Origin of the sequence: Rhizorhabdus antheiae (assembly GCF_049889055.1) — a bacterium.
In the GTDB taxonomy this organism is placed as follows: domain Bacteria; phylum Pseudomonadota; class Alphaproteobacteria; order Sphingomonadales; family Sphingomonadaceae; genus Rhizorhabdus.
In genome coordinates, this window is record NZ_JBLTWO010000001.1 from 505,891 (window position 1) to 618,174 (window position 112,284).

Consider the following 112,284-nt stretch of genomic DNA (forward strand, 5'->3'; position numbering starts at 1 on the left):
GCGAAGAGGTTTTCGGTGATGAAATGCGCGATGCGCCAGGCACCGTCCTCCACCGTACAGTGAATGGTCAACGCCGCCGATCGGAGATCGGATCGACCATCGCGATAGGTCGACGTCTGCAGCATCGACCATTGTCCGACGGCAGCATCCGGACCTTCGACGACGATCGTCTCGCTCGACAGGAAATGAGCGTTCATCGCGAAATGAGCGACCGGCGCGGCGTAACTGCCGAGCATCGCTACGATCGCGCCACGGCCTTCATGGCGGCCGAACGCCTGTTCGTAGCGACCCCGACCTTCCCACAGCGCGTTGCGTGTGAAGCACAGGCCGAGCGCCTCGAGCGACGTATCGGGGCCAAGCGTGTCGCATAGACGAAAATAGCGCATCACCACGGCCCGCACGTCGTGTTCGGCACGGAGCCGCGCGAGCTCGGATCGCAGGGCGGCGATTTCGTCCTTGTCGGTCATGCCGCATCCACCGTGACGCGATGCGCGACGGCGCACAAAGCTTCGTCGCCGAGCATTGCGCCGACAAGCTGGATCGACGCGGGTTTGCCGCCGGGACCGTCGATCGGAATGCTCAGAGCCGGATGTCCGGTGACGTTGAACGGCCGGATCAGCGAGGTCAGCCGCAGCATTCGCGCGGCATCCCCAAGATCGTCTAGCGCCGGCGGTATGGCCGGCAATGTCGGCAGAACGAGCGCATCGACGTCCGCCAGCACGGCATCGACCTTCGCCCGGAAACTCTCGCGCACCGTCTCGGCGGCCGCCACCTGATCCGGCGTCACGCTCGCGGCCGCCCGGATGCGGGCCTGCACATCGGCGCCCATGCGCGGGTCCTCCGCCAGCGGGCCGAACAACGCCCACATCTCCGCTGCCATGATCGCAATGCCGGCCTGAAAAGCCTCCTGCAGGCCATCGAGATCGACATCTATCAGCGTGACGCCGGGCCGCTGGAGCGCTCCGCGGACAGCCTCCACGATCTCGGGATCGGCATCGGTTTCGACCCAGCCGAGCCGCACCGCCGAGGGGACTGCCTCGGCCTCGAACCCCGGGTCGATCAGCGCCATACCAGCTTCCAACCCGGCGACATCGCGGGCGAAGGGACCCACGCAATCGAGGCTCGACGAGACCGGCGTGCATCCGCGCCGGCTGACCCGGCCAAAGCTGGGCTTCAGGCCAAACACCCCACAGCAGGCGGCCGGCATCCGGATCGAACCACCGGTGTCGGTGCCGATCGCGATATCGGCGAGCCCTGCGGCGACCGCAGCGGCCGAGCCGCTCGACGACCCGCCGGGAATGAGGTCGGGGTAGCGGCTGTTGAGCGGCGTGCCGAGCCAGCGATTCACGCCGGTCACGCCATAGGCCAGTTCGTGCATGTTGGTCTTGCCGACGATCTGCCCACCCCGCGCGAGAATCGTTTCGACCACATCGGCATGGCGCGTCGCGGGGGCAATGTCGGCCAGCGCCTCGCTGCCGGCGCGGGTGGGCCAGCCGGCGATGTCGATGCAGTCCTTGACGGCGACGGTGGGCCCATCGCTTCCCAGGCGGAATTGCTCGACGAAGATCGCGTCCTTTGCCATTGCCCTCTGCCCAGAATGAATAGTCACGCTGGATAGCATGTTAGGTTGAATATTCAACTCAATTTTGATGATGCGTCCGGAAAGGCAGGAACGGAAATGAGCGGATCGGCGGAACGCAACCTCAGCTATCGCAGCTGGCCCTTCTACTGGCTCGCCCGCGCCAGCGGCCGCTATCGCGCGCGCATGGAGGACATGCTGCGCCCGACCGGCCTGGACATGCCGCGCTGGCGCGTACTGATGACGCTGCACCAGGACCGCGTGGCCAGCGTCAGCGAGATTGCATCCCATGCGATTGAGAAGCTGCCGACCATGACCAAGATCATCCAGCGCATGGAAGCCGACGACCTCGTTCGCCGCCAGCCGCGTCCTGGCAAGGAACGCGTGATGGAAGTGGTGCTGACCGAGCAGGGCGAAGTTGCAGGCGACATCGCTTGGCGGTCAGCAACCGCCCTCTACGATCAGGCTTTCGCCGGAATGAGTGCGGAAGAAATCGACCAGCTGACGGCGCTGCTCGAACGGGTCGCGGAAAATCTCAAGACGACGGCGTCGGCCGAGCCGTCCTGATCATCGCGACCGATACGAAGCTGATCAGGCACAGGCCCGCCAGATAGAGCGCAATCGGCACCGGAGAGCCGTAGCGCGCGAACAAGGCTGCCGAGACGAGCGGAACCATCCCCACCACCACTGCCGCGACCTCGTGAACGAAGGCGAGTCCGGAATAGCGCACCTCGCCCTCGAACATCTCGCTGTAGAGCGCGGGCTGCACGCCGATCATCGCGGCGTGACACAAGCCATTACCGACGACGAAGGCGGCGAGGATCAGCGGCGGCGATCCCGATCCCAGCATCAGCAGAAAGGGATAGGCAAAGGCGGCCATTGCAGCGAGCCCCGCCATATAGACAGGACGTCGGCCCACGCGATCGGACAATAGTCCGAACAGCGGCATCATCGCACTGTTCGATACCATGCCGATCATGACGCCGATCAGGAGCAGGTCGGTCGAAGCGCCGACCGACGCTCCATAGACCAGCGAGAAGGTGATCAGCAGCTGCGATCCGCCATTTTCCCCAAGCCGCGCACCGATCCCCAGCAACAGCGCGCGCGGATAGCGCCGCAGCAAGGTGACGAGCGGCATCGCTCGATGGGCGGCGTCCGGCGACTGCGGCGCCGTTTCCGCCACCCGCTTTCGGATGAAGATACCCGCTGCGAGGATCGCGATGCTGCCGACGAAGGGCAGACGCCAGCCCCAGCTGTAGAAATCCCCCTCGGGCAGTTGGCGCACCAGATAGAAAGCCAGCGACGAAATGACGAAGCCCAGTCCGACCCCCGCCTGGCTCCAGGCACCGAAGAAGCCGCGCCGATGGGACGGCGCGTTCTCCGTGATCATCAGCACGCCTCCGCCCCATTCGCCCCCTGCTGCCACGCCCTGAGCCAGCCGCAGAAGGACCAGCAGCGCGGGCGCCCACCAGCCGATCCGGTCATAGGTCGGGAGCAGGCCCATGGCGAAGGTGGCGACGCCCATGATCGACAACGTCCAGATCAGCGCCGCCTTGCGGCCGTAGCGATCCCCGACATGGCCGAAGATCAGCCCGCCGACGGGCCTGCCGATGAAGCCCACAGCATAGACCGAGAGCGCGGCCAGAGAGGCCGCTGTCTTGTCCGCGGTCGGAAAGAATAGCCTGTTGAATACCAGCGCCGCAGCGGCGCTGAACAGGAAGAAGTCATACCATTCGAGCGCGTTGCCGGCGAGCGAACCGATCACCGCGCGGCGGGTGCGGCTGCGGTCCACGACCTGGATCGCACCTTCCACCGTCAGGCGGCTTCGACATGGCCACAGAAGGCGAGCACCGCCTGGGCGAAAGCCTCCGGCTGCTCGACGTTCGACAGGTGGGCGGCGGCGAGCACGCACAGTTCGGCACCCGCTATGCCACCGGCCAGAAGCTGCGAATGCTCGATCGGGGTAGCCGGATCGGCATCTCCCGCTATCACCAGCGTGGGCACGCGGATCAGCGACAGCAATGGGCGCTGATCCATGTCGCGGATCGCGGCACAGCAACCGGCATAGCCCTGCGCCTCGGTGTTCTGCAGCAGGCGGCGGACCGCATCGAGTTCGGCGCCCGACTCCGCGCGGAAGCCGGCCGTGAACCAGCGCTCGAGCACAGGCTCCACCATTGCCCCCATGCCGGAGGCATGGACGGCGCGGATCCGGTCGTCCCATCCCGAAGGCGGGCCCATATAGGCAGAGGTGTTGGCAAGGATCAGTCGTTCGAGCCGCTCGGGCGCCCGCCAGCCGAGCCACTGCCCGACCATACCGCCCTTGGAGAGACCGCAGAAGCTGAACCTGTCGATGTGGAGCGCGTCGGCAAGTTCGATCACATCCCGGCCTAGCCGATCCATCGAATAGCTGCCTTCCGGCGCATCGGAACGGCCATGGCCCCGGCTGTCATAGCGCACGACACGGAAATGCCTCGCGAAACGGTCCATCTGCGCATCCCACATCGCCATGGCGGTACCCAGCGAGTTGGACAGGATGAGGACCGGCGCGTCTGCCGGCCCATCGATGCGATAGGCGATCCCACAGCCATCGCCCACGACGATGCGTCTTTCGGTCATAGTCTCTCCACTGCGAGCGACAGCCCCTGTCCGACCCCGACGCACAGCGTCGCAAGGCCAATACGGCCGTTTCCGCGCTCGAGCCGATGAACGAGCGCCTGAACGATCCGCGCGCCCGACATGCCGAGCGGATGGCCGAGAGCGATCGCGCCGCCATGTCCGTTCACGCGTTCATCGGCGTCTTCGACATGCAGGCCGCGCAGCACCGCGAGGCCCTGGCTCGCAAAAGCCTCGTTGAGCTCGATGGTATCGATGTCGCCGATTTTCAGACCGAGCCGGGACATCAGCCGCTCGGTCGCAGGCACCGGGCCTATACCCATGACGCGCGGCGCGACGCCAGCGCTCGCCATGCCGAGGATCCTTGCCCGTGGCGTGAGGCCGTGACACTTCACAACCGTCTCGCTTGCGATGATCAGAGCGGCAGCGCCGTCGTTCACGCCCGAGGCATTGCCTGCCGTGACCGTGCCGTCGGGCCTGACGATCGGCTTGAGTTTGGCCAACCCCTCGGCACTCGCGTCGACGCGCGGATGCTCGTCGCGATCCACGACAATGTCACCCTTGCGGCCTGTCACGCGGACGGGAACGATCTCCGCAGCCAGCACGCCCTCGGCCTGCGCCTTGGCGGTTCTTTGCTGGCTGCGCAGCGCGAACGCGTCCTGGTCCTCGCGTGAGATGCCATAGTCCTGCGCGACATTCTCACCGGTCTCGGGCATGGAGTCGACGCCATATTGGCGCTTCATGGCCGGATTGACGAAGCGCCAGCCGATGGTCGTGTCGTACACGGCATTGTCGCGCGAGAAGGCGCTCATGGCCTTCGGCATGACGAACGGCGCGCGGCTCATACTCTCCACGCCGCCGGCGATGATCAGATCGGCGTCTCCCGCACGGATCGCCCGCGCTGCGGAGCCGACCGCGTCGAGGCCGGAGGCGCAAAGGCGGTTCACCGTCGATCCGCCGACGCTGTCAGGCAGGCCGGCGAGCAGCGCCGCCATCCGCGCGACGTTGCGATTATCCTCGCCCGCCTGGTTGGCGCAGCCGAGGATGACGTCGTCGATCGCGGCCGGGTCAAGCGAGGCGTTACGCTCGATCAGCGCACGCAGCGGGATCGCTGCGAGATCGTCGGCGCGGATGCCGGACAGGCTGCCGCCATAGCGCCCGATCGGCGTCCGTATCGCATCGCATATGAACGCCTCGGTCATGCTGCCAAGGCCCCTTCGACCGTCGCAGCGGTCTTCTCGCGCAGTTCGGCCTCGCTTACGCCTGGAGCCAGTTCGACCAGCCTGAACGCACCGGCACCCTTGTCGACCTCCAGAACCGCAAGGTCGGTGATGACGAGATCGACCACTCCGGCACCGGTCAGCGGCAGGGTGCAGCGGTCGAGCAGTTTGGGCGATCCGTCCTTGGCAACATGGTCCATGACGACAACCACGCGCTTCACGCCGGCGACGAGGTCCATCGCGCCACCCATGCCCTTCATCATCTTGCCTGGGATCGTCCAGTTGGCGAGGTCGCCATTGGCCGCGACTTCCATTGCCCCGAGCACCGTCAGGTCGATATGGCCCCCACGGATCATCGCGAAGCTGTCGGCGGAGGAGAAGAAGCTCGACGTCGGCAGCGCGGTGATCGTCTGCTTACCGGCATTGATCAGGTCCGGGTCGGCCTCGCCCTCGAAGGGAAAGGGTCCCATGCCCAGCATACCATTTTCCGACTGCAGCGTGACGTGCATGCCTTCAGGAATGAAATTCGCCACCAGCGTCGGTATGCCGATGCCCAGATTGACGTAGAAGCCTTCGCGCAGTTCCTTCGCCGCGCGCGCGGCCATCTGATCGCGGGTCCAGCTCATTGCGCGCCCTCCTTCGGCCGGGTGGTGAGCTTCTCGATCCGCTTCTCGTTGATCGTGCTCAGGACGATGCGGTCGACATAGATTCCCGGCGTGTGGACATGATCGGGATCGAAGCTGCCGTCTTCGACGATCTCCTCGACCTCGGCGACGGTCACGCGGCCCGCTGTCGCCATGTTCGGGTTGAAGTTGCGCGCGGTCTTACGGAACATCAGGTTCCCCGCGCTGTCCGCGCGCCACGCCTTCACGATCGCGAGATCGGCGCGCAGCCAGGTTTCGCGGACATACTCCTCGCCCTCGAACGTCTCGACCGGCTTGCCCTCGGCGACGATCGTGCCGACACCGGTCTTGGTATAGAAGGCCGGAATACCCGCGCCGCCCGCACGAATCCGCTCGGCGAGCGTCCCCTGGGGGGTGAGTTCGAGCTCCAGTTCGCCAGACAGATAGAGCTGCTCGAACAGCTTGTTCTCACCGACATAGGACGAGACCATCTTCCGGATCTGCCGGCTTTCCAGGAGCATCCACAAGCCGAAGCCATCGGCACCGCAATTGTTGGACACCACCGTCAGCCCTTTCACCCCGGATCGGCGGATCTCGGGGATCAGGCTTTCGGGATTGCCCGACAGGCCGAAGCCCCCGGACATGATCGTCATGCCGTCGAACAGCAGCCCGTCGAGCGCAGCGGCGGGATCGGAATAGATCTTGTTCATCCAGCCGTCCGATCCTCAAGCACTGGCACGGACGCGCGAGGAGAAGGCCTCGTCGTCTGCGGCGACAGCGCGCTGCAGAGTGAAGTCGAACGCGATATGCGCGGTGTCTCCCTGACGGTTCGGGACGGGCAGCAGGCCTTCACGGGTACCGAAGGCGAAGTCGTCGGCAGCAAAGGGATCGTCGCCGAAATTGATCTGCGTGGTCAGCGTCCGATAGCCGGGCGCTTCGACGAAGAAATGGACGTGCGCAGGGCGGTTGCCGTGACGGCCCAGGGCCTGCATCAGTTGGTCGGTGGCCCCCTGCGGCGGCACGCTGTAGCCGTTCGGCATCTTGGAATGGAAGGCATAGCGGCCGTCCGCGCCGAGCTTGATGCGGCGGCGGTTGTTGAACGGGGTCTGCTCGCCGGTCGGATCGAAATGCGAATAGAAGCCCTTCGAATTGGCATGCCAAACATGAAGAATGGCGTTGGGAACGGCTTCCCCGTCCGGCCCCTGGATGCGGCCCGACATGTAAAGCGTGCCGGTGTCGTCGGCGTCGCTGGTCAGATTGGCGTCATTCTCCACCAGCGGCGCGTTCTCGACATAAAGCGGGCCTTCGATCGTGCGCGGCGTACCGCCGTCACGTCCGGCTTCCTTGTCCTTCGCGTCCATGTAGAGGTCCAGGAAATGCTCGATGCCGACGCCGGGCACGATCAGGCCGAATTCGCCCGCCCCCTTCTGGAGGAAAGCGATCGCCTGCCAGAACTCGCTCTCGCTGATGTCGTGCTTGACGATCAGTTCCATGGTCGACTGGAGCCAGTCGCGCATGATCGCCTTCAGCCGCGCATTGCCACCTGCGACCGAGGTGCCGCTTGCACGATCGAGCAGGTCCTGCACGGCCGGGGTCTTAACGAAGTCCACGTTCATCATCCGTCTCCTGTGATTCGGTTCTGGGGGGATCAGCGGTCGTCGTCGTGAAGCGACGAGGGATGGCGGCACAAGGCGGTCACCCGCATATCCATGAAGGGATAGAGAGGCAGGCTCGTCAGGATGTCGTGCAGCGCCGCATTGCTCTCGACATCGAAGATGCTGACATTGCTGTAATGGCCGACAACACGCCAGATATGGCGCCACGTGCCCGCGCGCTGCAGTTCCTGGAATCGCTCCTTCTCGGCCAGCTTAAGCTGGGCGAAGCGCTCGGCGTCGTAGTCGAGCGGGACATTCACGTCCATTTCCACCATGAAGAGCATAGGGTTCAGCCTTTCTGAGACGATGCGATACTGATCGTCGGACGGGGCTCCGCGTCGCGGCGGAGAAAGGAAATGCGATCCTCGTCGAGGGCAATGCCCAGGCCGGGACCGGAGGGCACCGCCAGCGCGAAGTCGCCATAAGCGAGCGGGGTTTCGAGGATCTCTTCGGTCAACAGCAGCGGCCCGAACAGTTCAGTGCCGAACGCAAGCGTGTCGAAGGTCGCGAAGACATGCGCGGAGGCGATGGTGCCGACACCCGCCTCGAGCATCGTTCCACCGTAGAGCGCGACGCCCGCGGCATCGGCAATCGCCTGAACGGCCTTGGCCGCGACGAGGCCGCCGGACTGTTCGATCTTCACCGCGAAGACATCGGCCGCACCCCGCACCGCATGGTCATAGGCATCGACCGGACCGCGCAGCCCTTCGTCGGCCATGATCGGGATGACGCCCGCAGCGCGGAGCCGCTCCATGCCCGCACGATTGTTGCGCGAGATCGGTTGCTCGACCAGGTCGCAGCCGACGTCCGCCAGCATCTTCATGCCCTTCAGTGCCGTCGTTTCGTCCCATGCCATGTTGACGTCGACCCGGATCGAGGCCCTGCCCCCCAGCGCCTTCTTGATCGCCCCGACGTGAGCAACGTCTTCGACGACCGGCCGCTTGCCGATTTTGAGCTTGAAGGCATTGTGCCGACGGCCGTCGATCATAGCCTCGGCTTCGGCGATGTCCTTGGCGGTGTCGCCGCTTGCCAGCGTCCACAGCACCGGAAGGCTATCCCGTCGGCGTCCGCCGAGAAGTTCGCTCACTGGCAGGCCGGTGCGCTTGCCCTGCGCATCCAGCAACGCCGTCTCGATTGCTGATTTCGCGAAATGGTTGCCGACGATCGACTTGGCGAGCGCCGCCATGATCGAAGCCGGTCGGGCCGCATCCCCGGCGAGCAGGATCGGCGTGAAATAGGTATCGATCGCCAGTTTGATGCCTTCGGGGCTTTCGTCCCCATAGGCCAGACCGCCGATCGTGGTCGCCTCGCCGATACCTGTCACACCGTCGGCGCAATGCAGCCGCACGAGGCAAAGCGTCTGGCGGTACATGGTGGTCATTGCGAGAACGTGCGGACGAATTGTCGGCACATCGACGATCAGGGTTTCCACCCGTTCGACGGCAATCATGCGTGCTCCCCTACCCAAGATACCTGGGTGGTATCGGTGCTGCCCGAATGTTACAAAGACTTGATAAGTCTTTTTCGATACCCCAGAGATATTCTCATGGAGCTAAGGCATTTGCGCTACTTTCTGGCGGTCGCCAAGGAACGCAATTTTACGCGCGCGTCCGAAGCGCTCGGCATCGCCCAGCCCCCGCTCAGCCGGCAAATCCGGGAATTGGAGGAAGATCTCGGGCAAACCCTGTTCGACCGCGAGAGCCGGCCCGTCGCGCTGACCGACGCCGGCCGTCTTCTGCTCGACCATGCGGAACGGGTGATGAACAGCGTAGGTCAGTTGCGAACCGCGATGAAACTGCATGCCGAGGGCAGTCGCCGCCGTTTCATCATCGGCTTCGTCGGATCGACGATCTACGGTCCGGTCCCCGACCTGATCCGCCATTTCCGCGAGGCCGCCCCAGAGGTCGAGGTCGATCTGATCGAGATGAACACGGTGTCCCAGATTGCCGCGCTCAAGGATGGCCGGATCGATGCGGGGTTCGGCCGGCTGCCGATCGAAGATGGCGCGATCCGCCGCCATCTGATCACACGCGAGCGCCTGCTGATGGCCTTTCCGGCAGGCCATCCGCTGGCGCTGCGCAACGGGCAACCGATCAGCCTGACCAACATCGAAGGAGAGGCCCTCATCCTCTATCCCAGCGAGCCGCGTCCAAGCTATGCGGATCAGCTGCTCGGCATACTGAAGGACCATGACATTCGCCCTGGCCCAACCCGGGAGGTGCGCGAATTGCAGACCGCGCTAGGTCTTGTCGCAGCTGGCGCGGGAATCGCCATCGTGCCAGCCACCGTTCAGCGCCTGCGCCGCGACGACATCATCTATCGACCGATCGTGGAGCGCGAAGCGGTTTCTCCGATCATCGTCAGCTGGCGGATCGGTGACCTGTCGGAACCAATCCGATTGTTCGAACGACTCTGCCGCGAAATTGCTCAGGGCATGGATGCAGCCCCGGCGATGGGGTCGATGGCGATTAGTTGAAATTTCTAGTGACACCTCGATCCGATCGCGATATCTCGATCGAAATTACTTGAAAAGGAAAGCGATTGAGTCGACTTTCCGAAACCGACGATGAGGGTGCTGTCGGAATGGGCCGCGTGCGAACACTCCATTTTCTGTCGATCTTGCTGGGGGCAAGCTCTGCCGCGCCAGTTCTCGCGCAGGACGCGTCTGCGGGCGCCACCATCTTCAAACGGTGCGCGATCTGCCATTCGGTCGATCCCGCCAAGGGCCCGAAGATTGGACCGGCTCTGAACGGCGTCGTCGGTCGCAAGGCCGGCACCGCAGCTGGGTTTGCCTATTCGCCGGCCATGGCAAAGAGCGACATCGTCTGGACGGCAGCCAAGCTCGATGCCTTCATCACGCGGCCTTCGGGGCTGGTACCCGGTAACCGCATGGCTTTTGGCGGCATTCCCGACGCTCAGCAGCGCGCGGACCTGATCGCCTATCTCAAGACTTTGGCCAAGTGATGGGCGAGTATATGCCCAGAGGGAGTCGTGGAATGAAATTCTGGCGCACCGCCCTTCTTGCAACCCTGATCGCGACGCCGGCGATGGCCGAGTTGCAGCCCGAAACCCTTAATGTCGTCGATCTCGAAGCGCGGATGAAGCCGCATTGGGTGTGGGTGAACGATGTTTCGTTCACCCGTCCGCTCGATGGCCGCGCCTATCTGGTCGACGCGGACAGCGGTACGTTCCTCGGCATGGTAAGCGGCGGCTATGTGCAGGGTCCGCTGCAGATCGCGCCCGACGGCAAGCAATTCTCGATGGTATCGACCTATTACTCCCGGGGCACGACCGGTGAGCGAACCGATGTCGTAACTTTCTATGACATCAAGACGCTTGGCCAGACCGGCGAAGTCGTGATCCCGCCCAAGCAGATGAAGGTCCTGCCCCTTCTCGCCCATTCGACGCGGACCGACGACGATCGCTTCCAGCTCGTTACCAATTTCACCCCCGAACAGTCGATTACCGTTGTCGACGTTCAGGCGCGCAAACTGATCGGCGAAACCGAAACGCCTGGATGCACCCTCATCTATCCGGTCAGCGCCCGGCGCTTCATGATGCTGTGCGGCGATGGCTCGATGCAGACTGCGACGCTGTCAGAAACGGGCGCATTGACGCTCGGCAAGGCATCCAAGCCTTTCTTCTCCGAAAAAGACCCGGCGCACGAAAAGCCGGTTCGCCTGTCCCCCACCGAATGGCTGTTCCAGACCTTCGACACCGAAGCGGTGATCGTCGACGGTGCCGGTCCGGTTCCCGTCGTCAAGAAGCGGTGGAGCATGATCGACAAGGACGTCGCGGGCTGGCGCACCGGTGGCGTTCAGCCAATCGCCTATCATGCGCGGAGCAACCGCCTTTACACGCTGATGCATGAGGGCGGGCAGTCTACCCGCCAGGATCCGGGCGTCGAGATCTGGGTGTTCGACGCGACATCGGGCAAAAGGCTGCAGCGCATTCCGATGGATGGCCCGGCGACCGCGATCGCGGTCAGCGAGGACGACCAGCCGCTTCTGTACACGGCGATGTTCACCGTCCCCAAGCTGGTCGTCTATGACGCGGCGACCGGCAGGAAACTCCGCGAGATCGGGGAAATGGGCAACGCGATAACCGTGTTGCAGCCGGCGCCTGCGGCGAAGTGATGATCGATCCGTTCATCGCCTTTTCCGTGCGGGGTGCGCTCGCAGCGCTGATGCTGGCGGCGTGCGTACATAAGCTGCGCGACCTCACCGGCTTCCGCCAGGCGCTGGATGATTATCGGCTGCTCCCGGCGTTCGGTCTGCCTGCCATCGCGCTGCTCCTTCCCCTGATCGAAGGCGCTTCGGCGGTGGCCACGTTGCTCGGGAGCGTTGCCGGTCCGATCGCCATCGCCAGTCTGCTTCTGCTCTACGCGGGCGCGATCGCGATCAACCTCCGCCGCGGACGGCGGACCATCGATTGCGGATGCCTGGCCTTTGGCAAGACCGGCCAGCCGATCCGCGCCGCGATGGTCCTGCGGAATCTGGCGCTAGCTGTCCTGGCGATCCTCGTCGCAACCGCGCCCAGCGGGGGTCGCCCCCTGATCTGGATCGACTGGATCGGGCTCACCTGTACTGTCGCCACCGCCGCGCTTCTCTACGCCATCATGGAGGCCGCCATGCAGACGGCTCGGGAGATCAAACCATGATCATCGCCCTCTCGGTCGCCATCATTGTCCAATGGATACTGATCCTCGCCTTGTGCACAGCGGTGCTGCTGCTCTTTCGCCAGGTCGGGATGCTGCATGAGCGACTCGGTCCCGTTGGGGCGCTGACGCTGCCCGGTGGCGTCGCGGTCGGCGATCATGCGCCGCGCTTCGATCTCGAGGCGCTGGACGGCCGAGCGGTCGCGCTGGGCGGCCAGGATCGAGACGGACGCGACACGCTCCTCTTCTTCCTGTCGCCGCGCTGTTCGATGTGCAAATCGCTGATCCCGATCGTGAAGTCGATCGCGCGTGAGGAGACCGCCTCCTTGCGCGTCGTACTTGCAAGCGATGGCGATGAGCCGCTGCAGCGCGCGATGATCGCGGACGAGAGCCTGGAAGCCTTCCCGCTCGTTCTCTCGACCGATCTGGGCATGGCCTATGCCGTATCGAAGCTTCCCTATGCCGTACTGATCAAGGCCGACGGCCATGTCGCGGCCAAGGGGCTCGTCAACAATCGCGAGCATCTCGAAAGCCTGTTCGAAGCGCGCCGGCGCGGCGTGGCCTCGCTGCAGGAGTTTCTCGAAAAGGGACGCAAGCTCCCGAAGCAGGTTCAGCAGAGGACTGTTGCATGAACAGAATGGACCGAGTGGCCGAATATCTGGCGCGCAGTGCGGCACGACGTCTGTCACGGCGTAGCTTCATCGGCCGTCTGGGCGCGGCGATCACCATCGGCGCGACCCCCTTGCTGCCTATCGCGCGGAGCATCGCCGCGACCACCCCGACACCGCCCCAGCCGGGCGAGTCCGGCGATCCGTCCAGTTGCGACTATTGGCGCTACTGTGCGATCGACGGCTTTCTGTGCAGTTGCTGCGGCGGATCGGCATCGAGTTGCCCACCGGGCACAGAGCCCTCGCCGATCACCTGGATCGGGACCTGCCGCAATCCCGTCGACAACAAGGACTATGTGATCTCGTACAACGACTGCTGCGGCAAGAGCGCGTGCGGGCGGTGCGAATGCACGCGCAACGAGCGCGACATGCCCGTATACCAGCCGTCGGCAGCAAACGATCTCGACTGGTGTCTCGGCACGCAGAACGGTGTCGTCTATAACTGCTCGACGGCCGTCGTGCTGGGACCGGCGGGCTGACAGGATGCGCGCGCTGGTGGCATCGCTGGCGTTCGGCGCGACCGCGCTGACCTGGCTCACTGCGGCCAACGCCCCCGATCCCGAGACGCTGTCACCCCGGATCAACTATATGCTGCACTGTCAGGGCTGCCATCTTCCCGATGGCAGCGGCAAGCCCGGCAAAGTGCCCGACATGCGCGGCATATTGGGACGGTTCGCGCTGCTGCCCGAGGGGCGCGACTATATCGGCCGCGTCCCTGGTGCCGCCAATGCCCATCTGACCGACGCCCAACTGGCGCGGGTCCTGAACTGGCTGATCCCGGAGATGAGCCCCGAGGTAGCAGCGGATTTCACGCCCTATTCGGCCGAGGAAGTCGGGAGGTTGCGGCGCAACCGCCTGCAGGAAGTGCGCGGCGCGCGCGATCGCCTGTTGGCGCAAAGCGCCACGCGCTGACGATCAGAGCTTTTCTACGCTCAACAGTTGGCCTTTCGCGCCGCGTGATAGCGCGCGTCTGCGGTCGCTCGGCCGCCGGTTCCACCGACGGTCCCCTGCAGGTTCAGAATTTGACGGACGCCGAAAGGCCGTAGGATATCGGCTCGCCATAGATTTCGAGCCGGAAGAAGCTGACATTGTTGATGTAGGCCCGATAATCCTTGTTCCAGATATTCCTGCCCCGGGCGGCGATTTCCCAGCCGCCCTCCTTGCTGGCAAGCGTCAGTCGGGCATTCTGGACCCAGTAGGACGGCGCGCGGTCGAAGATCTGGCCGGTCGCCTCAAGGAAACGGTCGCCGACATACTTCAACGACAGCAGCCATTTTGCGCGCCTGTTCAAGCGCCGCTTCGGGACCCCGCCTGCCAGCCTGCGCGCGAGGAACTGAGCCTTCCGGCAGGGCGTCGCCAGCAGCCCGCCTCGCTAAGCGCGCCGCGGAAGATGTCGCGGAAGATAAAGCGCGAGATAGGCGCAGCTCATGCGCTTCGCTTCCTCGACCATCTCGCGCAGCAGCGCGCCGCTTTCGAACAGCGACAGGCCGAACATCAGGTCCGCCGCCTCGACCGCATGAAAGAAGATGCGGCTGCGATCCGGGATGTCAGGAAGGATGAACTGCGCCTCGATCAGGTCTTCGATCAGGCGGCTCGTGTCCATGTCGGCCCGACGGCTGAAGCGCTTTATCAAGGGCGGCGTCTGAGACGACAGCATCAATTGCTGGGCGGCGGGATTGTCCTCGAAGAAGGAGGCGGCGCGATCGATGATCACGCCCATCGCCTCTTCCCAGTCACGAACGCGCGGCAGCGGCTGCTCGATCAACTGCTGCAGTTCACCGTCGAGGATCGCGACCAGCTCGACATAAAGGCCGAGCGCATCCGTGTAGAAATGATAGGCCGAGCTCTTCGGCACATCGGCGTGCGCGGCGATGTCGGCCAGGGTGATCTGACTGCTGTCGCGCTCGCCCAGCAGGATTCGAGCGGAAGCAAGCAGCGTCTCCCGCCGCTTGCGTCCCCGCGCCTGCGTGGCCGGCACGCGGCCGGACTCTTCCGTCACCATCGACCTGTCGTCATGCCGCCCGGCTACCATGGGCGTGCCGGTCAAGATAGCGTCCGGCGACGGTACAGGCACGCTCGACCAGGAAAGGCCCGAGGTCCCTGGCGGTCTGCGTCTCCGGCCGCGTCTGCACCCAGCCGAGATAGGTCGTGCTGCGCAGGAAGAGGAAGAGCGGCAGGCGGCTCTCATGATCGTCGGGAAGCGCCCGAACCGATCGATAGCCGCTGAACAGGGCGCGCTCCATGTTGCCATAGGACGGATGATTGAGGTTGAAATAGAGCGCTGTCGCCAGATCGAACATATGCCAGCCGAAACCGCCATCATCGAAGTCGATCAGCTTCAGTTGCCCGTCCTCGACCAGCAGGTTTTCCGGCACGAAATCGGCATGGATCAGGCCGTAATTGTGCGCGCCCTTGCCGAACTCGGAAAGATCGATCGCCGCTCGGGCACTGGCTTCGGCAAGCAATTCTCTTTGCTCGACCGACAGCATGTCCAGTTCCAGATAGCGGCCCCACAAGGGATCCGACCCGATCAACCCCGCCTCATCCCATGCATGGCGTTCGAAATCGTGCGGCAGCATCATCGCCGCCGCGCGATCGTGCATCGTTGCCGCCAGCGCGCCCGCCGCGAAGAAAAGTCGCTCCGCTTCCGCCGCGCCCAGGCCCAGCCCTTCCTCCGACGAGCCGGCGGGCGTCCCGGACAGCCAGCCCAGCACGTCCACCTGACGCGGCTCGGGAACCCCCGGCCCCGACACCGTCTCGAATATCTCACCCGCCCGGCTTGGCAGGATCGGCGGCACCGCGACCCCCTCATGTCCGAGTGCCTGCATCCAAAGCAGTTCGGACCGGAGCGCGGCATCGCTGTGATAGGCGTGGCGATGAACGCGCACGGCAACGCGCGCGCCATCGTCGCGACGAGCGGAGAAAACGGCGTTCTCGCGATATTTGATCAGATGGATATCGTGGAAGCTGCCCGGCCAGCGGTCCAGCGCGACGCGGGCGAGGTCGGCGAGGCGCTTGGCCTGCACTTCATCGCTGAGCTTATAGAAATCGGTCATCAAGAGTCCCTCGATCACAATGCGCCAAGCGCATCGTCGAGCACCCTCAGCAGCAGGTCGGCATGCTCCTGGGCGAACACCATCGGCGGGCGCATCTTGAGAATATTGTCGTGGCGCCCGATCCGACTGATCAGCACGCCATTGTCGCGCATGATGTTCATCACGCGCTTCGTCTCCGCCGTCGCAGGCGAGCGATCGGCATCGCCATGGACGAGTTCCAGCCCAAAGAAGAGCCCGCGTCCGCGCACATTGCCGACGATCGCATGTTTGTCGGCAAGCCTGTTGAGACCTTGCTGCACATAGGCCCCGACGGTCCGCGCATTGTCCAGGAGCTTCTCCTGTTCGAGGACATCGAGCACCGCCATGCCGGCGGCGGCGGAGACAGGATTGCCACCGAAGGTATTGAAATAGGTCGCCGCCAGCCCGAAGCTGTCGACGAGATCCGTGGGCGCGACCAGACCTGCGATCGGATGGCCATTGCCCATCGGCTTGCCCATGGTGACGATGTCGGGGGTGACGCCGGTCAGCTGGTGACCCCACATCGTGCCGGTACGGCCGAAGCCCGCCTGGACCTCGTCGCAGATGAACAGACCGCCCGCCGCGCGGACGATCTCGACTGCCTTGGCGACATAGCCGGGCAGCGGCCCCGGAAGGCCTTCGTTCGCGAACAGCGTGTCGATCAGGAAGGCGGCAACCTGGATGCCGTCCGCCTGCAGCGACTTGACCGCAGCGTCGACCTGCGCCGCGAAATGATCGGCAAGCTCCTCGTCGCTCCGCCCCTCGCGGTCGCGCCAGGGATCGGGGATCGCCACCTTGCGCGCGAACTGTGGAAAGGGTTCGGGCACCGGAAAGCAGGTCGTTACCGCAGCCAGCGTTTCCGAATTGCCGTGATAGCTGAAGTCACTCACGATCACGCCGGTGCCGCCGCTGCGGTAGCGCGCCATCCGCAAAGCCAGCTCGTTCGCCTCGGTACCCGAACAGGTCAACACCGCGCTCGACAGTCTCGGAGCGAAGGTCGTCGTCAACCGCTCGGCATAGGCGACGACATTTTCATGAAGATAACGCGTGTGAATATTGAGCGTGGCCGCCTGCCGCGCGATCGCATCGACGACATGGGGGTGGCAATGGCCAACATGCGGGACGTTGTTGTAAACATCGAGATAGTCGCGACCGTCGATGTCGGTCAGCCAGACCCCGCGTCCCTTCACGAGGTGAACCGGCCGTTCGTAGAAAAGTGGGGCGTTGCGGCCCAAGACGCGATAGCGGCGCTCGAGCAGCGCTTGTTCAGACGACATCGACGGTCCTTTCGAAGGGTATGACCGCGCGATGGCGGCGCAGAAGATGCGTGCCGGCGGCACAGCCGATCAGCAGGCCCAGGCCGATCAGCACGCGCGGATCGGCGCGAAAACAGGCGAGGAACAGGGTGATGGCGAGCGCCAGACACAGGCCCGCCAATCCGACGCCGCCCCAGGCACGAAACGGGCGAGCGAGGTCGGGGCGTGTCCGGCGCAGCCGGACGAACGCTGCCAGCAGGACGATGTAGGAAGCGCTGAGCGACAGCACGACCGCGAGCAGAATGCGGTCGGGTGGCACCGCCGAGGCGGCGAGCCCGATCGAGCCGACCAGCAGCAACGCCAGGTGCGGCGACCCGAACCTGTTGGTGCGGGCAAGCGGTGCGATCATGAAGCCGTCTCGGGCCAGTGCGAACAGCTGGCGCGATGCGGCGTAGATCAGCGAGAACAGCGTCGCGATCAGGCCCAGTATCCCGCTCAGTCCGACGCCGACGATCACCCAGTGCGGTACTCCCGCCGGCACCCCCGCCAGCGCGGCATAAAGCGGGTCGGCTGCGGTCCCGATCCGCTCGATGCCACCAGCCCCGGCGCCAAGAACGAGCACGCCCAGCCCCGAGATCAGCAGGGTCGCGACTGCGGCGATGATGCCCCGGGGCATGTTGCGCGCGGGATCGTCGACGTCTTCGGACGCTGCAGCCGACTGCTCGACCGAGATGAACAGCCAGATCGCGTAGGGGATGCAGGCGAATATGCCCGCCGGATCGACGTGCAACCGCTCTCCCGCACGGACCAGATTGGCGGAGTCGAAGTGCGGCATCATCGCCACGTCGAACAGCAGGAGCCCCGCCACAGCGAGCGCGCCCGCCGCCATCATCATCCGCATCGCCTCTCCTGCGCCGCGCAGATGCAGGGTCAGGATTGCAGCGAAGAGCACAAGCTTCAGCGGCCAGCCGCCGAAGCCCAGGACATGGCTGGCATAGGCCGATACGAACTCGGCCGCTGCCCCCGTTCCAATCGACAGTGCCACGAAAACCGCGCAGCCGACGGCCGATCCGACCAGTGGCCCGAACGCATCCGCGCAATAGACATAGAGCCCGCCTGCATGCGGACGCGCGGCGGAGAGTTCGGCAAGGCACAGCCCGAGCCCGAAACAGAGCAGCGCCATCAGCAGCGTGGCCGCGACCATATTGCCCCAGCCCGAAGCGGCCAGCCCATAGTTCCAGCCCGAAAACTGGCCCGCAACGACCAGGGCCACGCCAAGGCCAGCGACATGGGACCAGCCGAGGCGCGCGCGGACGACCGTCATGGCCGCACCGCGCGCGCCGTGCGGTCGAGCCGCGTCAGAACGGGCAGCAGGATCAGTGCTGCGACGAGGTTGATCGCCAGGGCGGGCAGGGCCAGCCGGGGGAGGTTGCCGAGCGTGCCGAACAAGGCCGCTCCGAAGGCATAGGGAATCAGCGAGAAGCCCTGGAGGAAAGCCGCGACACGCCCGCCGGGATCGAGCATCGATGCGAGCCCGAAGAAATAGCTGTTCAGCGCCATCTGGATCAGGCCAAAAGCCAACATACCGATGACGAACATCCGCGCGCTGCCGCCGCCCAGGGCAAGCGCATAGGCGATCGACGCGATCGCCATCGTCACCATCGTCGGGATGGTCCGACCCGGCCGCGTTCCGATCCAGGCGACCAGGGAGGAGCCAATCACCGTCATGAGGGTGGTCGCGCCCAGCACCGCCCCGACCCCCGCCGGGGATAATCCGACCGCGACCGCGCGCCGCTCGCAAAAGGAGTAAACGCCGCCGTAGAGCGGGAAGGCGATCGCCATCGCCAGCATCACGATCGCGACCATCCCCCAGGGCGTCTTCGAACCGGCCGTCCCCGCTGCTTCATCGACGACATGGTCACCGACGAACAGCAGCGCCGGTGAGACGAGCAGCGCCATCATCGCGAGCGCCAGGAAGGCAGCGCCGATGCCATGTTCGCCACCGATGATCGGCACTGCGAACAACAGCATCGCGAAGGCGATCGTGGCTGCCGCATAGATGCTGCCATAGATCCGGTCGGGATCGGTCATGCCGGCAATCCGCATCGCCATGCCCGCGAGCAGTCCGCCCGATCCGATCCCGCTGACCAGCGCGAAGAGCGCAAAGGCGGAGAAATCCCCGGCAACGGCGAAACCTGCATAGCCCGCAACGAGCAGTGCCGCGAACAGACAGAGCGGCGCCCGTCCGCGAAAGCGGTGCAGCAGGCCGGGCAACAGCATCGACGCCGCAGCGACGGCGCCGACCGAGATCGTACCGATCCAGCCCGCTTGTTCGGAGGACAGTGCCGCACCGTCCATCGCACCCCCGATCAGGATCGGCGTGGTCATCATCGGGTACATGCCCAGAAAGGTGCCGCCCGTCAGCGGCGCAATATCTACCCAACGCATTTCCGCCCCTCACCCCATGAGTCGCGGATGACGATAAGGTAATTTGTACCAAGGTCCAATTAAAACTGGATTATTCAATGAATATTCGTCAGAATCGTTCAATCAGGCTATTTTAAGCCGACCATATTCTGTTTTGGAGAAAGGCATGGGAATCGAGTCGGACAAGCCGGTGGTTCTGGTGACGGGCGGCGGCAGTGGCATCGGCGCCGCGGCCGCCCGCCGGCTGGCCAAGGACTGGCAAGTGGTCATTTGCGGTCGGCGGCGTGAGCCACTGGAGGCGGTCGCCGTGGAAACGGGCGCGGCGGTCTTCACCGCCGACGTCGGTGATCCAACCGCCGCTGCGGGGATCATCGCGGATATCGTCGCACGCTTCGGACGCCTCGACGGCCTCGTGCTCAACGCCGGCATTCTGATCAATGCACCATATGGGGAAATGAGCCTGGACGCCTGGAACCAGCAGATCGCGATCAATCTGACGGGCCCCTTTGTGATGACGCAGGCCGCCCTTCCCCACCTGCTCGCCACCAAGGGTGCGGTCGTTTCGATCACCTCAGTCGGTGGACTGCAGACGGGGCCGGGCCTCGCCGCCTATTCGGCATCCAAGGCCGGACTCCAGTTGATGACCCAGGCCCTCGCTTATGAACATGCCCGCGACGGGCTGCGCGCCAATATCGTCGCTCCCGGCTGGATCCGCACCGAAATGGGCGATGAGGAGATGGAGACGATGCACATCGCCGACGATCTCGAGGGCGCCTATGCCAAGGTCAGCGAGCATGTTCCTGCTCGCCGCGCCGGCAGTTCGAACGAGGCCGCCGAGGCGATCGCCTGGCTGCTCTCGCCCGCAGCGTCCTTCGTCAACGGCGCGGTGCTCGCGGTCGACGGCGGGTCGCTGGTGGCGAATGTGGGCATGACCTTCTTCGACAAGCTGACGGAGCGGTCACAGCATTGACGAGGCGGGTCAGCGCGACCTGCGAGAAAGGGCGACCCGGGCGGGCCGCCCTTTTTCATGCCGGATGGATCAGATCAGATATGCCGCGTGACGCTCGCGCCGAACCAGCGCGGGCGGGCATAGGTCTGCTGGGTGAATCCAAACGGTCCCGACAGATCGAGATTGTAGAGCTTGTAGCGCTTATCCGTGAGGTTGGAGACGAAGGCTGCCAGGTCCCACCTCTTGTCATCGGACGCGTAGCTGATGCGCGCGTTGCCGACGATGCGTCCCGCCTGCCGGTCGACCGGCGCATTGAAGGTCGAAAAATATTGAGCGCTGTCATATTTCCAGTCGGTCTGGAAGGCGAGGGTCCAGTCCGCCAGCGGAATCTCATAGCGGACGAGGCCACCCACGCTGAGTTTCGGCGCCTGCGGCATGCGCGTATCGGCCACGCGGCCACCCGGGAGCTTCACGCCCTTAACCTTGCTGTCGAGATACGTTCCGAAGGCCGAGAGAAAGAGGCCGTCGACGGGGCGCGTGTTAAACTCGGCTTCAAGACCCTTGATGGTCGCATCCTTGTTGCGGACCGCGAGCGCGATGCCGACCAGCTCGAACGCCTGATAGTCCTGATAGTCATAATAGAAGGCGGAGAAATTGAGATGCGTGCCACGGCCGAGGGTGAGCTTCACGCCGCCTTCATAATCGGTCAGCACCTCCTCCTTGAACGGGATCGTGGACAGATCGCCGGGGTTGAATGCGGGGGTGCCAAAACCGCCACCCTTGATGCCGCGATTGACGTTGGCATAGATCAGCGTGTCGTCGTTGGGCTTGAAATTGATGCCGATCTTGCCCGAATAATCTTTGAAGACCTGGCGAGCGAGCTTGCCGACGCTGGCGCGGTTGAAGGTGAAATCGACCACGCCATTTTCCATATGGGTGAAATCGAGAGTCTTGCGGTCATAGGAATAGCGCGCACCGCCGATGAGACTGACCTTATCAGTCACCGCATATTCGAGCTGGCCGAAGGCTGCGAAGGACGTCGTCTTAAGACGACCGCCATAGACCTCGTCGAGCCCGATCGCGGAGAGATCGGTGTTATAGTCGTTGTCGCTGACGATCTTGATCGCATAGCCGCCGACGACCCAGTTCAGCCGACCGCTGTCGCCCGACAGGCGCAGCTCCTGAGAATATTGGTCGAGATTCTGCGCCGTGGAATATAGAAATATGGGCGCCGGCGACATGTCGCCATCCTCGCCGTAGCGCTTCTTCAGATATTGATAGTCGCTGATCGAGGTCAGCGTGGCTCCACCGAGGTCCTGCTCGTAGCGCAGCGTACCGCTCCAATAGGTGCGACTGAAATTGTTCGGACCACTGAATGCGACCTTGAAGGGGTTGGACCCGGGCTGGACATAGCCGAACAGGTCGCAACCGTTGCACGTCCCAAAGGGATTCTCGTTCGGGCCGACATATTCGCCGAGCCCGTCAGCATTGGCGACCGCCGTACGGTGGCTGTAGAGGCCGCCATTGCGCTCGTCGTCGTTGCGCATGCCCTGAATCTTCAGGTTGAAGGATCCGCTGTCGCCGACGTCGCCTGCAAGCTGGAAACGGCCCGCATAGAAGCGGGCATTGCCGATGTCCTTGCCGATCGCGTTCTTGATGTAACCGCCGCGATGCTCTGTTGTGAACGACAGGCGCGCACGTAACGTCTCGCTTAGCGGGCCGCTGACGGCACCTTCGGTTGCAATCTGTCCATAGCTCCCGCCCGTAACCGTCAGAAAGCCGGACAGGTCCCGCGTGGGCCTGGCGGAGACGATCTGAACGAGGCCGCCCGTCGCGTTACGCCCAAACAGCGTGCCCTGCGGTCCGCGCAGCATCTCGATGCGCTCGAGATCGAAGGTCTGGCCGGCGATTGCGCCCAGCGCGCTGACATAGACTTCGTCATTATAGAAGGCGATCGGCGCCTCCTGGGTGTCGGCGAAGTCGTTCTGCGACACGCCGCGAATGTTGAAGACGGTGGTCGTCGGGCTATAGGACAGGACCTGCAGGCTCGGAAGCTTTGCGGCGAGCGCGGAGACATCCTGGCGGCCGAGATCCGCCAGACCTTCGCGGCCCAGCGCACTGATCGCGACGCTGACCTTCTGGATGCTCTGCTCGCGTTTCTGCGCGGTGACGACGATATCGCCCATGCCGTCCTCGACCACTTCCGCAGGCGGCGGAGCCGCTTCCTGCGCCAGGGCGAGCGCGGGCAGACCCGCCAGCATCGTCGCTCCCGCCAGTAGGTGGCACACCCTTTTGTAGGACTGACCCATCGTAGTTCTCCCTCTTACTTTGTTCGCTCCTCCCAGGAGCTTTTGTCGTTATCGGTCTTTCCGGATGCTCAGCGCCCGTGGCGGCAGTGATCGACGGTGATGACAGCCACCGCGATCGAACCCGCCAAGCCCGTACACTGCGTGCGAAAACCAAGCCCTGTCCCGCTCCCGACGCGAGAATAGTTGAAAAACCAAGTAAATCGCCGATCCACGATCAAAGCAGCAAAGTCGTGACCGATTTGCTCTCGGTGTAGAGATCGGTCACCGCATGACCGAGTTCGCGGCCATAGCCCGACATGCGATAGCCACCGAAGGGCACCGCCGGATCGAGCAGATTGTGGCAGTTCACCCAGACATTGCCGGCTTTCAGTCGCCGTACGACCCGATTGGCGAGCGCCAGATTGTTGGTCCACACGCTCGCCCCGAGGCCGTAGACGCTGTCATTCGCAAGCCGCATCGCGTCATCGAGATCGTCGAACGGGGTAGCCGCGAGGATGGGGCCGAAGATTTCCTCACGATAGATGGTCATGTCAGGACGGGTGTCCGCAAAGACGGCGGGTCGGAAGAAGAAGCCACCGCCCTCGACCACCGTTCCGCCCGCGATCAGACGACCGCCCTCCTTCCGGCCGGTCTCCAGAAAGCCCTGCACGCGGTCGCGTTGCCTGGCCGAAACCAGCGGGCCCATCTGGCTGGTCGCATCGAAGCCCGATCCGAGCGCGAAGCCGTCGGTGCACTCGGCGAGCCCCTCCATTACCGCGTCGTAGATTGGCCGCTCGACGAACAGGCGGGAGCCGGCAGTGCACACCTGGCCATGGTTGAAGAACACCGCCTGCGCCGCGCCCTGCACGGCCATGCCGATGTCCGCATCCTTGAGGATGACGACAGGCGACTTCCCGCCGAGTTCGAGCGAAAGCCGCTTCATGCTGTCGGCAGCCCGCCGCTGAATGATCTGGCCGACTTCGGTCGATCCGGTGAAGGCGATCTTGTCGACATCCGGATGATCGACGAGCGCGGCCCCTGGTTCGGCATCACCGGTCACGATATTGACCACGCCGTCCGGAAAGCCTGCCTCACAGATCAACTCACCGAGACGCAATGCTGTCAGCGGGGTGTCCTCGGCGGGCTTGAGCACGACCGTGCAGCCTGCCGCCAGCGCCGGAGCGATCTTCCAGATCGCCATCACCAGCGGAAAATTCCACGGAATGATCTGGCCGACGACGCCAACCGGCTCACGCAGCGTCTGCGAGGTGAATTCCATGCCCGGCGGCACATAATTGAACGAGGGCGTGATCGTCGTGCCTTCGATCTTGGTCGCCCAGCCGGCCATGTAACGCAGCGAGTCGATCGCCAGCGTCAGATCGGCATGGCGTGACATCATCAGCAGCTTGCCGCTGTCGATCGTCTCCAGTTCGGCCAACTCGTCGGCATTGGATTCGAGCAGATCGGCCAGCTTGAGGAGGAGCCGTTCGCGCAGCACCGGACGGGCAGCGGACCAGGCCCCTTCGAAAGCGCGGCGTGCAGCGGCAACTGCCCGATCGATATCCGCCACCCCACCGGCCGGCACGTCGACGAGCTTGAGACCAGTGGCGGGATCGACCACCTTGATCGTCCGTCCCGACTGCGCGTCGACCCACTGGCCGTCGATCAGCATTTTTCGGTCCGTCGCCAGGAAGCGGCGTGCGGCATCTCCAAGACGGACTTTCTGATCGGCAATCTGCAACATGGACGAACTCTCCCTCTATCGGCCGATGATAGGGAGCGTACCGTCCGCAGCTCTATGCAGGGGGCGAAGGCAACATGCACAATCGGCGCGAAAGACGAAACGCGGTTGCTTGACAATTCAACTTTCTGAGCGGATTTCTTCCGTCAGGCGTTCGAGGCGAATCAGGAGACATGCGCGCCATGCCGGCTCAATCTTGCTCCACCGACGACCGTCTTCGCAGAGACTTCCGCTCGGACGATGCCTCAGAGACTTTGCGGTTTGTCTCTCAGGCCCTGGCGCCGCATGAAATGACGTTGAAATCGACCCGTGCGATGGCCGCACGGTTGAGCTGTCTTCAATTGGGCGAGGTGCAGATCGTCGACCTCTCCTATGGCACCGATGTTTATATCGACCCCGCGAAGGTCGAAGACAGCTATCTGGTCCACACTGCGATCAACGGCGCCAGCACAATGTGGGACGACAGCCAGCGCTGCACCATTCGCCCCGGCGCGCTCCACGTCACCTCGCCGGGTGCCCGGCTCAAGGTCGACATGACGCACCGGTGCCGTCATCTGACGGTACGACTGTCGCGCCATCTGTTCGACGATTATCTGCAACGCGAGCTGAGCATCTCGGTGGCCCGTCCGCTGACCTTCGACGCAGCCGGCATTGACGGAGGCGACCTGCCAGCCGCCTGGTCCCGCCTGGTAACGCACATCACCGACCAGGCAGATGCTCTGCCGGACCTGCTCGGCAATGGTCGCCTGCAGCGCCATTATGCAGCGATGATGGCCGAATTGCTGCTGAGTCAGCATCGCAGCAATTACTCGGACCTGATCGCATCACCCGCCAATGAAACCGCACCTTGGCACGTCCAGCGCGCCCGCGCGATCATCCATGACGGTTTTGACGGAAATCTGTCGGTCGGCGGCATCGCGGCCAAGGTCGGTGTCAGCGTTCGCAGCCTCCAGACCGGCTTCAATCGATTCCTGGGAACCAGCCCGGCGGAATATATCCGCCGCTATCGGCTCGAACGTCTGCACGAAGCACTGATCCGCGCCGAGGGTACGGAGCGGATCACCGATGTGATGCTCGACTGCGGCATAGTCGAGTTCGGCCGCTACGCACAGCATTATCGAAAGCGCTACGGCTGCAGTCCCTCCGACACGCTCCGCAACGCGCGCCGGCACTGAAGACTCAGGCGGCAAAGACCCGCGCGAGGCGGTCGACCCGGGCGAGCTGGAAGGCGGTCGTCTCCGGCCCCGGCTGCTGCGCCTCGAAGATTGCCAATGTCGGATCGGCCACGTCGGTGCGTTCGCCGCTCAGCGCTTCTACGATCGCGAGGCCGAGAAAGGGCACCGGCGACCCCACTCGGCGGCTGCACATAACCGCCGATCGGCAGGAGCAGAGCCTGCAGCCCGACCGAATGCCAGAAAGTCCACTCGTCACTATAGAAACCGGTCACGCTCGCCATCATCGCCCCGCTCGATCAACGGGCCGACTTTCCTCCATCCGGCGCGCCATTTCCCGAATGCCCGTGCCAGGGGCGACTCAAAGACGGGCTATGTGCGGGAGCTGAGCCAAGCGTTGGGACTATTGCAGACCATCCGTATCAATTGCGATTGCCGCCGCGCACCGACTTTGGCCAAGACCGATTTGAGTTGGGTCCGCGCTGTGTGAATCGAAATGGTCCGTTCCTTAGCCACCTCGGCAAGATCGGCCCCTCTTATCAAGCAACCAAGCACAGCCATTTCGGCTGCGGTGAGACCGAAGCAGTCCGCAAACTCGCGGCCAAGCGGCAGCGCCCGTTCGTCGACATCACAGACAACAAGCAACCATATTTTGTCTGACCCGCCAATGCGGACATAGGCGTCATCCGGATGCGGGAGCAGATTGAAGCAAATATGCAGATGCCGGTCACCAGCTTTCCAGCATAGGGAACCGCCTGTGCCGCCCGCGGCAATGCGCGTGCGGAGCGAAGGCGGCAAAAAGGTGGCCATGTCTGACAAGCCAAGCAAGCGTCTTGCAGATCGGTTGATCGTCAGAACCTCCCCATCACCCGAAATCGTGACAAGTCCCGGCTGCATCCGCTCAAACGCCATGTTAAGGCTGTCATGTCTGAGAGCATCAGAATCGACCTTGGCTGCCAGCAGCACGGTTTCCCGCAGATGGGGCATAAGCTCGACCAACAATTCGCTGGTGCCCGGTGACATTTCGCTGCCATCGATCCTGGCGTGGAGCGCGAGGCCGATATCACGATCCTTGTCGAGCGAAACACGCGCGGCAATGAAGCGGCCCATTCCCTGCTTCCGCAACTGGGCCTGCCACTTGCGTAGCTCAGGGCGAAACCGTTCAGGGAGACCCGAATCTTCGAGCAGGCACGGCGTATTGCTGGGCGGATTGAGCACGCTCAGGGTGCGCGGGTTTACGTCATCAAGCGTCGCCAGCATATGGGCGGAGAGCGGCGTTTGCGAACACGCATGCTGCCACTGGTGGCGCAGCCTTGATGCCGAACGCTGGAACAGATGAAGCGTGGCTGAGGCGGCATTGGTCATCTCGCGGACCCGATCAAGCGCCGGCGTCAACCGCGCCCGGTCTGTCGGCGCCGCGTAAAAAGTTGCCAAAAGATCGGCCTGCAGCATTCGGGTCTCCTGACCGGAACGTGAACAAGAAGTGCAGATTACCACAAATAGCCACTCTGCAAGCCCCCCTTCGTCGGGAAACGTGCATATTCTTTGCTCAATACTGGGATCGGCGCACCCGTCCAGCGCTTGGCTGCATAGCGCATACACCATCTGGGTGATGTGCCGGTCTGCTTGCTCGACCAAATGCATGCGATGGAAGAGCCCGAAAAGTCGGGCCGGATCAACAGGGAGCAAGTTTATGCGTGGAGATCACTGCCGCCGTGCCGCGTTGGCTGGTCTGTCTGCCGCCGCGCTGCTGTCAGCGCCTGCTATGGCGCAGGAAGCTGCTGCCGCTCAGAATGATGACGGGGGTATCGATGCCATCGTCGTCGTCGCGCGCAAGCGGGAAGAAAACGTTCAGACCGTGCCGATCTCGATGACCGCAATTAAGGGTGAGGACTTGCAGGAACGCGGCATCGCTCGCGTTTCCGATCTTGTCGGCAATGTTCCCAATCTCACGCAGGATGGCGGTGGAGCGGTGCTGGGTGCCATCGGCATTCGCGGCATCGTCTCGCAGACCCGCAACATTGGCTTTGACAGTGGGCTTGGCGTCTACATCGATGGCGTGCTGACCGTGCGCCCCAACGGCTTCGATCAGGAACTTCCCGATATCGCCACACTGGAGGTGCTGCGCGGGCCGCAGGGCACGTTGTTTGGCCGCAACACCACGGCGGGCGCGATCAACATAACGACGCGCAAACCCGATCTGGAAGCCTTCCATGCCGAAGGCCGCGCCGCGATCGGCAATCTCGATCAGCGCGAGGCCAGCGTGCTGCTGACAGGGCCACTGGTGCCGGGCAAACTGGGTGTCAAGCTGGCCGGGTCGATCGCCAGCCGCGATGGCTATATCCTCAATGTCGTGAACAACCAGAAGCTCAACAACCTGAACCGCAAGGCGCTGCGCGGATCGCTGCTGTGGCAGCCAAACGAAGATGTCGACGTAAACCTTTCGGGCAGCTGGCTCAAACAGGCCGATCGGCTGCTGCTTGGCCAAGTTGCCGACAACACAGTTGGCGGCCTCGCCGGACTGCCGGGCTTCTTTGCCGATCCATATATCGTCGCGCAGGATGCACCCAGCCTGCAGACCCGCGATATCTGGACCACCAACCTCAACATCGACTGGCGTATCGGCGACTACACCATGACGTCGATCACGGCCTATGGCGAGAACAAGTCACAGCTTATCGACGATGACGATGCCCGCCCGCTGCCGCTCTCCAGCTCCAACTTTCAGGACGGTGCGGACCAGTTCACACAGGAGTTGCGGCTGGCTTCGCCTAGCAGCGGTACGTTCGACTACCTGATTGGCCTGTTCTACCTGCGTCAAGATGCCGACGCCGATCGCCGGACAACCGTGGTCGGCCCTCCCGGCCCTGCAGCATTCCTTGGGGCAATTGCCAGCCTCTCGACGCTAAAGACCGATGCCTACGCCGCTTTCGTCAGCGGCGACTGGCGCCTGGCACCTGGTATCACGATCAGCGGGGGCCTGCGTTACAACATCGAGACCCGCAAACTAAACTTCCGTCAGACAAACTCGGCTTTCGTGCCGCTGCCGAACCTGATCGCGCGACTGGACAGGACCGACAAGGACCTTTCGGGCAACCTCAGCGTGACCTGGCAGTTGGCCGAGACGGCGCGCGTCTATGCCAGCGCCGCGCGCGGGTTCAAGAGCGGCGGGTTCAACCCCGATATTGTCGGCAGCACCGATATCAGCTTCGGCCCGGAGAAGGTGTGGAGCTATGAAGCTGGGCTCAAGACGGATCTGCTGGACCGCAAGCTGCGCGTGAACGCGGCGGCATTCTACACCGACTACAAGGATCTGCAGGTATCGGCGCTTGTCGGTGCCGCGTTCCAGATCCGCAATGCCGCAGCGGCGAAGATCAAGGGTTTTGAGCTGGAAGTGACCGCGAAACCGATCCGCGCGATCGAGCTGAACTTTGGCGCGGGCTATACTGACGCGACCTATGACGACTTCCCTGGCTGCGCCCCCGCCACCAACTGCGCGGGCAACCGCCTGCCGTTCGTGCCCAAGCTTTCGCTCAATGCCGGTGCGCAGGCGAATGTACCCGTGGCGGGCGGTGAGCTGACCCTGCGCGGCGATCTCTCTTGGCGCAGCAGCATTTATTATGAAGCCGCCAACGTCCCGGATGGCCGCCTGCCCGGCTATATGCTGGTCAACGGGCGCGTAGCCTATTCCTTTGCGAACGACCGCTTCACCGTGGCGCTGTTCGGGCGAAACCTGTTCGACAAACGGTACCGCGATTTCTCTTTCTACCTCGCGCCATTCGATCAGCGCATGGTGCGCTGGGCCGTGCCACGCACCTATGGGCTTGAACTCTCCACCCGCTTCTGATGCCCCCTTGCCCGCTCCAAAACGGGCGACCGAAAGCCTTTCTGGGACCAAATCACATGCGCTCTCCTCTCGCTCCGACGCTGCTCGCGCTTGCCATCGCCAGCGCTGCAACGCCCACGCTTGCGCAGTTTCAGGATGCGGTGGTCGCCCCCGCGCCGCTGCCTGCCGATGTGATCTATACGCATGGCCATATCGCTACCCCCGGCGGCTGGCAGGAGGCGATGGCGGTTTCGGGGCAGACCATCGTCGCGACTGGCAGCGATGCCGATCTGGTCAAGCACAAGAGCGCGCAGACCCGCGTGATCGACCTTGCCGGCAAGACCGTGCTGCCCGGAATGATCGACATGCATGTCCACGCGGTCGATGCCGGGCTGAGAGAGGCGAGCTGCACCTTTCCGCAAGGCGCGAACCTTGCCACGGTGATTGCCACTGTAAAGGCCTGCGCGGCCAGGGCGAAGCCGGGTGAATGGATTGAGGGCGGCCAATGGGATGCAAGCTCGCTGGGCAGGACTCCGCCGCACCGCAAACTGCTCGATGCCGTGTCCGGCGACGTACCGGTGGTGCTTCACGATATCAGTCTGCACAGCATCTGGGCCAACACTGCCGCGCTGAAGGCAGCAGGCATTGCGAGCGATACACCCAATCCACCGGGCGGCGGGATCATCGAGAAGGACCGGAAGGGCGAACCGACCGGTATCATGCGTGAGACCGCGGCCTTCATCATCCTCAACAAGATGCCGCCGCCGTCTGCAGAAACGCGTATCGCCGCGCTGCGCACCGCAACGCAAATGATGCTGGCGCAAGGCATCACCGCCTATGAAGAAGCGCTGATGGCCACGCCCAACGCGCGCGCCTATGCCGCATTGGCAGACCGGGGCGAACTGGTGCAGCATGTGCGCACCTGCATGTGGGACAATGACCAGACACTGATCGCCCAACGCAATCTCTATGCGCGGCCCGGGCTTGAGATCAGCTGCGTGAAGATGATCCTCGACGGCGTGCCCACTGATGCCCACACGGCCGCGATGCTCGAACCTTATGCTGATGCCGACAAGCATGGAGAACCCGCAAAGATCAAGGGCGAGCTTATGGCGAGCCCCGCCGAGATCGCAGCCAAGCTGATCCGCTATGACGCGGCCGGGCTCACCGTGAAGCTCCACGTGGCCGGCGATGCCTCCTCGCGCACCGCGCTCGATGCCATTGCCGCAGCGCGGAAAGCCAACGGCCCTTATGGCAAGCACCACGAGTTGGCCCATGCCAACTTCATCACACCCGAAGATATCGCCCGCGCAACCGGCCTTGGCGCGACTTATGAATTCTCGCCCTATCTGTGGTTCCCCAGTCCACCGGTCCGCGACGTCGTCCGCTCGGTTGGCGCAAAGCGGATGGAACGCTTCACCCCGGTGCGCGATGCTCTGGCGGCAGGCACGCATGTCGTGCTCGGCTCGGACTGGCCGGTGGTGCCTTCGATGTCGCCATGGGTGGCAATCGAAACGCTTGTCACCCGGCAGGCGCCAGGCGGCAGTAGTGAAGAACTTGCACCGGCACAGAAAATTTCCGTGGCCGAAGCCGTAAAGCTACTGACTGTCAATGCCGCGCTGCAGCTCGGCATCGGCGACCGAACCGGCACGCTGGAGCCAGGCAAGCAGGCCGATTTCATCGTGCTCGATCAGGATATCTTCACCGTTCCTGCCACCAGCATCCATCGCACACGGGTTCTGCGCACGGTGGTGAAGGGCAAAGAAGTCTATCGCGCGCCCTCAACGAATTAGAAGGGCGCGCCGGACGGTATGTTCCCGGTGCCAGCTCCGCGACCGTCCAGCTGCACCACCACCCGGGACACGACCACCGATCGCTGTGCAGAACAGGGGCCCGATCAAGATACAGCCATTATGCACGCCTGAGGTCCGTGTCGTGCCGGCCTGGCATGGACCCCGGATACTGCCACAATTGAGTTCGTTGCGCGTTCGGTCCCGTTACCCGGCAGTTCGCCTCGCGAAAATGCCCAGTCCCCACCGCGCCATCAGGCCCGCCACCAGCGTGCCGAAGCTGATCGCGGTGCCGACCCAGCCGACATAGTCGATGCTCGCCCACAAGATGTAGATCGAGACGCCCGAGAAGATCAGCGGCAACAGCGGTCCGAACGGCACGCGATAGGGGCGCTCGGCATCGGGGCATTTGCGGCGCAGCAGAGGCAGGGCAAGGCCGCTGAGCGTCAGGAACAGCCAGTAGACCGGCGACATATAGTCGACCATCGTCGCGAAGCCCGCCGGGGTCAGCGCGCCCCAGACGATCAGCAGCAGGGTGATCGCGGTCTGCAGCAGGATGGCGGCACGCGGCACGCCGCGCTGCTCGTCCCAGGTCGCCAGCCGCTCGAGGCCGGGCAGGTCGGCGGCGGCGGCGTAGAGGGTGCGCCCGCCGACGATCAGCAGCGCGTTGAGGATGGCAATCGCGGCGACGCCGACCGCGACCACCATCGCAGTGCGCCCGACCTCGCCGAACACCGCCTGCATCACCGCTGCGGCGGGGGCATCGCTCCTCGCGAGGCCGGCGGGGCCGAGTACGCTGACATAGGCCCAGTTGGCGACCAGGTAGAGCAAGGTCACCGCGCCCATGCCGCCGATCATTGCGCGGGTGATGTCGCGCGGGCGCCGGACTTCGGCCGAAAGGGTGGAGGCGTCGTTGAACCCGCCATAAGCGAGCATGACATAGACCATCGCGACACCGAAGCCGCCGACGGGATCGACCGGCGGCACGGCGCCATCGACCGGCACCCCGCCGTGCAGGATCATCCATAGCGCAGCCCCGCCGAGCGCCAGCAGGGCGACCACGTCGAGTGCGACGAACGCGACCTCACTGCGCGCGCTGGTCTTCAGGCCGCGCAGGTTGATCGCCGCGAGCACCACCACCATCAGTGCCGCGAGCACGGCGCGGGTAAGCCGGTCCATCGGCCAGAGTTCGTTGAGATAATCGGTGCCGACGAAGGCCAGCATTGCTGCAGAAGCGGTGAAGATCACCGTGAAGCGTGACCAGGCGAACAGATAAGCGATGGTCTGGCCATAGGCCTGCTTCAGAAAGCGATAATCGCCGCCGGGATGCGGGAAAGCCGCGCTGAGTTCGGCATAGCAGAGCGCGCCGATCAGCGCGACGACCCCGCCCAGCGCCCACGCCGCATAGATCGCCAGCGGCGAACCGAGCGTCGCGCCGACGACCGACGCCGAACGGAATATGCCTGCCCCGACGACCATGCCGACGACGACCGAGGAAGCCTGCCAGGGACCGATGACGCGCCGCACTCTATCCTGTCCGTACCCGTTTTTCCGACGCCGTCCTCTGCCGCGTCGGGCGCCGCTTGTCGTGCCTTTTCTGGCTTTCCCAACCGATCTGGAAGAAATTGTTACGACCGGAATAGCATTCTTGTCTAAACCCGCGCGCACCTTCGGCTATAGCTGGCACCATAAAAGACAGGCGTTTCAGGGGACTATAACCATGCGCAAGATCGATCACCGTCTTCTCGCCGGCATCGCGACCGGTGCCTTCCTCCTCGCCGCCCCCCTCGCGGGCAACGCCGCAATGGCGCAGACCACGGACAGTTCGGGTGACCCCGAGATCACCGTGATCGGCAGCCGCGCGCCGAACCGCACCGTACTCGACAGCCCGGTGCCGGTCGACGTGATCCGCGGCGATGCGATCCGCCAGGCGGGTGCGACGGGCGAACTGGCCCAGTCGATCGGCACGCTCGTTCCCGCCTTCAACTTCCCGCGCCAGTCCAACTCGGGCGTCGGCGACACGGTGCGCGCCGCCCAGCTGCGCGGCCTTTCGCCCGATCAGGTGCTCGTCCTCGTCAACGGCAAGCGCTACCACACCACCTCGACCCCGGCGCTCGACACCAAGGTCGGCAGGGGCACCGCCCCGGTCGACCTTAACACCCTGCCGATCAACGGCGTGGGCCGTCTCGAAGTGCTGCGCGACGGTGCCGCCGCCCAATATGGTTCGGACGCGGTCGCCGGCGTTATCAACATCGGCCTCGACCGGATGGACCATGGCTTCGTGGCCGACATGACCTATGGCCTGAACGTCACCAAGCCGCGCGCGGTCGGCAAGACGATCGACGACGGGCGCAACCTGTCAGGCGCGCTGAAGTTCGGCACCAAGCTCGGCGACGGCGGCTTCCTGACGGTCGGGGGCGACTATACCCACCAGCAGGGCACCAACCGCGCGGGCTTCGATCAGGGTGGCCAGTTCCTCTCGAACGGCAGCTACACCGATCCGCGCAACGACCAGTTCTTCGGCAAGCGCCTGTTCAAGGTCGGCGACCCGCGCGTCGACAGCGGCCACCTCTGGTACAATGCCGAAACTCCGGTTGGCGGCGACCTGACCTTCTACAGCTTCGGCGTCGCGCACGCGCGCAAATCGGTCGGCGCCAATTTCTTCCGCTGGCCAGTCATCGTCGACGGCAATGGCAACGACTATCTGCCCCCGGCCCAGCCCAACGGCACCGGCGGCTTCCGCCCCAAGAGCGTCGTGCGCAACCGCGACATCTCGGTCACGGCCGGCCTGAAGGGCGATCTGGGCGACTGGCGCGCCGATGCGAGCCTGACCTATGGCCGCAACTGGATCAGCTACCGCCTGCGCGACTCGGTCAACTATTCGCTCGGCGCGGCGAGCCCCAACAATTTCCTCCTGTCGCGCGTCCGCTCGGATCAGCTGGTCGCCAATCTCGACCTGTCGCGCGACTATGAGCTGGGCCTCGCGGCACCCGTCACCGTCTCCTTCGGCGGCGAATATCGTCGCGAGAACTGGCGCTCCAAGGCCGGCGACCCGGCCTCCTATGCGGTCGGCCCGCTCGCCGATCCCACCTCGCTCGGCCTTCAGCCCGGCGCGCAGGCCGGTCCCGGCCTGACCCCGGATGACGCGCGCAAGCTCGATCGCGACGTGGTCGCCGCCTATCTCGAACTGTCGACCAAGCTCGCGCCGACCCTGTCGGCCGACGTCGCCGGCCGCGTCGAACATTATTCGGATGCGGGCACCAGCGTCGCCGGCAAGGCGGCGCTGCGCTGGGAGTTCGTCCCCGGCTTCGCGCTGCGCGGCTCGGTGTCGAACAGCTTCCGTGCGCCGGCTCTCGCCCAGCGCGGCGCCTCGGCGACCTCGCTCAACTTCGGCGCGGGCGGTCAGCTGCGCCGGGTCGCGACCCTGCCCGTCGACAGCGCGGTCGCCCAATCGCTCGGCGCCGCGAAGCTGAAGCCGGAAAAGAGCTTCAACCTGTCGGCCGGCATCACCGCCTCGCCTTTCGAGGGTCTGCACCTCTCGGTCGACGCCTTCCGCATCCTGATCGACAACCGCATCACCTTGTCGGAGCGCTTCGACCTTACCGGTCTGAGCGCGGCGCAGCGGGCGGCGCTGGGCCTCGGCACCTTCGACGCGATCAACTTCTTCACCAATGCCGTCGACCTGAAGACGCGCGGCATCGAGGCGGTCGCCGACTATCGCTTCACCCTCGGCGAGTCCAAGCTGGGCCTCTCGGCCAGCTACAGCTACGCCAAGAGCAGCATCCGCAGCGTCGACGCGCCGCCGGCGCAGCTCGCCGCCAACGGCATCAGCGGCAATCTGATCGGCCTCGAAGAGACCAATACGCTCGTCAACGCGGCCCCGCGCGACAAGCTGATCCTGTCGGGCGACTGGGCGCAGGGGCCGATTTCGGCCACGGTGCGCGGCATTCGCAACGGTTCGGTGGTGCGCGTGTTCGACTTCGGCGGCGGCTTCGCACCGCGCCAGCGTTTCGGCGCGGAATGGCAGCTCGATACCGAAGTGTCGTACAGCTTCGCCGAGGGCCTGACCTTCAGCATCGGCGCGAACAACCTGTTCGACAATTATCCCGACCGCTCAAGCGACGACATCAACGGCGCGGGCAACCTCGCTTATGACGTGCTGTCGCCGATCGGTATCAACGGCCGCTATCTGTACGCCCGCGCCCGGGTCACCTTCTGACGATGCGCGCGCTGATCGCTCTCGCCGCGCTCTGCGCCGCCGGCACCGCTCATGCCGCACCCGCCGCCGACTGGCGGGCGCGCGCGGACGGCCTGCTGGCGGACGCGGTGGCCGTGCCCTCGGTCGATGGAAAGACCGGGGCCCGGCCGGTGGCGGAGCGGTTCGCGCGCGAATTCCTGGCGGCTGGCTTCCCCGCTGCAGACGTGCGCGTGCTGCCCTATAAGCAGACCGCAGCCCTCATGGTCCGGCTGCGCGCGGCCAAGCCGCGGCGAGGCGCGGTCCTGCTGCTCGGTCATATGGATGTGGTCGATGCGCGGCCGGAGGACTGGTCGCGCGACCCGTTCAAGCTGATCGCCGAGGATGGCTATTATTATGGCCGCGGCACCAGCGACATGAAGGGCGGCTTCGTCGCCCAGGCGATCGCGCTGCTGCGCCTGAAAGCCGAAGGCGTGAAGCTCGACCGCGACGTCATCCTGTTCGCGACCGGCGACGAGGAGAGCGAAGGCGAAGGCGCTGCAAAGATCGTCGGCGAATGGCGCCCGCTGCACAATGCGGTGATCGCGCTCAACGCCGATGGCGGGGGCGGCTCGATCGATCGGGCCGGCCGCCCGCTGGGCTTTCGCCTGCAGACGTCCGAAAAGACCTATGCGAGCTTCACCTTCACCGCGCGCAATCGCGGCGGCCACTCCTCGCGCCCGCGCGCCGACAATGCGATCTACGCGCTGGCCGGAGCGCTGGAGAGGCTGTCGGCCTACCGCTTCGCGCCGATGCTGAACGAGACGGTGAAGGCCTATCTCGAAAGCTCGGCACCGCTGCGCCAGCCCGAGCTGGCGGCCGCGATGCGCGCCTTCGCCAAGGATCCGACCAACATCGCGGCGGCCGACCGGATCGACGCCGACGATGGCGAGATCGGGATGATCCGGACGACCTGCGTGGCGACGCTCCTGAATGGCGGCCATGCCGAGAACGCCCTGCCCCAGACGGCGACCGCGACCGTCAACTGCCGCATCTTCCCCGGCGTCCCGGCGGACAGGGTGCAGACCGAGTTGCAGGCGGTCGCGGGCAAGGACGTCGAGGTCACGACGCTCAACGCCTTCGGCGACGGTACCCAGCCCTCCCCGCTCACCGACGAGATCGTCGGCGCCTACACCAAGGCCGTCCGCGCGCGTCATCCGGGGGTCGCGATCATCCCCGAGATGACCCCGGGGGCAACCGATGGCGGTCGGCTGCGCGCCAACGGGATCCCGACCTATGGCGTCGATGGGCTGTGGCGGGTCGATCCCGATGACATGCGCGCGCACGGCAAGGACGAGCGCATCCTGATCGAGGCGTTCCACGCCGACCTCGACCATTGGTACGATCTGGTCCGCAACATTTCGGGCGCGCCCCGGCGCTGAGCGCCGGGGCTTCGCACCTCAGCGCATCAGTTCCTCGTTGGTCGGCGTCCGGCGCAGCGATTGTCCGGCGGTGCAGTCGATCGCCTGCCCGGTGGTCGACGCCGACTCGTCGGACAGCAGCCACAGCGCCGCATTGGCGATATCGTCGACCGTGCTGAGCCGACCGAGCGGGATCTCGCGCAGGAAGGCGCCCTGGAGCGTCGGCAGCGCGAAATAATCCTCGGTCATCGCCGATCGCGTAAATCCGGGGATGATCGAATTGACGCGGATGCCGCGCTCCCCCAGTTCATTGGCGGCCACGCGGACCATATGATCGACGCCGCGCTTCGTCCCCGCATAGGCCGACAGTCCAGGCGGGGCGACGGCAGCAGTCAGCGACGAGGTGGTGACGAGCGATCCGCCTTTCTCCATGCGACGCGCCATATGCTTGAAGAACAGCGCCGTGCCGATGAAATGCACATCGCACATGAGGCGCAACTGTTCGACGGTGACGTCGAGGATCGAGGCCTGCGTATCGGCACCCGCATAGTTGATCGCGCCATCGAGCCCGCCGAAGCGATCGACCGCTGCGGCTGCCAGTGCCTCGATCTGCGCCTCGTCGGTGATGTCGCAGGCGACGGCGACCCCGCCGACCTCGCTTGCGACGGCCTCGACGCCATCTTTGCGGCGCGCGGCCAGAACGAGGTTCGCTCCCTCACGCGCCAGAACGCGGGCCGTCGCGGCGCCCATGCTGCGGCCATCCGAAGCGCCCAATATGATGATCGTCTTTCCGTCGAGCCTTGCCACGTCCATCCCTCCGGTCTGTGGCGGCCTTTTCAGCCGCACGCTGCTCTCATGCTGACGCTACAGGAGCGGCGCTTGGCCGGGATGCTGCCCAATCAGCTAGGTCTCCACCGCCACGTGCACCCCGGGGACATGGTGGACGCCGCCAAGGCTACACGAATATCCCTATGGTGATATTCGCCGGAGTTTCACGATTTTTGAGGCGGAAATCACTCCTCTTTGACAGCAATACGGGCGGTTTTTCACTATCGAAATCGAAGATCGGACAAAAATACACCCGTTCGCTGGAAGAGCAGAATCAACCACATCCCGCGAACAGGCCGGTCGATCGATCCACTAAAGGGGAAATAATATGGTGCTCTTCGCCAAGGTTCATTTTGCGCGTCGTCTGTTGATCGGCACGGCCATGACCGCCCTCCTCTCGGCCGCTCCGGCCCTCGCGCAGACCGATGGCGCGACCGCCGCGGAAAGCGCCGACGGCATGGGCGACGAGATCGTCGTCACCGCGCTACGCCGCGCCACCAATCTTCAGGACACGCCGCTCGCGATCACCGCGGTGACCGGCAACACCCTGACGACCATGGGCGTCACCGACTCCAACGGCCTCGCCCGCGTCAGCCCCGGCCTCGTCGTCCGCGAAGGCGGCTTCTCCGGTTCGCGCGTTACCATCCGCAACATCCGCGCAGCGGGTGAGGCGACCGTCGGTCTCTACTATGACGACGTTCCCCTGATGGGCTCGTCGGGCGTCGCCAGCGACGCTGGCGGCACGACCCCCGACATTCGCCTGTTCGACGTCGACCGGGTCGAAGTGCTGCGCGGCCCGCAGGGCACGCTTTACGGCTCGTCGTCGATGGCGGGCACGGTGCGCCTGATCTTCGCCAAGCCGAAGCTCGACAAGACCGAAGCGACCGTCACCGGTCAGATCTCGGCCGTCGATGGCGGAAGCATGGGCTTCGAGAATCAGGCGATGGTCAACGTGCCGATCGTCTCCGATCTCCTCGCCATCCGCGCGGTCGGCTTCGTGCGCGAACGGCCCGGTTATGTCGACAACCCCACCCTCGGGCAAAAGAACGTCAACGACCAGTTCAGCACCGGCGGCCGCATCATGGCCCGCCTGGAGCCGGCCCCGGGTCTGACGATCGACGGCGTCGCAACCTTCCAGAACCTGAAAGGCGGCCTGAACGATTATTTCCTCGCTTCGGGCCCCTACAAGCGCAACTATGAGTCGGACCAGCCGGTGCGCGACAAGTTCCGCCTGTACAGCGGCACGATCAACTGGGATCTCGGTCCCGTCACGCTGACGGCCGTGGGCTCTCACGCCTATCGCAACTTCAACTACAGCTACGACATCTCGGCCTTCTTCCGGGTGAACGCTGCGCGCTTCCCGGTCGGGTCGGCGACCTACAACCTGCTTAACAACCAGGCTCCTGCAGTCGCCAATTCGCCGCAGATCACCAAGACCGACACGTTCGAAGCCCGCATCTCGGGCAGCGGCAAGGGCCCCTTCCAGTGGACCGGCGGCTTCTTCTACAGCGACCGCAAGGGCGACTTCGCCAGCAACATCCTGCGCTCGGCTGTGGGATCGGGAGACGTCCTGCCGGTCAATGCGACCAATCTTCTGGGTCAGCGCCTGATCACCGACGGGCTGAAGCAGAAGGCGGGCTTCGCCGAGGCCACCTATGACGTCACCGACCAGCTCTCGGTCACGGGCGGCATCCGCTATTACGACTATACCCGCAAGGTCACCGGCGTCGTCACCGTGGTCAACACCTCGGTCGGCTTCGGCGTCACTCCCTTCACCTCGCAGTCGAGCAGCGAGAATGGCTGGTTGTACAAGGCGAACGTCAGCTACAAGATCACGCCCGTCGTGATGGTCTATGCCACCGCATCGAGCGGTCAGCGGCCCGGCGGCGTCAACCAGAATGTCAGCCTGCCGGCAGACCTGCAGAGCTATGCTTCGGACAAGGTCTGGAACTACGAAGCCGGCGTGAAGAGCAGCCTGTTCGATCGCCTGCTCACCCTGAACGCGGCGCTGTTCCAGATCGACTGGAACAACATGCAGACCTCGGGCACGCTCCCGGGCACCAATTTCGGCTTCATCGCCAATGCCGGCCGCGCCCGCGTGCGGGGCATCGAGGCCGAAGCGACGCTCTATCCGCTCGACGGGCTGCAGTTGCAGGCATCGGGCTCCTATATCGATGCCGTGCTGCGCGAGGACCAGACCAACCAGTCGCTGCTCGCATCCGGACTGAAGGGCGACGACATTCCCAGCGTTCCCAAGGTAACTCTGCAGGGTGGCGCGCAATATGAGTGGGACCTCAACCCGACGCTGAAGGCGAACCTCCGCTCGGACGTCTTCTACAACAGCTCGACCTGGACAGAATTCCGCCACACCAGCGCCTTCCAGCGGCGGCTGCCCGCCTATGCGGTCGTTTCGCTCCGCGCGGGCTTCGGCGCGCAGGACGACAATTGGAGCGCGTCGCTGTTCGTCAACAATCTGTTCAACGACGACACGGTGATCAGCAAGCTCAGCGCCAACGTCTATGGCGGACTGAACAATGTCCGCGCGATCAGCAATGTGCCTCGCACGATCGGCATCGACTTCACCAAGCGCTTTTGATCGAATGGAGGGGGTTTCCGAAGAGAGGCCCCCTCGTTTCTTGCATGACCATCGACAGGAGAGCCCCGTGACCTTCCGCACCCGCCGCCTGGCCATTGCCCTGACCCTCGCCGCTGCAACCAGCCTTTCCGCCCCCGCCTTCGCCAAGGATATCGTCATCCATGCCGGCCGCCTGATCGACGGCGTGTCCCGCCAGCCGCGCGAGCGCATGTCGATTCTGATCAAGGACGACCGGATCGTGGGCGTCGAGCAGGGCTTCGTCGACAAGCCCGGCGCCGAAGTGGTCGATCTCTCGACGAGCACGGTCCTGCCCGGCCTGATCGATGCCCATGTCCATCTGCTCCTCGAGCTCGGGAAGGGCTCGCAGGTCGCGAACGCAGTGACCAAAAACGCCTTCGATCATCTGCTCGACGGCACGGTCAACGCACGCAAGACGCTGATGGCAGGCTTCACCTCGGTCCGTGACGTCGGCGGCTATACCCGCGCGATCGTCGCCCTGAAGAAGGCCGTGACCGCCGGCGAAATCGTCGGACCACGCATGTGGGTCGCGGGCAGCATCATCAGCCCGACCGGCGGTCATGCCGACGCGAGCACGGGCTTCGACGCAGCACTCTCCAAGCCGGAGTGGACCGACGGCATCGCCGACGGCCCGGAAGAGGCGATCAAGTCGGTGCGGCGCCATCATCGAGAGGGCACCGACCTCATCAAGATCGTGCCGAGCGGCGGCGTGGCCAGCGTCGGCGACGATCCGCAGGCCCAGCTGATGACCGACGAGGAGATCAAGGCCGTCGTCGACACCGCGCACACGCTGCACATGAAGGTGGCGGCGCATGCCCATGGCACGGTCGCGATCGAACATGCGGCCAAGCTCGGTGTCGACTCGATCGAGCATGGCTCCTTCGCCGACGCCGATGGCGACAAGATCATGAAGGCCAATGGCACCTGGCTCGTCCCGACCCTCACTGCGGGCGCCTCGGTCGTCGATTATGCAAAGCTGCATCCCGAGCTTCTCGCGCCGTCCGTGGCAGCGAAAGCGCTAGCGGTCGGCCCTGTCATGAAGGCCAATTTGAACCGCGCCTACAAGGCAGGGGTCAAGATCGCCTTCGGGACCGACGCCGGCGTCTTCCCACACGGATCCAACGCGCGCGAGTTCGAGTTGATGGTCGACGCGGGCATGACTCCGATGGACACCATTGTTGCCGCCACCTCGTCGGCGGCCACGCTGATCGGTGACGAAGCCGATATCGGCTCGATCCAGGCGGGCCGCTATGCCGACATCATCGCGGTCGGCGGCGATCCGTTGAAGGACATCGCGCAGTTGCGTAACGTCACCTTCGTCATGAAGGGCGGTGCGGTGATCAAGGACGGATCGGCTCCGGCCGGCACGCGCTGACGGGAAAGGCGGGGTCATGGGGGGGCAGACTGAGAGCGACGTGCCGCCTGCCGCGCGGCTCGACCGCTACGACATGAAGATCGTGGCGGCGCTGGAACGCGACGGCCGGATGAGCTGGAGCGACCTCGCTGCCGAGATCGGCCTGTCGCTTACCCCCACGCTGCGGCGGGTACGCAAGCTCGAACAGTCGGGCGTAATCATCGGCTATGCTGCGAAGGTGGACCGCAGCGCCCTGATCGGTTCCATGCCGGTATTCATAGCGGTCAAGCTCGAGCGCCAGACCAGCGAAATTCTCGAAAGCATCGAGAAGCTGGTCGAGGGCCTTCCACAGGTGGTGGGCGGCTATCTGATGAGCGGGTCCAATGACTATCTGCTCCACGCCTTCGTCCGCGACCTTGCCCATTATCGGGAGTTGCTGGCGACCCTCACCCATGCCAGCGGCATCGCTCACATAGAGTCCAGTTTCGTTCTGAAGACCTTCAAGGCATGAGGTGGCCTTCGGCGACGGGAAGAGACTGAAACAGCCATGCAGCGCAGGACGGTCAAGTCGGCATCCAGGGCGTTCGAGGTGCTCGAACTCTTCGCCGACCTGCGTCGCCCCCTGCGGTTGAACGAGATTCACAGCGCGCTAGGCTACCCCCAGTCGAGCACGACCACCCTGCTCAAGAGCATGGTGATGAGCGGCTACCTCAACTACAGCCGCCACAGCCGCACCTATCTGCCTACGACGCAGGTCAGTGCGCTCGGCAACTGGCTGACCGGCCATATCGTCGCCGACCCCGCTTATCGCAACCTCGTCGAACGGCTGCAGCGGATCACCAACGAAACGGTCGGCCTCGCCACCGAGAACGATCTCTACATCCAATATGTGCTGTTCCGCGAACCGTCGCACGAGTTCAAATCGGTGCCGCGCGAAGGCGTGATGCGGCCGATGATCGACTCGGCAGCGGGTCTCGCCCTGCTCAGCCAGATGTCGGATAGGCAAATCGAGAAAATCTTCCGCTATTCTCATTATTACCGGATGAACGACGGCGAGGCCCCTCACCTCGAAGTGCTGATGCAGGACATCCGCTGGATCCGGCATATCGGCTACGCCCATCATGAAAACCGGCCCGATCCCGGCCTTTCAGCCATCGCCATGCCGCTCGGCCAGACGATGTATGGCGTCCGGCTGGCGATAGGCGTCGGAGGACTGGTCGATCGGATCGCAAGAGCCAAGAACGATATCGTCAAAGCGATGCGGGAGGAAGTCCGCGCCTTCCACCTCGCCAATGCCCATGCGCTCAGCAAGCCCTCCGGGCAGGAGGCAAACGATCGCGACGATCAGGATGAAGAAGCCAAAGACTGATCGTCATTTTTATATGACTATCGTTTGAAATAGGCGCGTCTAGCGCGATCCTCGCCTATCCTTTCGAAAAATCGAGAGGATGGGATGCCATGAGGACGGCCGATAAGACGAATGCGATGCTGAGCCGCCGAACCCTTCTGGCGGGGGCCGGCCTTGCGGCTGCGGCAGCCGCTGCCGTCCCGGCGGAAACCCGCGCGGCTCCCAGGCCGTCATGGGATCAGATGGCCGACATCGTCTGCGTCGGAAGCGGCGCGGCCGCGTGCAGCGCAGCGGTGACGGCAGCTGCCGCCGGGGCCGAGGTGATCGTGGTCGAAAAGATGCCCTTCCTGGGCGGGACCACCGGCAAATCGGGCGGAGTCGTCTGGATCTGCAACCATTTCGGCCTTCGCGCCCAGGGAATCCGGGACGAGAAGGCCGATGCGATGGCCTATATGTGCCGCTTTTCCTTTCCCCAGATCTACGATCCGACCAGCCCGACGCTGGGCCTGACCGAAGCGGACTATCGCCTGATCGAGGCCTTTTACGATCATGGTTATAAGGCGATCGACCATTTGCAGGCGGTCGACGCGGTGCGCTTCAAGCAGTTCCGCCTTTGGGCGATAGACGAGCCGGCACCCGACTATGCAGACCATCTGCCGGAGAACAAGGTCCCCACGGGCCGGGCATTGGAGCCTGCAACGGGCTCCGGTGGCCAGGGCGGCGGCAGCCTCGCCATGCAGCTGACCGACTGGCTCGAACGGCACCAGGTCCCGATCCTGACCGAAACCCGCGTCACCCGGACCGTCATTCACGGCGGCCGCGCCGTCGGCGTGGAGGCGGAGAGCAACGGCAAGACCATCCGTATCGGCGCGCGCAAGGCGGTCATCTTCGGCACCGGTGGCTATGCGCATAATCTCGATCTGGTCGGGCTCCACCAGACTGCGCTCTACGGGTCCTGCGCGATGCCGGGGTCGACCGGGGACTTCATCTCGATCGCGGGCGCGGCGGGGGCTGCGATGGGCACGCTCGACGGCGCCTGGCGAACCCAGGTGCTGTTAGAGGAGGCGCTGGAGAACCGCGAGCTCGGGGTGTGCGCCTTCTTCCTGCCCGGCGACTCTATGGTGCTGCTCAACAAATATGGCCGCCGCGTGGTCAACGAGAAGCGATGCTACAATGACCGCACGCGCGTTCATTTTGTCTATGATCCCGTGCGCGACGAATATCCCAACCAGCTGCTGTTCATGCTGTTCGACCAGCGGTCGCTCGATCGTTTCGGCGGCGCCTATCCCATGCCTGCAGCTGGCACGGAGAGCCCCTATCTCGTCAAGGGCGACAGCTGGGACGCGCTGTTCAAGCGGCTCGACGCGAAACTATCGTCGCTCGGCGCGCGCAGCGGCGGCGTCAGATTAGCTCCGGGCTTCGCGGCGGCTGCGGTCGAGAGCATCGGCCGTTATGACGGCTATGCCAGAACCGGCCGCGACGCCGATTTCGACCGAGGTGCGCAGCTGTACGACGTGCAGTGGCACAAGCTGTTCTCGGCCGCGCGCGAGGGCAGCACCCACGGCGCCAACCCCTACCCCAACATCACCATGCATCCCTTTTCCGGCGAAGGACCCTATTATGCCTTCATCCTTGCCGCCGGTGCGCTCGACACCAATGGCGGCCCGCGCATCAACCATCATGCGCAGCTGCTGTCCACCAGCGGACAGCCGATCCCGGGGCTTTACGGCGCGGGCAACTGCATCGCGGCGCCGACTCGCAACGCCTATTATGGCGCGGGCGGCACGATCGGCCCGGCGCTGACCTTCGGCTATATCGCCGCCAACCATGCTCTGGGCAGATCGACCTGAGCACGGGCACGCGCCAAGAAGCACCCATTAGACTTTCGGCTAAGCATAGCCCGCAGGACCTTGCATGGGAGGGCGCATCGGGACGACGCTCTTCACAATGGAGACCGGTCGTCCAGATGACCGCAAATGCAAACGTTAGCGGTAGAGAGGGTTTGAGGGTGGCAGCACGGGCGGAACGCACGAGCCGGAACCGGAAAGCGTCATATGTACCGCACGACGAGCATGAGGTGCCGTCGCAAGCCCGGGCCTCCATCCGCTACCGGAAATTGCAGCGGGACAGCCTCGCCGCCTGCGACGATTTCGAGCAGGTCGCCAATTTGGTGGTCGAAGCCGCACTGGACCTGATACCGGGCGTGGATGGTGCGGTCTATGAAAGGATCGATGGAGAGGACGTCGTCATCACCGCCTGCAGCGGAACCGTCGCCCGCTTCGCCGGGCAACGCATGCCGATCAGGGGCAGCCTGTCCGCCGGGATCAAGTTCAGCGGCAGGGCGTTCATCTGCGACAATCTCCAATATTCCTGCCCGGTGATCGCCGCTGCCTGTCGTCGCTTCGGCATTGCCTCCCTGATCCTCGTTCCGACGATCATCGGAGGGCAGGTCCAGGGCGTCCTGAAATTGGCGTCTCACCGGCCGTTCGCCTTTTCCAGCGATGACCTCGTAACGGGAGAGTTGCTGGCCTACCCCCTGTGCGTTGCGCTTCACGCCGATGATGCCCGACAGCAACGGGAAACCTCCGCCGTGCTCCACCGGAGGCTTCAGGCAATGTTCGAGCAGGCGGCGGTGGGTGTGGCCCATGTCCACCTTGATGGCCGACTGCTGCGTATCAACGACCGTTTCGCCGAAATCGTCGGCTGGCCTCGGCAGGATCTCGAGAAGCAAAGTTTCCAGACCATAACCCATGCGGACGATATAGCGGCGGATCTGGCGAACCTCGTTCGGCTTCGGCGGGGCGAGATTGACCGCTACGCGATGGAAAAGCGCTGTGTCGGCGCCGATGGATCGATCCGCTGGGCCCGCCTTACCGTCAATCTGATCGAGGCGGCGCAGCCAGAGGAGAATTTCTTCGTCGTCGTCCTCGAAGATATCGGCGTTCAACGGCGCGCACAGGAAGATGCCCGGATAGATCCGCTGACGCGGCTGCCCAACCGCGCTTTCGTCACCGAATATCTGCCGGGGATACTCGCCGCATCTACGGTCGCGTCACGGGGAATAGGTCTGGCATATGTCGATCTCGACGGGTTCAAGGCGGTGAACGATGCCCATGGCCATTTCGCCGGAGACGAATGCCTGATCGATGTGTCGCGGGCGCTGCGGTCGTCGATCGGCAGCCGCGGCCTGGCGGCCCGCATGTCCGGCGACGAATTCCTGCTTATTTTCCCCGACGTGCCCGAAGACGAGTTCGAGCGCTGCATCGTTGCCGCCAAAGCGGCGATCTCCGAGCTGGGAGACACGAAGGGCTGGTCGATCACGGCCAGTGTCGGTTCCGTTTTCTGCGGCGGCGCGGACAGGCTGGATGCGACGGCCATGATGCATCTCGCCGATGAGCGGATGTATGCGGCGAAGCGCGCGGACAAGGCAGCCCGCGACCATTGGGCGCCTTCGAGCGAGACCTCCGGCTGGTTTTGACAAGCGCCCGATCTGGCCCGTCATGACCGACCGGGGGCCGTGACTTCCTTTTTCCAGGCCGTTCGGCTATAGACGCGATGCTGACGTCGTATGCGACGGATAACGGGCCGCTTTGGCTCCCCTTTGTCCCTTTCAAGCCTCACGAAGCCGGGATGTGCCGCTGTTGGCGCATGCCCGTCATGCCTATGGGACAAGGAAACTCCCTATGATCACCGGTACCGTCAAATTCTTCAACGTCGACAAGGGCTATGGCTTCATCTCGCCGGAAGACGGCAGCAGCGATGCTTTCGTCCACATTTCGGCCGTCGAGCGCGCGGGCATGCGCACCCTCGATCGCGATCAGCGCATCTCCTACGAGCTGGAAACGAACAATCGCGGCAAGACGAGCGCGGTCAACCTCCAGGCGGCATGATGCAGGAAGCGGGCGTATTTCGATACGCCCGCCGTCTTCCCATCCCGCGACACAGAGGAACCGTCATGTCCAGAGCCGTGAACATTCAAGCCACGCCCGACCATATCGCGCAGAGTTGCGCCAAGGTCGGCGCCAGCATCACCGCCATCGAGGTGCTGACCTCGGGCGGCTCGCGCGTCGTGTTGAGCAACGCCGCCGGCTGCGCCGCGATCACCCGCCATTATGGCGCCAAGGTGATCACCGGACGGGTGGTGCGCCAGCCGCTGCGATCGCTGCACGGCTGAGAACGGGTCGCCCGGCCGCAGTCCGCGTTAGGGCTGCGGCAGGTGCCCTGATATGTGCAGCGCCAATATCTCGCGCTGCCGGTCGGCCGGCCACTGCTCGGGGTCATAAACGGCCTGGGTAGCGATTCCCGCCGCTGCGCTCAGCAGAGCCTGGGCGATGAGGAAGGATCGCTCGCTCTCGACGATCCTGCCGGTGGAAATGATCGCCCGATGGAACAGATCGACCGCCTCGCGGCTGCGTTGCCTTTGTTCGACCAGAAAAGCCTCGTCGGCGGTGGCGAGCCCCCAAAAGGCCAACCAGATACGCCAGCTGTCCATTCGCTCCTCGTCGAGCGGCAGGACACCCGACAGGATCTCGGGCAGAGGGCGACCCGCCACCGTCGCCTCGTCGACTCGCGAAGAGGTCCGCTCCATGCGCAGACGATAGGCCGACAACAGCAGGTCATGCTTGCTGCGGAAATAATGCGAGACGATCGAGGTGCTGCAGCCGGCAAGCGCGGCGATGTCGCGAACCTTGGTGCCTTCGAGACCGCATCGCGCGATCAGCGTCGCGGCAATCTCGGCTACCTGCCGCCGACGGGCTTCATGATCGACGATCTTCGGCATGCTCGCTCCGGACAGTTCTCGGCGGCGTTTATGGCGATGTTGATGCGGCGCAACAACTGCCTTCCCTTCGCATAAAGGCCAGCTTGGCGGCGGCCGCCCTAGCCTGTCCAAGGGGGCGATGCGAATCCCCGCAACAGGGGAAGGGGCGAGAGGATGCCGATGACCGACACCGCCAAAATCCTGCCGGCAGACCCGCTGATCGTGGCCACCTATTTTACATTGGCGGGCGACGTTCACCCGTTCGCAGCCAGCACCATAAGCCCCATTCCCTTTGCTATCCGCGCCGAAGCCGCCGGTCGCGCCGGCTATCGCGGCATCGGGCTGGGTGCGCAGGATGCGCTCCATCTGATGGAGACATTGGGGCCAAGGGAAATCCGCGCGATCGCGGAAGCCAACGGCCTGGACCTGATCGAGTTGGAGGTTCTGGTCGACTGGTATGCATCAGGCGACCGGCGGGCGGAATCGGATAGACTGCGCGCCGCTCTACTGAATGCCGCAGCAGAACTCGGCGCAGTGCATCTCAAGGTGGGTGGAGACCTCGCCAATGGCGACTGGCCGCTCGACGGCGTGATAGAGGATTTTGCCGGCCTGTGCGACGACGCAGCACGCGCCGGGACGGGCATCTGCATCGAGGTCTTTCCGGGCAGTTCGATCGCGGACCTCGAGACCGGCACGGCGATCGTGGGCGGTGCGGGCCGGCGGAACGGCGGACTGCTGCTCGACATCTGGCATATGGTCCGTGGCGGCATCGACTTCGCCGACATCGCGAAGATGGATCCGGCGCACATCCTGCATGTCGAGATCGACGATGCCGACGCGACCCAGCAAGGCTCGATCATCGACGACACGATCGACCGCAGGCGGTTGTGCGGCGAAGGGGAGCTTCCGCTCCCCGCCTTCCTCCAGGCGATTGCGGATACCGGCTATAGCCGCGCCTGGGGCGTCGAGATATTGTCGGTCGAGCAACGGGCCCGCACGCCCGACGAGGCGGCGCGGCGCTCGTTCGAGACAGCGCGGCGCTATTTCCCCCAGTCGTGACAGGCGGTCGCCGCGCGATAGATTAACGAAAAATAGCCAAGTCTGCTTTATACGACGTTCATCTTTGGCAGGCATAGCCATGCCCATCGCATTGGGTGGGTGGTGGCGTGCAGTCTCAGATTTTTCATGATCCGACCGGCAGGCGGGCGATCATCGTCCGCTGGTCTGTCCGCTTGGTGGCCGCCCTCTCCGCACTGGCGCTGCTGGTCCTCGGCGTCGCCCTGCTGACGTTCGAACGGCGTTCGGCGCCTGCCCTGCCGGGCTTCGACCGATCCCCTGCTCCCCTGGCTGCCGCTGCTATTCAGCCCACCCGCACAGACAGCGCTCCATGGCTTCCATCCCAGCCGGCCACCGGCGAGACCAGACGGCTGGAGCGTACCGGCTTCTACATGCCGTGGGACGCCGCCAGCCGCGAGTCGCTGACATCCCATGGGGGCGAACTGGATTTCATCGCGGCCGGTCTCGCGACCGTCCACGGCGCCGATCATCGCTGGCGCTATGAGAGCGATCCGCATCTGCGGCAGGTGCTGGGCAGCCAGTCGCGCCGCAAGCTGCTGCTGATGGTGCAGAATGTCAGCATCGAGACTGGATGGGACGGAAAGAACAGCGCGCGCCTCTTCGCCGATGCGAAGGCGAGCGTCGCGCTGATCGACCGGATCGAGAAAGCCGCGCTGGTCGAGCAGGCACGCGGCGTGCTTCTCGATTTCGAGAATCTTCCGCCATCCGCGCATGAGGCTTATCGCGCCTTTCTGGAGCGCGCGCGGAAGCGGCTTTCCGCGCGGGGGCTGCTGCTCACGATCGCCGCGCCAGTCGGTGACCCTGACTGGGCGCTTGCGCGCTATGCGCCGTCGGTCGATCGGCTGTTCCTGATGGCCTATGACGAGCATTGGCCCGAGGGCGAAGCCGGGCCGATCGCCTCGCAGGCCTGGTTTGTCGACGTTGTCGGGCGGGCCGTGGCCGAGGCGGGTCGCGACAAGGCAATCGTCGCCATCGGCAACTACGCCTATGATTGGGGCAAGGCGGTCGCCGAGCCCCTGACCGTTGCCCAGGCCTGGGAGCGCGCCGCAGCGGCCGGCACCATGCCGCGCTTCGATCGCACGACCGGAAACAGCCACGTCGCCTATACCAAGGACGGCGTCCCGCACCAGCTCTGGATATTGGACGCGCTGAGCGCCTGGAACGACCTGCAGACGACGCGGCACCTCGGTGCGAAAGGCATGGCACTTTGGCGCCTGGGCAGCGAAGATCCGGGTTTCTGGCAGGTCCTCGCCACGCCGGCGGGCGGCGTGCCGGAGATCGGCACGATGCCGAACCGCGACCATGTGCAGTTGCTCGGCAGCGGAGAGATATTGCGTCTCGCCCGACGCGCCGAGCCCGGCCGGCGCGACCTTTCGATCGGCGAGGACGGCCTGATCCGGGACGCCCGTTACACGGCCCTGCCCTCGCACAATGTCATCCAGCGCACGGGGCTGCAGCAGCACCGCGTCGCACTCACCTTCGATGACGGCCCCGATCCGCGCTGGACCCCGCAGATCCTCGACGTTCTCAAGCGGGAAGGCGTGCCCGCCACCTTCTTCGTGACCGGTGCGAACGCGCTCGGCGAGGCTGATCTGCTGCGCCGGATCGTCGATGAAGGCAGCGAGCTCGGCAACCATTCGACCACGCATCCCGACCTCGATCGCATGCCAGAGGCGGCGATCCGGCTGGAGATCAATACCACCCAACGGCTGGTCGAGAGCTATACCGGCCGATCGATGCGGCTGTTCCGCGCGCCCTATCTGGGGGACGCCGAGCCTAACACGGCCGCCGAACTGCGCGCCTCGACCGTCGCGGCGGAGATGGGCTATCTCTCGGTCGGCCTCAATGTCGACCCGCTCGACTGGACAACAACCACCGCCGACCGGATCGTACAGCGGACGGTCGACCAGGTCCTGTCGGGCAAGGGCGTCCGCGCGACCCAGATCGTGTTGCTGCACGATTCGGGCGGCGACCGCAGCGCGACGGTGGCGGCACTGCCCGGGATCATCGCGGAGCTGCGCGCGCGCGGCTACACGTTCGTCACCGTCTCGCGGCTGGCAGGGCTCGACCGCGACGCGGCGATGCCCCCGCTGGTGGGCGCGCATGGCGTCGCCGCCGACGGGGCGAGCGGACTTTTCGGTTTTCTTGCGCTGGCCGGCAAGACGCTCGGCATCCTCCTCATCGTGGCGATCGGCCTCGGCATCGCACGGGCGCTGCTCATGACGGTGCTGGCGCTGGTGCAGGCGCGCCGGCCCGGCCCGCCGGATGCCCAGCCCCATCTGGTCCCCGCCTTCGTCTCGGTCCTCATTCCCGCCTATAATGAGGATAAGGTGATCGAGGCATCGGTGCGTCGCGTCCTCGGCAGCCAGGGGCCGCGCATCGAAGTGATCGTCATCGACGACGGCTCGACCGATCGCACCGGCCGGATCGTCGCGGACGCCTTCGGCCTGGATCCGCGCGTGACGCTGTTGAGCCTGCCAAACGGCGGCAAGGCGCGCGCGCTCAACGAAGGCCTGCGGCTGGCGAAGGGCGAAGTCGTCATCGCGCTCGACGCCGACACGCAGTTCGAAGCCGATACGATCGCGCGGCTCACCCGCTGGTTCGCTGACCCGTCGATCGGCGCCGTCGCGGGCAATGCGAAGATCGGCAACCGGGTCAATCTCGTGACGCGCTGGCAGGCGCTCGAATATGTCACCGCGCAGAATCTGGAACGCCGCGCACTCGCCGCGCTTGGCGCGGTAACGGTGGTGCCCGGCGCCGTCGGTGCATGGCGTCGCGCCGCACTGGATGAGGTCGGCGGCTATCCGCACGACACGCTGGCCGAAGATCAGGACCTCACCATCGCCATCCGCCGGGCCGGTTGGAATGTCGCCTGCGATGCCGACGCGATCGCCTGGACCGAGGCACCCGACAGCTTCCGCGCCTTGTTCCGGCAGCGCTATCGCTGGGCCTTCGGGACGCTGCAATGCCTGTGGAAGCATCGCGGAATCTTTCTGACCGGGCGGCCGCGCGGGCTGGCGCTGGTCGGTCTGCCGCAGGCCTGGCTGTTCCAGATCGGGCTGGGACTTGTGTCTCCGCTGATCGATCTCGCCTTGATCGTCAGCATCGCCGACACGCTGTTCCGCACGGCCAATCATGGCTTCGCCATGATGGAGCAGGATCTGCGGACGATGTTCGCCTTCTGGCTCGCCTTCGCCGCCATCGATGCGTCCTGCGCTTGGGTCGCTTATCGGCTGGATGGGCGCGAGGGGAGGTTTCCGCTCCTTCGTCTGCTGGCGCAGCGCTTCGGCTATCGGCAATTGCTCTACGCCGTCGTGCTCAAGGCGGTGATGTCGGCGCTGCGTGGACCCCGCGTCGCCTGGGGCAAGCTCGATCGCAGCGGCGTGATCCAGATTCCGTTCGACGCCGGCCGGCCGAGGTTCGCGCGCGCCAGCGAGGCTCCTCTATTCGACAAGGCGGCCTGACCGGGCCTTCCACGCCCGCCGTGACGGGCCACGGAAACGCTTGCGATTTCGCGGTTGATAAAACCCTATTTCATGTGAATATGGCTATAAACTGTCGTTGCGGCGATGGTGGCGCGATCATCCTGCCCGGGAAAGGACACGCCATCTTGCCATAGCGGTCGACGGCGGCGACACCCCCCTGGATACGCAGACCGGTGTCGGTCCGCGCGACGGCGGAAGTTGATATTGGGGAACGTGCGTTGACGGACATCATGACGATCGCCGAGCAGTATCTTCTGCCGGGTGCGCTGTGGCTCGTGATGTTTTCGATGGGTGTCGGCCTCATGCCCCGCGACTTCACTCGCATCGTCGAGAACAGCCGAGCCTTTCTGGTCGGCGTCGGCAGCATGCTGCTGCTCGTTCCCCTGTTCGGCACAGCCCTTTCCGTGGGCTTCGCGCCAACCCCCGCGCTGATGATGGGCTTCATCCTGCTGGCGACCTGTCCCGGCGGGATATTGTCGAACCTGCTGACCGACCTTGCCCGCGGCAATGTCGCCTTGTCGGTGTCGATGAGCCTTTTCGTCAGCGTCGTCTATATCTTCACTTTGCCCTTCATCACCTATTTCGGCCTGGCGTTCGTGTTCGGGGCAGGCCAGTCGATCACCGTCCCGGTGGGAGAATCGATCAGCAAGATCCTGACGATCACCGTCTTTCCCGTCGCGACCGGGATGCTCTGCCGCAGGCTCCTCCCCGCCTTCGCGCTGCGCATCGAGCCGCTCGTCAAGACGCTGTCGACCAGCGTGCTCGTGGTCGTATTCGGCATGATCGTCGCGCAGCAATGGGAAACGCTCAAGCAATCCTTCGGCATCGTGCTCGCGATCGTCGTGGCGATGAACGTCTGCAATCTGGGCATCGCTTTCCTCGCCTGCCATCTGGCGCGGATCGGGCGGCGCGAGCGCATCGCGATCGCGATGGAGCATATCGTGCGTCAGGAGGCGACCGCGATCTTCGTCGCGGTGACCCTGCTCGGCCGCAACGACATGTCGCTGCCGATGATCATCAACACCTTCATCGGCATGGCGATCGGAATCCCCTTCGTCACCTGGCTGCGCACCCGTGCGGCACGGCTCGACGAGGCGGGTGTCACGACGGCTGCTGCCACCATCATCCGGAGCTGAGACATGGACCTCAAAAGACTGTCCTCGGGATCGCCCTTCGAGGAACTGGCTGCCTATTCGCGCGCGGTCGTCGACGACTTGTACATCCATGTGTCGGGGACCGTCGGCCCCGATCCGGAAACCGGCGTGATGCCCGAGGACCCCGCCGAGCAGGCGCGCAACATCCTGCGGCTGCTCGGCAAGGTGCTTGCAGAGCAAGGAGCCGACTTCCGCCATGTCGTTCGCAATCGCGTCTTTCTTACGGACGCATCCGACGTGATGGCGGTGGCAGCGGTCCTGCGCGACTATTTCGCCGACTGTCGGCCCGCCAATACGACACTCATCAACGGCATCCCCGCCCCCGGCGCGAAGGTCGAGATCGAGATCACCGCGCGCCGCCCGGCTGTCTGAGCGCGCCACCGCCCCAACGCATCCCCTGTCAGGACCAATGATGACCAAGCTTGCCACTCGCATCACCGGCACGTCGAAAAAGAGCTACGGCATGTATGAGCAGGCGCTCCGGATCGATGCCGACGATCTGATCCATCTCGAGCTTGGGCGCCCCGTCCACGACACGCCCGCCCCGATCAAGGATGCGGCTATCCAGGCCCTGCGCGACGGTCACGTCCATTATGGCGACATGATGGGTGAACGCGGGCTGCGTTCCGCCCTCTCGGTCAAGCTGCGCGACTTCAACGCGATCGACGCATCGCCCGATGAAATCCTGATCACCAACGGCCTGACCCAGGGCTCCTTCGCCGCCTTCATGGCGCTGGTGAATCCCGGCGACGAAGTGATCCTGCTCGATCCCTATTACCCGCAGCATGTCGGCAAGATCGAACTCGCGGGCGGCAGGATCGTCACCGTCCCGCTGGACGCCGCCAACGACTTCTCGATCCGGGCCGACTGGATCGAGGCCGCCATAACCGAGGCGACGCGAATGATCGTGATCGTCAACCCTGCCAATCCGACCGGGCGCGTCTATTCCCGTGGCGAACTCGAAGCTTTGGCCGAAGTCGCGATTCGCCACGACCTGCTCGTCGTTTCCGACGAGGTCTATGAGTACATCACCTTCGGCGCAGGCCACGTGAGCATCGCATCGCTGCCGGGCATGAAGGAGCGCACCGTGTCGCTGTTCGCCTTCACCAAAGCCTATGCGATGGACGGCTGGCGGCTCGGCTATGCAGTCGCCGCGCCCGAGATCATGGCGGGCCTCGTCAAGATCTCGACCAGTGCCGTCACCCATGTGAACAGCTTCATCCAGTTTGGCGCGCTCGCTGCGGTGACCGAAGGCTCCGCCGAGATGCAGGCGATGGTGGACGATGATCGTCGCAAGCGCGATCTGGTCGTCGGCCGGCTGAATCAGATGCCGAATGTGCGGTGCGCGGAGCCGCAGGGAACGATCTATGCCTTCCCCGACATCAGCGCGACCGGCCTTCCCGCGCAGGACCTGGCGGAGCGGCTGCTGCGAGAGGCCCATGTCGTCGTCGAAGCGGGCAGCTTCTACGGAAGGGTCGGCGAAGGTCATCTGCGTATCTGCTTCGGATCGGAACCCGAAAACAGGATCGCCGAAGCCATGGATCGCCTAGCCCGCTTCTTCAATGCGCTCTGACCGGATGGCCACCCATTGCGGAGATTACCAGCAGGCGGGTGGTTCCCGTTTCGACATGGCTGTGATTTTAGAAGGGTGACGAAGCGAGGCTCGACCTTTGGCTGATATACATATTCGGCCGAACGGTTAATCTTCGGTTGGGGGCAATAGCGGCAGCTTCGGCAGCTGGCGAACAGGAATCGGGTGGAGCGGATGGCATCGGCGGGCAATCAGGCAGTGAAGGCGGCGAAGAGCATATTGGGGGAGCCCGGAGATCGAAGCGTTTACGACCCGAGCAATCCCGGCTTCCGGCTGGAGAATTCGCCCTTCTATCTGATGGCGCATGCCGACTTCAAATATCATGAGGACATGGACAAGGTGCTGCATAAGCACGGCGTGTCCAAGCCGATCTACCGCGTGATGACGGTCCTGCGAGAGCGCCAGCCCGCCAGCATCGGCGCTATCGCCGAGGCGGCGCTGACCAAGCGCTCTACCGTCAGCCGGATCATCGATCGCATGGCCGAGCAGGGGCTGGTGTCGACCGAGCCCAATGCCGAAGACAATCGCATCACCGAGGTCCGTTTGACCGAGGAAGGACGGCAGCTTCTCGCCAAGCTCACCCCGATCGTCGGCCGACAGTTCGTGCGCGCGATGGAGGGGGTCAGCGATCGCGATCTGGGCGTGCTTCTGCGGACCCTGCAGAAGATCAGCGCCAATCTGTCGAAACTACCGATCGAGTAATCCGTCTTCCGGCCCTTCATGGGTCAGGCCGAGCCTGGCCGCGACGCTTTCCACCGGGGTGCCCGGTTTGACCAGCAGCCAGCGCTCGGGCGACCGCGCGTCGATCGCGACGACGCGGCCCTTGGGGCAGAGCTTGAGGCAGGGCGTCTCGATCACGCCGAAGTCGGCCTTCCGTCCCTTGCGGCGGTTGCCGAGCGCGCGCAGCGCCTTGGCCAGCGGCAAGCATTGGTCGGGGCCGAAGCCACCGCCGACACGCTTGCTGCATTTACGGCAGACGAGCGCAACGCCCGTCCAGTTCGACTGCACATGATCCGGCATGTTCGTTCCAACGTCCGAACGCGCGATCGGGCCCGTGCCTACCCGAATATGCCATAAAAAAGGGGCGACATCGCTGCCGCCCCCTCTCGTCCATGAAGTGCCGACGGCGATCAGCCGTTCAGCGCATCCTTGAGCGCCTTGGCGGCGGTGAAGGAGATCTTCTTGGAAGCAGCGATCGTCAGCGTCGCGCCCGTGGCCGGGTTGCGGCCCTCACGCGCGGGACGGTCGGTGACCTTGAACTTGCCGAAGCCCGGCAGCGAAACTTCTTCGCCCTTCTGGGCAGCGTCGGTGATGGCCTTGAGGGCCGCATCGAGGACGCGCTTGGCTGCGGCCTTGTCGATCCCCTGTTCGGCGGCGACAACGCCAGCGATGTCGGCAGTGTTCATGATCACTCCTGGTCTTGCTTGATGAAAAAATCCCTATGCGCCGGGGTCCGACGCAAGGCGCCTCTTGTGCGCGGCTCTTTCCTGTGGAGCAATTGGAAAGTCGCCCGAAATCAGGAAAAAAACGGACTGGGATCGTTTTTCGCAGCTTTTTTTCGACGAGACGCCCCAAGCACGCGCCACATCCCCGTTCAGCGAGGATCAATTTTGGTCGACGATCGCCGAAACCAGCAGCTTGTCGATGCGCCGGCCGTCCATGTCGACGATCTCGAAGCGCCATGTCTTATAGTCGAACGACTCGCCGGTGACGGGCAGATGCTTGAGGCGCCAGAGCGCCAGCCCGGCAACGGTAGCGAAGTCGCGGTCCTCCGGGAGCTCGAGCCCCAGCCTCTCCGCGAGCGTGTCGGCCGACGCGGTACCCGATACCAGCAGGCTGCCATCCTCGCGTTCGACGAAGGCCGGATCGGTGTCTTCATCCTTGTCCGACGCAAACTCGCCCGCAATCGCAGCCAGAAGATTGGCGGGCGCGACCAGACCTTCGAAATGGCCATATTCGTCGTAAACGAAGGCCATCGGCACTTCGGCCTCCCGCAGAGCCTTGAGCGCGTCCATCGCGTCGACATGGTCGGGGAGCACGATGCCCTTCTTGAGCATCGACCGGAGATCTATCGTGGCCCCTGCGAGCAGGGCCCGCACCAGGTCGCGCGCGTGGATCACGCCCAGCAGCTGGTCCACCGAGCCGTCGCCGACCGGCATGCGCGTATGCGGCAGTTCGGCGAGCTGCGCGCGGATCGCGTCGAGATCATCGTTGATGTCGATCCACTCGACCTCGGTCCGTGGGGTCATCACCTCGCGAACGGGCCGATCCGCCAGGCGGACGACGCCGGAAATGATCGCCCGCTCGCTCTCCTCGATCACGCCCGCAGAGGAGGCTTCGGCCACGATCAGGTGAAGCTCCTCGGCGGTCACATGACTTTCGGACTCGCGATTGAGGCCGAGTATCTTGAAGACGAGGCCGCTGGTCTTGTCGAGCAGCCACACGAACGGCGCGGTCAGCCGCGAGAGCCACAGCATCGGCACCGCGAGGAAAGCCGCGATCGGCTCCGGCGCACGCAACGCGAACTGCTTCGGCACCAGTTCGCCGACGATCAGCGACAGAAAGGTGGTGACGGCAATGACCAGCGCGAAGCCCGCCTCCGCGCTGCTCCGCTCGGGCACGCCCAGCATCGCCAGCCGTTCGCCCACCGGCCCGCCGAGGCTCGCCCCCGAATAGGCGCCCGCAAGAATGCCTATCAACGTAATGCCGATCTGTACGGTCGACAGGAATTTGCCCGGATCGGCGGCCAGCAGGATCGCCGTCCTGGCGCCTCTGCGTTCGGCCCGTGCCATCGCTTCGAGCCGCGCCTTGCGCGCGGAGACGATCGCAAGCTCGGACATGGCGAACACACCGTTGAGCGCGATCAACGCCACGATCACCACGAGGTCGAACCAGGGAAAAGGGGTCAGGGGGGCTGTGTGCGGCATGGCGCTTACCATGCTCATGACGTGTATTTCGGATTTTGCCAACCGGTGACGTCGCTTATCGCCGCGCGGCGAAGAAGTTTCGCAGCTGCAAGGCGGCCTCTGCCTCGCCCATTCCGCCATAGACTTCGGGCCGGTGCAGGCAGGTCGGCTGCTGGAAGAAGCGCGGTCCGTTGACCACGGCACCGCCCTTGGGGTCTTCGGCAGCGAAATAGAGCCTGCGAAGGCGTGCGTGCGAGATCGCTCCCGCGCACATCGCGCAGGGCTCGAGCGTCACATAGAGATCGCAATCGTCCAGCCTGTGAAGGTCAAGCACGCGACACGCTTCCCGAATGGCTTCCATCTCGGCATGCGCGGTCGGGTCGCGCCGGGCGGCCATGGCGTTGACGGAACTCGCCACGACCTCGCCGTCGCGCACCACGACGGCTGCGACGGGCACCTCGCCCGCCTGTGCCGCACGTGCAGCCAGGTCGAGTGCGAGACGCATCGCCGGGGGTAGCGGGAAAACCATGCTAGATCCTCTAGCCGATTCGACGGCCCGCGAAAGCCATCGCTGGCGATCCGCCCGATCGCGGCACCAACATAAAACAAAGCGCCGCCCCGATCCGGAGCGACGCTCATGTTCGATTCGACCCGACGACGCGATGTCCCCAGGTCGGCGACGCTCAGTCGGCTTAGTTGGCCTTCTGGACGTCGACGGTGGGAACCTTGATCTCTTCCTTGGTGGTGCCGACCTCGACCTTGGGGACGGTGATGTCGGTCGTCTTCGTGTCGACATCCACCTTGGCGGTGTCGACGTCGAAGGCCGGCGCCTGGCCGCCCTGAACCGCCACTTCCGGCAGCTTGGTCTCGCGCGTCTGATTGACGTCGATCAGACCGAAGGCGAAGGCGGCGACGATCCCGACGATGGCGACGACCGCGACGATCAGACCGACGCGCAGGCCATTGCCGCGGCTGGCCGGTTCGCGATATTCATTGGTGGTGTTCATGGCTTCCTCCTGCTCCCTGTTGGGCAGGGGATGTAACGAACATGTCGTTATGCGGTTGCATCGACAGCCTGCCATAGCTGTCAGGCGGGTTGACGAATCCCCTCGCGACCGCTATCCGCCGCGACTTTCCGGGCAACCCGAACATTCAGGACGAAGAACAATGTCGCGCATCTGCGAGCTGACCGGCAAGGGCCGCCAAGTGGGCAACAACGTTTCCCACGCCAACAACAAGACGAAGCGCACCTTTCTGCCGAATCTGCAGAATGTCACGCTGATCTCCGATTCGCTCGGCAAGGGCGTGAAGCTGCGGGTTTCGACCCATGGTCTTCGCTCGGTCGAGCATGTCGGCGGCCTCGACAACTGGCTGCTCAAGACCTCGGACGAGCAGCTTTCGCTGCGCGCCCGTCGCCTGAAGCGCGACGTCGCCAAGAAGCAGCAGGCTGCGGCCTGATTCGCTTCCGCTTCGGCGGATGGTGAAGGATTTCGACCGGGGCCTCGAAAGGGGCTCCGGTTTTTCCATGTCTGCGGCCCTTCGACCGCCTCGCTTCAGTCCAGCTGGAATTTGAGCAGCAGGGTGCGTTCGATCGGCACCTGATTGTCATCCGAAATCAGCCAGAGCATCGTCTGCCCACCCTCCCGCGTGGCCGTGATTCCTTCCATATTATCAATGTTGAGCGGCGGCGCGAACTCGCCCAGCGCTTCTCCGACCACTATGGCGCCCGGGGCGATCGCAGCGGGATCGACGATCGTCAGCGCCGCCGAGAAGCCGTCGAGAAGGCCGAATCGCCGGTTCAGGACAACGATCCGCCCGTCGGGCAGCAGCGCGGCGTCGCTCGGCACATAGCCCTTGGGCGGGCGGTAGCCGAACTGAAAGGGCCGATTTCGAGATTGAGTCGGGTCGCCGGGGAACATCAGTGCCGTCTTCACGCCCGGCGCGATCATCTTGCCCTCGGCAAAGATGACGAAGCGGCCGCCTTCGAGCCGGACAAGTGCCTCCGCTCCGGAGTTCCGCGCCCAGCTGGCCATGGCAGGCGGCCAGCCGGTCGACAGCACCGTCGACAGGTCGCCCGAATAGCGCATGACCGCATTGCGATATTCGAACCCGACCCACACATCGCCTTCCGGCCCGACCGTCATCGATTCGGCGTCACGGTCGCGCTTGTTGCCCGTCGGCCCGGGAAAGCCCGGCAGATCGCCGAAACGCGTCCGCACGATCTGCCCCCGCTCCATGGTAAAGCGCAGATATTGGCCCGTGTCCGCGATCGTCAGGAAATGGCGACCATCGCCGTGAAGCGCCGAATAGCCGCCAAAGTTGCGCTGGCGGCTGGTCAGGTGCCAACCGCCGACATAGCGCAGCCGCCCGAAGCGCCGTCTTTCCGGAGCGGAGGGATCGAGCGGGATCGCGGTTGCGACGACCGGTTCGGTCGACGATTCGGGAAAGCTGGCCGAACTGGGCAAGAGGCAGAAAAGCAGTGCGGCGTGCAGCTTTCTCATGCGCTCGCGGATAGCGGCTGAAGCGGCGATTCCCAAGGCAATTGCGCCCCGAGCTGCCTGCGGCGCTGCGCGAAACATGAACGCCCGCCAACAGCCGCGTTCAGCCTCGGCTCACGCGAATCATGGGAAAAGGGTCTCATCGATCGACCGCACCGGTCCGCAAGGGTCTCATCCCACGGGACCGATGGTCGAGAAGGAGGTTTTTATGTTGCGCAAGATTATCGCGGCCGTTGCCGCCACCACTGCAGTTTTCGCCGCGACCGTCCCGATGGCGGCGCAGGCCCAATATTATGGCGGCCGCTATGAGCAGGTTCGCGACTGGCGCGGTGATCGCGGCTATTATGGCGACCGCAGTTATCGCCGGGACGGCTATTATAGGGACCGCGGCTACAGTCGCGACCGTGGCTATTATCGTGGTGACCGTGGTCGCTGCCGCGACAAGGGCACTGGTGGCACGATCATCGGCGCCATCGCCGGCGGTCTTCTGGGACACGAGATCGGCAATGGCCGCTATGACCGCGGCGACGGCACGACCGGTGCCATCCTCGGCGCGGGCGTAGGCGCCCTGGCCGGCCGCGCTATCGACCGCAACTGCTGAGGATAGGCACGGGTTCGGCGCAGGCCGCCGGACCCGGCCCATCCCCCTGACAAGTTCCCCGCGTGGCGTTGTGGGGAGGAGGGTCGTCGTCTCGCTGGAGGAGGCGGCGGCCCTCCACTTGTATGCGCTGCGCCTTCAATATGGCGGCAGCTGTCACCTGGAGATCGGCCCCGGAGCCTGCCAAGGCTCCGCAAGCGCGAACGCGCGCCCGAGCTTATGCGAGGCCAAAACTCATACAAGGAGAACCAAGCCGCACGAAGGTGCGGCGCCCGGCGCCTGAGGGCTCAAACTGCGATCAACGCGGCTCCAGGTCGAACAGCGCCGCCAGCTGCTCGACCATCGTCCCGCCGAGCTGTTCGACGTCCATGATCGTCACCGCCCGCTGGTAATAGCGGGTCACGTCATGGCCGATGCCGATCGCGATCAGCTCGACCGGGGACTTGTTCTCGATCCAGCCGATCATCTGGCGCAGATGCCGCTCGAGATAGGAGCCGTTGTTGACCGACAGCGTCGAGTCGTCGACCGGCGCACCGTCCGAGATCACCATCAGGATCTTGCGCTCCTCGCGCCGACCGATGATCCGGTTATGCGCCCATTGCAGCGCCTCGCCGTCGATATTCTCCTTGAGAAGTCCCTCGCGCATCATCAGGCCGAGCGACTTGCGCGCGCGGCGCCAGGGCTCGTCGGCCTTCTTGTAAACGATGTGGCGCAGATCGTTGAGACGGCCCGGTGCCGGCGGGCGTCCTGCCGCCAGCCAGGATTCGCGCGACTGCCCGCCCTTCCAGGCGCGCGTCGTGAAACCGAGGATCTCGGTCTTGACCGCGCAGCGCTCAAGCGTGCGGGCGAGGATGTCGGCGCAGATCGCGGCGATCGAGATCGGCCGCCCGCGCATAGATCCACTATTGTCGATCAACAGGGTGACGATCGTGTCGCGGAAATCGGTGTCGCGTTCGATCTTGTAGCTCAACGAATGGGTCGGGTTGACGACGACGCGGGCCAGGCGCGCTGCATCGAGCAGCCCCTCTTCCTGGTCGAAGTCCCAGCTGCGGTTCTGCTGGGCCATCAGGCGCCGCTGGAGCCGGTTGGCGAGCTTGGTCACCGCACCCTGCAGATGAACGAGCTGCTGGTCGAGATAAGCCCGCAGGCGGGTCAGCTCCTCCTCGTCACACAATTCGGTGGCGGCGATCTCCTCGTCGAAGCGGGTCGTATAGGCGTGATAGTCGAAGCTCGGCGGCAGATCCGACAGCGGGCGGTTCGGCCGGACGGGCATCATCCCTTCCTCACCGTCGTCGCCGACCTCTCCCTCCATATCGGTGGGCGCGTCGTCGTCCATCTGACGCTGTTCGCCCTCCTCGTCGCCGCCCTGCGACTGTTCGCTGCGGGTCTCGACCTGCGAGTCGCTCGACCCGCCCGAGTCGTCGCCTTCGTCCTGCTGCTCCTCGCCCTCGCTCTGCTCGTCCTGGCTGTCGTCCTCACCCTGATCGGGATCGGTCTCGGGGACGTCGCTTGCGTCGATCAGCTCGAGATCCTCGAGCAGGCGACTGACGAGCTTCGCGAAGGCGGCCTGGTCGTCAAAGGCGAGTTCGAGCGCGTCGAGATCCTTGCCTGCCTTGCTCTCGATCCATTCGCGCACCAGGCCCAGTCCGGGCTGGGCCATGGCCGGCACAGGCTGACCGGTCAGGCGCTCGCGCACCAAGAGGCCGATCGCAGTCGACAGGGGGACCTCGTCTCGCGTGCGAGCCCGCACCAACGGGTCCGAGCGCAGACGAACATCGAGGGCGTGATTCAGATTGTCGCGGACGCCCGCCATGGCGCGCGAGCCGATCGCCTCGATCCGCGCCTGCTCGACCGCATCGTGGACCGCGCGCGCAACCGGCTCTCCCGGCGCGATGCGCTCGTGCAGCGCCTGGTCGTGGTGGCGCATCTTCAGCGCGAAACCGTCGGCAAAGCCGCGCGCCTCGGCGACCGCCTGGGCGGGCAGATTGCGCGACGGCATCGGCACACGGATCTGCTTGTAGCTGGCCGACGGGGTTTCGGCGGTGAAGCTGAGCTCGATCTCCGGCTCATGCGCCATGGCGCGGGCGGTACCGCCCAGGACCTGACGAAAGCTCTCGATGGGCGATTGTTCGGCCATCAGTCCAGCACCCCTTCCCGGATCATGCCCTGCGCCCGATCGTCGACGCCGATCGCGGCCAGATAGGCATCTAAGCCGCCATGATCGCGATCGAGGCTGTCATACATCGCCTCGAGATAGTCGGCATCCGCCGCGAGCAGCGGACGCAACACCTGCGGATCGACCGAGCCATATTGCTCATAGCCGCCGCGCGACGCGTCGAACAGCCGACTGAAATCGGCAAAGCGGTTGGTCAGCAGATAATCGTCGAACACCGTCTCGCGCGGCACGCCCAGCATCGACAGGATCAGCGCCGCAGCGACCCCGGTGCGGTCCTTGCCCGCCGAGCAGTTGAACAGCAGCGGCACATGGCCCTCCGCCAGCCGCGCGAACAGGAAGCGGTAGGAGGGCGCATGATCGACCAGCAGCTCGGTATAGAGGTGCAGCATCTTGGCGCGGACCGCCGCCGCGTTGGGCAGCGCACCGCGCAGAAGCTCGCCGAGCACGCCGCTGCTCTCGGCATAGTCGCGCGACCAGTAATGAACGCCCGCCCGCTCGCACCAGCTCGACGGGTGGCGTTTCCGCTCACCACCCCGCCGCAGGTCGCAGACCGTCGCGATGCCGAGCGACGCCAGATGGCGCTCGTCGGCCTCGCTCAGATAGGACATTACCCCCGAACGGTAGAGCAGCCCGCGCCGGACGGTACGTCCGTCGACGGTCGCATAGCCCCCCATGTCGCGCAGGTTGAACCCGCCTTCGAGCGGCAGCAGCGGCGAGAGATCGAGCGTGGCCGTCATGCCTTGCCGACGACGCTCTCCGGCAGATCCTTACCGAACACCCGCTGATAATATTCGGCGACCAGCGGTCGCTCGCTCTCGTCGCATTTGTTGAGGAAGGACAGGCGGAAAGCGAAGCCGACATCGTTGAAGATGAGCGTGTTCTGCGCCCAGCTGATCACGGTGCGCGGGCTCATCACGGTCGAGATATCGCCGGCCATGAAGCCCTGGCGGGTCATGTCGGCAACCTTGACCATGTCCTCGACGGTCTTCTTGCCGTCGGGCTTGTCATACTCGCCCGACTTGGCGAGCACGATCTGCGCCTCGGTCGCAGCCGGCAGATAGTTGAGCGTCACGACGATGTTCCAGCGGTCCATCTGGCCCTGGTTGATCTGCTGGGTGCCATGATAGAGGCCGGTGGTGTCGCCGAGCCCGACCGTGTTCGCGGTTGCGAACAGACGGAACCAGGGATTGGGCCGGATCACCCTGTTCTGGTCGAGCAGCGTCAGCTTGCCCTCGGTCTCCAGAACGCGCTGGATCACGAACATCACGTCCGGGCGGCCGGCATCATATTCGTCGAACACCAAGGCGGTCGGCGTCTGCAGCGCCCAGGGCAGAAGGCCTTCGCGGAACTCGGTCACCTGATGCCCGTCGCGGAGCACGATCGCGTCGCGGCCGACAAGGTCGATGCGGCTGATATGCGCGTCGAGATTGATGCGGATGCAGGGCCATTTCAGCCGCGCCGCGACCTGCTCGATATGGCTCGACTTGCCGGTGCCATGATAGCCCTGAACCATCACGCGGCGGTTGTGCGCGAAGCCGGCCAGGATCGCCAGCGTCGTGTCCGGGTCGAACACATAGGCCGGATCGACATCGGGCACGCGCTCGTCGGCCTCGGAGAAGGCGGGCACCTCCATGTCGATATCGATGCCGAACATCTCGCGCACCTTCACCATCCGGTCGGGCGCTTCCAGCACCGTCGCGGTGCGGCTGTCGGGCAGGACGTTGGGCAGATCGGTCATAGCTGTGCCTTTGGGATCGTCTTTGCTGCTTAAGCGAAGGCCGGGCGGCCTTTGAGTTGCGTATAAGCCGAAATCACATCCTGCAAAGCCTTCTCATGACTCCGGTCCCCGCCATTTCTGTCAGGGTGATAGCGCCTGACGAGTTCGGCGTAACGTGTCCGAAGGGCCCTTCGATCCGCATCCTTGCCGAGCCCCAGTATCTTCATCGCCTTGCGGTCGGAGTCGGACAGAGGCCGGCCATCCTTGCGCTCCTTGTCCGCCGCGCGGGCGAATCGGGCGCCGATCGCGTCGAGCGGATCGACGAAGTCCGCCCAGCGCGGCGACGAGCCGGCTCCGGGTGAAAAAGAGCGCGTTTCACGGTCCCAGCCGCCATAGGAGGTCTGCTCCGCCTCGATCTCATCGGTGCTCATGCCGGTGAAGAAATTATAGCCGCTGTTGAAGGCGCGGACATGGTCCAGGCACAGGAAATGCCAGTCCCCCGGCCCGTCAAAACCTGGCCGCCGTCCACCCGGCACCGGCGCGCGAAACTCGCCCGGCGCCTCGCATCCCGGCTGGGCGCATATCTGCCGGCTCCCTTCGACCCGTCCATGAAACCGCGCGCGCGCATTGCGGGCGGAAGATTGTTCGCTCAAGTCTCGCCTCGTTCGATCCAAACCCCCTATATAGGCAATATGAGCCAGACTCCCATGGGCCCCGTGGCCACAGAAATAACCGCCCGCCTCACCGAGGCGCTTTCCCCAACCCGGCTGGCCGTGATCGACGACAGCGAGAAGCATCGCGGCCATGCCGGACATGATGGTTCCGGCGAAAGCCACTTCACCGTCGACATCGAAAGTCCGCTCTTTGCGGGCCAGAATCGCGTCGCTCGTCAGCGCGCCGTCAACGCAGCGCTGGCGGACCTGCTGCGCGAGAAGGTCCATGCGCTCGCGATCAGGGCCCGCGCGCCGGGCGAATAGTGCTGTCCCGCAGACCTGATTTCACCGCAGGAACTTTCCCCGCCCTTGCTCCGTTTCCCATCCAACTCGGAAGCGGAGACATATCATGCTGAAATGGGCGCTAATCTTCCTCGTCGTCGGGCTGGTGCTCGGCGCCATGGGCTTCGGCGGCATCGGTGGCGCCTTCGTCGGCCTCGCCAAGATTCTGTTCTTCGTCGCGATCGCGCTGTTCGTGATCTTCGCGCTGCTGGCGCTGTTCGCCGGCAAGAAGATCAGCGACAGTCTCTAGGCGGCCATGCGGGGCCGCCGCTCTCCCCGCTGTGCGAGGGCGGCGGCCTGCGCTATGACATTCCCATGAAGAACGTCATGCTCGCGGCCGTAGCCGCCCTTTTCCTTTCGCCCATGGCCGCACAGGCAGCACTCAACGGCTTCAGCGACCAATTGAAGAAACTGTCCCCGTTGCAGCAGCGCGCGACCCTGCGCCGCGCCGTGCTGGACGAAGGCCAATATTGCCGGAAGATCGGTCCGGTTGCCTATCAGGGCGCTTACAAGAATCTCGAAATGTGGACGGTCCAGTGTGACCGTGGCGCCAATTATGCCACCTTCATCGGCCTCGACGGGTCGGTCCAGGTGCGCCCCTGCGCCGATCTTGCCAAGCTCAAGCTGCCGGTTTGCCGCCTGCCCAAATAAACCGAGGCTTGTCGTCCATCAGGCGCCCATGGCCAGCAGCATGACAACGAAGATCAGTGCCGCTGTGTAGGCAGAGAAGATCAGCGCGACCATCCGCCAGAAGGCACCGAAGCCGCTGAGCCCATAGGCACCTTTCAACTGTCGGTACATGTGCCAGGGCGGAAACAGCAGCATGATTATGCCGCCCATCGTCATGCCGACGCCAATGGTCCCGAGCAGGCTTAGGCCGATCACCATCAGCGTCATTGCGGACAGCGAATAGGTCGCGAACACCGCATGATCATAAAGGCCCACATCGCGGCGGAAAGCGAACAACAGCCAGATGAAAGGCAACGAAATGGGGATCAGCGCCCAGGAGAATTTATAGGCGCTCGACTGCATCTTGTAGGCGGTGAGTTCCGGATTGCGGGTCAGATGCTCGAGCGCCAGGTCGATCGCCGGAACCCCGGTGTCGATGTTCAGATTCAATTTCTCGACGTCGCGCAGCTTCGGAGGACGAATCTGTCCTGTGGTGACGAGCCGTAATGCGGCCTGCTCCGACCGGAGGTCGCCCAGTTGCTCATTCAGGTCCGGAGTCTTTTCGCCACGCGCGATCCGCGCCTGCTTCTCGGCCGTCAGAGTCGCGATCCGCTTTTCGACGCGCGCCAGCTCGTTCGCGGCCTCGGTGCGCGCTTCGGCGAGCTTCACGGGATCGCCATTGACCCGCATCGATCCGAACGGCCCTCCGACGAGCCCGAACACCGCGACCATCAGGAAAACGGAAAAGAGGAACAGAGCCATTGGCGAGACGAAATTGACCCGTTCGCCACGGACGTAGCGGCGGGTCAGCTCGCCGGGCCGCCAGAACAGCAGGGGCAAGGTGTGCCAGGTGCGCCCCTCGAAATGGAACACGCCATGCGCAATGTCGTGGAACAGCGCCCCGGCCGTGCGATGGACATGCCCCGACTGACCGCATTGATGGCAATGCGCGCCGACCAGCGCGGTACCACAGTTCAGGCAAGTGCCATGATGACCATCTTCGGCGCCATGGCCGACTTTGGCTGCGCCATCGATCGTCCGCGCAGCGACCGTCCCCGTGGCCAGATCGGCCATTGCCTCAAATTCCCCCGACATGGTTGAAAGTTAGCATTGCACTGACCCAAGTGCGAGGGACTTTGGGCGCATCCCCGCTTGTGCTACGGCGCCGCCATGACCGAGCTGACCTCCCTTTCCGCCACCGATCCCGTCGCGCTGATCACCTCGATGGGCCATGACGCACGCCAAGCTGCAATCGCACTGGCGGCTGCGCCGACGGGGCAGAAGGCCCAGGCGCTGATCGAAGCGGCCGCCGCCATGCGCCGATCGGCTGCAGACATATTGGCCGCCAATGCGGGTGACGTGGTGCGCGCCCGCGCCAATGGGCTGACGGCTGCAATGGTCGACCGGTTGTCGCTCGACGAAGCCCGGCTAGAAGGGATCGCCGCCGCGCTGGAAGCCGTGGCCGTGCTGCCCGATCCGGTCGGACAGATGATCGACGAGAGCCGCCGCCCGAACGGCATGCTGCTCCAGCGCGTGCGGGTGCCGCTGGGGGTCATCGGCATCATCTATGAAAGCCGGCCGAACGTCACCGCCGACGCGGGAGCGCTCAGCCTGATGTCGGGCAATGCCTGCATCTTGCGCGGCGGATCGGAGGCGACCGCCACCAACCGCGCGCTCCACGCCGCGATGCTGGAGGGCCTGCGCGCAGCGGGGTTGCCCGAGGCCGCGATCCAGCTGGTCCCCGTCACCGATCGTGCGGCGGTCGGCGCGATGCTGAAGGCACAGGGCCTGATCGACATCATCGTGCCCCGCGGCGGCAAGAGCCTCGTGGCGCGCGTGCAGGAGGAAGCCCGGGTGCCCGTGCTGGCGCATCTCGACGGCATCGTTCATCTCTACATCGACGGCGCGGCCGACCCCGCCAAGGCCCTGCCGCTTGCGGTCAACGCGAAGATGCGCCGGACGGGCATTTGCGGCGCGACCGAGACGATCCTGATCGACCGGGCCTATGGCGAGGCGTCAGCGATTGTCGGCGCCCTGCTGGACGCGGGTTGCGAGGTGCGCGGCGACGCGACGATCGCCGCGCTCGATCCGCGCGTTGCCCCCGCCAACGACGAAGACTGGGACACGGAGTATCTCGATGCGATCATCTCGGTCGCTGCGGTCGACGGGATCGACGGTGCACTGGCCCACATCGCCCGCCACAGTTCACGCCACACCGATGCGATCGTGACCGAGGATCAGGCGACCGCCGACCGCTTCATCGCGAGTGTCGACAGCGCGATCGTGATGCACAACGCCTCGACCCAGTTCGCCGATGGCGGCGAATTCGGGCTGGGTGCGGAGATCGGCATCTCGACCGGCCGCCTGCATGCGCGCGGCCCGGTCGCCCTCGAGGGGCTCACCACCTACAAGTGGGTCGTGCGGGGTAGCGGGCAGCTTCGTCCGTGACCTGCCAGTGGTGACCTGCACGACGCAACGCGCCCATTTTGAGTCCGTTTTTCCCGGCTCGTTTCTGCCGCAGACAACGTAAGTTGTGCGGCAACGTTCAACAAAGGTTCACCCACGACTTGCGATAACCAATGGCGGAGCTAGGTTGAAGTTGTTCGCAGGACCGCTTCTTAAAACACAAGGCCTTACCCATGCCGATGATCCGCAAGATATTCGCCGCCGCCGCGCCCCTCGCGCTGCTGGCTGCTGCTGCCTGCACCCCCTCGTTCAAGGCCAATGTGTCGCGCTTCCAGGCGCTGCCTGTGCCCGAGGGGCAGACGTTCAGCGTCGTCGCAGCCGATCCGCGCAACGAAGGCGGGCTCGAATTTGCCCAATATGCCAATCTCGTCACCCAGCGCCTGGCCTCCTACGGCTACCGGCCGGTCGAGGGCGGCGCGAAGCCCGAGTTGATCGTGAAGTTCGACTATGGCGTCGACAATGGCGTTCAGAAGACGGTCACCCGCCCCTCAGCCCGTGGTGGCTTCGGCGCCTGGGGTGGCGGTCCCTGGGGCGGCTTCGGCCCCTATGGCCGGCGCTGGGGTTATGGATCGGCCTTTTATTATGGCTGGGACCCTTTCTGGTACGATCCCTGGTATCCGGAAATCGACACCTACACGGTCTTCACCAGCCGTGCCGACATGATCATCGAGCGTGCATCCGACGGCAAGCGCCTGTTCGAAGGCAAGGCCAAGGCACGCTCGGTCGAAGACTCGCTGACCAAGCTGGTGCCCAACCTGATCGAGGCGATGTTCACCAACTTCCCCGGCCAGTCGGGCGAGGAAGTGCGAATCACGGTCGCTCCGGAAAAGAAGAAATAGGGCCTCGCCCTTTGAGCAATCGGGGGCGTCCGGCGATCGCCGGGCGCCCCTTTTCTTTGCCGGACCTCAGCGGCCTCCAGGGCTGCGGCGGCTGAACGCCGGGCTGCGCTTTTCTGCGAAAGCGGCGCAAGCCTCCTGAAAATCCTGCGTCATCAGCGCGAGGCACTGGACGTGATTTTCCAGTTCCAGAGCGGCGCCGAGGCTCGGCGCGTCGAGATTGGCGCGCATGACCTGCTTGCTGTGCTTGATCGCATAATCGCTGTTCTGCGCGATCTGCCGCGCCATCGCGATCGCTCTCTCGACGACCGAGCCGCCGGCATCGGCCGGGCAGGCCAGACCGATCGCAACGGCTTCCTCCGCACCGACCGGGCGGCCGGTGAGCATGATCTCGAAGGCGCGCGCCGAACCGATCATGCGGGGGAGGTGGTAGCTGATCCCGCATTCCCCCGCGCTGAGCCCGATCTTCACCGCCCCCACCAGGAAGCGGGCCTTGGGACCAGCCACGCGGACGTCGGCGGCGAGCGCCAGCCCCATGCCGGCACCGACCGCCGCTCCGTCGATCGCCGCGATAACGGGAAAGCGCGTCTTGGTGATGGCCTCCATCAGGCCGGCGAAGCGTTCCTGCAGGTCCATCCACGCCATCGGATCCTGCGGCGCGCCCTCTCCGATCGCCTCCTTCAGATCCAGTCCCGCGCAGAACACCTTGCCCTGCGCCGCGAGGACGAGAACCCGAATATCCTCCTCGGCCTCGATGCGCGCCAGCTCCGCGCGAAAGGCATCGACCATCGGCACCGTCATGGCGTTGGCCGCTTCGGGCCGTGCGAGCGACAGGACGCCACAGCCGTCGCCGATATGTTCGAACGCGATCATCAAGCCCTCTCCAACATGGTCAGCGCCGTCCTATGGTCCGCTACACCGGGGACATCGACGGCCAGACGCAACAGGCCACCGACGCCGCCCGTCTCGGCATTGCCGCCCGTCGTGACCAGAAGCGAGGCAGGCTCGCCGGGCATGACGGCGACGCTGACGATGTGCGGCGCATCCGATGTCAGGGCATGGGTCAGATGGCCCTCGGCCGAGAAGCGCCGCAGGATTCCGCTTTCCCAACAGGCGACCCACAGGCCGCCTTCGCGATCGGTCACCAGCCCATCGCTGTCGTCGAGCGGGACGAACAGCTCCGGTGTTCCGGGAACAGCATCGCTCACGGCGTAGCGCCAGATTCCCCGGCTGGTTTCCGAATGATAGAGCCAGCGGCCACAGGGGCTGAAGGCAATCCCGTTCGACGCAAAGACGTCCCGCCGGATCACGGTGACCTTGCCGGACGCATCCATGTGGAAGAAGCAACCCGGCGCGGGTTTTCGTCCCAGCTCCATGATCGAGACGAAATCGATCGTGCCGGCATAGAAGCCCCCCGCGCCATCCGCCTCCATGTCGTTGACCGCAACGATCGGCTCTCCATCGATCTCCGACAGGATGATTTGCGTATCTCCCGTCAGAGGATCGAGCGCGATGACGCCACCACGCCCACCGCACAGGACCTGTCCCGACCGATCGTGAGCGATCCCGCCGACCCAGTCGCGCCCGGTCAGCATCGTCTCGACCGTACCATCGGCGTGGCGGCGATGGACGGTGCCGGCGGAGAGGTCGGAGAACCAGATCGAACCGTCGGCTGCCGCCCGCGGGGCTTCGACGAACAGAAAGCCGGAAGCGAGTTCCTCGAAATCGGCGGCAGCAGGTTCAGGCACATCGCTCTCCATTATGTCCGACGACTATTCTACGCAGCGATCAGGTCTGTCATCCCGAAGCTAAGCCGCTCCCGCGCCGCCAGACCAGCAGCGATGCTCTCGCAAAAATCACAGGCGACCCGAAAGCAAAACTGATATATGAACAACCACTCAGGTTCATGTTAACACGCAGCGAACTGCGCACCACCTGAACATTGGGAGAGTCATGATGATCGATCTGCACGCGATCCCGCCTGATTGGGGCGTCCCCCGAATCATCCACGACGGGTCGCCCATGGCCCTCGCGCGGACGCAGCCGCAATGAAGGCGCATCTCGAAGGCGTCCACCATTTCGCGCTGTCCGTCCCCGACATCGAGGTCGCGCGCCGCTTCTACGTCGACCTGCTCGGCGCCGAGATCATCTCGGAAGTCGCATGGGAGGCCGGCAATCCGTGGATTGACGCGATCATCGGCGTTCCGGCCACCAGCGCGCGAACCTTCATCGCCCGGTTGCGCAACGTGCAGGTCGAGATCTTCGAATATCTGACGCCCGAACAGCCTGCGGCCGATCCGAACCGCCCGGTCCATCTTCATGGCTACACCCATGTCGGCTTTCAGGTGGACGACGTTCAGGCAACCTATGAGCGGATGATCGCTGCGGGTCTAAGCTTCCACACCCCGCCCGACCTGTCGACCATCACGGTCGATGAGGACGGCCAGAAGACGGGCTTCGCCGCCACCTATGGGCGCGATTTCTTCGGCAATGTCTTCGAGATCCTCGAAATCCATCCCAATCCGACCATCAAGCCGGTCTGAGGCAAGGCTCGCCGGCTCCAGCGCAGGGGAACAGAGATGAACTTCCCGGACAAGATCGATGCCGTGCGGATCCGCGATCGAAGCGATGTTCGCCGGGCCGCGATCGCCTTTCGCGAGGCGATATACGAGATGTTCGAGTGCAGGATCGCAGCCTGCGACAACATCGCGCTCAGGCAGCGCATGCGCGATGGCGATGGCGCCAATCTGGCGACCGACGTCTTCGGCTGGACCGAACAGGACAAATGGCTGTGCACGCCTTATCTTGCGCTCGCATCGCCGCTCACGACGGCGTGCCGCTTCGAGCCCGAACCCTTCTGGGTCAATGCCGAAGGCTTCCGCACCCGCCTCCCCAACAGCTGGCTGGACGAGATCGATCTTGCCGACTTCGAGAAACGCGCCCTGACCCGCGCGGCGATCGTCGTTCCCGTCCATCTGCCTTTCGGCCAGATCGGCTCGGTCAGCTTCACCTTGCCGGACCCGACGAGGCTCGACCTGTCGGCCGAATATGAGGCCTATGCCGACATGCTCGGGCTCTATTCGCGCACCTTCGTCACCTCCTATCAACGGGCGATGGTGAAGCTCGGAGGAATCCCGGCGAACTGGTCGCTCTTGTCCAAGCGCGAGGTGGAATGCCTCTCCTGGGCCGCCGTTGGAAAGACCGACATCGAGATCAGCATGATCATCTCCCGCAGCCGGGCGACGGTCCGCTTCCACATCATGAATGCGGGCGCGAAGCTCAATGCGGTCAATCGCAGCCAGACCGTCTACAAGGCGGCGCAGCTGGGCTATATCGGACTCAACTCCTGAGCAGCCAGCCTATCTAGCCGCGCTCGATATCCAGATAGGCGAGCGCCATCGCCAGGGCCGCCTCGGCGAAATCGGGCGACTCGATCCGCAGTTCGGGGTTCAGTTCGCCCGTAACCGGCAGGATAGACCATATCACCGCGCCGCGGATGATGTTGTGGACATAGGTCACTCTGCGTCGCAGATCGTCGGCGTCCCGATCGGGCAGCTTGGCGATCAGGAGGTCCGCAATCCACGCCGCCACCTGCGCATTGGCCTCGCTCTGGTCGCGGTGCGTGGCGACATCGTCCAGCCGGTGCCGCTCGATGAGGCGCAACAGGCCGTCGTCGCTCTGAAAGGCGCTGAAGATGATATCGACATGGAGCGTGACGACATCGATGGGCCTGACCGAGCCGTCCTGCGCCGATCGGCACATCGTCTCGATCTCATGCATGCGCAGCGCGCGAAACCCTTCGATTACCGTCTGCAGCAGGGCGGACTTGCTGGCGAAGCGCTGGTAGACGGTGCCCACCGGAACGCCGGCCTCGGCAGCGATGGCGCTCACCGGTGTCGCTTCGAAGCCCCGCTCCGCAAACAGCTTCATGGCAGCGGCGACGATGCGCTCCAGTGCCGCACGGCTGCGCTGCTGGCGGGGCATGACATAGCTGGTCGAGTTGGCGAGCCACACGGCGGGATCGCGCTCGAAGGGAAGTCTGCCAAGCAATGCGGCGGAACTCTCGGATTCTTCCATGTCGCTCCCATATGCGCCAGCGGCACGTGGCGCCATAGAAGATCAGGCAGCCACCCGTTCCGGCCCGCAGCTTGAAAGCGCCGCCCGCAGCCGATCCGAGCAGTCCTGCGCCATCCGCAGGAGCAGTTCGGCGCAGGTCGGAACATCGTCGATCAGACCGATCGCCTGGCTCGCCCAGACAAGCCCGCCATCGACATCGCCGGTTTCGAGCGCGGCACGCCCCCTCGCTCCAGCGACCAGATGGGCGATGTCCTCGAACCCCGCGCCGCCGGGACGATTTTCGATGGCGATGACCTCTTCCGACACGACATTGCCCAGAACCCTGCCGGTGTTGCGCAGCGTGCGGAAGATCAGGCGGGTGTCGCCCTCGCTCGCCTTCACCAGAGCGGCCTTGATCGCCGGGTGGATCGGCGCCTCCTGCGTCGCGCAGAAGCGCGTTCCCATGTTGATACCCGCCGCACCGAGCGCGAGCGCTGCCGCCAGTCCGGCGCCATCGGCGATGCCGCCCGATGCGATCACCGGGATCGACAGCCGGCGCACCGCCGCGGGTACCAGCACCAGCCCGCCGACATCCTCCTCGCCCGGATGGCCCGCTGCCTCGAACCCGTCGATCGAGATGATGTCGACGCCCTTGCGCTCGGCCGACAAGGCGTGCCGCACCGTCGTGCACTTGTGCAGGATGGTCATCCCCGCCGCCTTCGCGCGCGCGAAGAACTCCGGCGGGATCATGCCGGCCGTCTCGAGCACGGTCACGCCGCCGTCGATCGCCGTCTGCAGATAGGCTTCATAGGGCGGCGGCATGCGGGTGGGCAGGATCGTCAGGTTTACGCCGAAGGGCTGCTCCGTCATCGCTCGGCACAGCTCGATCTCCCGCGCCAGATCCTCCGGCGCCGGCTGCGTCAAAGCGGTCAATATGCCGAGGCCGCCCGCATTGGACACGGCGCTGGCAAGCGCTGCGCGCCCCACCCATTGCATGCCCCCCTGCACGATCGGTAGCCGAATGCCGGTCAGGCGCGTCAGCGGCGTATCGATGCGGGGCGGCATCTCAATATTTCACGTTGCGCGTGAAGCCGCCGTCCACGGTCAGGTTGACGCCGCTTATCCAGCTGGCCCGCGCGGACGCCAGATAGAGCACCGCATCGGCGATCTCGTCCGGCCGGCCGAAACGCCCGGCAGGATGCTTCAGCCGGTTGGCCTCATAATAATCGGGCATCGCCTCTTCGAGGAAGCCCCAGCTCCCATCGTCGACATAGGTCGGCCCCGGGCACACGCAGTTGCAGCGGATACCCAAGGGCATGTAGTCCTGCGACAACTGGTGCGTGTAGTTGATCAGCGCGGCCTTGATCGCGCCATAGGAAAAGCCGCTTTCGCCGAAGGCGTGGCTCTCGATCGCGGTGATCGTCGACATCTGGACGAAGGCGGCGCTGCCCGACGCTTTCAGGTGCGGCAGGGCGGTGTCGAACATCGCGACCGCCGACATCAGGTCGACATTATAGTTGATGTCCCATCCCTTGCGGCTGCGCGGGATTCCGCCCAGCGCGCTGGCGTTCGAGACGACGATGTCGATGCCGCCCATCTCGTCCGCCGCCCTTTCGACCCAGGCGGTCACCTGATCGAAATAGCCGCAATCGACGACGCTGCCATAAACCTGCCCGCGCGATGACAAGGCGGCGAGGGCCTCCTTCACCCCGTCTCCGGCGAGCGGGTTGGAATAGACCTCGCCATCGGACGGGTTGGGTTCGCCGGCACTGGCACGCCTGCCGCAGAAGCTGACGATCGCACCTTCATCGAGGAAACGCTCGACGATTCGTCTGCCCAGCCCACGTGTTGCGGCGCTGACGATGACCTTCTTGCCTTTGAGTTCGAGATCCATCGGCTTGTCTTTCTTCTGACAGAGTATCTTCCCGTCGGCGGCGGTCGCACGCCGGCCTCGGAAAGGCGTGGCTGATCGGGAACGGCCTTACAGTTCGCCCGCCAGATACCGGTCGAGCGTGTCGTGCAGGTGCCGGATGCGCGATTCCTGATAGTTGGACAGGATCTGCACGCCGGTGGCGCTCGCATACATGCCCTCGCGCTGCCACCGCATGATGTCGGTGTCCTGATCGAGCACGCTGGCCAGGAAGGGATCCATGCCCTCGACGCTGCTGAACGGCACATCCTCGGCGATATCGACAACCTGCGCCGGCGTGAAATCACCGCTCGCAGGCTTGGGCCGCAGCACCAGCTGGTCGAAGATCGAACGGTCGGGATCGTGGCCATCGGGGCGGAAGGTCTGGATCAGGCACAGCCCAGGCGCGGGGTAGAAATTGACGTTGGGAAAGACTGCATATTTGATGCTGTCGATCATCTCCGGCACCGAGTGGCCGGCATAATCCAGCCCATGGTCGCGCTGCATCGTCTGCTTCAGCTGCTGCGCCATGACCCAGCGCGCGGTCTTGCCCGGTGGAACTTCGGACCGCTCGCCCACCATCGAGCCGTCGCCGACCAGCATGGCTTCGAGCAGTTGCTGCTCGCTCATATTGACGTTGGACGTGGGGCTGGGCGTCGCCATCGCGCAGAGGTCGCGGCTGACATGGTCGGAAAAGATGTCGTGCTGCATATTATGGTCGCCCACGACGTTGGTCATTTCCGGGTGGACGACGGGCGTGTGATAGGCCTCCATGAAGGCCTCCTGCGCGAGCTTCCAGTTGCCGGGCAGATGCTTGCGGATATGGGTGTGGACATACCAGCCGGTCATGTCCCAGTTCGCGAAATGCGCCGGCAGATCCTGCAGATATTCGGCCAGGCTCGGCCCGTCCTTCGCGAAGCTGATGAAGACATTGCCGTTCCAGCTGTCCACCCGGACCTCGGGCAGGCAGGCCTTAGCCTTGTCGAGCTGAGGAAACTCCCATTCGCAGGGTATCTTTTTGATCGAGCCGGACAGATCCCATTCCCAGCCATGGAACGGGCAGGCCAGTGATGCGCTCCAGCCCGCGTCGCCGGACGGCTTCAGCTTGGTGCCGCGGTGCAGGCAGGAATTGACATAGCCCTTGATGCCGTCGGCCGTGCGGACCAGAACCACGGACAGGCGTGCCAGATCGTAGACGACATAGTCGCCCTCCTCCGCGAGATATTCCTCGCGGGTCGCATATTGCCACACCCGCTTCCACATCCGCTCGATCTCGAGGTCGAAATGGCGCGGCGAGGTGTAGCGTTCGAAGTCGATCGGTCGCAGATCCTGCGGCGGATTGACCTGCAGCGCTAGGACCGGAGGCAGGTCGCCATCACGGGCGGCAATGTCGGCCCAGGTGTTGTCGGGATATTGCGCGCGCTGCTGCGCCTGCACATCGGTCATATCGCTCTCCCAGGCATCGGGACCGCTCAGCCCCGTGTCGAGCAGGAATATGAACATGTAGTCACATTCTGCAACGGCTATTCGCTCACCCTGTCCAAAGGGTGAGGAAGAGCCGCAACGATGAGCCAGCCTTTGCGCTTACGCGCCGACCAGATGAAGCTGCGGCCGGCCGGATGTACCGATGCGGGCCGTCAGGCCGGGCAGCCGCTCGATCCGGGCCACCAGTTCGGCGTCCAGACGGAAATCGCGGCCTAGCAAGACCTCGGCGCGCGAGCCGTCGGGCAGCAGCGCCTTCAGATACATCTCGCCCCTGCCCCCGCGTTCGTCGGCGACCAGTGCGGCAAGGGCGGGAATGGCTGCCGCATCCGCCGTCTCGACATCGACCCGCAAACGGATGGATTCCATCGTGTCGAAACCCTGCAGCGTCCGTATCGTGACCCGGGGGGTCTCCTCGCCCGCACGCCAGTCCAGTTCGACGCGCAGCAGGGCGCAGGCACCGGTCTTGGCTGCGGTCTCCAGTTCGGCCGACGCCAGATCGTCGAAGCAGGTCGCGACGAACTGTCCGCTCGAATCGGAGCAAGTCGCCATCATGTAGCGCTTGCCTTTGGCCGAGGTCCGCCAGCGCGCCTCCTCGATGAGCGCGGCCATCACCGCATTGACCCGCCCGCCATCGGCCGGCGCCGGCAGCGCGCAAAGGGCAGCGAAGCTGCGGGCGCCATTGGCATCGGCCAGATGCCGGATCTGATCGGTGGGGTGCGAGGAGAAATAGAAGCCGAACGCCTCCTTCTCGGCTCCCATCCGGTCGATCAGCGTCCAGGACAGTCCGCGATCGATCCGGATCGGGGGAATCCCGCCATCATCGAGGTCGCCGAACAGGCCGCCCTGCCCGCTCTCGCGCTGCTGTGCCGCGCTCGACGCGTGGGCGAGAATCAGCTCTGCCGAGGCGAACACGCCGGCGCGCTCGTCCTCCAGCGCGTCGAACGCGCCCCCAGCCGCAAGGCTCTCCAGCTGGCGCCGGTTCAGCAGCCGCGGATCGATCCGGTCGGCGAAATCCTCGAGCGAGCGAAACACGCCCTTGGCCTTGCGCTCGTCGACGAGCTGCTCCATCGCCTTCTCGCCGACGCCCTTGAGCGCACCGAGCGCATAGCGCACCGCATGGTCCTCGCCATGGGGCTCTACCGAGAATTCGGCCTCGCTGTGGTTGATGCAGGGGCCCAGGCACTGAACGCCCATACGCCGCATGTCATCGATGAAAATGGCGAGCTTGTCGGTCTGCGCCATGTCGTAGCACATCGAGGCGGCGTAGAACTCGGCCTTGTGGTGCGCCTTCAGCCAGGCGGTGTGATAGGCGACGAGCGCATAGGCGGCTGCGTGGCTCTTGTTGAAGCCATAGCCGGCGAATTTGTCGATCAAGTCGAACAGTTCGTTGGCCTTCTCGGCCCCGATATCGTTCTTCGCACAACCATCGACGAAACGGCTGCGCTGCGCGTCCATCTCCGCCTTGATCTTCTTGCCCATGGCGCGGCGCAGAAGGTCGGCGTCGCCGAGCGAATAGCCGGCCAGGATCTGCGCGGCCTGCATGACCTGTTCCTGGTAGACGAAGATGCCGTAGGTCTCGCTCAATATGCCTTCGAGCAGCGGGTGCGGATATTGGATCGGCTCGCGCCCGTTCTTGCGCGCGCCGAAGGTCGGGATATTGTCCATCGGGCCCGGTCGGTAGAGCGAGACGAGCGCGATGATGTCCTCGAAACAGGTGGGCCGCACGGCAGCGAGCGTGCGCCGCATGCCTTCGGATTCGAGCTGGAACACACCGACCGTGTCGCCGCGCTGGAGCAGGGCATAAACTTCGGGATCGTCCCAGGTGAGCGCATCGAGGTCGACCTCGATCCCGCGCTGTTTCAGGAACTGAACCGCCTTCTGCAGCACCGACAGCGTCTTCAGGCCGAGGAAGTCGAACTTCACCAGTCCGGCGCCTTCGACATATTTCATGTCGAACTGGGTGACCGGCATGTCCGAGCGCGGATCGCGGTAGAGCGGCACCAGCGCGTCGAGACGGCGGTCGCCGATCACCACGCCGGCGGCATGGGTCGAGCTGTGGCGCGGTAGCCCTTCGAGCTTCATTGCAAGGTCGAGCAAACGGCGGACCTCGACGTCGCCCTTATACTCGGCCGCCATCTCCGGCACGCCGTTCAGCGCGCGGTCGAGTGTCCAGGGATCGGTCGGGTGGTTCGGCACCAGCTTGGCGAGGCGGTCGACCTGGCCATAGCTCATCTGGAGGACGCGGCCGGTGTCCTTGAGCACGGCACGGGCCTTCAGCTTTCCGAAGGTGATGATCTGGGCCACCTGATCGCGGCCATATTTCTGCTGGACGTAGCGGATCACCTCGCCCCGTCGGGTTTCGCAGAAGTCGATGTCGAAGTCGGGCATCGACACGCGTTCGGGGTTCAGGAAGCGCTCGAACAGCAGACCCAGCCGCAGCGGATCGAGATCGGTGATGGTCAGCGACCAGGCGACCAGCGAACCCGCGCCCGACCCACGGCCCGGCCCTACGGGGATGCCCTGCTCCTTCGCCCATTTGATGAAGTCGGCGACGATCAGGAAGTAGCCCGGAAAGCCCATCTTGATGATGATGTCGGTCTCGAATGCCAGTCGATCGAAATAGGATTCGCGCTCGAGCGGATCGGTGATGCCGAGCTTTTGCAGCCGCCGCTCCAACCCTTCGCGCGCATCGCGGCGGAGCATCTCGGCCTCGCCATCGCGGTCGCCGGCGAGACTGGGCAGGATCGGCTTGCGATAGGGCGCCGAAACGGCGCAGCGCTGCGCGACCACCAGCGTGTTGGCGAGCGCCTCGGGAAGGTCCTCGAACAGACGCTGCATCTCCGCCGCTGGCTTGAGCCAGAGGTCGGGCGAACTGCGCGGGCGTTCTGCCGTGTCGATATAGGAAGAGCTGGCGATGCACAGCATCGCGTCGTGTGCGGGGTGGAATTCAGGCTCGGCGAAGCAGGCCGGGTTGGTGGCGACCAGCGGCAGATCGCGCGCATAGGCCAGGTCGATCAGCGCCGCTTCGGCCTGCTCCTCGACCATATTGCCGCGCCGGCACAGCTCGACATAGAGGCGGCCGGGGAAAAAGGCCTGCAGAGTGTCGGCATAGCTTTCTGCCGCAGACTGCTGCTGCTCGGCCAGCAGGCGGGCCAGGGCGCCCTCGCCCCCCGCCGTCAGCGCGATCAGCCCGTCGGTACGCCCTTCCAGCTTGGACAGCGGGACATGCGCTTCCTCGTGAACCGGCCGTTCCAGATGCGCCGCAGAGACCAGCGCGCAGAGATCGTCATAGCCCCGCTCGTCCTGCGCGTAGAGGGCGATCCAGTCGATCACCAGCTGGTCGATCCCCGGCCGACGCACGGCGAGCATCGTACCGATGATCGGCTGCACGCCCTCCTTCTTGGCGCCATCTGAAAAGGCCATCGCCGCATAGAGGCCGTTGCGGTCGGTCAGCGCCGCAGCCGGAAAACCGCGCTTGCGGGCGTGCTTGGCGATCGCCTTCGGATCGATCGCGCCTTCGAGCATCGTGTAGGCGGAGAAGATCCGCAGCGGGACGAAGGGCTGATAGGGCATGAGTCGGAATGTATGCCCCCCGGAGGGATTCGTCAGCCCTCGCCGCCTGTTTTATCCACAGTCTTGGCAGCCAGGCCGGAGCGACTATGAGGACGGCGCGGTCGGAAAGCAGCTTTCGGCGGCGAGCGTCGTGAGCGTGCTCGGCAGCAATTTGGTCGAGGCGCCCTGATAGGTCGTGGAGATCGCGACCTTGGTCATGCCCGACACGGATGAACAGGTCGCTGCGCTGGTCAGCGTGACCGCCGTTGCGCTGATCTTTACCCCATTGGCGGCGGCGCGGGCGACGGCATGGCTCTTCACTCCGGCGCTATCGGTACAGCCGGTCGCACCAAGTGCGGCGCAGCGCGCGCTGTTCGTCGCGACCTCCTGCAGCGCCTGGAAGCTCCACGCCATGCGCGCGCCGTCGATGATCAGGAACATGAAGGCGAGGAAGACCGGTGCCACCAGCGCGAACTCGGTCGCGGTGACGCCGCGCCGGTCCCGGAGAAGCAGTCGGAGCATCATTCGAGCCGCACCACGGCGGTGCGGGTCTGCGTCAGCGCGCCGCCGAGCATCGCGGCGGGAACGAGCATCGTGTTGCTCGTCGCGGTCGCCCTGATCGTCATGTAGTAGCCCGCCAGGCTACCATCGCTGCAGGTCGAGTTGCAGGCAGCGGTCGTATAGGTGGGCGCGGCCGATGTGCCACCGAGGCAGGCACAGGTCCGCGCGCTGTTGACGCAGTTGGACGTGCCGCCATTGCATCCGACCGTCACCGTAGGCGCGGTCGACAGCTTGGCCGCTGCCCCGACATAGGTGCCGATCGCGCTCTGGTTGACGGCGGTGCGCCCGTTGAACGCGATCATCGCCCCCTGCTCCACCGCGCTGTCGAGGCGCAACCGCTGGTGATACCACATGGCGATATCGAGCCCGGCCGTCATCACGAAGAAGAACAGCACCGAGAGCAAAGCAAACTCGATCGTCGCCATGCCGCGCTGGTCGCCGACCAGCGGCCCAAAGCTGGGGCGCCGCATCATTTGAACAGCGCCACGCTGGCGACGCTGCTCGAAGCGTTCGACACGCCCGTACAGGTGCTGCCGATCGCCGTTCCGCCGTTCAGGCTGAGCGTGTTCACGATCAGCATCAGGCAGGCCGAGGTGCCCGAGGACATGGACGCGCCGCCGTCGACCACCATGTCGGACTTTGGCGCATAGACGAGGCCCGAATATTTGCCCGATGCACCGCCACCCAGCTGGGTCGCGCTGCTGCTCTTCGTCATCAGCAGGACATTGGGCACACCATAGCTGGCGCTGGCCCCCGGCGCGGCGAGGTCGAGCGTGGTGCCTCCCGCGAAGGAGAAGGTGCCGCCGAGCGCGAAGCTGATGTCGGTGCCCTGGATCGTGCCGCCCGTCCCGTTCGTGAAATTGCCCTTGATGATGTAGATGCCGGCACCGAAGATCGCGGAGGACGACAGCGACAGATTGCCGTTGATCACATGGTTCACCGACTTGGGGAACACGATCAGGCTGCCACCCCCGGTGTTCGAGATGTTGCCGTCGGCGCTGAAGACGCCGGCCGCAGCCGTCGCCTTGGTGCAATCGGACGTGAAACAGACCTGGCTGCCGCCTTCGACCGTAATCGCGTTGCCCGAGCCATCTTTGCCGATGACCACCGTGTTGCCCACCCCGATCGCGACCTTGATGTATGCGCCACCCGACAGGCTCATGCCGCCGGCAAGGTTGAAGTTGCCGCTGCCGATGTCGATCTTCTTGCCGCCGAGGATCGTCAGCGAGCCGAAACTGTGATCGCCACTGCCGACGGTGATGGGGTTGTTGGCATTGACCTTGAAATCGCCTGCGACCGTCACCGTCCCGTTGCCGATCGTCATGGTGTCGCCGCTCATGTCGATCGAGCCGAAGGTCAGCGTCGATCCTGAAGCGAAGCTGATCTTGCAGCCACCAGGCACGGTCAATTTGCGGATCGTGTAGGTCCCCGCCGGGATGCTGTAATTGCAGCTATAGGCGCTCGCCTGATATCTGCCTGGTTCGGTGGTCCCGACCGCCTCATAAGCGAGCGTCCAGTCGGTTGCCGGCCCGGTATAGCTGACCGTCGTCGGTGCCACCTTCGCGGAGATGCAGGTCGTATTGCCGTCGGCATAATCGGCATCGCTCGTGCCCGTCAGCTTGTTGACCTGACACAGGGCAGACTTCACCCCGCTGTCGTCCTTCATCCAGTCGCTCGCCGCGCCCGACTTGTTCTGCAGGATGTTGTTGGCGGTCGGCGATGTCGTGATCGCACTGCCGGGATTGTTGACGCTCTTGCCGGCGAGGACCTGCTTGGCCGTGATGGTGGTCCCATAGGGCACGGTGACGCCGGCATTGGTGCCGATCGCGCAACCCGGTGCATTGATGCTGACGCCACCGGTCAGGGTGATGCCATGGGTCGGCGTCGCCGACAGCGCCGCGATGCAGGGCGGGGCGGTGCTGCTGGTCGTCGAGGTGGTAGCGGAGCCGGTTGCCGTGACGTCGTAGGACAGCGATGCCGTGAGCACTCTGGCGAGAGCCAGCGGGACCGAGGTCGTGACGGTGACCTGCACCAGTTGCTTGCCGGTCGGCGCGTCGGTCACCAGCGCCACGGTTGCGGCACTGGCCGGCAGGCCCTGCGCCACAACGACCGCCTTGGCCGAAGCCGTCATCTGCGTGGTGTTGTTGTTGACGTTATAGGCAAGCGCACCGGCCAGCGCCGCCATGTCGGCGACCCGCTGGTTGGTCGCGTCGGTGGCATAGCCGCGCCCCAGCTCGACCGCGAAGGCCCCCATGCCGACGATGGTCGTCAGCGACAGCGCACCGATAACGGCAACGCCCCCGCGCGCGCAGCGCGCAAGGCGACCGACAGCGTCGCTGGCTGACTTGCTCCAGGCCCGGACCATGCAGCCGGCCTAGGGAAAAATGCTTAAGGGACCGCCCAGCGGCTATGGTTAATGGGAATGCTGGCTCAGGTCAGCCGGCCTTCGTGCAGGCGGACGACACGGTCCATCCGCTGGGCGAGCCGCTCATTGTGCGTCGCGACCAGCGCCGCCGATCCCTCCTGCCGCACGAGCCGGAGGAACTCGGCAAGAACGACATCCGCCGTGGCCTCGTCCAGATTGCCGGTCGGCTCGTCGGCCAGGACCAGCGCCGGCCGGTTGGCGAGCGCGCGCGCCACGGCGACGCGCTGCTGCTCGCCCCCGGACAGCTGCGATGGGCGGTGGCTGAGGCGTTGCGCCAGGCCGAGCGCGCTCAACAGACCGGCAGCGCGCTCCTGCGCGGGCTGGGTCTCCGCGCCGTGGATCAGCTGCGGCAATATGACATTCTCGACCGCCGTGAAATCGGGAAGCAAATGGTGGAACTGATAGACGAAACCGAGGCGGTCGCGCCGGACGCGCGTCCGGCCGACCGAGTCGAGCCGGGCCACTTCCTCGCCGGCGATGCGGATCGATCCCTCGAAGCCGCCTTCGAGCAGGCCTACCGCCTGCAGCAGCGTGGACTTGCCCGAGCCCGATGGGCCCAGCAGGGCCACGATCTCGCCCGGCGCGATCGACAGGTCGACCTGGCGGAGCACATGGATGTCGACATCGGCCTGGCGGAAGGTGCGGGTGAGCGCGCGGACTTCGAGCACGTCACTCATAGCGCAGCACCTCCACCGGATCGGTGCTCGCCGCCTTCCACGCGGGATAGAGCGTCGAAAGGAAGCTGAATCCGAGCGCCATCGCGACGATCACGCCGACCTCGACCGGGTCGCTCTTCGCAGGCAATTCGGTCAGAAAGCGGATCGAGGGGTCCCAGAGATTCTGGCCGGTGACGAACTGGACGAAATTGACCACCGCCTGCCGGTAAAACAGGAACAGCGCGCCGAGGCCAAGGCCCGCGCCGGTTCCGAGCACCCCGATTATGGTGCCGACGGTCATGAAGATCTTCATCAGCGCGCCGCGCGAGGCGCCCATCGTGCGCAGGATCGCGATGTCACGCCGCTTGGCCCGCACCAGCATGATCAGCGATGACAGGATGTTGAACACCGCCACCAGGATGATCAGCGAAAGCACGACGAACATCGTCACCCGCTCGACCGCCAGCGCCTCGAACAGCGACTTGTTGAGGTCGCGCCAGTCGCTCAGCTGCCCGACGCGGACGACCTCGTCCCTGAGCGGCGCCAGGATCTGCCCGACCTTGTCGGCATCGACGGTCTGGATCTCGATCATGCCGACCGCATCGCCGAGCATCAGCAACGTCTGCGCATCGCCCATCGGCATGACCACGAACGCCTTGTCATAGTCGTAGACCCCGACTTCGAAGATCGCGGCGACCTCGTAGGAGACGATGCGCGGCACCGTGCCGAAGGGGGTCGACTGCCCCTGCGGGCTGATCAGGCTGATCTGGCTGCCGAGATCGGCGCCCAGTTGCTCGGCAAGGCGCGCACCGATGGCGACCCGGCTGGAGCCGGGCACCAGCGCGTCCATCGACCCGCGCAGCACCTTGCCCCGAATCACCGGGTTGCGACGGATATCCTCTACCGTCATGCCGCGGACGAGCACGCCCTCGACCCGGCCGTCATAGCTGGCCATCAGCGGCTGCTCGATCAGCGGCGTCGCCGAGGTTACCCCCGGCAGCTTGCGGGCATCGTCGGCGATGATCCGCCAGTTTGGCAGTTTGCCGCCATAGCCCTGCACCACCGCATGGCCGTTGAGCCCGACGATCTTGTCGAACAGTTCGGCGCGAAAGCCGTTCATGACGCTCATCACCACGATCAGCGCGGCGACGCCCAGAGCGACCGCTACGAGACTGATCGAGGCGACGAGGAAGATGAACGCCTCGCCCCGGCCCGGGAGCAGATAGCGCTTGGCGATCATCCGCTCATAGCGGTTGAGGATCATCGCGATGCTCCCCGGCAACCGAGACCGGCGACAGGGTTCAACCCGTCACCTTCGCCAGCGCGTCCTCGACCGAAAGCTCGACCCGTTCGCCAGTCGCGCGGCGCTTGAGTTCGACCACGCCCTTGTCGAGCCCCTTGGGACCGATGATGATCTGCCAAGGCAGGCCGATGAGGTCCATCGTCGCGAATTTGGCGCCACCGCGCTCGTCGCGATCGTCGTACAGCGTCTCGATGCCCGCCGCTTGGAGCTGCGCGTAGAGATCGTCCGCGGCCGCCGCGCAGCGCGCATCGTCGGCGCGCATGTTGATCAGGCCGACCTGATAGGGGGCGACCGAGTCCGGCCAGACGATGCCGGCATCGTCATGGCTGGCCTCGATGATCGCACCCATCAGGCGCGACACGCCGATGCCGTAGCTGCCCATCTGCGGGGTTACGGGCGAGCCGTCGGGCCCCTGCACACTCAACCCCATCGCCTGCGAATATTTGGTGCCGAAGAAGAAGATATGCCCGACCTCGATGCCGCGCGACTGCTTGAGCTTGTCGCCCGCCTCGGCCTCGCGCGCCTCGTCACGCTTCTCGTCGGTCGCGGCATAGTCGTCGGTCAAGCCGCTGACGAAGCCCTGCAGCGCGGCCGCGTTGTCGGCGTCGACGTCGAGCGAGCGCTCGGCCTCCCAGTTGGTGTGATAGAAGACCTCACTCTCGCCGGTGGGGGCAAGCACGATGAACTCGTGGCTCAGATCGCCGCCGATCGGGCCGGTGTCGGCCTGCATCGGGATCGCCGACAGGCCCAGGCGCTTGAAGGTGCGCAGATAGGCGACGAACATGCGGTTGTAGCTGTGGCGCGCGCCCTCGACGTCGAGATCGAAGCTGTAGGCGTCCTTCATCAGGAATTCGCGGCCGCGCATGACGCCGAAGCGGGGGCGGACCTCGTCGCGGAACTTCCACTGGATATTGTACAGCGTGCGGGGCAGATCACGGTAGCTTCGCGCATTGTCGCGGAAGATCGCGGTGATCACTTCCTCGGCGGTCGGGCCGAACAATATTTCCCGTTCGTGACGATCTTTGATGCGGAGCATCTCCAGACCATAGTCGTCATAGCGACCCGACTGACGCCAGAGATCGGCCGACTGGATGGTCGGCATCAGCAGTTCGATCGCACCGGCGCGGTCCTGCTCCTCACGGACGATCTGCTCGATCTTGCGGAGGACGCGATGGCCGAGCGGCAACCAGGCATAGATGCCGGCGGCAGTCTGGCGAATCATGCCCGCGCGCAGCATCAGCTTATGGCTGACGATCTGGGCGTCGGCGGGCGACTCCTTCATCACGGGGAGGAAATGGCGGGAAAGACGCATGAAGAAGCCAGCTCGCTAGAAGAGGTGCGGATGCGGCTGTCTATGCGCGACCGGGCCGCTCGGCAACCGCTTCGCGCCGAAAACTGGAGTCGTACCGGTCAGTCTCTGTTGCCGATAGAACACACCCGCCGTGTTTCGATTCCGTGACTCTTGAAAGCCAATGACAAGGACCAAGGCGCGCTGTAGGAAAACTTCCACGGAACATGAGCAACAAAAACGGCCATGGTTCGGGGAAAAGTGAGGCTCCGCCGCCATTTAAGGGGTGGTTGGTGTAGAGCCCGCCAAGGGGGTTGGCGAATAATCGTCACGCGGCGCCGGGATCGGAAACGATCCCGGCGTTTGCGCTTTCAGGGCGAACCGATCTGCCCGTCGCGACAGCCCGAAGGACATAGTGGCGCCCCTGCGCGTTCTCCTTCTGAGGAGAGCATCATGGCCAGCCAACCACCCATTCCGCAGGACGTCCCCCCCGAAACCCCGATCGACATTCCGGTGCCGTCGCCGACCGACCCGGATCCGGGCGCACCGAGCGACCCGGTGATTCCTGGTTTGCCGGCTTGATCAAGCCGCGCGACGGCGGAGCGCGACGGCGGAAACGGTGAACTGCGCAACGCTGCGGGTGAGGCAGCGCCCCTGCCCCAGCAGGTCGCGTGCCGCTGCGGCCGATTGCTCGACCATTGCAGCGTTTTGCTGGGTCAGCGCGTCGATCTCGCCGACCGACTTGTCGACCTGAGCCACGCGCTGCGCTTGGATCGATGAGTCCGCAGCCATCTGCTCGGCCATGCCCCGGGCTGCTTCCACACGGCCGATCACGGTCGCCAGCAGGCCGGATGCACGCTCGACGAGGGTGACCCCCCCTGCCACGGCTTGGGTCGTGGCAGAAATCCCACCCTTGATCCGTCCGGCGGCATCGGCACAGCGTTCGGACAGGGCCCGCACTTCGTTTGCGACCACGGCAAAGCCACGCCCCGCCTCTCCCGCGCGCGAAGCCTCGACGCCGGCATTCAGTGCAAGAAGGTTTGTCTGGAACGCAATGCCATCGATCAGGTCGACCAAGGCCTCGATGGCTTTCGACGCGTCGGCCACGCGACCGATCGCTGCGATCGCTTCGCCCACCGTCGCCTCGGCCAGTGCCACATCGTCATGGGCTCGACAAACCGCTTCGCTCACATGACTGGCCTGTCGTTGCGTCTCGATCAACGACGTCGAGATGTCCGACAAAGTGGTGGACGAAACTGCGAGTTTGGCGGCCTGATGCTCGGTGCGCTGCGCCAGATCATGCGACGCCGAATCGATCTGGACGGACGCGGTCTCAACGCTGCTCGCGGCAGTGGCGACACCCTCGATCACGCTGGAGAGCGACTCGCAGGCATCGTTGAAGTCATGACGAAGCGCCTCGAAGCTCTCCGGAAAGGGATGTTCGATGCGAAAGGCGAGATCGCCTGCGCTCAACGCGCGAAGCGCTTCCGCCATGGCGTCAGCCATCTCCTGCTGCTCGGCGGAGGAGCGCCGAAGCTGTGCTTCCGCTGTGGCGCGCGCGATTCCTGCTTCGCGAAACTTCTCGACGGACCGCGCCATGGACCCGATCTCATCGCGGCGTTCGCGCCCCTCCAGAACGGCTTGCGCGCGCCCCTCGGCCAGGTCTCTCATCACCGATGCCGTCCCGCTGATGGCGACAACGACACGGCGGTCGAGCCAGATAACTGCCCCGAACAAGGCGGCGAAAAACACCAAGGCGGCACCGGCCATCACCAGCAGCGCATTGCGCAGCCGTGCCGCGACCGCCTCCGTGAGCCCATGTTGATAGTCACGGCTCTGCCCGACCAGGCGATCCACGGCGCTGCGATGGGCCGCGTAATAGGCGTCTAGCCGACTGCGGCTGACTGCTGCCATTGCTTCGTTTCCGGAGCGAAGGGCAGGGAGAAAGGACCGATCGAGTTCGGACCAGTAGCGTCCGGCGGTGGCTGTCACCGTCTCTATCGACCTGCGCAGATCCTCCGGGATATCGGCCGACTGCCAATAGGCCCTGCGCTCGCGGAAGTCCCGCTCCAGCGCAGCCATCTTGCCTGTCAGGCGCGACACCGATGCCGGGTTGCTGCTGGCGCGGCTGACCTCGAGTTGCGCTTCGATGATAAAGAGCGGGGGCGGTAGAATGTCCGCGATAAGGTCGCTAGCCTGACGGTCGGCGATATAGGATGGGCCGCCGATCCTGACCTGTTGCAGCATCAGTATCGACAGACCCACGCATGTCAGGAAAATCATGGCGAGCGCCCCCGCCCCCCATCTGCAAGTGCCACCTATCCCCATGACGTCTCCCCCGAGCAGCCGAAGCGCAAACTCGACGGACGTCTTACGTATTATTCCCTAAGCAATCCTTTGCGACCGAACCATGCAACAGGACCGGCCTACAGGATCAGACCAGCCGGCTCTGATTCACCGCCGCTTCGATGAAGCTGCGGAACAGCGGGTGCGGGTCGAACGGCTTGCTCTTGAGCTCGGGGTGGAACTGCACGCCGACGAACCAGGGATGGTCGGGCCGCTCCACCACCTCGGGCAGTTCGCCATCGGGCGACATGCCGGAGAAGACGAGACCGCCCTTTTCGAGCTGATCGCGATAGCCTGCATTCACCTCATAGCGGTGACGGTGCCGCTCGGAGATGGTCGTGCTGCCATAAATGGATGCGGCATGGCTGTTGCCCGCCAGCACCGCGTCATAGGCGCCGAGTCGCATGGTGCCGCCCATGTCGCCACCGGCTTCCCGCTTCTGGCGCCCGGCTTCGGTCATCCATTCGGTGATCAGGCCGACGACCGGCTCCTCGGTCGCGCCGAACTCGGTCGTCGACGCAGCCGCGATGCCGGCCGTATTCCGCGCGCCTTCGATGCAGGCCATCTGCATGCCGAGGCAGATGCCGAAATAGGGCACTCCGCGTTCACGCGCGAATCGGACGGCCGCGATCTTGCCCTCAGAGCCACGCTCGCCGAAACCGCCGGGAACGAGAATCGCATGCATCGGCTCGAGCTGGGCAGCGATCGCCGCTTCGTCCTGCTCGAACAGCTCGGCATCGATCCAGCGGATATTGACCTTCACCCGATTGGCGATGCCGCCATGGACCAGAGCCTCGTGAAGCGATTTATAGGCATCCAGCAGCCCGACATATTTGCCGACCACGCCTACCGTGACCTCGCCCTCCGGATTCTCCAGGCGATCGATGATCTCGCTCCAGCGCGACAGGTCCGGCTCACCCTGAGGTGCGATGCCGAAGGCGGCAAGCACGGCCTCGTCGAGCCCCTCGTCATGATATTGCAGCGGCACGCCATAGATGCTGCTCGCATCGAGTGCGGGAATCACCGCTTCCTTGGCAACGTTGCAGAACAGCGCGATCTTGGCGCGCTCGCCCTCGGGAAGCGGCCGATCGCACCGGCAGACCAGCACGTCGGGCTGGATCCCCAGCGAGGTCAGGTCGCGAACGCTGTGCTGCGTCGGCTTGGTCTTCAGTTCACCGGCCGCCGCGATATAGGGCACCAGCGTCAGGTGGACGAAGACCGAATTGCCGCGGCCCAGATCGTTGCGCAACTGGCGGATCGCCTCGATGAAGGGCAGCGATTCGATGTCGCCGACGGTGCCGCCGATCTCGCACAGGACGAAATCGAGATCGTCGGTGTCGGCGCGGGCGAATTCCTTGATCGCGTCGGTGACGTGCGGAATGACCTGCACGGTCGCGCCAAGATAGTCGCCGCGACGCTCCTTCTGGATGATCGTCTGATAGATTCGCCCTGAGGTGACATTGTCCGACTGCCGGCCGGGAACACCGGTAAAGCGCTCATAATGGCCAAGGTCGAGATCGGTCTCCGCCCCGTCGTCGGTCACATAGACCTCACCATGCTGGTAAGGCGACATCGTGCCGGGATCGACGTTCAGATAGGGATCGAACTTACGGATGCGGACCTTGTAGCCGCGCGCCTGGAGCAGGGCAGCAAGGCTTGCTGCCATGAGACCTTTACCAAGCGAGGAGACCACGCCGCCGGTGATGAAAATGAACCGCGCCATGGGAGGATGGGTTTAGTCGCGCGAGGGGGCGAAGGGCAAGGTGGGCATTCCTTCTTTTCGATAAAAACTGTGGACCAATTCGACGGCCCAATCAGACGAGGCCCCCGGTGCAGGCACCGGAAGCCCTCCGCTCCAGGACATGTTGCGTTATTGCGGCGTTGTGCCGTTCAGGATCACGTCACCGCCCTGCGCTGCCGCGGCAGCGAGCGGATCGTCGGTCGGCGCGGCGGGCGCCGGAGCCGATGTGCCAGTCTTGCCGACGAGCGATGTGTCGACCTTCGATGGCGAACGCTCGACCGATGCCAGCGCCGCAAGCGCGATACTCAGCACCACGAAGATCGTCGCGAGAATCGCGGTCATCCGCGTCAGAAAGTCCGCTGCACCGCGTGCGCTCATCAGTCCTGCCGGGCTGCCGCCCGAGGCCAGCCCGCCGCCTTCCGAACGCTGCACGAGAATCACCCCCACGAGGGCGACGGCGACGATCAGATGGATGACGAGCAGAAAGGTGAACATTGCGGGCTTTCGATATCAACGTGCGGCGCATCTAGTCCATCGGCGGCGAAGGTTCAACCTTCGCCCCGAGTCACGCGCTGGCAGCAACTGCGCCTGCGATGATCGGCACGAACTGAGCGGCGGTCAGGCTCGCGCCACCGACCAGAGCACCGTCGACATCGGCCACGGCGAGCAACTCCCTGGCATTGTCGGGTTTCACCGATCCACCGTAGAGAATACGGACCTTGGCACCTTCGGCTGCCAACAGCGCTGTTAGCTTTGCCCTGATGGCCGCATGCATCGCCGCGACATCGGCGGTGGACGGCGTGCGGCCGGTTCCGATCGCCCAGACCGGCTCATAGGCGACGACGAGCGTGGCACCGGTGCCCTCGCTCGGGATCGAACCGTCGAGCTGCGACGCGACGACGGCTTCGGCCTCGCCGGCGTCGCGCTGCGCCTCGGTCTCGCCGACACAGACGATGGCAGTGAGGCCCGCCGCGATGGCGGCACTCGCCTTGGCGCGCACCTCGGCATCGGTCTCATGCTGGTCGGCGCGCCTTTCGCTATGTCCGACGATCACCAGCTTGGCACCGGCTTCCGCCAGCATGGATGCGCTGACGCATCCGGTGTGGGCGCCTTTTGCCTGACCATGACAGTCCTGCGCACCGATCGCGAGCTGCGGTGTCCGGGCAGCAGCGGCTGCAATCAGCGTGAAGGGCGGGCAGATCGCGACATCGACTGCGGCATGGCTCGCGGCAGCCGCCGCAATCTCATCCAGCTCGGCCAGCGCGGTGAGCGATCCGTTCATCTTCCAGTTGCCAGCGACGAGCTTGCGCAAAGCCATGATCTACCCCTCCGATATGTCGAGCGCCCCTTAAGCGGCAGGACCGCAGCACGCAACCGCGAGCGCGGCCGCGCCTGCGTCCCACAGCGGCGGACGTTGCGGAGGCCGGGAATGCCCCCTATGGCAGCGCTCATGCCAGTCACGTTCATACGGACCGCCCGATGATTTCCTTTTTCCGCCGTGCCCTCTCCTCGTGGATCGTCCTCGGCCTGCTGGCCCTGATCATGGTCGCCTTCATCATCACCGGGGTCGAATCGCCGTCGATGCTGGGCGGCGGCGGCGGCGGCGCGACCGTCGCCAAGGTCGATGGCAAGAAGATCAGCGCGCTCGAACTCACCAACCGTGTCCGCAACCAGATCGACGGCCTGCGCCGCGAACGGCCGGAGATCGATGCCCAGAGCTTCCTCGCTTCGGGCGGCTTCGAGCAGGTCCTGAACGGCATGATCAACGCCCGCGCCATGGAAGCCTGGGGCAAGGATCAGGGCTTCGCGATCAGCAAGCGCATGGTCGACGCCGAAATCGCGGGCATGCAGGGCTTCCGCAATGTTGCCGGCCAGTTCGACGAGACCGTGATGCGCACCGTGCTCGCCCAGGCCCGCATCAGCGAAAAGGAATTGCGCGCGGACATTGCGGGCGAGATCATCCGCAATCAGATTCTGACTCCCGCAGCGGCGCTCGCGCCGGTGCCGTCGAAGATGGCGCGCCCCTATGCGGCGCTGCTGATGGAGGTCCGCGAAGGATCGGTCGGGATCATCCCGCTGGCGCTGGTGGCAAACAAGACCCCGCCGAGCGACGCCGACGTGGCCGCCGCCTATAAGGCCAACATCGCTGCCTATACCCGCCCCGAGGCGCGCGTGCTTCGCTATGCGGCGTTCGGCGAGGCGCAGCTGGCCGACAAGGCGAAGCCGACCGAGCAGGATATCGCGACCTATTACCGCGAAAATGCCGACAGCTTCGCCGCGCGCGAGACCCGGACGATCGCGCAGATCATCGCGCCGACCCAGCAGGCGGCCCAGACGATCGCCGCCTCCGTCAAGGGTGGCGCCAGCATGGCCGCTGCTGCCGCCAAGGCCGGGCTCGAAGCCTCGACGATCGCAGATCAGCAGAAGAAGGACTATAGCGATTCGGCAGGCGCAGCCGCCGCAGACCAGGCCTTCGCCGCTGCGAAGGGCGCGGTTGTGGGGCCGATCAAGGGGGCGTTCGGCTGGTATGTGCTCAAGGTCGAAGGCGTCGCCGGCAAGCCGGGCAAGACGCTCGACCAGGCCCGCGCCGAAATCCTGCCGGTCCTCCAGCGCCAGAAGATGCAGGAAGCGTTGTCCGAGCTCGCCGGAAAGATAGAGGATGCCATCGCGGACGGCAGCAGCTTCGCCGAAATCGCTGCGGCCAATAAGCTGGCGATCAAGGAAACCCCGGCCCTGCTGTCGAACGGCACCGCGATCGATCAGCCCGGCTGGAAGGCCCCGCCCGAGGTGAGCGCGCTGCTCAAGACCGGCTTCGAGGCCGCGGCCGACGATCGCCCCACGGTCGAGACGGTGATCCGCGACCAGAGCTATGCGCTGATGAACGTCGCGAAGATCATTCCGCCGACACCGCTCCCGCTGGCGCAGGTCCGCGAAGCCGTCATCCGCGACCTGGTCATCAAGCGCGCGCAGCGGCGGGCCAAGGCGGTCGGAGACAAAATCGTCGCGGCCGTCAACGCGGGCACCCCGCTCGCCAAGGCGATGGCCGACAGCGGTGTGGCGCTTCCGCCGGTGCAGCCGAGCCGGGCGCGCCAGCTCGACATCATCAGAGCCCAGCAGGCAGGCCAGCCCATCCCCGAGCCACTACGTGCCATGTTCGCGCTGCAGCCGGGCAAGGCTCGCCTCGTCACCGGCAATCAGGGCGCCTATTTCGTGACCGTTCTGAACAGGGTCGACCGCGGCGACCTGTCGCAGGCGGCGGCGCTCGTCGGCGTCACGCAGCAGGAACTGACCCGCTCCTACACGCCCGAGCTGGGCGACCAGCTGATCCGCGCCGCGCGCGACGAGGTGGACGTGAAGCGCTATCACGACGCCATCACGGCGACCAAGCGCCAGATCGCCACACCGCAATAAGGGACAGGCAAAGGGATGGACGCGCGCGATCAGGCTGCCCTCGAAGCCTTGGCCCGGGGCAAACCGGCGCTCGTCTGGCGTACCCAGGTCGCCGACTGCGACACGCCGGTCGCTGCCGCGCTCAAGCTGATCGTTCCCGGGCGGGGTGATTTCCTGCTGGAGTCGGTCGAGGGCGGCGCCGTACGCGGCCGCTATTCGCTGCTGGGCCTTGCGCCCGATCTGCTGTTCAGAGCGCGAGGTAACAGCGCAGAAATCAACCGCGAATGGGCGACCCGGCCCGACGCGTTCGAGCCGCTGCCTGGCGGCGCGCTGACGGAGATGCGACGGCTGGTGACCAGCTGCCGGATGGACGTCCCTGAAGGACTGCCCCGCGCGCTCGCCTGTCTGGTCGGCTATTTCGCCTATGAAACGATCGGCCTGGTCGAGAAGCTGCCGCGCGCACCCGTCAATCCGCTCGACCTGCCCGACATGCTGTTCGCGCGGCCGACCCTGATCCTGATCTTCGATCGCCTCGCCGACCAGTTGTTCCTCGTCGCGCCTCTGTGGCCAGACAGCCCCGGTTCACCGGAAGCCAAGGTGGCAGGCGCAATCGAGCGAATCGAAGCGCAGGCGGCGACCCTCACGGGCACGCTGCCGCCGCGTCCGACCGTCGATGTGCCCGATCCCTCCACGGTCGCCGCTACGCCGCAGCTTGAACCCGGCCGCTATGCCGCGATGGTGGACCGCGCAAAGGGCTATATCGGTGCGGGAGACATATTCCAGGTCGTGCTCGCCCAGCGCTTCACCGTCGATTTTCCGCTGCCGCCGGTCGACCTCTATCGCGCGCTGCGACGGATCAACCCGTCACCCTTCCTCTATTTCCTCGACCTGCCCGGCTTCGCCCTGATCGGTTCGTCCCCGGAAATTCTGGTGCGGGCACGCGACGGTGAGGTCACGATCCGGCCGATTGCGGGCACCCGCCCGCGCGGCGCGACGTCGCTGGAGGATAGCGCGAACCGCGAGAGCCTGCTCGCCGATCCCAAGGAGCGCGCCGAACATCTGATGCTGCTCGACCTGGGGCGTAACGATGTCGGCCGGGTTGCGGTGGCCGGGACTGTCGAAGTCACCGACAGTTATACGGTCGAGCATTACAGCCATGTGATGCATATCGTCTCGAACGTCGTTGGTCGGCTCGACCCATCCAAGGATGCCCTCGACGCTCTGTTCGCCGGCTTTCCCGCTGGCACGGTTTCCGGCGCCCCCAAGGTCCGCGCCTGCGAGATCATCGCCGAGCTCGAGCCCGAAGCACGCGGCGCCTATGCCGGCGGCGTCGGCTATTTCTCCCCCGACGGGTCGATGGACAGCTGCATCGTGCTGCGTACCGCCGTGGTGAAGGACGGCGTGATGCACGTCCAGGCCGGTGCTGGCATCGTCGCTGATAGCGACCCCGCCTATGAGCAGCGCGAATGTGAAGCCAAGGCTGGCGCCCTGATCGCGGCAGCGCGGGAGGCAATCAAGCATGCCGGCGAGGCAAGCTACGGCCAGTAGCTGTGATGTATTTCACTTTTCAGCAAAAATTCGCAGTTGTGTCGTTTGTGCATCACATCGTTTTTCTTGCTTGCACTCAGGATCGAAATGCTGTGGGAACCGTTACCGCTGTGCCGTAACGGCAGCAGAAAGGGTTTTCACATGCGATTTTTCCTCACGACCACTGCGGCGGCCGGACTGGTAGCCGCGATGGCTGCGAGCGCCGCCTCGGCGCAGGACGTGGCCTCGAGCAACTGGACCGGTTTCTATGTCGGTGGCCAGCTCGGCTATAACTGGCAGCCGACGGACGGCGACGAAGTCGTTTCGTTCGACCGTAACCTCGACGGCAATTTCGGCGACGCCTTCCCGAACTTCTCGCCGGGCTTCTGCGGCGGCGCGCCGACCTCGGCTCGTCCGACCACGGGCTGCTCCAAGGACAATGACTCGACCGCGTGGAAGCTGCACGCCGGCTACGACTATCAGTTCGGCGACACGTCGGGCCCGGTCGTCGGCCTGATCGCGGAATATGGCAAGTCGTACCTGTACGACAACGTCACCGCCTTCAGCACCACTCCGGCCGTTTACAAGCTGCAGGCGAAGCTGAAGAGCGACGGCGCCATCCGCGCCCGCGCCGGTTACTCGTTCGAGACCGGCACGCTGATCTACGGCACCGGCGGTGCGGCCTATGGCAAGATCCGCAACAGCTTCTCGATGTCGAACACGGTCAACAGCGCGACCGTCAACGACCCGACGAAGAATGCCTGGGGCTGGACCTATGGCGGTGGTATCGAGCAGAAGATCGGCAACTTCTCGGTCGGCGCGCTCTACACCTTTACCGCACTGAAGAACAACGACAGCACGGTCCGCATCGGCTCGCTCGCCGGCGTTACAACCGCGACCAACCCGTTCATTGCGCAGAACGCCGCAGGTACCGACTTCCAGCGTTCGTTCAGCAAGTTCGCGTTCCACTCGGTTCGCGCGACCGTCAGCTATCGCTTCTGACGATCGGCTATCGCCTGTAAAAAAGGGCCGACGGAGCGATCCGCCGGCCCTTTTTCTTTGCCTGCGTCAGATGGGCATCGCCACCCCCGGGGGATGGCGATGCGACCTTATTTCTTCAGCTGCACGCCGACATAGCGCGGCGGATTGTTGCCGCGCTGGACGAACAGAAGCACCGAGGGGCGCTTGGCCTTCACCGCCGCATCGATCTGCGCGGCAGCCGCCTGCACGGTCGTGACCGGCATATTGTTGATCTGCAGGATGACGTCGCGGGGCTGGAAGCCATTGGCCGCCGCATCGCTGCTGGGATCGACGAAGCTCACCACAACGCCGCGCAGCGAGGCCGAAAGGCCGAGCCTGCGGGCGATGTCGGGGGTGAGCGTCTGCAGGCCGAGCCCCAGCGAATTGCGGGTCGCCTGATCGGGAGCGGACTGGCCGCTGTCGGGCACGCTGTCGTCCTGATCGGCATCCTGACCGCCGCTGATCAACTGATCTTCGGGCGGACGCTCGCCAAGCGTCACGGTCAGCGTCTTGCGCTGCCCTTCGCGGATCACCTCGACCGGCAGCTTGGCGCCAACGGCGGCCTTGCCCACGATATAGGACAGGGTGTTGTCGGGGGTGATCTCCTGTCCGTCGACCTTGACGATGATGTCGCCCTGACGAATGCCCGCGCGCGCCGCGGCTTCGCCCGGTTCGACACGAGCGACGATCTCACCGCGATCCTTGGGCAGGCCCAGGCTGGCCGCGATGTCCTCGGTCATCGGCTGGATGCCGACGCCCAGATAGCCGCGACGAACGCGCTTGCCGGTCATCAGCTGGTCGATGATCGGCTTTGCCTCCTCGGCCGGAATCGCGAAGCCGATGCCGACATTTCCGCCGGTCGGCGAGAAGATCGCCGTATTGATGCCGATCACATTGCCCTGCAGGTCGAACATCGGACCGCCGGAATTGCCCTGGTTGATCGACGCGTCGGTCTGAATGTAGCGATCATAAGGACCGCTGATCCCGATCGAGCGGTGCAGGGCCGACACGATACCCGCGGTAACGGTGCCGCCCAGACCGAAGGGATTACCGATCGCGACAACCCAGTCGCCGACGCGGGTCCGCGTCGAATCACCGAACTGTACGAACGGCAGGTTCTTCGCCTCGATCTTCAGCAGAGCGAGGTCGGAGGCCTGATCGCGGCCGACGACGGTCGCCTTATATTCCTTGCGATCGGGCAGCGTCACGGTGATCGAGCTGACCACCGCATTGCTCCCGCCCTCGGGCGAGGCCGAGATGACGTGGTTGTTGGTGACGACATAGCCGTCGGCCGAGATGATGAAGCCCGAACCGAGCGAAGTCGCCTCGCGGGTGATCGGCTGGCCGTCCGAACCGCCGCCGCCGAACCGCTTGAAAAGCTCCTCGAACGGCGTGCCCGAAAAGGCGTTGCCGCCGCTGCGGACCTGAATCTTCTGGGTGGTGGAAATGTTCACCACCGCCGGCTGCAGCCGGGCAGCGAGATCGGCGAAGCTCATCGGCGCGCCCGGACGGGGGGCGGCGGCGCTGATAGAACCCGGAGCGTTCTGCGCCACCTGTGCTCCCACAGGCTGCTGCATCGTCAGGGTTGCGGTGGTACCACCTGCCAGCAAGGCCGCGGTGATCGCATAGGCATAACGCACTTTGGCCAACTCCTTAAAACTCCTGTTCTGCTTCTGCCGACATTGCGAGCGGTTTATTTCGGTTCCGATCGCTGAACACCGCTTGAACGGTCGCGTTCCCGCTTGCCGTTCAGCGACGCCCTCTGAACTCGCGCAGATATTCGTTGTCGGGCGAAAGGATCACGTTGGAAGACCCCGGCGCATCGGTGCCATCGGTGCCGAAGGTGACCCGATAGGACTGCATCGCCCGATAGAAATTATAGAAGTCCGGATCCTTGTTGAAGCTCTCGGCATAGGTGCCTGCCGCATTTGCATCCGCCTCGGCGGTGATGATCTGTGCCTGCTTGCGGCCCTCGGCCAGGATCGACCGGGCCTCCTGCTCACGCGCGGTGCGCATGCGGTTGAAGGCGGAATCGAGCGGCGTACCATCGGGCAGGTCGGCGCGCTTGATCCGCACATCGACGATCTGCGCCCCATATTGACGCGCGACACGGTTCAGTCGGGTCTGAATATTGTCCATCACCGCGCCGCGCTCTGGGCTGAGCAGCGCCGCGAAGGGGCGCTTGCCCAGCTCGTTGCGCAGCGACGACCCGAGGATCGGACGCAAAGCCTCCTCCACGCGGCGCTCGGTGCCCGCCGTGATCGACATGCGGAGCGGATCGATGATCCGGTAGCGCGCATAGGCGTCCACCTCGAGCCGCAGCTGATCGGTGGACAGCACCGATTGGCGCTCCATGTCGAAGTTACGTACCCTTTTGTCGATCCAGACGATCTGGTCGATGAAGGGAATCTTGCCGATGATGCCCGCGCCCGTCCGACCGAAATCCTCGTTCGGCTTATAGGCGTTGTAGACGGTCTGCGGCTTCCCGAAGCGCACCACCAGCGCCTGTTTGGTCTCAGGCACGACTGCGAAGCAGCTGCTGATGACGACGACGCCGAAGATGGCACCGATGGCGAGGCCGATGACGTTCCGGCTTGCGAGATTGTCGCTCATATTCATTGCTGCTGCTGCGCCTTCGCTGCCTGCTGGGGCGGCAGGGGGATATAGGGGACGACATTGGGGGCCTCGACCACCGTCTTGTCGGTCTTGGCCAGCACGCGCTCCATCGTCTCATAATACATGCGACGGCGGGTCACCTCGGGCGCCAGACGATATTCGGCATAGACCTTGTCGAAGGCCGCAGCCTCGCCCTCGGCCTTGGCCCCGAGCTGCTGCGAATAGGCCCGCGCCTCGTTGAGATAGGCCTGCGCCTGCTGCTGCGCGGCAGATACCGACTTGAACGCCTCCACCACGGCGGCCGGCGGATCGGCCTGCTTGATTGCCACGCCCTGCACGGTGATGCCCGCGCGATAGCCGTCGAGGATTTCCTGCATACGCTGCTGGACGCGCTGCTCGATCTGGCTGCGCTGCGGGCCCATGGCGTCGTTCAGCGCGACGCGGGCGATCTCGGCGCGCATCGCGCTTTCGGCGACCTCGCCCACCGTTTCTTCCGGATTGGCCAATTCGTAGATGAAGAGTTCGGGATCGCGGATATTCCAGCGCACCGAATAGGCCAGGTCGATGATGTTCTGATCGCCGGTCAGCATCAGATTCTGACCCGTGCCGCCGCCTTCGGGGATATCCTTCACGCGGATGTCCTCGATGTCGATCTTGGTGACCCGGTCGATCGGCGAGGGGAAGGTGAACTGCATGCCGGGGCCAAGCGTCTTGGCATAGGAGCCAAGGCGGGTGACGACACCGCGCTGCTGGGGGTCGATGCGGTGGCTGCTGGTCCACAGCACCCAGATCAGCAACAGCCCACCGACGCCCCAGAGGAGAAGCCGGCCGGCATCTGGCTCGGGTCCACCGCGCCCGCCAAAGCGCGCCCGTCCGCGACGCACCAGTTCGTCGATCGCGGAGCGTCCGGCAGGTCCGCGACCGGGCCGACCGCGCGGGGGTTGGTTCCAGGGGTTGGGCTCGTCTCCGCCGCCGCCCGATCCTCCGCCGCCCCAGGGGCCGCCCTCGTTGAGAAGGGGCTGGCCGGGCATTGCGCTGCTTTCGCTATCGTTCATGCATTCATTATAGGAGGCGATCGGCGGAAAAACAGTGCCCTTTGGTCGACGAAGCCCTATTTGCTGCCGCCATGGATATCGCTGAATCGCTCGCCGCCGCCCTCGACCGCATCCTCGACCCGATTTCCGGCAAGGGGCTCCTCGCTTCTGGCCGTGCGGCGCCGCCCCGGTTCGACACGGGAACGGCGAGTGTCGTGCTCGACGTGACCGGCCTGTCCGCCGACGCGCGCACGCGGATCGAGGCCGGGGTCAAGCAGGCGCTGTCGTCCGTCGAGGGCGTCGAGACGGTCCGTGTCGCGATGACCGCCGAGAAGCGCGGGCGCAAGATCATCGCGGTCGGGTCCGGCAAGGGCGGGGTGGGCAAGTCCACCCTGTCGGCCAATCTCGCCATCGCGCTCATGAAACTCGGCCACAAGGTCGGGCTGGTCGATGCCGACATTTACGGGCCGTCACAGTCCCGGCTATTGGCGACCGAAGGCGTCCGCCCGACGGCCCAGGGGCAGAAGATGGATCCGGTCCTCTCCCCGCACGGAATCCCGATGCTGTCGATGGGACAGCTGGTGAAGCCCGGACAGGCGGTCGCCTGGCGCGGGCCGATGGCCGCGAATGCGTTGGGCCAGCTGATCGACGCCGAATGGGGCGACACCGATCTGCTCATCCTGGACCTGCCGCCGGGCACCGGCGACGTGCAGCTGACGATGGTCCAGAAGTACAAGCCGGCAGGCGCGATCATCGTCTCGACCCCGCAGGACCTGGCCCTGATGGATGCGACGCGCGCGATCGACTTCTTCCGCCAGGCGTCGGTGCCGGTGATCGGCATGATCGAGAATATGGCGGGCTATGCCTGCCCCCATTGCGGCGAAATCTCCGATCCGTTCGGCCAGGGCGGGGCACAGGCAGCCGCCAAATCGATGGATCTCGATTTCCTCGGCCGCGTGCCGCTCGACATCGCGATCCGCACCGCATCCGATGCCGGACGCCCGCCGGCCGCGCATGAGGACGACGAACTGTTCGCTCCGCTCGCCCGGAGGATCGCCGACTGGTTGAAGGCGCCGCGATCGATCGCATCTTGAGGGCTTGGGCAACAGGAGAGCGCAATGCCGATCACCGAGGACGACGACCTTCGGCAGCTGATGCGCGAGACCCGGCACATCGCGATGGTCGGCGCCAGCGACCGGCCCGATCGTGCGAGTTTCGGCGTCATGCGCTTTCTGCTGTCGCACGGTTATGAGGTAACGCCGGTCAACCCGCAGCTGGCGGGTCAGACGATCCACGGCCGGACGGTCGTCGCTGCGCTCGAACAGGTGTCGCAGCCGATCGACCTTGTCGACATCTTCCGCAACACGGCAGCGGCGGGGCCGGTCATCGACGAGGCCATTGCCGCAGGCGCGAAGGCCGTGTGGACCCAGTTGGGCGTGACGCCGAAAGAGGCGATCGAGCGAGCCGAGGCGGCCGGCCTGAAGGCGGTGGTCGATCGCTGCCCGGCGATCGAGATTCCCCGCCTCGGACTTTGAGGGCCGGGCCCTGCCAGCCTAACGGATGCCAGCCTAACGGATGCCAGCCTAACGGATGATCGCACGCGCGGCGCGCGCCGAGAGCCGCTCGACGGCATCGGCATGGATCGCCGGGGCCGTTGCCAACACGCCGAACTGCTCGCCCTTGGTGCTGTTGTAGCGCAGCGGGCGCCCCATCGCGTCGGTCACCACAGCACCCGCCTCCTGCGCGATCAGCGCAGCGGCAGCGATATCCCATTCATTGCCCCAGCGCAGCGTCGCCAGCAGGTCGGCGCGGTCGGCGGCGACCATCGCAATGCGCAGCGCGATCGAGTTGGGCTTGCCGACGGTGACGAGATCCGCGTCCGCGCGGGCCAGCACATCGGCGGGAACGCGCGCTCCGGGCAAGCTCGCCCGGGCCGAAGCACGGATCGGCTCCCCGTTGAGATAGGCCCCGCGCCCCGCCTGCGCGCGCCAATGCTCGCCGCGCGCCGGAGCGTCGAGCACGCCGATCACCGGACGGCCACCCTCGACCAGCGCGATCGACACCGCCCAGCCTTCACGGCCGCGCACATAGTCGCGGGTGCCGTCGATCGGGTCGACCACCCAAACGCGGACGCAATTGAGCCGTTCGGCGCTGTCCGCGGTTTCCTCCGACAGCCAGCCCGCCTCGGGATCAAGCGCCATCAGCCGCTCGCGGAGCAGCGCATCGGCGGCGAGATCGATATCGCACACCGGACTGCCCGGCACCTTGTCCCAATATTTGAAGTCTCCCCGCCACGAGGCATGCGCCATCGCGCCGACTTCGGCCGCGATCGCGCTCACCGCGTTAAGGAGGGTGTCAGGCACCGGCGACGGTCATCCCGTCGATGCGCAGCGTGGGAACATCCACGCCACGGCGGAACTCCAGATCCGATGCCGGAGTCATCTCGCGGAACATATCCTTGAGATTGCCAGCCACGGTGATCTCCGCCACCGGCTCGGCCAGCTGGCCATCACGGATGACATAGCCCGACGCGCCACGGCTGTAATCGCCGGTCACGCCATTGACGCCCTGGCCGATCAGCTCGGTGACATAGACGCCCAGCTTGATGTCAGCGATCAACTGCTCGACCGAGAGGACGCCGGCTTCGAGATAAAGGTTGGTCAGCCCTGCGCCGGGCGGGCCACCAATGCCGCGCGTCGCATGGCCGGTCGGCTCGAGCCCAAGCTGCCGCGCCGAGGCCGAATCGAGCACCCAGCCCGTGAGCACGCCGTCGGCGATGATGTCGCGCGGCACGGTCGGCAAGCCTTCTCCGTCGAAGGGCTTGGACCGCAGCCCGCGCAGCCGGTGCGGATCGTCGCGGACGACGATGCCCGACGCGAACACCTGCTCGCCCAGCCGGTCGAGCAGGAAGCTCGTCCTGCGCGCCACCGCCGAACCGGTGATGGCACCGGCAAGATGCCCCAGCAGGCTCGATCCGACGCGCGGGTCGAAGATGACCGGCATCGCGCCGCTCGCCAGCCGGCCGGGGTTCAGCCGCTTCACCGCCCGCTCGCCCGCACGCCGCCCGATCGCCGACGCGGCTTCCAGATCGGACAGGTGGCGCGTCGAATGATAGGCATAGTCGCGCTGCATCGCCCCGCCCTCGCCGGCGATCACGCTGGCATGGCAGCCATAGCCGCTGTTCGAATAGCCGCGGGCGAAGCCGGCGCTGGTCGCCAGCGCAATCAGCGTGCGACTCGCCGAAGCGCCTGCGCCTTCGCTGTTGGTCACGCCCGCGATCGCGCGCGCCGCGTCTTCCGCCTCTTCAGCCCTCGCGCGCAGCGCGGCGGGCGAAGGATCGGCGCCGTCGTCACCATCGACCTCGGCAGCCTCGCCGCGCAGCAGGCGCTCTTCGGGCGCGAGGCCGGCAAAGGGGTCTTCGGGGGCTTCGCGTGCCATGGCGACCGCGCGGTCGACGAGCGCTGCCAGCGCATCGGCGGACAGGTCAGACGACGAGACGCTGGCCGATCGCTTGCCGACGAACAGGCGCAGGCCGATCTCCTCGCCCTCCGAGCGCTCGACATCTTCGAGCGCGCCGAGGCGCACCGAGATCTGGGTCGAATTGTTGCAAAGATAGAGCGCGTCCGCCGCGTCGGCGCCGGCCTTGCGGGCGGCGGCCACGAGTTCGGCGGTACGGTCTTGGGCTTCGGAGAGGGTCAGCATCGGGGCGACTTAGGTATCGGCACCGTAAAGGTCAAATGGCCGGAGGTGTTTATCGGCCCGGATCCGTTCAGGCGGTGGCCCCGACCACGAGGCAGGCAAGGAACATCAGCAGGCCGGCGAAGCGGTTGGACCGGAAGCGCCGCAGGGCGTCGGCCGGATCGTGCCGGTCGAGCCCCGACAGCTGCCAGCCGAAATGCAGCGCGAGCGGAAGCAGGGCCGCCAGCCCCAAAAGCTGCGGCCGGATCTGCCAGAAGGCGGCACCCCAAAGGCAGAGGGCGATCGCATAACAGAGACCTATGCCGAGGCGGGCGCGAGCGCCCAGCGCGCGCGCTGACGACTTGACCCCCGCCAGAGCGTCGTCCTCGATATCCTGCAGCGCATAGATGGTGTCATAGCCGATCACCCAGAAGATCGACCCGCCATAGAGCAGCCACAGCGCAGGGCCGAAGCCGCCCGTCACCGCCGGCCAGCCGACCAGCGCCGCCCAGGAGAAGACGATGCCGAGCCACGCCTGCGGCCACCAGGTGATCCGCTTCATGAAGGGATAGGCAGCGACCGCCCCCAGGCTGGCAAGCGCAGTGATCGCAGCGACGAGGTTCAGTTGGAGCAGCACGATCAGACCGAACAGGCACAGCAGCAGCAGCCAGATCCAGGCCGCCTTGAGGCCGACCCGGCCGCTCGCCAACGGGCGGGCGGCGGTGCGCGCCACCTTCCGGTCGAGGTCGCGGTCGACGATGTCGTTATAGACGCAGCCGGCACCGCGCATCACGATCGATCCGAAGGCGAACCAGAGGATCAGGTCCCACCGCTCGAACGCCTTGCCCGCCAGCGCGATCGCCCAGGCACCCGGCCAGAAGAGAAGCCAGCTGCCGATAGGACGGTCGAAGCGGCCGAGCAGCCAGAAGGGCCGGATCGATGCGGGCAGGCGACCGGCAACCCCGCGCAGTTCGCTGTCGGGTATGATTTGCTCGACTTCCTCGATCATGGGCGGCAGTTAGGACAAAAGCCCCGCCTCCGGAAGTCCCATGGCCCAGACCCCCGCCTGGCCCCCCGCCAGTCTCACCCGTCTCTATATCGATCAGCCGCTCAGCGCCGGCCTCGGCCTCGTCATCGATGGGGGACAAGCTCATTATCTGGGCTCGGTGATGCGGCTCAAGGCGGGCGACTGCATCGCCCTTTTCGACGACGTCAGCGGCGAATGGCGCGCTATGATCGAAGCTGTCGGCAAGCGTGCCGTATCGGTGCGCGTCGAGGAGCGAACCCGCGAGCGCGAAGCGGTGCCCGACCTGTGGCTGATCGCCGCGCCGATCAAGAAAGGTCGGATCGACTGGATCGCGGAGAAGGCCTGCGAACTCGGCGTGGCGCGCCTCCAGCCCGTCATCACCCAGCGGACGATCGTCGACCGCCTTAACCTCGACCGGCTCCGCGCGCATATGATCGAGGCGGCAGAGCAATGCGAGCGCACCGCCCTGCCCCGGCTCGACGAACCCGTGAAGCTGTCGGCCTTTCTGAAGGACTGGCCCGCCGATCGCATGCTGATCTTCGCCGACGAGGAAGGCGGCGCACCGATGGCCGAGGTCGCCCGGCCGGGACCCGCCGCGATATTGATCGGTCCTGAAGGCGGTTTCACGCCTGACGAACGCACCGCCATAAAGGCGCTGCCCCAGGCGGTGGGGGTTTCGCTGGGGCCGCGCATCCTGCGCGCCGACACCGCGATGGCTGCCGCGATTTCGGTGTGGATGGCGCTGGCGGGGGACTGGCGCTGAGCAATCAGCGCTAGCAAGGTACCGATCGGTCCGCTATGGCGCGGCCATGAGCACGCGCAAGGCCGCCGAAGGCGAAGATCCCATTGTCGAATCCCGCGACGACCTGATCTCGGTCTTCGTTGACGGCGAGAAGCCGAAATCCGATTGGCGCATCGGCACCGAGCATGAGAAGTTCGTCTTCTTCGAGGACTCACACCGCGCGCCCTCCTATGAAGAGCGCGGCGGCATCCACGCGCTGCTGATCGGGCTGACCAAATATGGCTGGGAACCGGTCTATGAGGGCGACAAGATCATCGCCCTCGAAGGTGCCGACGGCAATGTCAGCCTCGAACCGGCCGGACAGTTCGAACTGTCGGGCGCACCGCTCGACAATATCCACCAGACCTGCGCCGAGACCGGTCGCCACCTCGAACAGGTGAAGGCGGTCGGCGAGCGTCTCGGCATCGGCTTCCTCGGCCTCGGCCTGTGGCCCGACAAGACCCGGCAGGAACTGCCGATCATGCCCAAGGGCCGCTACGACATCATGCTGCGCCACATGCCGCGCGTCGGATCGATGGGCCTCGATATGATGCTGCGCACCTGCACCATTCAGACCAACCTCGACTATTCGAGCGAGTCGGACATGGTCCGCAAATTCCGCCTGAGCCTCGCGCTCCAGCCGCTGGCGACCGCACTGTTCGCTAACTCGCCCTTCCTCGAGGGCAAGCCCAATGGCTTCCTCAGCTATCGCAGCCATATCTGGACCGACACCGATCCGCACCGCACCGGCATGCTGCCCTTCGTGTTCGAAGATGGCTTCGGCTATGAGCGCTATGCCGATTATATGCTCGACGTGCCGATGTATTTCGCCTTCCGCGACGGCTATGTCGACGCGGCAGGGCTCAACTTCCGCGACTTCATGGCCGGCAAGCTGCCGGTCCTGCCCGGCGAGAAACCCACGATCGCCGACTGGAAGGACCATCTGTCGACGGCCTTCCCCGAGGTGCGGCTCAAGAGCTTCCTCGAGATGCGTGGCGCCGATGGCGGGCCGCATGGTCGGATCTGTGCCCTGCCCGCCTTCTGGGTCGGCCTGCTCTATGACGACGCGGCGATGGACGCGGCCTGGGACGAGGTCAAACATTGGACGATCGAGGATCACCAGCGCATCCGTGACGAGGTGCCGAGGTTCGGCCTCAAGGCCCGCGGCCCCCGCGGCCGGACGCTTCAGGAACTGGCCGGTACGATCCTCGACATCGCGGCGAGCGGCCTGCGCGCGCGTGCGCGCCTCAACGGCGCGGGCGATGACGAGACCGGCTATCTCAATCCGCTGCGGGAGATCGTCGCCACGGGCAAAACCCCGGCGGAGCAGTTGCTGGAGAGCTATCATGGCGAATGGCAGGGCGACATCAGCCGCGCTTATGCGGACGCCCGATTCTGACACCGCAGGACAGTGGCTCGACTGCAACAATTAACCGTAAAAGCGCCTGACAGGCCGGCGCGAAATAATCGGGACATGTTTAGGACGCGGACTCGGCTAGCGTACAACTACGCTATCGGATAGGAAGCTGTTGCTGCGTCGGCAGGGACAATCGCTTCAAGGCGAGCCCTTTCGCAGGAGGGGAATGCACCGGTGAAAGTCCGGTAACGGCGTGCAGGACGTGGTGGCTGCGGTAAAATCGAGGCTTGGAAATATTCAGGCCCGAGCCGGGGGATCCGGCCCGCAGCACCACCGCATTTTTTCCATCCGACCTCCACGACACCGGCCTGAACGGTCGTCCGCTCGCCCGTGGCACGGGCAACCCGATCGGTTCGGGTGATCACCCTGGTTAGCGCCGCATAAACCTCGATCGGAATCTATCGGATTTCCGCCCTTCTTCTCATGCGCCAGGCCGCTCGACGGTGAATTTCGCGGTCACCAGTCCCGCCAACCATCAGGCAAGAGGGACAGGAATAGGCTTCCGGGTATCGATCCCGTGGAGCACATCATGCGTCTCGACCCGCGCAAGAGGAACATCGCGAAGCTGGCGGCCGCTCTTGGCCTCGCCCTTGCCGCCCCGTTCGTGCAAGGCGCAACCGGTTTCGACAACAATCTGAACCAACGGCTTCTCGCCAGCCACAATCGCGAGCGCGCCTCTTTGGGCATCCCGCCGCTGGCGTGGAACGAACTGCTCGAGCGCGACGCCCGACTTTATGCCCAGCATCTCGTTCGCGTCGGCTATCTGGTGCACTCGGAGGACCCCCCCGGCGAGACCGATCCGCAGGGCGAGAATCTCTGGGCCGGAACGCGTGGCTATTACGGGCCCGAATCGATGGTGGGCCTGTGGATCTCCGAGAAGGACGACTTCAAGGAGGGCATTTTCCCCAACAACAGCGTCAGCGGCGATCTGGAAAAGGTCGCCCATTATACGCAGGTGATGTGGCGCTCGTCGCGCGCCGTGGGCTGCGCGGTGGCGCATGGCCGTGCCGACGATTTTCTCGTCTGTCGCTACAGCGAAGGCGGCAATGTGATTGGCGAGCGGCCCTTCTGAGGCGCAGCGCACTCACGGCGGCTGATTCCAGTCAGAGGCTGTAAAGCGGGCGGCCGCAATGCCGCCCTGCCATCAGATCAGGATGGCTGGACGCCGGTCGCAGTCGACGTGCCATTGCGCCGGTAGGACACCCGCGCGACGCCGCCGATCAGCCCGAAGCCAAGCATCAGCTGCACCCAGGTCGACGGCTCCGGAACGCCCGACGAGTCGGGGGGCGGGACGCCGCCCGACGGCGGAACAAAGATGCGCGGGGTCAGCGGCACCGCAGCATCGGGGGGCGGGGCTTCGGCAACCTGGAGCGGAGTCGATTCCATCGGCACCGGCGTGACCGTGGGCAGGTTGGACAGGGCGAAGGGCGTGACGCTGGGGCAAGGGCTATCGGCTGAAGCGACCTGCATGCCTTCCTCGGGCGCCGCGCGAACGCGGGTCTTCGGCTTGGCATATTGGCGTGGCTGCGTGGCCTTGTGGACCGCATCGCGCACCTGCGGAACTCCAAGGCTGAGCGCGGTGGTGCCGGCGACCGGACAGACGCAGGTCATCAGCAATTTGGCGGCCTTGGACGCTACTGCTTCTTTCAACATGCAATACTACCCCAAACACCCCAGCACGTGATACGACAAGCTTCTATCACAAATGCAGCGCGGCACAAAATCGCACTGGTGAAGCCGGTGGTAAACTAATGCAAAGTCCTTGCCGAATTGTGCACTAGGATCGCGCAGGGCGGGTCCCCACCTGTTCGACGCGGTTTCGATCGGCTATGCACCACCCACGACATCGATTGGCTCGCCCGACGCTGCGCCGCACGCATGTGGCACATGATCGGAACGAGAGATCGGGACTGACGGGGCGTGAGTAGCATGACGGGCGACATGGTGAGGAGGCGGGAGCCTGGGGTTCGTCCCGAACGCTACGGCCTCGCCGATCTTGCGCCGCTGCTTTCGGCGCTACGACATCGCTGGCTGCTCGTGCTCGGCGGCCTGCTGATCGCGCTTCCCACACTGTACGGAGTCGCGACCCAGAGCTGGGTGACCGAGCAGGGCGCCCACGGCCCGATCGTTCTGGCGACCGGCCTGTGGCTGTTCTGGCGCCGCTGGACCGAAGCGCGTGCCGTCGCAACGCCGGGAAGGACGCGCACCGCGATCGCATTTTACCTGATCCTGATCCCCCTTTACGTCACCACCCGCATCATCAACGTGATCGAGATCGAAGGCTTTCTGATGTACGGCCTGCTGCTGACCAGCGCCTATTGGCTGGTGGGGTGGACGGCGTTGCGGGCGATGTGGTTTCCCATCCTCTACACCGCCTTCATCTTCCCGCCGCCGGACACTGTCGTCGCGATGGTCACCCAGCCGCTCAAGATCGCCATCTCCGAGGTTGCGATCCGCCTGCTCTACAATCTCGGTTATCCGATCGCGGGATCGGGCGTGACGATCATCATCGGCCAGTATCAACTGCTGATCGCGGCGGCCTGTGCCGGCCTCAACTCGCTTATCAGCCTGTCGGCGATCGGTCTGTTCTACATCTACATCCGGCACAATGCGAACTGGCGCTACGCCCTGCTGCTGATGGCGGCGATCGTCCCGGTCGCCGTGCTCGCCAATTTCGTGCGGGTGCTCGCGCTGATCATGATCACTTATTATCTCGGCGACGAGGCCGCCCAGGGCTTCCTCCACAATTTTTCCGGTCTGACCATGTTCCTGTTCTCGGTCCTGTGCATCTTCGCCGTCGATGCGCTCGCCTCGCCGCTGCGCGACCGTCTGGCGCGGAGAGCGGGAACGTGACGGACAAGACCGGCACCGTGCCTCCCGAACGGGAAGGCCTCGTCACGCGACGCTCGATGATCGCCGGAGGCCTGCTCGCAGCGACGGCGGCGATCGCGAATTCGCGCCGCCCCGATGAGCCCTTCCTGATGCTGCCGGGAAAGCCGCAGCTCAACCCGCTCTTCCCTCTGAAGGTGGGCGACTGGGAATATCAGACAAGCAGCGGGCTGGTGCTCCCCCCGCCGGACCAGCTGAGCGACCGGCTCTACAACGCCATCATCACCCGCTATTATGCGTCTCCGAACGGCCTGCCGGTGATGATGCTGGTGGCCTATAACGGGGTGCAGGACGGGATGCTTCAGGTGCATCGGCCCGAAGTCTGCTATCCCGCCGCCGGCTACCGGATCGAGGAGGAGCGGATCGTGCCGCTCGACGCCGGACGCGGCGTGCGCGTGCCGGGCCATTATCTGGCGACCCGCAGCGTCAGCCGCTTCGAACAGCTGATCTACTGGACCCGCATCGGCAACGACTTTCCGACCGAATGGTGGCAGCAGCATTGGGCCGTCGCGAAAGAGAATCTGAAGGGGCGTGTTCCCGACGGCGTGCTGATCCGCTTTTCCACCGCAGCCCCCGATGACGACACAGCGATCGCCACGCTGAAGCGCTTCCTGGATTCGCTGTTCGCACAGCTCGGTCCCACTGGGCGTCGCCTGCTGTTCGGCGAAGCGGGCGCACCACTTCCCCGACGCTGAGGCTGATCGACGAGTTAGTCGACCGGCTTGTCGAGCGGGCGCAGCGCTATGTGGATGTAGGCCAACGTGCCGACGATCACCGCGCCGGCCAGGAGGTGGTAGGCCAGCCCCCGGCCCGCCACCGCCTCGTTGCCGAAATAGTTGGCGACCGCACAGCCGGCCGAGGCCGCCAGATATTGGAACATCGAATCCCCCGGCGGCCGGTCGCCGACCGAGCGCTGCAGGAAGAGCACGACGAGCCCGGCGAAGATCGCCACGGTCAGCCAATCGTAAACTGTTTCCAACCCGAGGCCCTCCGCGCCATTTTGGCGCCATATCGACTTGTCGGCGCCCCACGCAATCATGTAGCACCCTTTCATTCGGGACTGTCAAACAGGCGTCGGGGGAAGAGAAGTGAAAGTGAAGGCTGCCCTCTTAAGCGGCGTGGTCGCGGCAGGATTGCTGCTGAGCGCCTGCCACAAGGAACCCAAGGGCCAGATTCTCGCTATCGTCAATGGCGAGGAAATCTCGATGCAGGAGCTCAACGCCGAGCTGCAGGGCGCCCGCATTCCGGACAACGCCGACCGCGCCAAGATCCGCAAGGAGGTGCTGCAGCGCCTGATCGATCGCAAGCTGATCGTCCAGAAGGCGCGCGAACAGGGTCTCGACAAGACCCCCGAATTCGTCGCGCAGCAGCGCCGTCTT

108 protein-coding genes (2 of these 108 cut by a window edge) are annotated in these 112,284 nt (G+C 65.0%); 49 read left to right on the plus strand and 59 right to left on the minus strand.

Annotated features, from left to right (window positions below):
* Together ACNI3R_RS02310 and ACNI3R_RS02315 are read right to left on the minus strand one after the other, a co-directional pair.
* Positions 1–467, minus strand: the 5' portion of a protein-coding gene (locus ACNI3R_RS02310; RefSeq protein WP_426179567.1) for a nuclear transport factor 2 family protein. The gene continues 79 nt to the left of window position 1, outside the view; the window shows 467 of its 546 coding nt (coding positions 1–467); its start codon is at positions 465–467; its stop codon lies beyond the left edge, outside the window.
* Complete coding sequence (locus tag ACNI3R_RS02315) at positions 464–1,582, minus strand: amidase (RefSeq protein WP_426179569.1); 1,119 nt, start codon at positions 1,580–1,582, stop codon at positions 464–466. Before ACNI3R_RS02315 ends, ACNI3R_RS02310 begins: the two co-directional genes overlap by 4 nt.
* 96 nt (positions 1,583–1,678) lie before the next feature.
* On the opposite strand from ACNI3R_RS02315, the gene ACNI3R_RS02320 reads away from it, so the two are divergent.
* Positions 1,679–2,146, plus strand: a complete 468-nt coding sequence (locus ACNI3R_RS02320; RefSeq protein ID WP_426179570.1) for a MarR family winged helix-turn-helix transcriptional regulator — start codon at positions 1,679–1,681, stop codon at positions 2,144–2,146.
* Here ACNI3R_RS02320 and ACNI3R_RS02325 read toward each other — a convergent pair.
* From ACNI3R_RS02325 to ACNI3R_RS02360, 8 genes are read right to left on the minus strand one after another with little or no spacing between them, the layout of a single operon-like run.
* Entirely contained in the window at positions 2,115–3,392 is a 1,278-nt protein-coding gene (locus tag ACNI3R_RS02325; RefSeq protein ID WP_426179571.1) for an MFS transporter, read from the minus strand. The two genes, ACNI3R_RS02320 and ACNI3R_RS02325, sit on opposite strands and share 32 nt — an antisense overlap.
* Before the next feature lie 2 nt (positions 3,393–3,394).
* Positions 3,395–4,195 carry a 3-oxoadipate enol-lactonase gene (gene pcaD / locus ACNI3R_RS02330; RefSeq protein WP_426179572.1) on the minus strand — a complete coding sequence of 267 codons (801 nt, stop codon included), beginning with the start codon at positions 4,193–4,195 and terminating at the stop codon, positions 3,395–3,397.
* On the minus strand, positions 4,192–5,394 hold the full coding sequence (gene pcaF, locus ACNI3R_RS02335; protein WP_426179574.1) for a 3-oxoadipyl-CoA thiolase: 1,203 nt from the start codon (positions 5,392–5,394) through the stop codon (positions 4,192–4,194). The genes pcaD and pcaF overlap by 4 nt, the downstream gene beginning before the upstream one ends.
* Entirely contained in the window at positions 5,391–6,038 is a 648-nt protein-coding gene (locus ACNI3R_RS02340; RefSeq protein ID WP_426179576.1) for a 3-oxoacid CoA-transferase subunit B, read from the minus strand. The genes pcaF and ACNI3R_RS02340 overlap by 4 nt, the downstream gene beginning before the upstream one ends.
* On the minus strand, positions 6,035–6,745 hold the full coding sequence (locus ACNI3R_RS02345; RefSeq protein WP_426179578.1) for a CoA transferase subunit A: 711 nt from the start codon (positions 6,743–6,745) through the stop codon (positions 6,035–6,037). Before ACNI3R_RS02345 ends, ACNI3R_RS02340 begins: the two co-directional genes overlap by 4 nt.
* A 15-nt stretch (positions 6,746–6,760) precedes the next feature.
* On the minus strand, positions 6,761–7,651 hold the full coding sequence (locus ACNI3R_RS02350; RefSeq protein WP_426180250.1) for a dioxygenase family protein: 891 nt from the start codon (positions 7,649–7,651) through the stop codon (positions 6,761–6,763).
* Positions 7,652–7,683: 32 nt separating this feature from the next.
* Positions 7,684–7,974, minus strand: coding sequence for a muconolactone Delta-isomerase (gene catC / locus ACNI3R_RS02355; protein ID WP_426179580.1), 291 nt, complete (start codon positions 7,972–7,974; stop codon positions 7,684–7,686).
* Positions 7,975–7,979: 5 nt separating this feature from the next.
* A complete protein-coding gene (locus ACNI3R_RS02360) occupies positions 7,980–9,140 on the minus strand; it encodes a muconate/chloromuconate family cycloisomerase (RefSeq protein WP_426179581.1) in 1,161 nt (386 codons plus the stop codon).
* Here ACNI3R_RS02360 and ACNI3R_RS02365 point away from each other — a divergent pair.
* From ACNI3R_RS02365 to ACNI3R_RS02395, 7 genes are all read left to right on the plus strand, one after another.
* The gene (locus tag ACNI3R_RS02365; protein ID WP_426179583.1) at positions 9,027–10,166 is read left to right on the plus strand and encodes a LysR family transcriptional regulator; all 1,140 of its coding nucleotides are present in this window, start codon (positions 9,027–9,029) and stop codon (positions 10,164–10,166) included. The two genes, ACNI3R_RS02360 and ACNI3R_RS02365, sit on opposite strands and share 114 nt — an antisense overlap.
* 65 nt (positions 10,167–10,231) lie before the next feature.
* A complete protein-coding gene (locus ACNI3R_RS02370; protein ID WP_426179584.1) occupies positions 10,232–10,654 on the plus strand; it encodes a c-type cytochrome in 423 nt (140 codons plus the stop codon).
* Positions 10,655–10,686: 32 nt separating this feature from the next.
* Positions 10,687–11,826 carry an amine dehydrogenase large subunit gene (locus ACNI3R_RS02375; RefSeq protein WP_426179586.1) on the plus strand — a complete coding sequence of 380 codons (1,140 nt, stop codon included), beginning with the start codon at positions 10,687–10,689 and terminating at the stop codon, positions 11,824–11,826.
* A complete protein-coding gene (locus tag ACNI3R_RS02380; protein WP_426179588.1) occupies positions 11,826–12,350 on the plus strand; it encodes a MauE/DoxX family redox-associated membrane protein in 525 nt (174 codons plus the stop codon). The genes ACNI3R_RS02375 and ACNI3R_RS02380 overlap by 1 nt, the downstream gene beginning before the upstream one ends.
* Positions 12,347–12,979: a methylamine dehydrogenase accessory protein MauD gene (gene mauD, locus ACNI3R_RS02385; RefSeq protein WP_426179590.1), complete on the plus strand. Its 633-nt coding sequence runs from the start codon at positions 12,347–12,349 to the stop codon at positions 12,977–12,979. The genes ACNI3R_RS02380 and mauD overlap by 4 nt, the downstream gene beginning before the upstream one ends.
* Positions 12,976–13,494 carry a methylamine dehydrogenase light chain gene (locus ACNI3R_RS02390; protein WP_426179591.1) on the plus strand — a complete coding sequence of 173 codons (519 nt, stop codon included), beginning with the start codon at positions 12,976–12,978 and terminating at the stop codon, positions 13,492–13,494. Before mauD ends, ACNI3R_RS02390 begins: the two co-directional genes overlap by 4 nt.
* A 4-nt stretch (positions 13,495–13,498) precedes the next feature.
* Positions 13,499–13,927, plus strand: coding sequence for a c-type cytochrome (locus tag ACNI3R_RS02395; RefSeq protein WP_426179593.1), 429 nt, complete (start codon positions 13,499–13,501; stop codon positions 13,925–13,927).
* Positions 13,928–14,030: 103 nt separating this feature from the next.
* On the opposite strand, the gene ACNI3R_RS02400 is transcribed toward ACNI3R_RS02395, so the two are convergent.
* The 6 genes from ACNI3R_RS02400 to ACNI3R_RS02425 form a co-directional block, all read right to left on the minus strand.
* Positions 14,031–14,306, minus strand: a complete 276-nt coding sequence (locus ACNI3R_RS02400; RefSeq protein WP_426179595.1) for a hypothetical protein — start codon at positions 14,304–14,306, stop codon at positions 14,031–14,033.
* An 81-nt stretch (positions 14,307–14,387) separates the two neighbouring features.
* Positions 14,388–15,062, minus strand: coding sequence for a TetR family transcriptional regulator (locus tag ACNI3R_RS02405; RefSeq protein ID WP_426179597.1), 675 nt, complete (start codon positions 15,060–15,062; stop codon positions 14,388–14,390).
* On the minus strand, positions 15,028–16,071 hold the full coding sequence (locus ACNI3R_RS02410) for a phosphotransferase enzyme family protein (protein ID WP_426179598.1): 1,044 nt from the start codon (positions 16,069–16,071) through the stop codon (positions 15,028–15,030). Before ACNI3R_RS02410 ends, ACNI3R_RS02405 begins: the two co-directional genes overlap by 35 nt.
* Positions 16,072–16,085: 14 nt before the next feature.
* Positions 16,086–17,366 carry an aspartate aminotransferase family protein gene (locus ACNI3R_RS02415; protein WP_426179599.1) on the minus strand — a complete coding sequence of 427 codons (1,281 nt, stop codon included), beginning with the start codon at positions 17,364–17,366 and terminating at the stop codon, positions 16,086–16,088.
* Positions 17,356–18,669, minus strand: a complete 1,314-nt coding sequence (locus ACNI3R_RS02420) for an amino acid permease (RefSeq protein WP_426179600.1) — start codon at positions 18,667–18,669, stop codon at positions 17,356–17,358. Before ACNI3R_RS02420 ends, ACNI3R_RS02415 begins: the two co-directional genes overlap by 11 nt.
* The gene (locus ACNI3R_RS02425) at positions 18,666–19,793 is read right to left on the minus strand and encodes an MFS transporter (protein ID WP_426179602.1); all 1,128 of its coding nucleotides are present in this window, start codon (positions 19,791–19,793) and stop codon (positions 18,666–18,668) included. The genes ACNI3R_RS02420 and ACNI3R_RS02425 overlap by 4 nt, the downstream gene beginning before the upstream one ends.
* A 145-nt stretch (positions 19,794–19,938) precedes the next feature.
* On the opposite strand from ACNI3R_RS02425, the gene ACNI3R_RS02430 reads away from it, so the two are divergent.
* Positions 19,939–20,742 (plus strand): SDR family NAD(P)-dependent oxidoreductase, encoded by an 804-nt coding sequence (locus tag ACNI3R_RS02430; RefSeq protein ID WP_426179603.1) that lies wholly within the window; start codon positions 19,939–19,941, stop codon positions 20,740–20,742.
* Between the two features lie 74 nt (positions 20,743–20,816).
* On the opposite strand, the gene ACNI3R_RS02435 is transcribed toward ACNI3R_RS02430, so the two are convergent.
* Together ACNI3R_RS02435 and ACNI3R_RS02440 are read right to left on the minus strand one after the other, a co-directional pair.
* The gene (locus ACNI3R_RS02435) at positions 20,817–23,030 is read right to left on the minus strand and encodes a TonB-dependent receptor (protein WP_426179604.1); all 2,214 of its coding nucleotides are present in this window, start codon (positions 23,028–23,030) and stop codon (positions 20,817–20,819) included.
* A 214-nt stretch (positions 23,031–23,244) separates the two neighbouring features.
* A complete protein-coding gene (locus ACNI3R_RS02440) occupies positions 23,245–24,753 on the minus strand; it encodes an aldehyde dehydrogenase family protein (protein WP_426179606.1) in 1,509 nt (502 codons plus the stop codon).
* A 179-nt stretch (positions 24,754–24,932) separates the two neighbouring features.
* Between ACNI3R_RS02440 and ACNI3R_RS02445 the strand changes: the two genes are divergently transcribed.
* Positions 24,933–25,925, plus strand: coding sequence for an AraC family transcriptional regulator (locus tag ACNI3R_RS02445; RefSeq protein ID WP_426179608.1), 993 nt, complete (start codon positions 24,933–24,935; stop codon positions 25,923–25,925).
* A gap of 4 nt (positions 25,926–25,929) precedes the next feature.
* On the opposite strand, the gene ACNI3R_RS02450 is transcribed toward ACNI3R_RS02445, so the two are convergent.
* Positions 25,930–26,091, minus strand: a complete 162-nt coding sequence (locus ACNI3R_RS02450; protein WP_426179610.1) for a hypothetical protein — start codon at positions 26,089–26,091, stop codon at positions 25,930–25,932.
* A 203-nt stretch (positions 26,092–26,294) separates the two neighbouring features.
* Entirely contained in the window at positions 26,295–27,374 is a 1,080-nt protein-coding gene (locus tag ACNI3R_RS02455; protein ID WP_426179612.1) for a helix-turn-helix transcriptional regulator, read from the minus strand.
* 241 nt (positions 27,375–27,615) lie between these two features.
* On the opposite strand from ACNI3R_RS02455, the gene ACNI3R_RS02460 reads away from it, so the two are divergent.
* Both ACNI3R_RS02460 and ACNI3R_RS02465 read left to right on the plus strand, forming a co-directional pair.
* Positions 27,616–29,769 carry a TonB-dependent receptor gene (locus ACNI3R_RS02460; protein WP_426179613.1) on the plus strand — a complete coding sequence of 718 codons (2,154 nt, stop codon included), beginning with the start codon at positions 27,616–27,618 and terminating at the stop codon, positions 29,767–29,769.
* A gap of 56 nt (positions 29,770–29,825) precedes the next feature.
* Entirely contained in the window at positions 29,826–31,541 is a 1,716-nt protein-coding gene (locus ACNI3R_RS02465) for an amidohydrolase (protein ID WP_426179614.1), read from the plus strand.
* 204 nt (positions 31,542–31,745) lie between these two features.
* On the opposite strand, the gene ACNI3R_RS02470 is transcribed toward ACNI3R_RS02465, so the two are convergent.
* Positions 31,746–33,065: an APC family permease gene (locus tag ACNI3R_RS02470; RefSeq protein WP_426179616.1), complete on the minus strand. Its 1,320-nt coding sequence runs from the start codon at positions 33,063–33,065 to the stop codon at positions 31,746–31,748.
* Between the two features lie 193 nt (positions 33,066–33,258).
* Here ACNI3R_RS02470 and ACNI3R_RS02475 point away from each other — a divergent pair, with 193 nt between their 5' ends.
* Both ACNI3R_RS02475 and ACNI3R_RS02480 read left to right on the plus strand, forming a co-directional pair.
* Positions 33,259–35,757: a TonB-dependent receptor plug domain-containing protein gene (locus ACNI3R_RS02475; protein ID WP_426179618.1), complete on the plus strand. Its 2,499-nt coding sequence runs from the start codon at positions 33,259–33,261 to the stop codon at positions 35,755–35,757.
* 2 nt (positions 35,758–35,759) lie between these two features.
* Complete coding sequence (locus tag ACNI3R_RS02480) at positions 35,760–37,154, plus strand: M20/M25/M40 family metallo-hydrolase (RefSeq protein ID WP_426179620.1); 1,395 nt, start codon at positions 35,760–35,762, stop codon at positions 37,152–37,154.
* Between the two features lie 18 nt (positions 37,155–37,172).
* Here ACNI3R_RS02480 and ACNI3R_RS02485 read toward each other — a convergent pair whose 3' ends face one another.
* A complete protein-coding gene (locus tag ACNI3R_RS02485; RefSeq protein ID WP_426179621.1) occupies positions 37,173–37,940 on the minus strand; it encodes an SDR family NAD(P)-dependent oxidoreductase in 768 nt (255 codons plus the stop codon).
* 349 nt (positions 37,941–38,289) lie between these two features.
* On the opposite strand from ACNI3R_RS02485, the gene ACNI3R_RS02490 reads away from it, so the two are divergent.
* The 8 genes from ACNI3R_RS02490 (at position 38,290) to ACNI3R_RS02525 (ending at position 47,451) form a co-directional block, all read left to right on the plus strand.
* On the plus strand, positions 38,290–40,557 hold the full coding sequence (locus ACNI3R_RS02490) for a TonB-dependent receptor (RefSeq protein WP_426179622.1): 2,268 nt from the start codon (positions 38,290–38,292) through the stop codon (positions 40,555–40,557).
* 67 nt (positions 40,558–40,624) lie between these two features.
* A complete protein-coding gene (locus tag ACNI3R_RS02495; protein ID WP_426179623.1) occupies positions 40,625–41,950 on the plus strand; it encodes a metal-dependent hydrolase family protein in 1,326 nt (441 codons plus the stop codon).
* 16 nt (positions 41,951–41,966) lie between these two features.
* A complete protein-coding gene (locus ACNI3R_RS02500) occupies positions 41,967–42,440 on the plus strand; it encodes an Lrp/AsnC family transcriptional regulator (RefSeq protein ID WP_426179624.1) in 474 nt (157 codons plus the stop codon).
* A 36-nt stretch (positions 42,441–42,476) separates the two neighbouring features.
* The gene (locus ACNI3R_RS02505) at positions 42,477–43,298 is read left to right on the plus strand and encodes an IclR family transcriptional regulator (RefSeq protein WP_426179626.1); all 822 of its coding nucleotides are present in this window, start codon (positions 42,477–42,479) and stop codon (positions 43,296–43,298) included.
* Between the two features lie 89 nt (positions 43,299–43,387).
* Positions 43,388–45,127, plus strand: a complete 1,740-nt coding sequence (locus ACNI3R_RS02510; RefSeq protein WP_426179627.1) for an FAD-dependent oxidoreductase — start codon at positions 43,388–43,390, stop codon at positions 45,125–45,127.
* 116 nt (positions 45,128–45,243) lie between these two features.
* The gene (locus ACNI3R_RS02515) at positions 45,244–46,755 is read left to right on the plus strand and encodes a GGDEF domain-containing protein (RefSeq protein ID WP_426179629.1); all 1,512 of its coding nucleotides are present in this window, start codon (positions 45,244–45,246) and stop codon (positions 46,753–46,755) included.
* Between the two features lie 205 nt (positions 46,756–46,960).
* Positions 46,961–47,167 carry a cold-shock protein gene (locus ACNI3R_RS02520; RefSeq protein WP_296624091.1) on the plus strand — a complete coding sequence of 69 codons (207 nt, stop codon included), beginning with the start codon at positions 46,961–46,963 and terminating at the stop codon, positions 47,165–47,167.
* 65 nt (positions 47,168–47,232) lie between these two features.
* Positions 47,233–47,451, plus strand: a complete 219-nt coding sequence (locus ACNI3R_RS02525) for a hypothetical protein (protein WP_296624090.1) — start codon at positions 47,233–47,235, stop codon at positions 47,449–47,451.
* 27 nt (positions 47,452–47,478) lie between these two features.
* Here the strand turns inward: ACNI3R_RS02525 and ACNI3R_RS02530 are convergent, their stop codons facing one another.
* Entirely contained in the window at positions 47,479–48,057 is a 579-nt protein-coding gene (locus tag ACNI3R_RS02530) for a TetR/AcrR family transcriptional regulator (protein ID WP_426179632.1), read from the minus strand.
* A 159-nt stretch (positions 48,058–48,216) separates the two neighbouring features.
* Between ACNI3R_RS02530 and ACNI3R_RS02535 the strand changes: the two genes are divergently transcribed.
* The 6 genes from ACNI3R_RS02535 to ACNI3R_RS02560 all read left to right on the plus strand — a co-directional run bounded on the left by ACNI3R_RS02535 (position 48,217) and on the right by ACNI3R_RS02560 (position 56,045).
* Positions 48,217–49,095, plus strand: coding sequence for a sugar phosphate isomerase/epimerase family protein (locus tag ACNI3R_RS02535; protein WP_426179634.1), 879 nt, complete (start codon positions 48,217–48,219; stop codon positions 49,093–49,095).
* A 107-nt stretch (positions 49,096–49,202) separates the two neighbouring features.
* Positions 49,203–52,577: a polysaccharide deacetylase family protein gene (locus ACNI3R_RS02540; protein ID WP_426179635.1), complete on the plus strand. Its 3,375-nt coding sequence runs from the start codon at positions 49,203–49,205 to the stop codon at positions 52,575–52,577.
* A 239-nt stretch (positions 52,578–52,816) separates the two neighbouring features.
* Positions 52,817–53,734, plus strand: a complete 918-nt coding sequence (locus tag ACNI3R_RS02545) for a bile acid:sodium symporter family protein (protein WP_426179637.1) — start codon at positions 52,817–52,819, stop codon at positions 53,732–53,734.
* Between the two features lie 3 nt (positions 53,735–53,737).
* Complete coding sequence (locus ACNI3R_RS02550; protein WP_426179638.1) at positions 53,738–54,124, plus strand: RidA family protein; 387 nt, start codon at positions 53,738–53,740, stop codon at positions 54,122–54,124.
* A 40-nt stretch (positions 54,125–54,164) separates the two neighbouring features.
* Entirely contained in the window at positions 54,165–55,325 is a 1,161-nt protein-coding gene (locus ACNI3R_RS02555; RefSeq protein ID WP_426179639.1) for a pyridoxal phosphate-dependent aminotransferase, read from the plus strand.
* Positions 55,326–55,517: 192 nt separating this feature from the next.
* Positions 55,518–56,045, plus strand: a complete 528-nt coding sequence (locus tag ACNI3R_RS02560) for a MarR family winged helix-turn-helix transcriptional regulator (protein ID WP_426180252.1) — start codon at positions 55,518–55,520, stop codon at positions 56,043–56,045.
* Here the strand turns inward: ACNI3R_RS02560 and ACNI3R_RS02565 are convergent.
* The 5 genes from ACNI3R_RS02565 to ACNI3R_RS02585 form a co-directional block, all read right to left on the minus strand.
* Positions 56,031–56,363 (minus strand): hypothetical protein, encoded by a 333-nt coding sequence (locus ACNI3R_RS02565; protein WP_426179641.1) that lies wholly within the window; start codon positions 56,361–56,363, stop codon positions 56,031–56,033. The genes ACNI3R_RS02560 and ACNI3R_RS02565 overlap by 15 nt on opposite strands.
* Positions 56,364–56,473: 110 nt before the next feature.
* Positions 56,474–56,749, minus strand: coding sequence for an HU family DNA-binding protein (locus tag ACNI3R_RS02570; RefSeq protein WP_247710551.1), 276 nt, complete (start codon positions 56,747–56,749; stop codon positions 56,474–56,476).
* 198 nt (positions 56,750–56,947) lie between these two features.
* Entirely contained in the window at positions 56,948–58,288 is a 1,341-nt protein-coding gene (locus tag ACNI3R_RS02575; protein ID WP_426179642.1) for a hemolysin family protein, read from the minus strand.
* Positions 58,289–58,325: 37 nt separating this feature from the next.
* Positions 58,326–58,778 (minus strand): nucleoside deaminase, encoded by a 453-nt coding sequence (locus tag ACNI3R_RS02580; protein ID WP_426179643.1) that lies wholly within the window; start codon positions 58,776–58,778, stop codon positions 58,326–58,328.
* A 163-nt stretch (positions 58,779–58,941) separates the two neighbouring features.
* The gene (locus ACNI3R_RS02585) at positions 58,942–59,256 is read right to left on the minus strand and encodes a hypothetical protein (RefSeq protein WP_426179645.1); all 315 of its coding nucleotides are present in this window, start codon (positions 59,254–59,256) and stop codon (positions 58,942–58,944) included.
* Between the two features lie 160 nt (positions 59,257–59,416).
* Here ACNI3R_RS02585 and rpmB point away from each other — a divergent pair, with 160 nt between their 5' ends.
* Positions 59,417–59,707: a 50S ribosomal protein L28 gene (gene rpmB, locus ACNI3R_RS02590; RefSeq protein ID WP_165323937.1), complete on the plus strand. Its 291-nt coding sequence runs from the start codon at positions 59,417–59,419 to the stop codon at positions 59,705–59,707.
* A 95-nt stretch (positions 59,708–59,802) separates the two neighbouring features.
* Here rpmB and ACNI3R_RS02595 read toward each other — a convergent pair whose 3' ends face one another.
* Complete coding sequence (locus tag ACNI3R_RS02595) at positions 59,803–60,750, minus strand: esterase-like activity of phytase family protein (protein ID WP_426179647.1); 948 nt, start codon at positions 60,748–60,750, stop codon at positions 59,803–59,805.
* A gap of 205 nt (positions 60,751–60,955) precedes the next feature.
* Between ACNI3R_RS02595 and ACNI3R_RS02600 the strand changes: the two genes are divergently transcribed.
* Entirely contained in the window at positions 60,956–61,348 is a 393-nt protein-coding gene (locus tag ACNI3R_RS02600) for a glycine zipper 2TM domain-containing protein (protein WP_426179649.1), read from the plus strand.
* Between the two features lie 295 nt (positions 61,349–61,643).
* Here ACNI3R_RS02600 and cobT read toward each other — a convergent pair whose 3' ends face one another.
* The 4 genes from cobT to ACNI3R_RS02620 are packed head-to-tail and all read right to left on the minus strand — an operon-like array spanning position 61,644 to position 65,891.
* Complete coding sequence (gene cobT, locus ACNI3R_RS02605) at positions 61,644–63,482, minus strand: cobaltochelatase subunit CobT (protein WP_426179650.1); 1,839 nt, start codon at positions 63,480–63,482, stop codon at positions 61,644–61,646.
* Positions 63,482–64,258, minus strand: coding sequence for a tyrosine-protein phosphatase (locus tag ACNI3R_RS02610; RefSeq protein ID WP_426179651.1), 777 nt, complete (start codon positions 64,256–64,258; stop codon positions 63,482–63,484). Before ACNI3R_RS02610 ends, cobT begins: the two co-directional genes overlap by 1 nt.
* Positions 64,255–65,259: a cobaltochelatase subunit CobS gene (cobS, locus tag ACNI3R_RS02615; protein WP_426179652.1), complete on the minus strand. Its 1,005-nt coding sequence runs from the start codon at positions 65,257–65,259 to the stop codon at positions 64,255–64,257. The genes ACNI3R_RS02610 and cobS overlap by 4 nt, the downstream gene beginning before the upstream one ends.
* Before the next feature lie 29 nt (positions 65,260–65,288).
* Complete coding sequence (locus ACNI3R_RS02620) at positions 65,289–65,891, minus strand: J domain-containing protein (RefSeq protein ID WP_426179654.1); 603 nt, start codon at positions 65,889–65,891, stop codon at positions 65,289–65,291.
* Positions 65,892–65,930: 39 nt separating this feature from the next.
* Here ACNI3R_RS02620 and ACNI3R_RS02625 point away from each other — a divergent pair, with 39 nt between their 5' ends.
* The 3 genes from ACNI3R_RS02625 (at position 65,931) to ACNI3R_RS02635 (ending at position 66,884) form a co-directional block, all read left to right on the plus strand.
* Positions 65,931–66,215: a BolA family protein gene (locus ACNI3R_RS02625; RefSeq protein WP_426179656.1), complete on the plus strand. Its 285-nt coding sequence runs from the start codon at positions 65,931–65,933 to the stop codon at positions 66,213–66,215.
* Between the two features lie 85 nt (positions 66,216–66,300).
* Positions 66,301–66,483, plus strand: a complete 183-nt coding sequence (locus ACNI3R_RS02630; protein ID WP_426179657.1) for a DUF1328 domain-containing protein — start codon at positions 66,301–66,303, stop codon at positions 66,481–66,483.
* Positions 66,484–66,548: 65 nt separating this feature from the next.
* Positions 66,549–66,884 carry a hypothetical protein gene (locus ACNI3R_RS02635; protein WP_426179659.1) on the plus strand — a complete coding sequence of 112 codons (336 nt, stop codon included), beginning with the start codon at positions 66,549–66,551 and terminating at the stop codon, positions 66,882–66,884.
* A gap of 18 nt (positions 66,885–66,902) precedes the next feature.
* Here ACNI3R_RS02635 and ACNI3R_RS02640 read toward each other — a convergent pair whose 3' ends face one another.
* Positions 66,903–67,976 carry a DUF3667 domain-containing protein gene (locus tag ACNI3R_RS02640; RefSeq protein WP_426179660.1) on the minus strand — a complete coding sequence of 358 codons (1,074 nt, stop codon included), beginning with the start codon at positions 67,974–67,976 and terminating at the stop codon, positions 66,903–66,905.
* A gap of 96 nt (positions 67,977–68,072) precedes the next feature.
* Between ACNI3R_RS02640 and ACNI3R_RS02645 the strand changes: the two genes are divergently transcribed.
* Positions 68,073–69,350, plus strand: a complete 1,278-nt coding sequence (locus tag ACNI3R_RS02645) for a glutamate-5-semialdehyde dehydrogenase (protein WP_426179662.1) — start codon at positions 68,073–68,075, stop codon at positions 69,348–69,350.
* 191 nt (positions 69,351–69,541) lie between these two features.
* Positions 69,542–70,207 carry a DUF4136 domain-containing protein gene (locus ACNI3R_RS02650; protein WP_426179664.1) on the plus strand — a complete coding sequence of 222 codons (666 nt, stop codon included), beginning with the start codon at positions 69,542–69,544 and terminating at the stop codon, positions 70,205–70,207.
* 66 nt (positions 70,208–70,273) lie between these two features.
* Here the strand turns inward: ACNI3R_RS02650 and ACNI3R_RS02655 are convergent, their stop codons facing one another.
* Entirely contained in the window at positions 70,274–71,077 is an 804-nt protein-coding gene (locus ACNI3R_RS02655) for an enoyl-CoA hydratase/isomerase family protein (RefSeq protein ID WP_426179665.1), read from the minus strand.
* Positions 71,077–71,952: an SMP-30/gluconolactonase/LRE family protein gene (locus ACNI3R_RS02660; protein ID WP_426179667.1), complete on the minus strand. Its 876-nt coding sequence runs from the start codon at positions 71,950–71,952 to the stop codon at positions 71,077–71,079. Before ACNI3R_RS02660 ends, ACNI3R_RS02655 begins: the two co-directional genes overlap by 1 nt.
* Positions 71,953–72,252: 300 nt before the next feature.
* On the opposite strand from ACNI3R_RS02660, the gene ACNI3R_RS02665 reads away from it, so the two are divergent.
* Positions 72,253–72,747, plus strand: coding sequence for a VOC family protein (locus ACNI3R_RS02665; RefSeq protein WP_426179668.1), 495 nt, complete (start codon positions 72,253–72,255; stop codon positions 72,745–72,747).
* 36 nt (positions 72,748–72,783) lie between these two features.
* On the plus strand, positions 72,784–73,554 hold the full coding sequence (locus ACNI3R_RS02670) for a helix-turn-helix transcriptional regulator (protein WP_426179669.1): 771 nt from the start codon (positions 72,784–72,786) through the stop codon (positions 73,552–73,554).
* Positions 73,555–73,567: 13 nt separating this feature from the next.
* Here the strand turns inward: ACNI3R_RS02670 and ACNI3R_RS02675 are convergent, their stop codons facing one another.
* The 11 genes from ACNI3R_RS02675 to proS all read right to left on the minus strand — a co-directional run bounded on the left by ACNI3R_RS02675 (position 73,568) and on the right by proS (position 87,463).
* Complete coding sequence (locus ACNI3R_RS02675) at positions 73,568–74,281, minus strand: TetR/AcrR family transcriptional regulator (protein ID WP_426179671.1); 714 nt, start codon at positions 74,279–74,281, stop codon at positions 73,568–73,570.
* A 42-nt stretch (positions 74,282–74,323) separates the two neighbouring features.
* Positions 74,324–75,325 carry an NAD(P)H-dependent flavin oxidoreductase gene (locus ACNI3R_RS02680; RefSeq protein ID WP_426179672.1) on the minus strand — a complete coding sequence of 334 codons (1,002 nt, stop codon included), beginning with the start codon at positions 75,323–75,325 and terminating at the stop codon, positions 74,324–74,326.
* A gap of 1 nt (position 75,326) precedes the next feature.
* The gene (locus tag ACNI3R_RS02685) at positions 75,327–76,154 is read right to left on the minus strand and encodes an SDR family NAD(P)-dependent oxidoreductase (protein WP_426179674.1); all 828 of its coding nucleotides are present in this window, start codon (positions 76,152–76,154) and stop codon (positions 75,327–75,329) included.
* Positions 76,155–76,241: 87 nt separating this feature from the next.
* Positions 76,242–77,672, minus strand: a complete 1,431-nt coding sequence (locus ACNI3R_RS02690) for an aromatic ring-hydroxylating oxygenase subunit alpha (protein ID WP_426179676.1) — start codon at positions 77,670–77,672, stop codon at positions 76,242–76,244.
* Positions 77,673–77,753: 81 nt separating this feature from the next.
* Complete coding sequence (gene dnaE / locus ACNI3R_RS02695) at positions 77,754–81,227, minus strand: DNA polymerase III subunit alpha (protein WP_426179678.1); 3,474 nt, start codon at positions 81,225–81,227, stop codon at positions 77,754–77,756.
* 84 nt (positions 81,228–81,311) lie between these two features.
* The gene (locus ACNI3R_RS02700) at positions 81,312–81,731 is read right to left on the minus strand and encodes a TadE family protein (RefSeq protein WP_426179679.1); all 420 of its coding nucleotides are present in this window, start codon (positions 81,729–81,731) and stop codon (positions 81,312–81,314) included.
* Positions 81,728–82,240: a TadE/TadG family type IV pilus assembly protein gene (locus ACNI3R_RS02705; RefSeq protein WP_426179681.1), complete on the minus strand. Its 513-nt coding sequence runs from the start codon at positions 82,238–82,240 to the stop codon at positions 81,728–81,730. Before ACNI3R_RS02705 ends, ACNI3R_RS02700 begins: the two co-directional genes overlap by 4 nt.
* Positions 82,237–84,132: a hypothetical protein gene (locus tag ACNI3R_RS02710; RefSeq protein ID WP_426179683.1), complete on the minus strand. Its 1,896-nt coding sequence runs from the start codon at positions 84,130–84,132 to the stop codon at positions 82,237–82,239. The genes ACNI3R_RS02705 and ACNI3R_RS02710 overlap by 4 nt, the downstream gene beginning before the upstream one ends.
* A gap of 65 nt (positions 84,133–84,197) precedes the next feature.
* Entirely contained in the window at positions 84,198–84,869 is a 672-nt protein-coding gene (locus ACNI3R_RS02715; RefSeq protein WP_426179685.1) for an ABC transporter ATP-binding protein, read from the minus strand.
* Complete coding sequence (locus tag ACNI3R_RS02720; RefSeq protein WP_426179687.1) at positions 84,862–86,112, minus strand: lipoprotein-releasing ABC transporter permease subunit; 1,251 nt, start codon at positions 86,110–86,112, stop codon at positions 84,862–84,864. The genes ACNI3R_RS02715 and ACNI3R_RS02720 overlap by 8 nt, the downstream gene beginning before the upstream one ends.
* 37 nt (positions 86,113–86,149) lie before the next feature.
* Positions 86,150–87,463, minus strand: a complete 1,314-nt coding sequence (gene proS, locus ACNI3R_RS02725; protein WP_426179688.1) for a proline--tRNA ligase — start codon at positions 87,461–87,463, stop codon at positions 86,150–86,152.
* A 429-nt stretch (positions 87,464–87,892) separates the two neighbouring features.
* On the opposite strand from proS, the gene ACNI3R_RS02730 reads away from it, so the two are divergent.
* Positions 87,893–88,021, plus strand: a complete 129-nt coding sequence (locus ACNI3R_RS02730; protein WP_426179690.1) for a hypothetical protein — start codon at positions 87,893–87,895, stop codon at positions 88,019–88,021.
* On the opposite strand, the gene ACNI3R_RS02735 is transcribed toward ACNI3R_RS02730, so the two are convergent.
* From ACNI3R_RS02735 to tpiA, 4 genes are all read right to left on the minus strand, one after another.
* Positions 88,022–89,686, minus strand: a complete 1,665-nt coding sequence (locus ACNI3R_RS02735; protein ID WP_426179691.1) for a methyl-accepting chemotaxis protein — start codon at positions 89,684–89,686, stop codon at positions 88,022–88,024.
* Positions 89,687–89,873: 187 nt separating this feature from the next.
* Positions 89,874–91,508: a CTP synthase gene (locus ACNI3R_RS02740; RefSeq protein WP_426179693.1), complete on the minus strand. Its 1,635-nt coding sequence runs from the start codon at positions 91,506–91,508 to the stop codon at positions 89,874–89,876.
* 147 nt (positions 91,509–91,655) lie between these two features.
* A complete protein-coding gene (gene secG / locus ACNI3R_RS02745) occupies positions 91,656–92,021 on the minus strand; it encodes a preprotein translocase subunit SecG (RefSeq protein ID WP_426179695.1) in 366 nt (121 codons plus the stop codon).
* 70 nt (positions 92,022–92,091) lie between these two features.
* Positions 92,092–92,844: a triose-phosphate isomerase gene (gene tpiA / locus ACNI3R_RS02750; RefSeq protein WP_426179696.1), complete on the minus strand. Its 753-nt coding sequence runs from the start codon at positions 92,842–92,844 to the stop codon at positions 92,092–92,094.
* Between the two features lie 161 nt (positions 92,845–93,005).
* Here tpiA and ACNI3R_RS02755 point away from each other — a divergent pair, with 161 nt between their 5' ends.
* From ACNI3R_RS02755 to ACNI3R_RS02765, 3 genes are all read left to right on the plus strand, one after another.
* Entirely contained in the window at positions 93,006–94,937 is a 1,932-nt protein-coding gene (locus tag ACNI3R_RS02755) for a peptidylprolyl isomerase (protein WP_426179698.1), read from the plus strand.
* Between the two features lie 15 nt (positions 94,938–94,952).
* Complete coding sequence (locus ACNI3R_RS02760; protein ID WP_426179700.1) at positions 94,953–96,464, plus strand: anthranilate synthase component I family protein; 1,512 nt, start codon at positions 94,953–94,955, stop codon at positions 96,462–96,464.
* Positions 96,465–96,605: 141 nt separating this feature from the next.
* The gene (locus ACNI3R_RS02765; RefSeq protein WP_426179702.1) at positions 96,606–97,445 is read left to right on the plus strand and encodes an outer membrane protein; all 840 of its coding nucleotides are present in this window, start codon (positions 96,606–96,608) and stop codon (positions 97,443–97,445) included.
* Positions 97,446–97,552: 107 nt separating this feature from the next.
* On the opposite strand, the gene ACNI3R_RS02770 is transcribed toward ACNI3R_RS02765, so the two are convergent.
* The 3 genes from ACNI3R_RS02770 to hflK form a co-directional block, all read right to left on the minus strand.
* On the minus strand, positions 97,553–99,103 hold the full coding sequence (locus ACNI3R_RS02770; RefSeq protein ID WP_426179704.1) for a Do family serine endopeptidase: 1,551 nt from the start codon (positions 99,101–99,103) through the stop codon (positions 97,553–97,555).
* A 109-nt stretch (positions 99,104–99,212) separates the two neighbouring features.
* A complete protein-coding gene (hflC, locus tag ACNI3R_RS02775) occupies positions 99,213–100,082 on the minus strand; it encodes a protease modulator HflC (RefSeq protein WP_426179706.1) in 870 nt (289 codons plus the stop codon).
* On the minus strand, positions 100,079–101,134 hold the full coding sequence (hflK, locus tag ACNI3R_RS02780; protein WP_296619060.1) for an FtsH protease activity modulator HflK: 1,056 nt from the start codon (positions 101,132–101,134) through the stop codon (positions 100,079–100,081). The genes hflC and hflK overlap by 4 nt, the downstream gene beginning before the upstream one ends.
* A 299-nt stretch (positions 101,135–101,433) precedes the next feature.
* Here hflK and ACNI3R_RS02785 point away from each other — a divergent pair, with 299 nt between their 5' ends.
* Both ACNI3R_RS02785 and ACNI3R_RS02790 read left to right on the plus strand, forming a co-directional pair.
* A complete protein-coding gene (locus ACNI3R_RS02785) occupies positions 101,434–102,207 on the plus strand; it encodes an Mrp/NBP35 family ATP-binding protein (RefSeq protein ID WP_426180254.1) in 774 nt (257 codons plus the stop codon).
* A gap of 24 nt (positions 102,208–102,231) precedes the next feature.
* Positions 102,232–102,648 carry a CoA-binding protein gene (locus ACNI3R_RS02790; RefSeq protein WP_426179707.1) on the plus strand — a complete coding sequence of 139 codons (417 nt, stop codon included), beginning with the start codon at positions 102,232–102,234 and terminating at the stop codon, positions 102,646–102,648.
* A 48-nt stretch (positions 102,649–102,696) separates the two neighbouring features.
* On the opposite strand, the gene ACNI3R_RS02795 is transcribed toward ACNI3R_RS02790, so the two are convergent.
* From ACNI3R_RS02795 to ubiA, 3 genes are all read right to left on the minus strand, one after another.
* Complete coding sequence (locus tag ACNI3R_RS02795; protein WP_426179709.1) at positions 102,697–103,476, minus strand: 3'(2'),5'-bisphosphate nucleotidase CysQ; 780 nt, start codon at positions 103,474–103,476, stop codon at positions 102,697–102,699.
* Positions 103,469–104,815: a TldD/PmbA family protein gene (locus ACNI3R_RS02800; RefSeq protein ID WP_426179711.1), complete on the minus strand. Its 1,347-nt coding sequence runs from the start codon at positions 104,813–104,815 to the stop codon at positions 103,469–103,471. The genes ACNI3R_RS02795 and ACNI3R_RS02800 overlap by 8 nt, the downstream gene beginning before the upstream one ends.
* Before the next feature lie 67 nt (positions 104,816–104,882).
* A complete protein-coding gene (ubiA, locus tag ACNI3R_RS02805) occupies positions 104,883–105,800 on the minus strand; it encodes a 4-hydroxybenzoate octaprenyltransferase (protein WP_426179713.1) in 918 nt (305 codons plus the stop codon).
* Between the two features lie 40 nt (positions 105,801–105,840).
* Here ubiA and ACNI3R_RS02810 point away from each other — a divergent pair, with 40 nt between their 5' ends.
* From ACNI3R_RS02810 to ACNI3R_RS02820, 3 genes are all read left to right on the plus strand, one after another.
* Positions 105,841–106,581, plus strand: a complete 741-nt coding sequence (locus ACNI3R_RS02810) for a 16S rRNA (uracil(1498)-N(3))-methyltransferase (RefSeq protein WP_426179715.1) — start codon at positions 105,841–105,843, stop codon at positions 106,579–106,581.
* A gap of 46 nt (positions 106,582–106,627) precedes the next feature.
* A complete protein-coding gene (locus ACNI3R_RS02815) occupies positions 106,628–107,998 on the plus strand; it encodes a glutamate--cysteine ligase (protein WP_426179716.1) in 1,371 nt (456 codons plus the stop codon).
* Positions 107,999–108,545: 547 nt separating this feature from the next.
* Positions 108,546–109,088: a CAP domain-containing protein gene (locus ACNI3R_RS02820; RefSeq protein WP_426179718.1), complete on the plus strand. Its 543-nt coding sequence runs from the start codon at positions 108,546–108,548 to the stop codon at positions 109,086–109,088.
* A gap of 77 nt (positions 109,089–109,165) precedes the next feature.
* On the opposite strand, the gene ACNI3R_RS02825 is transcribed toward ACNI3R_RS02820, so the two are convergent.
* A complete protein-coding gene (locus ACNI3R_RS02825; RefSeq protein ID WP_426179720.1) occupies positions 109,166–109,669 on the minus strand; it encodes a PEPxxWA-CTERM sorting domain-containing protein in 504 nt (167 codons plus the stop codon).
* 276 nt (positions 109,670–109,945) lie between these two features.
* Here ACNI3R_RS02825 and xrtV point away from each other — a divergent pair, with 276 nt between their 5' ends.
* The gene (gene xrtV / locus ACNI3R_RS02830) at positions 109,946–110,869 is read left to right on the plus strand and encodes an exosortase V (protein ID WP_426180256.1); all 924 of its coding nucleotides are present in this window, start codon (positions 109,946–109,948) and stop codon (positions 110,867–110,869) included.
* Entirely contained in the window at positions 110,866–111,600 is a 735-nt protein-coding gene (gene epsI / locus ACNI3R_RS02835) for an exosortase-associated protein EpsI, V-type (RefSeq protein WP_426179722.1), read from the plus strand. The genes xrtV and epsI overlap by 4 nt, the downstream gene beginning before the upstream one ends.
* 14 nt (positions 111,601–111,614) lie before the next feature.
* On the opposite strand, the gene ACNI3R_RS02840 is transcribed toward epsI, so the two are convergent.
* On the minus strand, positions 111,615–111,944 hold the full coding sequence (locus ACNI3R_RS02840; protein WP_426179724.1) for an XrtV sorting system accessory protein: 330 nt from the start codon (positions 111,942–111,944) through the stop codon (positions 111,615–111,617).
* A gap of 55 nt (positions 111,945–111,999) precedes the next feature.
* Between ACNI3R_RS02840 and ACNI3R_RS02845 the strand changes: the two genes are divergently transcribed.
* Positions 112,000–112,284 carry the 5' portion of a SurA N-terminal domain-containing protein gene (locus ACNI3R_RS02845; RefSeq protein ID WP_426179725.1) on the plus strand. It continues 570 nt past the right edge of the window, so the window shows 285 of its 855 coding nt (coding positions 1–285); its start codon is at positions 112,000–112,002; its stop codon lies beyond the right edge, outside the window.

What these genes read in the sequence shown, in the direction of transcription:
- ACNI3R_RS02315 (WP_426179569.1), bottom strand. Translation starts at nt 1,582, where the DNA reads ATGGCAAAGGACGCGATCTTCGTCGAGCAATTCCGCCTGGGAAGCGAT.
- ACNI3R_RS02320 (WP_426179570.1), top strand. Translation starts at nt 1,679, where the DNA reads ATGAGCGGATCGGCGGAACGCAACCTCAGCTATCGCAGCTGGCCCTTC.
- pcaD (WP_426179572.1), bottom strand. Translation starts at nt 4,195, where the DNA reads ATGACCGAAAGACGCATCGTCGTGGGCGATGGCTGTGGGATCGCCTAT.
- pcaF (WP_426179574.1), bottom strand. Translation starts at nt 5,394, where the DNA reads ATGACCGAGGCGTTCATATGCGATGCGATACGGACGCCGATCGGGCGC.
- ACNI3R_RS02340 (WP_426179576.1), bottom strand. Translation starts at nt 6,038, where the DNA reads ATGAGCTGGACCCGCGATCAGATGGCCGCGCGCGCGGCGAAGGAACTG.
- ACNI3R_RS02345 (WP_426179578.1), bottom strand. Translation starts at nt 6,745, where the DNA reads ATGAACAAGATCTATTCCGATCCCGCCGCTGCGCTCGACGGGCTGCTG.
- ACNI3R_RS02350 (WP_426180250.1), bottom strand. Translation starts at nt 7,651, where the DNA reads ATGAACGTGGACTTCGTTAAGACCCCGGCCGTGCAGGACCTGCTCGAT.
- catC (WP_426179580.1), bottom strand. Translation starts at nt 7,974, where the DNA reads ATGCTCTTCATGGTGGAAATGGACGTGAATGTCCCGCTCGACTACGAC.
- ACNI3R_RS02365 (WP_426179583.1), top strand. Translation starts at nt 9,027, where the DNA reads ATGCAGCCGCACGAGGCAAAGCGTCTGGCGGTACATGGTGGTCATTGC.
- ACNI3R_RS02360 (WP_426179581.1), bottom strand. Translation starts at nt 9,140, where the DNA reads ATGATTGCCGTCGAACGGGTGGAAACCCTGATCGTCGATGTGCCGACA.
- ACNI3R_RS02375 (WP_426179586.1), top strand. Translation starts at nt 10,687, where the DNA reads ATGAAATTCTGGCGCACCGCCCTTCTTGCAACCCTGATCGCGACGCCG.
- ACNI3R_RS02380 (WP_426179588.1), top strand. Translation starts at nt 11,826, where the DNA reads ATGATCGATCCGTTCATCGCCTTTTCCGTGCGGGGTGCGCTCGCAGCG.
- mauD (WP_426179590.1), top strand. Translation starts at nt 12,347, where the DNA reads ATGATCATCGCCCTCTCGGTCGCCATCATTGTCCAATGGATACTGATC.
- ACNI3R_RS02390 (WP_426179591.1), top strand. Translation starts at nt 12,976, where the DNA reads ATGAACAGAATGGACCGAGTGGCCGAATATCTGGCGCGCAGTGCGGCA.
- ACNI3R_RS02395 (WP_426179593.1), top strand. Translation starts at nt 13,499, where the DNA reads ATGCGCGCGCTGGTGGCATCGCTGGCGTTCGGCGCGACCGCGCTGACC.
- ACNI3R_RS02410 (WP_426179598.1), bottom strand. Translation starts at nt 16,071, where the DNA reads ATGACCGATTTCTATAAGCTCAGCGATGAAGTGCAGGCCAAGCGCCTC.
- ACNI3R_RS02415 (WP_426179599.1), bottom strand. Translation starts at nt 17,366, where the DNA reads ATGTCGTCTGAACAAGCGCTGCTCGAGCGCCGCTATCGCGTCTTGGGC.
- ACNI3R_RS02420 (WP_426179600.1), bottom strand. Translation starts at nt 18,669, where the DNA reads ATGACGGTCGTCCGCGCGCGCCTCGGCTGGTCCCATGTCGCTGGCCTT.
- ACNI3R_RS02425 (WP_426179602.1), bottom strand. Translation starts at nt 19,793, where the DNA reads ATGCGTTGGGTAGATATTGCGCCGCTGACGGGCGGCACCTTTCTGGGC.
- ACNI3R_RS02430 (WP_426179603.1), top strand. Translation starts at nt 19,939, where the DNA reads ATGGGAATCGAGTCGGACAAGCCGGTGGTTCTGGTGACGGGCGGCGGC.
- ACNI3R_RS02435 (WP_426179604.1), bottom strand. Translation starts at nt 23,030, where the DNA reads ATGGGTCAGTCCTACAAAAGGGTGTGCCACCTACTGGCGGGAGCGACG.
- ACNI3R_RS02440 (WP_426179606.1), bottom strand. Translation starts at nt 24,753, where the DNA reads ATGTTGCAGATTGCCGATCAGAAAGTCCGTCTTGGAGATGCCGCACGC.
- ACNI3R_RS02445 (WP_426179608.1), top strand. Translation starts at nt 24,933, where the DNA reads ATGCCGGCTCAATCTTGCTCCACCGACGACCGTCTTCGCAGAGACTTC.
- ACNI3R_RS02455 (WP_426179612.1), bottom strand. Translation starts at nt 27,374, where the DNA reads ATGCTGCAGGCCGATCTTTTGGCAACTTTTTACGCGGCGCCGACAGAC.
- ACNI3R_RS02460 (WP_426179613.1), top strand. Translation starts at nt 27,616, where the DNA reads ATGCGTGGAGATCACTGCCGCCGTGCCGCGTTGGCTGGTCTGTCTGCC.
- ACNI3R_RS02465 (WP_426179614.1), top strand. Translation starts at nt 29,826, where the DNA reads ATGCGCTCTCCTCTCGCTCCGACGCTGCTCGCGCTTGCCATCGCCAGC.
- ACNI3R_RS02475 (WP_426179618.1), top strand. Translation starts at nt 33,259, where the DNA reads ATGCGCAAGATCGATCACCGTCTTCTCGCCGGCATCGCGACCGGTGCC.
- ACNI3R_RS02480 (WP_426179620.1), top strand. Translation starts at nt 35,760, where the DNA reads ATGCGCGCGCTGATCGCTCTCGCCGCGCTCTGCGCCGCCGGCACCGCT.
- ACNI3R_RS02490 (WP_426179622.1), top strand. Translation starts at nt 38,290, where the DNA reads ATGGTGCTCTTCGCCAAGGTTCATTTTGCGCGTCGTCTGTTGATCGGC.
- ACNI3R_RS02500 (WP_426179624.1), top strand. Translation starts at nt 41,967, where the DNA reads ATGGGGGGGCAGACTGAGAGCGACGTGCCGCCTGCCGCGCGGCTCGAC.
- ACNI3R_RS02505 (WP_426179626.1), top strand. Translation starts at nt 42,477, where the DNA reads ATGCAGCGCAGGACGGTCAAGTCGGCATCCAGGGCGTTCGAGGTGCTC.
- ACNI3R_RS02510 (WP_426179627.1), top strand. Translation starts at nt 43,388, where the DNA reads ATGAGGACGGCCGATAAGACGAATGCGATGCTGAGCCGCCGAACCCTT.
- ACNI3R_RS02515 (WP_426179629.1), top strand. Translation starts at nt 45,244, where the DNA reads ATGACCGCAAATGCAAACGTTAGCGGTAGAGAGGGTTTGAGGGTGGCA.
- ACNI3R_RS02520 (WP_296624091.1), top strand. Translation starts at nt 46,961, where the DNA reads ATGATCACCGGTACCGTCAAATTCTTCAACGTCGACAAGGGCTATGGC.
- ACNI3R_RS02525 (WP_296624090.1), top strand. Translation starts at nt 47,233, where the DNA reads ATGTCCAGAGCCGTGAACATTCAAGCCACGCCCGACCATATCGCGCAG.
- ACNI3R_RS02530 (WP_426179632.1), bottom strand. Translation starts at nt 48,057, where the DNA reads ATGCCGAAGATCGTCGATCATGAAGCCCGTCGGCGGCAGGTAGCCGAG.
- ACNI3R_RS02535 (WP_426179634.1), top strand. Translation starts at nt 48,217, where the DNA reads ATGACCGACACCGCCAAAATCCTGCCGGCAGACCCGCTGATCGTGGCC.
- ACNI3R_RS02550 (WP_426179638.1), top strand. Translation starts at nt 53,738, where the DNA reads ATGGACCTCAAAAGACTGTCCTCGGGATCGCCCTTCGAGGAACTGGCT.
- ACNI3R_RS02555 (WP_426179639.1), top strand. Translation starts at nt 54,165, where the DNA reads ATGACCAAGCTTGCCACTCGCATCACCGGCACGTCGAAAAAGAGCTAC.
- ACNI3R_RS02560 (WP_426180252.1), top strand. Translation starts at nt 55,518, where the DNA reads ATGGCATCGGCGGGCAATCAGGCAGTGAAGGCGGCGAAGAGCATATTG.
- ACNI3R_RS02565 (WP_426179641.1), bottom strand. Translation starts at nt 56,363, where the DNA reads ATGCCGGATCATGTGCAGTCGAACTGGACGGGCGTTGCGCTCGTCTGC.
- ACNI3R_RS02570 (WP_247710551.1), bottom strand. Translation starts at nt 56,749, where the DNA reads ATGAACACTGCCGACATCGCTGGCGTTGTCGCCGCCGAACAGGGGATC.
- ACNI3R_RS02575 (WP_426179642.1), bottom strand. Translation starts at nt 58,288, where the DNA reads ATGAGCATGGTAAGCGCCATGCCGCACACAGCCCCCCTGACCCCTTTT.
- ACNI3R_RS02580 (WP_426179643.1), bottom strand. Translation starts at nt 58,778, where the DNA reads ATGGTTTTCCCGCTACCCCCGGCGATGCGTCTCGCACTCGACCTGGCT.
- ACNI3R_RS02585 (WP_426179645.1), bottom strand. Translation starts at nt 59,256, where the DNA reads ATGAACACCACCAATGAATATCGCGAACCGGCCAGCCGCGGCAATGGC.
- rpmB (WP_165323937.1), top strand. Translation starts at nt 59,417, where the DNA reads ATGTCGCGCATCTGCGAGCTGACCGGCAAGGGCCGCCAAGTGGGCAAC.
- ACNI3R_RS02595 (WP_426179647.1), bottom strand. Translation starts at nt 60,750, where the DNA reads ATGAGAAAGCTGCACGCCGCACTGCTTTTCTGCCTCTTGCCCAGTTCG.
- ACNI3R_RS02600 (WP_426179649.1), top strand. Translation starts at nt 60,956, where the DNA reads ATGTTGCGCAAGATTATCGCGGCCGTTGCCGCCACCACTGCAGTTTTC.
- cobT (WP_426179650.1), bottom strand. Translation starts at nt 63,482, where the DNA reads ATGGCCGAACAATCGCCCATCGAGAGCTTTCGTCAGGTCCTGGGCGGT.
- ACNI3R_RS02610 (WP_426179651.1), bottom strand. Translation starts at nt 64,258, where the DNA reads ATGACGGCCACGCTCGATCTCTCGCCGCTGCTGCCGCTCGAAGGCGGG.
- cobS (WP_426179652.1), bottom strand. Translation starts at nt 65,259, where the DNA reads ATGACCGATCTGCCCAACGTCCTGCCCGACAGCCGCACCGCGACGGTG.
- ACNI3R_RS02625 (WP_426179656.1), top strand. Translation starts at nt 65,931, where the DNA reads ATGAGCCAGACTCCCATGGGCCCCGTGGCCACAGAAATAACCGCCCGC.
- ACNI3R_RS02630 (WP_426179657.1), top strand. Translation starts at nt 66,301, where the DNA reads ATGCTGAAATGGGCGCTAATCTTCCTCGTCGTCGGGCTGGTGCTCGGC.
- ACNI3R_RS02635 (WP_426179659.1), top strand. Translation starts at nt 66,549, where the DNA reads ATGAAGAACGTCATGCTCGCGGCCGTAGCCGCCCTTTTCCTTTCGCCC.
- ACNI3R_RS02640 (WP_426179660.1), bottom strand. Translation starts at nt 67,976, where the DNA reads ATGGCCGATCTGGCCACGGGGACGGTCGCTGCGCGGACGATCGATGGC.
- ACNI3R_RS02645 (WP_426179662.1), top strand. Translation starts at nt 68,073, where the DNA reads ATGACCGAGCTGACCTCCCTTTCCGCCACCGATCCCGTCGCGCTGATC.
- ACNI3R_RS02650 (WP_426179664.1), top strand. Translation starts at nt 69,542, where the DNA reads ATGCCGATGATCCGCAAGATATTCGCCGCCGCCGCGCCCCTCGCGCTG.
- ACNI3R_RS02655 (WP_426179665.1), bottom strand. Translation starts at nt 71,077, where the DNA reads ATGATCGCGTTCGAACATATCGGCGACGGCTGTGGCGTCCTGTCGCTC.
- ACNI3R_RS02665 (WP_426179668.1), top strand. Translation starts at nt 72,253, where the DNA reads ATGAAGGCGCATCTCGAAGGCGTCCACCATTTCGCGCTGTCCGTCCCC.
- ACNI3R_RS02670 (WP_426179669.1), top strand. Translation starts at nt 72,784, where the DNA reads ATGAACTTCCCGGACAAGATCGATGCCGTGCGGATCCGCGATCGAAGC.
- ACNI3R_RS02675 (WP_426179671.1), bottom strand. Translation starts at nt 74,281, where the DNA reads ATGGAAGAATCCGAGAGTTCCGCCGCATTGCTTGGCAGACTTCCCTTC.
- ACNI3R_RS02680 (WP_426179672.1), bottom strand. Translation starts at nt 75,325, where the DNA reads ATGCCGCCCCGCATCGATACGCCGCTGACGCGCCTGACCGGCATTCGG.
- ACNI3R_RS02685 (WP_426179674.1), bottom strand. Translation starts at nt 76,154, where the DNA reads ATGGATCTCGAACTCAAAGGCAAGAAGGTCATCGTCAGCGCCGCAACA.
- ACNI3R_RS02690 (WP_426179676.1), bottom strand. Translation starts at nt 77,672, where the DNA reads ATGTTCATATTCCTGCTCGACACGGGGCTGAGCGGTCCCGATGCCTGG.
- dnaE (WP_426179678.1), bottom strand. Translation starts at nt 81,227, where the DNA reads ATGCCCTATCAGCCCTTCGTCCCGCTGCGGATCTTCTCCGCCTACACG.
- ACNI3R_RS02700 (WP_426179679.1), bottom strand. Translation starts at nt 81,731, where the DNA reads ATGATGCTCCGACTGCTTCTCCGGGACCGGCGCGGCGTCACCGCGACC.
- ACNI3R_RS02705 (WP_426179681.1), bottom strand. Translation starts at nt 82,240, where the DNA reads ATGATGCGGCGCCCCAGCTTTGGGCCGCTGGTCGGCGACCAGCGCGGC.
- ACNI3R_RS02710 (WP_426179683.1), bottom strand. Translation starts at nt 84,132, where the DNA reads ATGGTCCGGGCCTGGAGCAAGTCAGCCAGCGACGCTGTCGGTCGCCTT.
- ACNI3R_RS02715 (WP_426179685.1), bottom strand. Translation starts at nt 84,869, where the DNA reads ATGAGTGACGTGCTCGAAGTCCGCGCGCTCACCCGCACCTTCCGCCAG.
- ACNI3R_RS02720 (WP_426179687.1), bottom strand. Translation starts at nt 86,112, where the DNA reads ATGATCCTCAACCGCTATGAGCGGATGATCGCCAAGCGCTATCTGCTC.
- proS (WP_426179688.1), bottom strand. Translation starts at nt 87,463, where the DNA reads ATGCGTCTTTCCCGCCATTTCCTCCCCGTGATGAAGGAGTCGCCCGCC.
- ACNI3R_RS02730 (WP_426179690.1), top strand. Translation starts at nt 87,893, where the DNA reads ATGGCCAGCCAACCACCCATTCCGCAGGACGTCCCCCCCGAAACCCCG.
- ACNI3R_RS02735 (WP_426179691.1), bottom strand. Translation starts at nt 89,686, where the DNA reads ATGCTGCAACAGGTCAGGATCGGCGGCCCATCCTATATCGCCGACCGT.
- ACNI3R_RS02740 (WP_426179693.1), bottom strand. Translation starts at nt 91,508, where the DNA reads ATGGCGCGGTTCATTTTCATCACCGGCGGCGTGGTCTCCTCGCTTGGT.
- secG (WP_426179695.1), bottom strand. Translation starts at nt 92,021, where the DNA reads ATGTTCACCTTTCTGCTCGTCATCCATCTGATCGTCGCCGTCGCCCTC.
- tpiA (WP_426179696.1), bottom strand. Translation starts at nt 92,844, where the DNA reads ATGGCTTTGCGCAAGCTCGTCGCTGGCAACTGGAAGATGAACGGATCG.
- ACNI3R_RS02755 (WP_426179698.1), top strand. Translation starts at nt 93,006, where the DNA reads ATGATTTCCTTTTTCCGCCGTGCCCTCTCCTCGTGGATCGTCCTCGGC.
- ACNI3R_RS02760 (WP_426179700.1), top strand. Translation starts at nt 94,953, where the DNA reads ATGGACGCGCGCGATCAGGCTGCCCTCGAAGCCTTGGCCCGGGGCAAA.
- ACNI3R_RS02765 (WP_426179702.1), top strand. Translation starts at nt 96,606, where the DNA reads ATGCGATTTTTCCTCACGACCACTGCGGCGGCCGGACTGGTAGCCGCG.
- hflC (WP_426179706.1), bottom strand. Translation starts at nt 100,082, where the DNA reads ATGAATATGAGCGACAATCTCGCAAGCCGGAACGTCATCGGCCTCGCC.
- hflK (WP_296619060.1), bottom strand. Translation starts at nt 101,134, where the DNA reads ATGAACGATAGCGAAAGCAGCGCAATGCCCGGCCAGCCCCTTCTCAAC.
- ACNI3R_RS02785 (WP_426180254.1), top strand. Translation starts at nt 101,434, where the DNA reads ATGACCGCCGAGAAGCGCGGGCGCAAGATCATCGCGGTCGGGTCCGGC.
- ACNI3R_RS02790 (WP_426179707.1), top strand. Translation starts at nt 102,232, where the DNA reads ATGCCGATCACCGAGGACGACGACCTTCGGCAGCTGATGCGCGAGACC.
- ACNI3R_RS02800 (WP_426179711.1), bottom strand. Translation starts at nt 104,815, where the DNA reads ATGCTGACCCTCTCCGAAGCCCAAGACCGTACCGCCGAACTCGTGGCC.
- ubiA (WP_426179713.1), bottom strand. Translation starts at nt 105,800, where the DNA reads ATGATCGAGGAAGTCGAGCAAATCATACCCGACAGCGAACTGCGCGGG.
- ACNI3R_RS02810 (WP_426179715.1), top strand. Translation starts at nt 105,841, where the DNA reads ATGGCCCAGACCCCCGCCTGGCCCCCCGCCAGTCTCACCCGTCTCTAT.
- ACNI3R_RS02815 (WP_426179716.1), top strand. Translation starts at nt 106,628, where the DNA reads ATGAGCACGCGCAAGGCCGCCGAAGGCGAAGATCCCATTGTCGAATCC.
- ACNI3R_RS02820 (WP_426179718.1), top strand. Translation starts at nt 108,546, where the DNA reads ATGCGTCTCGACCCGCGCAAGAGGAACATCGCGAAGCTGGCGGCCGCT.
- ACNI3R_RS02825 (WP_426179720.1), bottom strand. Translation starts at nt 109,669, where the DNA reads ATGTTGAAAGAAGCAGTAGCGTCCAAGGCCGCCAAATTGCTGATGACC.
- xrtV (WP_426180256.1), top strand. Translation starts at nt 109,946, where the DNA reads ATGACGGGCGACATGGTGAGGAGGCGGGAGCCTGGGGTTCGTCCCGAA.
- ACNI3R_RS02840 (WP_426179724.1), bottom strand. Translation starts at nt 111,944, where the DNA reads ATGATTGCGTGGGGCGCCGACAAGTCGATATGGCGCCAAAATGGCGCG.